Raw genomic sequence first — 110,592 nt, forward strand, 5'->3', positions numbered from 1 at the left:
AGTACGCGGTCGTCCCGGCGGTCATGTCGGTCGTGTCGAGGTTGCCCCCGTGGTCGTCCGGCGTGAGCGTCGAGATAGTCTCCTCGGCGGTGGCGACGCCGATCGTGCCGATCACGGGCTCGATCGGCACGTCGAGGCCCTCGAACTCGATCCGTCCGCCGCCGGTGCCGCCGTGGTCGTCGCCGCCCCCGTCCTCGTCGCCGTCGCCCTCGTCACGTCCGTCGCTCTCGTCACGCCCGTCGCTTCCGGCGTCCACCTCGGTGATCCGCGTCGCCGGGTGATCGATATCCGGATCGTCTCGCAGGAGTCCGAACCCGGGCGCCGTGAGGACGCGCCCGCGGTCCTCGGTGACGCGCACGTCCTCGATCTCGACCGCGAGCACGTCCCCCGGGCGCGCCCCCTCGACCGCGATCGGTCCGGTCGCGGCGTTCACCTCCTCCGGGATGGCGTCGAGGCGGTCGTCGTCGGTCTGGATCGCGCCGTTCAGGCTGTCGATCGTCTCGATCGTGAGCGACTCGCCGTCGGTCGCCTCGTAGACGGGCTCCATCGCCGGCGAGAAATCGTAGACGTGGCCGTCGCGGTGTGAGACGTGACCTCGTGACATGTCGGCTTCGACTCGGGCGCGCGCGGACAAAAACCTGCGCTCGGTGCGCGGTTGCGACCGCGACGGCGACCCCCAGAAGGAGCGGAGAGCGCGAGGGCTGAGAGCGCGAGGGCAGACGCGCCCATCGGCACACCGATGTGACTTCGAGCGACCCCGACTCCCCGCGAACGGTCCCGACGCCCGCAGCCGTTGTTTATAAGCGTCGTCCGGTCCTTCCTCGGTCATGACCGACGACCTCGACACGCCGGTGCTCGACAATCACCTCCACCTCGACCCGCGGCACGGTCGCGGGGTCGACGCCGTCGAGGACTTCGTCCGGCTCGGCGGCACCCACCTGCTCGTGGTGAACAAGCCGTCGTGGCACCTCGGCGTCGAGCCCGACGAGCCGGCCGACTTCCGGCCCGTCTTCGAGGAGACGCTCGACGCGGTCGCAGAGGCGAACGACGCGCTCCCGGGGCGCGCGTGGCCCGTCCTCGGCGTCCACCCCGGCCTGATCAGCCGGCTCGTCGACGAGCGGGGGTTCTCCCCCGAGGCGGCCCGCGACCTGATGCAGGGCGGGATCGAGGTCGCGAGCGAGTTCGTCGCCGACGACCGGGCGCTCGCGCTGAAGTCCGGCCGTCCGCACTACGACGTGAGCGACGCGGTCTGGGACGCCTCGAACGCGGTCACGCGGCGCGCGTTCGAGCTGGGCGCCGCGCTCGACTGCGCCGTCCAGCTCCACACCGAGGCCAGCGAGGACCTCACCGACCTGGCGGCCGTCGCCGAGGAGTCCGGGCTCGACCCGACGAACGTCGTGAAACACTACGCCGAGGGGCGACTCGCGGGGCCGACCCCGAGCGTGATGAGCGAGAAGGACCGGCTGGAGCGCGCCGCCGAGTCGGGCGAGCCCTTCCTGATGGAGACCGACTTCGTCGACGACCCCGAGAAGCCGGGGATGGTGCTCGGCCCGAAGACGGTCCCGCGCCGGGTCCGCTGGATGCTCGAAGAGGGGTACGACGACGCGGTCCGGCGCGCGCACGTCGAGACGCCCGAGGCGGTGTACGGGATCGACACGGAGGCGACGCTCGGGGAGTCGACGTCGTGAGCGATTCCCATGCCGCGCCCCCGGAGGTCCTGTTCACCGGCTTCCCCGGGTTCCTCGGCTCCGCGCTGCTCCGGAGGGTCCTCGACCGCGGCGACGGCCCGGTGGCGTGCCTGATACAGCCGCAGTACCGCGAGCTGGCCGAGGAGCGCGCCAGAGAGATCGTGTCGGCGGTCGGCGGCAAGTGGAAGGGCGACGCCGCTGCCGCCGCCCCCGCGGTCGACGACGCCCCCGCGACCGACCCGGCCGCCCACCTCTACGAGGGGGATATCACGGAGCCGGACCTGGGGCTCGGCTCGGCGCTCGACGACCCGGACCTGCTGGCGGGCGTCGAGGAAGTCTACCACCTCGCGGCGGTGTACGACCTGAGCGTCGACGCCGACCTCGCGGCGGCCGTGAACGTCCGCGGGACCGAACACGTCCTCGACGCCTGCGAGCGGCTCGGGGTCGACCGGCTCCACTACGTGAGCACGTGTTACGTCAGCGGCCGGTACGACGGCGTCTTCACCGCCGATCACCTCCGGGAGGGTCAGTCGTTCAACAATCACTACGAGGCGTCGAAGCACCGCGCGGAGGTCGCGGTGCGGGAGCGGATGGCCGACGGGCTCCCGGCGACGATTTACCGGCCCGCGATCGCCGTCGGCGACAGCGAGACCGGCGAGACCGACAAGCTCGACGGGCCGTACAACCTCCTCCGGCTGCTCCTGGTGCAGCCCGGGCGACTCGCGGTCGCGTTCTCGGTCCCCGGCGCCGACGAGACCGAGCTGAACGTCGTGCCCCGCGACTACGTCGTCGACGCGATCGCGGAGCTGAGCGGGCGGCCGGAGACCATGGGCGAGACGTACCAGCTCTGCGACCCGGAGCCGCTGACGGTCCCGGCGTTCGTCGCGGCGCTGAGCGACGCGGCCGGCCGCCGGACGGTGACCGTTCCGACCCCGAAGCGGCTCGCGAAGGCGGCGGCCCGGCTGCTCTCGGCCGCGGGAGTCGCAGTCGAGCCGGCGACGATCGACTACTTCGACCACCCGACCCGCTACCGGTGCCCGAACGCGCGCGAGGCGCTGTCCGGGACCGGGGTCTCGGTCCCGCCGTTCGAGTCGTACGTCGACCGACTCGTGGCGTACGCTCGCGCGAACCCGTCCGTCGGCGACGACCCGATGACGTGACTGCCGTCGGCGACGACCCGATGACGTGAGGGGGGTAGCTCCGAGCGCCCGAATCCCGGCGTCGAGCGGGTGAGAGGCCGTCTCTCGGGACGATCGATAGGAAAGGCATTTGAGTAGTCCGGGCGACGTACCGCACATGACCGACGACGACGCCGTTGAAACGTTCTATACCGACGAACGCTGGCAGAACTGGCTCGACCGGCTGAAAGAAGAGGAGTTGGACCCCGAAAACGAGGACTCGGCCCGGCTCCTGTTGAACCTCCAAGACGACGCCGCGATCGCGGTCGTGAAGGTGCTCGCGGCGCTCGACGACGGGCGCATCGACGAGGACCGCGCGGTCGAGGAGATCCGCACCGTCCGCGAGATCGTGCTCGCCGACGTGGAGTTCGACGACGAGGACAAGGTGATGCTGATCGACGGCGTCCAGACCTCGCTCGTCCCCGTCTTCTACGCGGCCGAGGAGTACGTCGTCGGCGGCGTCGTCGAGGGCGACGTGAGCGAGTTCGTGCGCGCGGCCGCCGACGCCGAGGCCGACGACGACCTCGACGCCGCGCTCGGCTACATCGTCCAGGCCGGCACCCGGATCATCGACGGCGAGGTCCTCGACATCGACCTCGTCGAGGACTTGGAGTACGGGCTCGTCTCCGAGTGGGTCAACGGGCTCGACTCCCTGCAGTCGGCCATCGAGGACCCGGAAGTCGTCGAGGAAGAAGACTGAGCGCGGCGGTCGATTCGGGCTTCGTTTCTCCCGGCTCGCCCGACCCCGACGAGCCGTCGGGGCACCGAACGGCCGCAACGGCGGCCTGATAAACCGTTATGAACTCGCGCGACCACACCCGTGTATGGCAGTCTCCGCGGCCGGAATCGCGATCGCGCTGCTCGTCGTGTGGACGGCCAGTTCGTTCGTGCCGTTCGTGCCGAGCGGCGTCCTCGCGGCGCTGACCGTCGTCGGCTACGCGTACACCACCGGCTTCGCCGAGCCGGGCCTCGCCGCGCTGCTCGCGCTTGTCCTCCTCTCGCTTCTGGCCTCCGTCGCGGAGTTGGTGTCGGGGATGGTCTCCGGGCGGCTCGGCGGCGCCTCGACCCGATCGGTCGTCGTCGGGACGCTCGCGGGCATCGCGCTCCTGTTCGTGTTGGGGCCGATCGGGATCGTCGTCGGGCTGGGCGGCACCGTCTTCCTCGCCGCGCTCTACGAGAACGACGCCGACCCGCGCGTTGCCGCTCGGCAAGCGGCCTACGCGGTGGTCGGCGCCCTCGCCAGCGCGGTCGTTCAGGCGGTCATGCTCGCCGGCGTCACGGTCGCGTTCGCGCTCGCCGTCCTCTGACGCCGAGCTCCGACCTCACGCCGCCACCGCGAACAGCAGCAGGTTGTGCGCCGCGGGCCCCAGTCCAACGGCGGCCACGAAGCCGAGCAGGAGGAAGCCCTCGGCGGGCGTCTCCCGGACGTACTCGGCGAACAGCCAGACGACGGCGCTCGCGACCGCGAGCTTCACCAGCAGGAACACCCACCCCTCGCCGAGCACCGGGACCGACGAGATCCAGTCGAACTCCAGCAGGATCCGCGAGACCGGCGTGCGCTCGCCGAAGCCGAGGTGGGTCGTCCCAACCGCGGTCGAGACGCCGTCGAGCGCGTGGCCGAACACCGCGAGGGCGCCGACGCCGCCGGTGACCGCGGTCTCTGGCCGGAGCCGCGTCAGGCCGACCCAGACGACGCCGGCGATCGGGAGCGTGAGGGCGAGCGCGATCGTCGACCAGCGCGCGCCCGCCGGCGAGAGCCCGGTCGAGACCGCGGCCGCGACGACGGGGACGAGGCAGAGCGCACCGCTTGCGGCGAGGGCGGCCGGTACTCGGTCGGGGCGGACGGCGTCGGCGGTGAGCCACGCTGCGCCCGCCAGCGACCCCACCGTGAGGTAGACGGTCGGCGAGCCGGCGAAGGGGGCGAGGAGGGGCGGGAGCGCGCCGACGACGTAGAGGACGTGGGCCGCGGAGCCGAGCGCCATCCACGGGGCGAGCGCGAGCACGCGCCGACCGGTGACCCGCGGGCGCCGGCGGCGGAGCGCGGCGACGACCCCGGCGGTCGCGAGCAGGACGACGAGGAGGTACGGCACCGGCGGGAGAGTCGTTCCCTCCGGGACGAAGGGGAGACCGCCGACCATCAGACGGACAGCACGGGCTGACTGGCGTACAGGAGGACGTACTCGGCGGCCTTCCCGAGCACCTCGCCGGGGTCGCCGGAGACGGGCTCGCGGGGGACGACGATGAAGTCGGACTCCAACTCCTCGGCGGTGTCGAGCACCACGCTTCCCGGGTGGACCGTCTTCACCTCGGTGGAGAAGCCGTAGGCGATGGAGTTGCTGTGGGCGATTCCGGCCGCCTCCGCGCGCCGCGCCACGGAGTCGGTGAACGCCTCGGTGTCGTCGGCCACGTCGTCCTCGTCGACCACGCCGTGGTCGATGGCGCGGACCACGTCCTCGTCGAGGACGTATAAGGCGTGGACGCTCGCGCCGTACTCGGCGGCGACGGCGATCGCGTAGTCGACCGCCTCGTGGGACTCCTCGCTGCCGTCCACCGACACGAGGACGAGGTCGATGTCGAGATCCGTCATACGCGAGTCGTCGGCGGGGGAGGGCAAAAAGCCCGCCCTCTGCGGTCGCCGCCGAGGCGGTCGCGAACGAGGCGGTCGCGGACGAGCGGGCGCGCCCGTCCCCAAGCCCGCCCTCAGAAGTTCAAGCCCGCCCTCAGAACTCCGCGAGGTCGCGTTGGCCAGCTTCGCACCGCTCCGCCGGCGGGACGTTGGTCGCGACGATCTCGTCGACCTCGTCGCGGTTCCCCGCGTCGCTGTTGATCGCTCGGGTCGCGCTCTCGCGATCGACGCGGAATCCCGCCTCCGCGTACGGCTCGTGCATCACGCCGCTGTTACTGAGAACGACCCGCACGCCGGCGTCGTCGAGCTCGGTCGCAACGTCGAGCAGCCGGCGTTGGTCCTCGCGGTCGAACCCCTCGGCGCTGTACTCGTTGAAGCTCGCGGTCGCGCTCATCGGCTCGTAGGGGGGATCGAAGTAGACCAGATCGCCCGGCTCCGCGGCGTCGAGGACGTACCCGAAGTCCCCGTTCCGGACCGTCGCGTCCGCGAGCGCGTCGCTCGCTCGGCGGATACGCTCGCGCTGGACCCAGTCGGGGTTCGCGTAGCGACCGACGGGGACGTTGAATCCGCCGTCGGCGTTCTCGCGGTAGAGCCCGTTGTAGCAGGTGCGGTTGAGGTACAGGAGGAGCGCGGCCTCCTCGAGCGGGTCGAACTCGCCCTCGTACGGCCGCCTGTTGAACCGCGCGCGCTGCTGGTAGTAGTAGCTCTCCACGTCGCGGCCGCGGGCCGTCTCCTCGGCGTACGGGAGGGTTGGGTCCGGGTCGGCGTCGGGGTCGTCGAACGACGCCAGTCGGTCGATCAGCGCCTCGGGGTCGTCGCGCACCCGCTCGTAGAAGTTCACCAGCCGCGGGTTCGCGTCGTTGACGGTCGCGTCAGACGGTTCGAGGTCGAAGAACACCGCGCCGCCGCCGACGAACGGCTCGTGGTAGCGGCCGTACGTCGCCGGGAACCGGACGTACAGCTCGTCGAGGAGCTGCCGCTTCCCGCCGGCCCACTTCAGTATCGGCTCGGCCATGCGATGTCTGGGGTCGCCCGCCGCGACCTATAAACGTCTCGGGCGCGGCTCGGGGCGGTCCGGCGTGGGCTAGCGAGACGGACCCGACGGCGTCGAGGCCGGTCGCCCGGGTTCAGTCGTCGGCGGGCTCCCCGTCCGGGGCGGGGAGGTCGGCGATGTGGTCGGCCACCTCCTCGAAGTTCGGTCCGGGTTCGATCGTCCCGTCCTCCCGGTTCCACTCGATGTAGCCGGCCTCCTCGAGAACGGGGAGGTGGGTCTCGCGGAGTTCGGCGGCGATCTCGTCGGCCCGGCCGCGGAGCTGCAGGTCGGCGACCGTCTCGACCGTTCCGTCCGCGAGCCCGGCGATGACCCGGCGGCGTTCCGGCGTTCCGACCGCCTCCGTTCGTTCGGAAGGGATATCGTGAGTCGTTGACATTGACTGTTCGTATCTACATCACGAATTGTAACGAAATAAAAGTACGGGCCGCGGGAGTCGAGCGGCGGGCGGCCGACCCGGTTTCCGCGCGTCGTCGCCTATCGCACTCGCAGCCCGCGGTGGAGCGTGTAGGCGGGGACGAGCAGGTAGAGGAAGGGGACCCCCGAAACCGGATGCGCCAGCAGGGAGCCGGCCGCGAGAATCAGGTACCCCTTGGCCGGCGGCGACCACGCGGTCCGGGTCCGCATCGCGTCGAGCTCCGCGGCGAAGACGTACAGGAACGCGCCGGCGACCGCGAGCCACAGCGCCCCGGCGACGAGCGTCGCGGGCAGCGTGCCCGCCGCGTCGGCGACCGCTCGCGGCACGCTCCGCCGTCCGGCGGCGTACGCCGGGTCGACCAGCGCCCGGGCGGCGATCGACGCCGGCAGGTACAGCGCGGCGACGACGACGGTCGTCCAGTAGGGGGCGTTACCCCGTCCGCCGGACGCCGGTGTGGGGGTCATGGTCGGACGGACGCGAGCGAAGGGCAGAAGCCCTCCGGTTCGCGAGGTGCCGGTTTGTGGAGCGTCGGTTCGCGAGGTGCCGGTTTGTTGAGCGTCGGTCCGATCGCCGACCGATCCCCGATCGAGACCGCCTATCGGACGACGTCTTCGGTCCCGCCCCGCCACCGGAGACGGGCATACGTACTAGATCTGTTACTAGTGTACGAACGAGTACCATGTCAACAGTTACACCGCATTAACAACCGTTTTAGACCGTTTCGTTGAGTGTGGTGTGCCACCATTTCTCAAAACATATTTGCAATATGAAAGGTTTTTACACTCCGAGAACCGACTTGTATCCATGCAACCGATGACAAACGACTTTCCGGCCGCCGGCCGGTCCCCGGGACCCAACGTCGCGCCCGAGGGCATCGTCCGCGCCTCGTTCGCCTTCCTCGCGCTGATCGCCGTCGGCGTGCTCGTGGCCGCGTCCCCGCTCGTCTCGCTCGTTGTCCTCGCCGGCGTCGTCGCGCTCGGAGTCCTGGCGCGCTCGCTCGCTCGACACGTCGACCGCGAGACGGTCGGTCGCGTCAGCCTCCCCGGACTGGGGACCGTCGAGTACCGCTTCACCCGCAGCTAACGACGCGTCGATACCGAACCGCCGGACGGACACCCGTTATTTCGGGCCTGTCGAGATCTTCTTCTTCGGACCGCTTCGCGTTCGAGCTCGACGGTCGCTGAGAACTGCGTCTCGATCGACAGCGGGAGTGGGTATAGCAAATTTGTGAAGCGGTTGTTTATAAACGGCTGAGTGATGTTGCTGGCGGCTGTGTATCGGCGAGCGACCCTTCCGCGGTGACGACCTCCAAAGCCCCAGCCGCTGCGGGCGGCGCACGCTCGCTGCGCTCCTCACTCGGTCGCTCTCGCTCCCTCGTTGCGGTGCTTGAGTCGCCTGCGCCGCCCTCACGGCTGCCCCTTTGAGTCCCGCCCCGCACAGCACCTCACGCCTCCCCAGCCTCGTCGCTGGCGCCCTCGGCGCCAGCGACTCCCTCGCACCGTCGGTTCGCGGCCCTGCGGGCCGCTCACCGGGGCGCGCCACCGCACCGCACTTATAAGTGATCGCTGCTATCGCTCACAGCTGTTTAAATACTGAATTACTGCCACCGACCTGCAATACCCACTCCCGCTGTCGCTCACTGCCGTGTCTGCGGTGACCGCAACGGGGCCAGGCGTCTCACCGGCTGAGGGTTTCGACGACTCCGCTTTTTGCCACTTCCTCGACCGCGGTTCAGAGCCCGTACGCGACCCGCTCGCCGACGTCGAGGCCGTTCGCGAGCGCGGCGTGGAGCCGTCCCTCGCCCGCGACCCAGTCGCCGAGGACGTACAGCCCCTCCCGACGGGCGGAGTCGATCGGGCCGCGATCGACGCCCGTCTCCGGCTGCGCGTACCGCCAGCCCTGGTGGTCGGTCCACGCCGGGTCCGCCAGTCGGTCGTCGCCGAGGATGTCCGCGGCGTGTCCGGCGAGCCTCGCGACGTTCTCGGCCGGGTCCGCGTCGTAGCGCTCGACCGACCACTCGTGGTTCGCCTGCACGACCAGCAGGCTCTCGCCGTCGGGGACGTGGCCGGGCTTGCACTCCTCGCGGGAGAGCCACCCGACGGCGTGCTCCTTGTCGGTGTTGACGAGCCCGTAGTAGGGAACGTCGAGCGGGAACGGGTAGCGCAGCACCGCGGTCCAGACGGTGCGGTACGCCACGTCGCCGACGGCGTCGACGAGCGCCTCGCGGACCGGCGAATCCCACTCCGCGCCCCGGAGGAGGTCGGCGGTCTGGGGCGCCGGCGGATTCAACAGGAGAGCGTCGAACGGCCCCCGCGTCTCGCCGTCCGCGTCGTCGACCTCCCACCGGTCGCCGACCCGGCGGACCGTCTCGATCCGCGTCCGGCGGTGCACCGTCGCGTCGGTCCGGCCGAAGAGCCGCTTCGCGATCTGCGTGAGCCCCCGTCGGTAGCTCCACTTGTGCTCGTCCGCGTCGCGACCGGGCGAGACCTCGCCGTCGGCGTCGAAGACGTGGATCGGTTCGGTGACGTCCACGAGCCCCTCGTCGTCGAGCGTCTCCGTGATCAGCTCGACGACGCGCTCGTCGTCGGCCTTCAGGTAGTTCGCGCCGTAGTCGTAGGTCAACTCGTCGTGCCGGCGGGTCGCCGCGCGACCGCAGAGCCCGCCGGACTTCTCGAAGACCGTCACGTCCGCGTCCGGAAGCGCGCCGTCGACGGTGAACGCCGCGGCCGCGGCCCCCGCGCCCGCGCCGACGATGCCGATGTGTGTCACGGTCACTGGGAGGGGTCGCAGTCACTTAATCGGTCGCTCGGGGTCGTCGTCGGGCTCGGCGCCGGGGTCGTCTCTGTCGGCGGCCACGCGAACGGACGCCCGCGTACGAGGGGGCAAGAACCACCCCGACGACGCGTTTTATTTCCGCGTGCCGACAGCGTGCGCACACGACCCGCCGGCCCGGCGAACGGGACGGGCCTGACTCCGACACTCTCATGACCCACGACACGACCGGACGCGGAACGGACGGTGCCGATGGCTGACGACGCCGACGGTCCCCCGGACGACTCCCCCACAGCCGACGGCCCCCCGGCCGACTCCCCCGCGACCGACCCCGAGGCGTCGGCCGGTTCCGGCGTGGACTACGCCGGGCGGGCGTCCGAGATCCTCGGCTTCTCCCGCTGGTGGCAGATCGCCGCCGCCGCGGGGATGATGGCGGCGGTGAGCCCCTACCAGTACGTCTGGTCGTCGATCGAACAGCCGCTGGCCGAGAGCCTCGACATCGCCCTGCCCGCGCTCGGCGCGGTGTTCTCCTTCTACGTCGTCTTCCAGTCGCTCTCGCAGTTCCCCGCCGGGAAGTGGCGCGACAGCCGCGGGCCGGGCGCGCTCACCTTCCTCGCCGCCCTGCTCGCCGGGGGCGGGTACGTCGGGCTCGCCTACGCGACGACGCTCTGGCAGCTGTACCTGCTGTACTCGCTCGGCGCGGTCGGCGTGGGGATCGTGTACACCGTCGCGGTCAACACCGCGGTCAAGTGGTTCCCGGACCGGACGGGACTCACCACCGGCGTCGGGACGATGGCGTTCGCGGCCGGGAGCGCGCTCGTGGTCCCGTACGTCCGCGCGAACGCCACCGTCGCCGCCTACAGCGACGTGCTTCGCAACGTCGGGCTCGGCATCCTCGTCGTGACGCTCGTCGGCGCGTTCCTCCTCCGAGACCCGCCGGACGACTGGCTCGGGCTCGACGGGGGCGGCGGGGACGGCGACGGGGCGGGAGGCGACGACGAGGGCGGCGACGGAAGCGACGGCCTCGCGGCGTCGCTCCGCGGCCGCGCGTACACCACCCGCGAGATGCTCTCGACGTGGCAGTTCTGGCTGCTGTACGCGATGTTCGTCGCGATGGCCGGGGCCGACCTGCTCGTCATCGCCAACGTCGTCCGGTTCGCCGAGCAGTTCGGGCTGAGAGCGGTCGTCGCGACCGCGTCCGCGACCCTGCTGCCCGTCGCCGCCGGCGTCTCGCGGATGATCCTCGGGGAGGCGTCCGACCGCTTCGACCGCAAGCGGGTGATGGCGGCCTCGTTCGTCCTCGCTGGGGTGTTCCGCCTCGCGCTGATCGGTGCCGGGCGGGCCGAGGCCGGGGTCGCGTTCGTCGCGCTGGTGATGGCGGCGATGTTCTTCTCCTCGCCGCTGTTCGTCTACTTCCCGTCGGTGATCGCCGACTACTACGGCGCCAGGAACTCCTCCGGGAACTACGCGGTCCTCTACACCGCCAAGGTCGGCGGCGGGGTGTTCGCCGGCACCGTGGCCGGCTACCTCGTCGCGACCGCCGGCTGGATCCCGACGTTCGCGCTCGGCGGCGGGCTCGCGATCGCCGCGGGGCTGGCGGCGCTCCTGCTCCGCCCGCCGAGCGGGTCCGGGCTGGAGGGAGACCCGACGGACCCGGCGAACCCGACCGACCCGGCCGCCGAGTAGCCGGCCGGTCGATAGACGGTCCCGTTCCACTCGGCTACGCCTCGGCCATCGCCCGCTCGATCCGCCGCTTCAGCTCGTCGAGTCGGTCGCCGACCGCGCCGACCGTCGCCAGCACGGGGTACGTCGCCGAGAGGTCTTGATAGAGGTACGTGGGAACGTCGATGTCGCCGGCGATCGCGAGGTCGCGCTCGTGAGACGCGAGCTCCCGCTGGCGGCGCGCGGCGATCCGGTCGCAGTCGTCGATCAGGGCCTCGGACCGAGCGCGATAGGCGTCGAGCGTCCCGAACCCGTCCTCGGAGAACTCCCTCCGGGCGGTCGACGCGACCTCGCTTCGGATCGGGGTGAGCCGGGAGGCGGCCCGTTCGACCGACTCCGCCTCCGACCGGACCGTGTCGGCGAACCGCTCGCGCTCCTCGGTCGCGGTCTTCGTCGCGTCCAGCAGGGACCGCTTGCACTCGGCGTGGAACCGCGACCCCCGCGTGAGCGCGTACGCGAGCTCCGGAGAGAACTCCTCGGCGACGCTCCGCTCGTAGGTGTCGTCGTACTCGTCCTCGTAGTGGGGGACGGACATCACCGTCTCTCGGTACGCGTCCCTCACCGCGACGAGCCCCGACCCAGCCGGCGGCCCCGATCCGGGGGACTCGGCGGTTCCGGAGGGCCCGACCGCCCTGGCTCCCCCGGCGACGCCGATCGGTCCGCCGCCTCCGCCGCCCGCGACCGGTCCCGCGCCGCCGTCCGTTCGGACCGGTTCCGACGGGACGGACGCGACGCGCCCGCGGAAGGCGCGGAACGCCTCGCGCTCGTCGCCGACGCGTCGCCGCTCGACGCGGAGCGCCGCGCGCGCCTCGTCCAGCAGCCCGGGGCCCCCGTCCGTCGGCTCGGTCGTCGTTGCCATACCGCATCGGTCGCGTATCGCCCACGTAAACGCTTATAATAGCGATACGGGGCGCACGAGAGCGGTACGGGGCGCTCAATAGGGCTCCGGAGCCACCGACCCCCCTCGCCACTGGCGGCGAGGCGACTCTCCCGCGGTTAGGCGACGCCCCTCGCGAGCGACCCGAGCAGCGGGAGCCCGAGGGCGCCGCCGACGGTGACGTAAACGACCGGGCGCATCTCGGGGACGAACGCGGCCGCGGGCCCGAGGGAGACGGCGAAGGCGGCCAGCGCGATCACCCCCGCCGCGAACGCGTACGCGACGCCGCGGCGGAACGTGGGAGCCACGAGCGCGGCCGCCGCGCCGGCGGCGACGAGCCCGAGCCAGTGGACCGACGCGAGGGCGACGCCGGCGACGAGCGCGACCGCGAGGGCGACGGCGTGGGGGCGGGAGTCGGTCCGGACCCGGTCGAGGAGCGCGTCGGGGTCGGTCACGACGAGTCACCTCTGAACGCGACCGTCTCGTCGGCGTCGGGCGGTCTCCTCAGCGACATCGGCTTCTGGTCGTTCGCCAGCCACGCCCGGAGCTGGTCGTCGTAGTGCTCGGAGAAGTAGTCGCCGGAGTTGCCGCCGGGGATCACCGCCGTGGCGTCGGTCCCGGGCCGAACGACCATCCGCCAGCTCGACCCAACCGCGTCGTCGACCCGGTAGTTCATCACGGTGGCGCGGGAGCCGTCGACCGGGATCTCGTCGTAGTTCAAGAAGGGCGCCTCGCCGCCGAGCGGGTGGGTTATCGCCGCCGTCGAGTTCCAGTCGCCGTACGTCTCCCACCCCGCCTCGGCGATCTCCGCGAGCGACTCCTCCAGCGCCGCGACCATGGTCTCCGGGCGCGAGCGGTCGGCGAAGATCGGATCGTCGTCGGGCAGCGCCGCGAGCACCCAGTCGCTCGGGCGGTACGCCTCGCCGAGGTCGGCCGCGTCGAACGTCGGCTCGAAAGCGAGTTCGCGGAACCGGTCGAGCCACCGCGCGAACACGAGCGCGGCGCGGGAGTCTCTGTCCATCCGGTAGTCCCAGTCGTCGAGGGCCTCGGCCGCCGCAGTCGCACGGTCCGACGGATCCTCGTCCGCACGTTCGCCCGCGGCCTCGACCGCCGCGATCAAGTCGGGCACCAACTGGGCCGCGCGCCCGTCGCGAACGTCCCGCTGGAGCGCGCGGTGGAAGGCCGGGTCGGTCGGCTCGTCGGACTCGATCGCGTCGTCGAGCCGGTCGGCGATTCGCATACCGCGGTAGGGAGTCGCGTACGCGACGCCGACGTAGTGGCGCGGGTCGTCGATCACGCGCTGGTTCGCGGTCGAGAGCGCGTCCGGGTCGATCGCGTGGGGTTTCTCCTCGAAGGGCACGAACCCGTCCCACGAGGACCGGCCGAACGGCTCGAACCCCGCCCACTCCCCCTCGCCGGCGGAGCCGTCGAAGATCCGGTCGCCGGCGACCGCCTCGCCGTCGACCTCGCGGATCGGGAGCTTCCCGGTCGCGTAGTACATCGTCCGCCCGTCGGCGTCGGCGTACACGAGGTTCTGGGTCGGGAGGTCGAACTTCCGCGCGGCCGCGAGCGCGTCGTCGAACCCCTCGCTTCGCCCCAGTTCGTCGATCGCGACCGTGGTCCGGGTCGCGGTGTGGCCGGTCCACGCGACGCCGACCCGCCGTCCTTCGCGCTCGATCAGGGGGCCGTGGACCGTCCGCTTGGTCTCGATCTCGCGGTCCTCGCCGCCCGACACGGGGATCGTCCGCGTCTCGGTCTCGAACTCGCGCCACTCGCCGTCGTAGCGGTAGCGCTCGCCCGCCTCGTCGGTCTCGTAGCGGTAGCAGTCGAGCACGTCGGCGCCGACGTTGGTGAACGACCACGTCCCGCGGTCGTTGGCGCCCGCGATGACGAAGGGGACGCCCGGAAACGTCGCCCCGCGGACCGACCGCTCCGGGGTCTCGACGCCCTGTTCGTACCACAGCGGCGGGGCCATCAGCGACAGGTGCGGGTCGTACGCGACGATCGGCGTCCCGCTCGCCGTGTGCTCGCCCGAGACGACCCAGCTGTTCGAGCCGACGCCGGTCGGGGACTCGAACCCGGAGAGCCACGCCGTGAGGTCGGCGTCGACGGGGTCGGAAGCGGCGACCCGTCGCCGGTCGGGACCGCCGACCCGCCTCCTGCTCCCGCCTCCGAGCCGCGTCTCGTCGCCGTCGAGGATCGTCGCGTCGTGGTCGAGTCGCCGCGGGAACAGCTCGTCAGCGCGGTCCGCGCCGAGACGGTCGACGACGACCGCCCGGCGGAGCGCCGAGAAGTCGCCGGTGAGCGTCCACGAGATCTGCTTTTCCATCAGCATCGAGTCGACCGGGGTCCACGGCCGCGGCTCGTGACCGACCAGCGCGAACTCCAGCGGGAGCGGCTCGGCCTCGATCGCGGCGTTGACACCGTCGGCGAACGCCTCGACGAGCGGCCCGGCCGGGGTCTCGCGCACGAGGTCCCACGTCGCCTCGGCGGCGTCGGCGAACCCCATGGCGAGGTTGAACTCGTCGCTCTCGACGGTCGACTCGCCGACCGCCTCCGAGAGCCGCCCGCGCATCACCCGCCGCTGGAGGTCCATCGCGAAGAGCCGGTCGAACGCCTGCAGGTAGCCGACCGCGAAGTACGCCGCGGCCTCGTCGGCAGCTTCGACGTGCGGGACGCCGTCACCGTCGACCCGCACGTCCGCGTCGCCGTGCGGGCTCGTAACGGTCTCCGGGAGCGACCGGTCGGCCGCGTCCCACGCCTCGCCGGAGAGCGGGGCGAACGAGTCGAGGAGGTCGGCCGCGGACGAGGCCGCGATCCCGCCGGTCCCGGCCGCTAACGCGGCGGCGAGGACGGCCCGGCGCGTGGTGTCGTTCGTCACCCCGTGACCGAGCCGTCGGTTCCTAATGATTATTCCGATGGGTCTCGGAGTCGACGGGAAACGCACATCCGTGCGCCGGCCCTGCGATCGGGTAATGGAGGTCGCGCTGGTCACGGTCGGCGACGAACTGCTCGCGGGCGACACGGTGAACACGAACGCCAACTGGCTCGCCGCGGAGCTGAGCGACCGCGGCGTCGCCGTGAAACGGGTCCTCTCGGTACCGGACGACCGCGCAGTCATCGCGGAGCGCGTCCGGGCGTACGCCGACGCGTACGACGCCGTGATCGTCACCGGCGGGATCGGCGGCACCCCGGACGACGTGACGATGGAGGCGGTCGCGGACGCGTTCGCCCGCGAGCTGGCCCCGACCGACCTGACGCGCGAGGCGGTCGAGGGGCGGCTCGCCGAGATCCGCGAGCGGCTCCCCGACAGCGACGTCGACGTTGACGTCGAGGCGGAGGCCGCGATCCCGGAGGGAAGCCGCCCGATATTGAACGATCCCGGGCTCGCGCCGGGCTGCGTCGTCGAGGGCGTCTACGTCATGCCGGGCATCCCCGAGGAGCTGAAGGCGATGTTCGAATCGGTCGCCGACGAGTTCGCGGGCGATCGGCGCTCGCGGTTCCTCTACACCGTCGAGCCCGAGTCGGACATCGTCCCCGCGCTGGAGGCGGCGGGCGAGCGGTTCGACGTCGCCGTCGGCTGCTACCCCGACCGCGAGGCGGAACACAACCGCCTGAAGGTGACCGCGACCGACGAGCGCGCGCTCGGCGAAGCGACCGCGTGGCTGCTGGCGAACGTCGACGCCAGCGAGACGCCGGTGCGCCGCGACTGGGGCGGCGAGTGACGGTGCGAAATATATAACTGCCGGCGTCGCTCCCGGTGACGGTCCACGAGGGACGGTCGTACCCGTACCGGCTGTCGTGGTTCGTCGTGTTCAATCCGCCGCCGGACGCGTGTTCGGACCGCCACGCCGCGCTCGTCGCCCTCGAGGACGAGCCGAACGTGTGGGACGGCTTCCGGACGTTCCGCCCCGCGCTGGTCGACCGGATCGACCGGCACGTCTCGACCGCGTTTTAAAAACTGACTCGCGACGCCGCGTCGACCGCCGACACCGCTAACTCGCTCGCGCGCCCTCCACCGATCCGTGCAATCGACTCCACCGACCGACCTCGCCGACCGCGTGATCGTCCTCACGGGCGCGACCAGCGGTATCGGCCGCCGCGCGGCCGCGACGCTGGCGGAGCGCGGGGCCACCGTCGCCGCCGTCGGACGGAACCGGGAGCGGGGCGAGGCGCTCGCCGCCGAGAGCGACGCGACGGCCGGGAGGGTCCGGTTTCACCGCGCCGACCTGGCGACTCGATCGGCGGTCCGCGACCTGGCCGCCGAGCTCCGCGAGTCGTACGCCCGGCTCGACGCCCTCGCGCACAACGCCGGGCTCTCGGCGGGGTCGCGGACGGAGACCGCGGACGGGACCGAACTCACGCTCGCCGTGAACCACCTCGCGCCGTACCTCCTCACCCGCGAGCTGTTCGACCGGCTCGCCGCCTCGGCGCCCGCTCGCGTCGTCGTCACCGCCTCCGACCTCCACCGGCGCGCGACGCTCGACTTCGACGACCTCCAACTCGCCGACGGCTACGACCCCCTCGACGCGTACGCCCGGTCGAAGCTCGCGAACGTCGCGTTCACCCTCGAACTCGCCGATCGGATCCCGGACGACGCGGGGGTCACGGCCAACTGCCTCCACCCGGGGTTCGTCCCCTCGACGAACCTGTTCCGCGACGCCGCGCTCCGGACGCGGCTCGCGGTCCGCGTCGCGGGGCTCGTCCCCGGCGTCGGGACGACGCGTCAGGCGGCGGCCGACCGCCTCGTCCGACTCGTCGCTTCGCCCGAGTACGCCGAGCGGACCGGGCGCTACGTCGGCGAGGAAGAACTGACGCCCGCGGACCCGGCGACCGATCCCGAGACGCGCGAGCGCCTCTGGACGGTCAGCGCCGACCTCGTCGGCGTCGACCCCGACTGGCCGTGAGCGAGGCGGTCTCTCTCACCCGTCGGACAGCTCCGCCCGCGCGGAGCGCCACCCCTCGAAGTAGGCGCCGGCCGGGTGATAGTCGGGCTCGACGCCGGGCGGGTCCTGCGCGACGCGGTCGCCGTCGGCGTCCGCGGGCAGCCGCTTCTCGTACCAGACGCCCGCCGGGCCGCGGAAGAGGTCGGTCCGGACGAGGAACCGCCGGTGCCAGTCCCGGAGCCGGTCGGCCTCGGCGGCGTCGCCGCGAGCCGCCGCGCGCTCGGCGAGCGCCGCGGACGCGCCGATCGCCTCCGCGAGCGCCCAGCCGTACCGGTCGGCGACGATAGGCGACCCGTCGGCCGCGTGGGTGTACACGAACCCGTTCTCCGCCCAGCCGCGGTCGACGGCGGCGTCGAACAGCTCGCGAGCGCGGGCGTACCAGTCGGTGGTCGCGGTCGGCTCGTCGTCGCTCTCCGCCTCTCCCCTCTCCTCGCGTTCCCGGCCCTCACGCTCCCCGCCCTCGTACCGGTCGAGCAGCGCGAGCAGCTTGGCCCACTCGGCGTGGTGACCCGGCTGATACCCCGGTGGCCGGAACCGGTGGCGGGGCTCGTCCGCGTTGTACGCGAAGTCGTGCTCCCAGTCGGCGGTGTAGTGCTCCCAGAGGAGCCCGCCCGTCTCGGCGGCCAGGTCGACCGCGATCGCCTCGGCGACGTCTCGCACGCGGTCGAGGTACTCCGAGTCGCCCGTCGCCTCGTAGGCGGCGAGGTACGCCTCGCAGGCGTGCATGTTCGCGTTCTGACCGCGGTACGGCTCCCGCTCGGTCCAGTCGGGGTCGCAGTCGCTCCGGAGGAGCCCCCTGTCGTCGCGGAAGTGGTCGTCGATCAGCGCGCGGGTCGCCTCGAGGTCGCGCTCGACGCCCTCGGTCCCGCCGCCCCCGATCCCGCCGCCCCCGATCCCGCCGCCCCCGATCCCGGCGTCGACCGCGCGGGCGTACGCCAGCAGGACGAACGCGTGGCCGTACGCCGACCGCGTGCGGTCGACCGGCTCGCCGTCGGCGTCGACGACGAGGTGATACCCCCCGTCGTCGGCGCGGTGCGCCTCGCGGAGGAACCGCAGGCCGTGCTCGGCGGCGTCGAGACACCAGTCGGGGCCGTCGGCGAGCGCGCCGACCGCGAAGTTGGCGATCGACCGACAGGTCGCGACGAGGTGGCGTCGGTCCCCGGCGTACGGGTTCCCGGTCGTCGGGTGGAGGAGGCGGTAGCCGCGGTCGGCGAGCGCGTCGGGGTACTGCACGCGCAGGACCGAGAGCAGCCGCGCCCGGTGCGATCGCGCCCGGGTTCGGACCGCCTCGCACGTCGTCTCGTTCATCGGCGTCCGGTTGGGCCGCGACCGGGTAAAACCGGTGCGTTCCGAGCGCCCGTCACGGCGAGTCACCACTCGGCGTAGGCGAGGTACGCCGCGCCCTCGTACTCCAGCAGCCACGTCCCGTAGAAGTCGTCCTCCCGGATCCCCTCGTGCTCCCGGAGCCGCTCGACCACCGATCGGAAGGCGTCGTCGTCCTCGAAGTACGCGCCGTCGATCGACTCCTCGACGACCTCGCGCTCGGCGTCCGAGAGCCCCGCGAGCACGAACAGGTACCGGTCTCGGACCCGGTCGGCGAACGTCTCCACGTCGGGCGCGACCTCGGTCGCCTCGTACCGGTACTCGACTTCCGACGCGGTGCGAGAGTCGACGGCGACCCGGTACCGCTCCCCGTCGTAGACGAGCACGTCGTACCGTCGCTCCGGCACGAACACCGAGTCGTTCCCGACCTCGGCGGCGCTGCCGTAGCCGACGCCGAGGTCGTAGCCGTCCCCCCTGGGCGGGTCCGCCTCGGAGAGGACCGGTTCGAGTCGGCGTCGGTCCGTCTCCGGGAGGTCCTCGAACGCGACCTCGCCCAGCTCCGGCGTCGCGTCTTCCGGATCGAAGTCGACGAGCACCTCGTACACGGTCACCTCGCTGCTCGCGATCCGCGTCTCCGAGAGCTCGTAGAAGGCCCCGTCGACCCGAACGGTGTCGACGCGGTCGAACAGCTCCGACCGCCCGCGGCGCGTGGCCGAGCCGTTTTCGAGCGCCGAGGCGACGACCTCGTACTCCTCCGAGCCGGGATCGGCCGTCGTCGACACCTCGTCGGCGATGTCGTCCGCGGTCGCCTCGGTCAGGTCGAGGACGACGGCGGGGTGGCCGCAGCCGGCGAGGGCGACGGAGAGGAGGGCGGTGCCGCTCGCGAGGAACCGGCGGCGTCGCATATCGGAGGTGACAGCGAGTCTGAACGAAAGCGTTGCGGTTCCGTGAGGTGTGATGACACCCGATGAGTCATCGGAGCAGCGATCGGACCGCCGACCGGCTTGCCATTTAAAAACCACCGGATCGATCCGGCACCATTCCCACACGGGGTGGTCCCGTCTGTTCACGCAATGAGGGCACAGACAGCTCCCGCGTCGGGGCGGTCGTCGACGCGAGGCGAGGGACGGTTCGCGACGGTCGAGAGAGAAGACGACCGCCGACTCGCGTACGCCGAGTACGGGACGGAGTCCGGCTCTCCGGTGGTGTTTCTCCACGGGACGCCCGGTTCGCGACGGCTCGCGGAGCTGTTCGAGCCGACGGCGCAGGACGACGATCTCCGGATACTCGCCCCGGATCGTCCCGGATACGGCCGATCCGACCCCTGGCCCGAGCGATCGATACGGGACGGCGAGCAGATCGTCCGCGCCGTGCTCGACCACGCCGGAATCGACGCCGCGCGTCTCGTCGCGTTCTCGGGCGGCGCCCCGTACGCGTTCGCGGCCGCGGCGGCGCTACCGGATCGCATCGAGCAGATAGACGTTGCCGCCGGCGCGACTCCGCCGGAGCACGCCCACGAGCGTCCGGCGGTACAGCGGGCCCTGAGCCGGATCGGGTCGGCGACGCCCTCTGTACTCGCCGCGCTGTTCCGCGCCCAGCGGTGGGTCGCACAGCGCCGCGACCCTTCGTTCGTCGTCGCCCAGTACACCACTGGGGATCCGGACACCGCCGTCCCCGATCGCGCGGCGGAGATCGTCCGGGCCGACTTCCTCGAAGCGCTTTCGCGACACCGCAGCGGCGTGGTCACCGAGTTCCGACAGACCGCGGCCGACTGGGACGTCGACTTCGAGGCGATCGACGCGCCGGTGCGGTGCTGGCACGGCGGCGACGACGCGAACGTCCCGATCGCCGCCGTTCGACGGTTCGAGGCCACGCTCCCGACCGCCCGGCTGGAGGTACTCGACGACGCGGACCACCTCCAGACGCTGCTCCGCTCCGTTCCCGCGATCTTGAGCGGCTCAGAGTCGCCTGCGCCGCCGACGGCGATAACCGAAACACGGATTTAAAAAGAAACGCCGCGAAACCGCGGGGCGAGGGATGAAACGCGTCCAGTTCGCGGCGACGTATCCGGAGCGGCTCGTGCATCCGCTTCACCGGCAGGTCATCGAGTCCGGGCCGGTCACCCGCGCCGAGCTGTTGACGTGGAGTCCCACCGCGGACGCGACGACGCTGTTCTGGTGTGACGCCGACGCGGACGCGACGGCGCCGGTCGTCCGAGCGACCGACTCGCTCGTCGACAGCGAACTCGTCGAGGATGGAGGGGGGACGTACGCGTTCCTCCGGCAGGACGACTACGAGTTCGCACCGGCGGTGCTGGACGCGATCGCGGCCGCCCGCGTAGTCTTCCTCCCCCCGGTCGTCTTTCTGGAGACCGGCGAGGTGCGGTTCGAGGCGGTCGGGGAAGCGGGGGCGCTCGGCGCGTTTCACGAGGCGCTCACCGATCTCGGCGACGTCACCATCGAGCGGGTCCACGAGTTCGAGCGGACGGCGTCGCCGTCGCGGCTCACCGATCGGCAGCGGGCCGCGTTGGAGGCGGCGGTCGCGGCGGGGTACTACGAGGTCCCCCGCGACGGGACGATCGCTGACGTCGCCGCCGCCCTCGACTGCTCGACGAGCACGGCCGGCGAACTGGTGCGAAAGGCCGAGACCGCGGTGATCCGCGAGTTCGTCGCGGCCGGCGAGGAGGACTGACGGGTCGCCCGAGGCGGTCTCTATTATACTCGGGCGGACCCCGCGTCACCTCGCCCGCCGGCGACCGCGGCGAGCCCGAGCACGGCGAGGTCGACGACGAGCGCGGCGGTCAGGCCGAACTCGAAGAGGACGCCGGCCCCCAGCAGGGGCGCGCAGACGGCGACGACGGCGGCTGCCGGTCCGGTCCCGCGAAGCGACCTGTACGCGGCGTATCCCACGGCGGCTTGGAGGGCGAGCAGCGCGATTCCGAGCGGGGCGAGGGCGGGCATCGGTCGGTCGTTCTCCGCGGTCGGATATATAAATACGGCCTGTGCGGCGCGTTCGCCGCGGGGCGGAGACGACTCACGGCCCCGGTCCGATCAGTCCGCCCCGAGCGCGACGGCGAGGTCGTCGGCCACGTCCGCGACGGCCTCGGTCGCCCGATCCACCTCGCGGAGCGTCATGAAGCCGTGCACCTGGTCCGCGTAGTTCTCGTAGCGCGTCGGGACCCCGTCCCGGACCAGCCGTTCGGCGTACGCCCTCCCGCCGTCGCGCAGCGGGTCGAACCCGGCGGTGACGACCGTGGCGGGCGCGACGCCGGACACGTCGCCCGCGTTCGTCGGGTCGGCGTACGGGTTGCGCCGGTGGAGCTCGTGGTCGTAGTAACACTCCAGGAACCACTCCAGGTCGGCCTCGCTGAGGACGATGCCGGCGTGTTCCTCGACCGACGGCTGCCCGGCCTCGACGCCGACGCCGGGGTACAAGAGCGCCTGGTAGGCGATCTCGGGGCCGTCGCGCTCGGCGGCCATGAGCGCGGCGACGGCGGCGAGCGCGCCGCCGGCCGAGTCGCCCGCGACCGCGACCTCTCCGGTCCCGTCGACCGCGTCCGGGTTGGCGGCCGCCCACTCGACCGCCGCGTACGCGTCCGCGACCGCCGCGGGGAACGGGTGTTCGGGCGCGAGCCGGTAGTCGACCGAGAGGACCGCGCAGCCGCTCTCCCGCGTGAGGTGGCGACAGAGCCAGTCGTGGGTCGCGACGCTCCCCAGCACGAACCCGCCGCCGTGGAAGAACACGGTCGTGGGGAACGGACCGTCGCCGTCGGGGAGGTAGAGCCGGGCGTCGAGGTCGCCGTCCGGCCCGGGAACTACTCCGTCGACGGTCTCCCCGACCGCGGGCGGGTTCCGGTTCCGGATCCGCATCGCCGGGCGCGTGAGCAGCCGCGCGAGCTTCAGTCCCCACCGGCTGTGCGGCAGCGGGAACCGCTCCTGACGCTCGACCGCCGCCTTCGCCTGCGGATCGATCTCGTCGGCGTGCATGGTCGACCCTGTGGCGAGCGGAGAGTAAGCCTTGGGGACGGCGCGGGTGAGAACCTATTTGTCGGCGTGAGCGAACACACGCACACGAAGGCCGCGGCGTCGATATCCCCACGATGAGCACGGATCAAGCCCCCGCCGACCAGGAGGAAACGGGCCCGCTAGCGACGTTCCGTCAGTTCTTCGCGTTGGAGCGTGACGTGCTGGTGGTCTCGCTGGCGATGTTCGCGTTCAGCCTCGGCTTCCAGATGACGAACCGGTTCCTCCCCGAGTACATGGTGGCGCTGGGCGCGTCCGGGTTCGTCGTCGGGCTGTTCGGTACGTTCGGGAACGTCATCTCCGCGCTGTACCCGTACCCGGGCGGTGCGATCTCCGACCGGGTCGGGTCGCGGTACGCCCTGACGCTCTTCGGGCTGGTCTCGACCGTCGGCTTCGCCGTCTGGCTGGTCGCCCCGACCGTCGGGACGGTCACCGTCGCGGGCGTGGCGATCGAGCCGTGGCTCTGGATCTTCGTCGGGCTGGTCCTCGCGCAGGCGTGGAAGTCGTTCGGCCTCGGCGCGACGTTCGCCGTCGTCAAGCAGGCGACGGACCCCTCCCGGCTGGCGGCCGGGTTCGCGAGCACCGAGACGTTCCGCCGCACCGCGTTCCTGATCGGGCCCGTCCTGGCGGCGGTCCTCATCGGTCTCCACCCGGCGTTCACCGTGAGCTTCCGGTACGTGCTCGCGGTGGCGGTCGCCTTCGGCGCCGTCGGGACGCTCGCGCAACACGTCCTCTACGACGCGACCGGGGACAGCGTCGGCGGCGGGCGGTTCGAGGGTCTCGCCCGGATTCGGACCGACCTCCGCGAGATGCCCGATCCGCTCCGGCCGCTGCTGATCGGCGACACGCTCGTCCGGTTCGCGAACGGGATGGTGTACGTCTTCTTCGTGCTCGTCGTCACGCGGATCTTCTCGGTCGGCCTGGAGACGACGGTCGCGGTCGGCGGGTTCTCCTACGCCGTGGACCTCTCGCCGCAGGCCTTCTTCGGCTACCTGCTCGGCGTCGAGATGGTGATCGCGCTGGTCACGATGATCCCCGCGGCGAAGCTGGCCGAGCGGGTCGGGCTCAAGCCGGTCGTCGCGCTCGGCTTCCTCGTGTACGGCGTGTTCCCGGTCGTCCTCGTCTTCGGCCCCGAACTCCTCTCGCCGCTCGTCTCGGTCCAGTGGGCGCTGGTCCTCGTCTTCGCCTTCTCCGGGCTCCGGTTCGCCGGCCTCCCCTCGCACAAGGCGCTGATCGTCGGTCCCGCTGACCGAGGGGCCGGCGGCCGGGTCACGGGGACCTACTACCTGCTGCGGAACACGATCGTCATCCCGAGCGCCGCGATCGGCGGCTATCTCTGGGACTTCGTCAGCCCAGAGGTCGCCTTCACCGTCGCCGCCGCGATCGGACTCGTCGGGACCGGCTACTTCCTCGTCTTCGGCGAGGAGTTCGAGGCGTACGCCTAGACCGATGCGAATCTTGACCGATAGCGGGAGTAGGTATAGCACGTTGGGTGAGTGGCTGGTTATAAGTGATCGAGTTGTGTTGCTGTCGGCTGTTTATAAGTGGTTAATGCTGGATCGGCGACGAACACCTCCAAAGCCCCAGCCGGTGAGGCGGGCGCACGCTCGCTGCGCGCTTCAGTCGCTGGTTGCACTCGCTCCTTCCAGTGCTTACGTCGCCTACGGCGTCCTCGCGGCAGCGAGGCGCTTCGCGCCTCTGGCAGCCGGCGGCGTTGCCGCCGGCGACTGCCCCTTTGAGTCCCGCCCCGACCGCACCGCAACCGCCCCTCACACCTCCCCAGCCTCGTCGGCCACTCTCCGCTTCGCTCCGAGTGGCCGACTCCCTCACGCCGTCGGTGAGCGGCCCACTGGGCCGCTCACCGGGGCGCGCCACCGCGGCGTTTATTTATAAACGATCGTCGCGATCGCTCCTAACATTTTAAATACCCTCTTGCCACCACCGATCTGCAACACTCACTCCCGCTATCGATCACCGCCGTGTCTGCACTGATCGCCTCGGGCTCAGAATACGCCTCTTAGCGAGGAGTTCAACAGAACTGCCGGCACGAAACGCTCAGACAGCGCAGCGGAAAAACGTCGGATCGACCGATCTACGACGACGACGGCGACATCTCGATGTTGAGGCTCTTCTGGACGAGCTGGGTGAACGCCATCGAACACAGGAAGTACCAGACGATCCACATCTGGATCGGGCCGACGATGCCCGTGTCCCACGTGACGGTGCCGGCGAGCGGGACCACGAGCTCCTGTGCGGCGACGTCGGGGTACGCGGCGGTGGAGCCGCGGTAGCCGATCACCCAGAACATCCAGAGGAACGCCGGGATCGTGAGGAACATGATCCACACCATCGGGCGGAACTGCTCTTTGAACATCCCGAGCTGGTCGCCCATCGCGTCCATCTGCTCCTCCTGGATGGCGTCGAGCTCCTCCTGGTCGTCGCGCTCCTTCGCGTCTTTGCGACGTTCCTGGATGTCCTTCATCCGGTCTTGGTACATGCTCATCTTGTCCATGTCCATGAGTCCCGCGCGCAACAGGGTCGAGTACAGCCCCGTCGCGAGCGCGATCACCATGACCACGACGTAGAAGGGAACGACGTTGAGGAGCGGCCCCAACACGAGGTCGAAGGCGCCGGCGATCGCGTTCCGGACCGGGTTGACGGCGTAGCCGACGAACGCGCCCAGCGTCGCGACCCCGGCGATCTTGTCCCACTTGGTCCACGAGGTCGTCTCCGGGGTCTCGACGTCGCTGCCGGTGTCTCCGTCGTCGTCCTCCAGTCCGGCCTCGATGGCGTCGCGGTCCGCCAGCGCGAAGCCGGTGTCGCCGTCGACGAGGATCTCCTTCTCGATGAGCCGGCCCCACTGGCCGCTCGTGATCTCGTCGCGGACGTCGATCCACTGGACCTCGCCGTCCGTGGCGTTGTCGAGGACGACCTCGACCGCGTCTCGCATCTCGCCGTCCTCGCCGACCAGCGAGCGGACTCTCCGTTCGACCTTGCTCATTACCGCTGGGTTGTCGGCGGACGGTTAAGAACCTTGCAGGATCGCCGGCGGCCCCCCTCGCCGGTCCGTCGCTCGTCGTCGGTCAGCCCGTTACTCGTCGAGGACGCCGCGGATGCGCTCGAAGACCTCGTCGGGCGTCGCCTCGCCGTCGACCTCGACGAGGTCGCCCTCGTCGCGGAAGTGGTCGATGACGGGCTCGGTGTTCTCGTAGAACACCTCGAGCCGCTCGCGGGCGGTCTCCTCGGTGTCGTCGTCGCGCTGGATCAGCTCGCCGCCGCAGTCGTCGCAGACGCCCGCCTCCTCGGGCGGCTGGAAGTCGACGTGGAAGTTGGCTCCGCAGTCGTCGCACACCCGCCGGCCGGTGAGCCGGTCGACGAGCACCTCGTCGTCGACGGCGAGGTAGATCACGGCGTCCAGGTCCGTAATCGAAGAGAGGTACTCCGCCTGGTCCGGGTTGCGCGGGTAGCCGTCGAGCACGAAGCCGTCGGCGTCCGCCAGCGCGGCCTCGACGATCTCGTTGACGACGGGGTCCGGGACCAGCTCCCCGGCCTCCATGAACGAGCGGGGCGTGCCGTACTCGGTCTCCATGTCCTTGTTCGCGCGGAGCGCGTCGCCCGTGGTGACGTGCTCGACGCCGTACTCGTCGGCGAGCTTCGCGCTCTGCGTCCCTTTTCCGGCGCCCGGCGCCCCCAACAGAAGGATCCGATGACTCATACCGGAGCGCTCGCCCGCCGCACGTAAAGGCTTGAAGATCCCGGCCAACGCTACGCGATCCCCGGGACGCCGCGGACGACTCGCGAACCCCTACTCGTCGCTCTCGCCCGCGTCCGCGTCCGCGTCCGGGTTCAGCCGGAGCCCCATCTCCAGCTCGAAGCTCTCGGCGTCGGAGGTCTCGAACCCGATCTTCTTGTACAGTGAGACGGCCGCGCGGTTCCAGCGCTCCACGGTGAGCCACACCTTCCGGACGCCCTCGGCCTGCCCGTGACCGAGCAGCCCGCGGATCAGGTGCGTACCGATGCCGGCGCGCTGGTACTCCTGGTGGACGAAGATCGCCAGCTCGTAGGCGTCGCCGTCGGGCACCAGCGTCGCGTGTCCGGCCACGTCGTCGCCGCACCACGCGATCACGTTGAGGCAGTCGTCGCCGAGGATCGCGTCCAGCCACTCCCGGATGCGCTTCTCCCCGCCCGGCGGGATCCCCTGCGCGCGGTCGGCGGGGTCGAAGGCGTCGTACATCTCGACGAGCGCCTCGTACCCCTCGTCGGTGCCCTCGTAGGGACGGATCTCGACGGTGCGACCCTCCCGGTCGGCGAACTCCGTGGGGGGAACGGGGAACTCGTCGGCCACCGCTTCCGGGTATCCACGGTCGCTCATCTGACCAGCGTGACGGACGTCTTGGCGTTCAACAGGACGAACTCGGCGATCGATCCGATCGTGATCTTCCCCATCGGGCTCGTGTGCCCGCCGCCGAGGACGATCTCCTCGAACCCCTCCGTCTCGGCGATCTCCACGAGCCGGCTCCCCGGATCGCCCTCGACCTTCCGAACCTCGGCGTCGAGTCCCGCCTCCTGGACCGCCGACTCGGCCTTGTCGACGATCTCGTCCGGATCGACTGACGAGTCCGGGTTCTCAACCACCGCGACGGTGAGGTCGTCGTTCGCGACCGCCGCCCGCTCGACGGTCCGGTCGAGCGCGCGGAACGAGTCGTCGCTGCCGCCGATCCCGCAAAGCACCTTCATACGTCTCCCGTTCGCACGCCGGTACAAAAATGGATCTCCGATCGCGGTCCGTTTCGGTCGGATCCCGGACTCCCACCGCCGCGTCGTCCACCGACAACCCTTTTGTTCGGCGGTCGGGTTACTAATAGCATGAACGAACCAACCGATCCCGCGTCGGACGAGGGATCGGACGCCGCCGACGGGACCGCGGACGCCGACGGGACCGCGGACGCCGCGGGGGAGGCGTCGGAGCCGGGCGTCGAGGGCGACGACGCCGGGAGCGTCGAGGACGGCGACACCGAAGCGGTCGGAGGGGACGCCGAGACTGCCGGCGGGGACCAGGTCCCCCCCGAGGTCCGCAAGTACGAGCGGTTCAAGAAGATGGACGGCGCCCGCTACGAGCGCGTCAACGACTTCCTCCGCGACCGGACGTACATCACGGCTCGAGAGTGGGCGATCGCGCGGCTCTGCGCCGACTTCCGCACCGAGACCGGCGTCGAGATGACGAAGATCGGCGAGAACCTCCCCGAGCTGGTCCCCTTCATGACCGACACGTACACGCCGCAGGCGGTCAATCAGGCGCGCTACTCCTTCGAGGAGAAGGTGACGAAGGCGGGCGCGACGTTCCTCTACGGCGCGATGTCCGGCTTCTTCACCGCCGAGGACTTAGACGAGATGATGTACGAGGTGACGGAGGTCGCGAAGTTCCTCCTCGAGGTCGAGGGGGTCGACCTCGCCGTCGCCGACGAGCTCGAAGCGGAGGACCGGATCAGCGAGGTGATGCGCGAGGTGCGCGCCTCCTCCGCGGACCTCAGAGGCGAGGAGGTCCGGTGTCCCGAGTGCGGGCACGTCCACGAACCGACCGAGGAGTAGCGATGGAGCGATTCCCGGACGCCCTCGACGGCATCCCGGACGCGGTCGTGATCGTCGACGGCGACGGCGTCGTCAGGGCCGGGAACGGGCGGGTCGAGGCGGTGCTCGGATACTCGCCGGCGGAGGTGGAGGGGACGAAGCTCGAGAGGCTGGTGTACGACCCCCGCGGCGGCGCGGCGGGGGAGGAGCTCCACCGCTACGTCGTCGACCCCGAACCGCGCTCGATGGCGGCGAGCCTGGACCTGCACGCCCGGCGCGCGGACGGGAGCGAGGTGCCCGTGACGCTCAGCCTCGGCCCGTTCGAGCAGGACGGCGAGACGTTCCTCGTCGCCACGATCGTCGACGTCCGGGAGGAGCGCGCGGAGCAGGCCGAGCTGCACCGGCGGACGCGGACGCTGGAAGCGCTCCACGAGGCGACCCAGGACCTGTTGAAGACGACCGACCGGGAGTTCGCCGCGGAGGCGGCGGTCGAGTACGTTGAGGAGGTGCTCGGCCACCCGATCGCGGCGATCTGGCTGTACGACGAGGACCGCGGCGTCCTCGATCCGGTCGTCTGGACCGAGCGGGCCGACGAGCTCGTCGGCGACCACCCGACGTTCGCCCCCGACGCGTCGAGCATCTCGTGGGAGGCGTTCGAGTCGGGGGACCCGGAGTACGTGGCGGACACGCACGCCGACCCGGAGCGGCACAACCCGGAGTCCCCGATCCGAAGCGAGCTGATCCTCCCGCTCGGCCGCTACGGGCTCATCAACATCGGGGCCACGGAGCGGGACGCGTTCGACGAGTCCGACCTCGCCGTCGCGCGCCTCTGGGCCGCCACCGTCACGATGGTGTTCGTCCGGATCGAACGCGAGCGCCAGCTTCGAGTCCGCGAGCGGGAGATCGCCCGCGAGCGCGACCGGCTGGAGGAGTTCGCCAGCCTCGTCTCCCACGACCTCCGGAGCCCGCTCAACGTCGCGACGGGGAACCTCGACATGGTCCGCGAGCGCCTCCGGGAGGCGCACGAGGACCTGACCGAGATCGACACCGTCGCCCGCTCGCTCAACCGGATGGAGGCGCTCGTGGACGACATGCTGACGCTCGCGCGACAGGGCTCCGCCATCGACGAGACCGAAGCGGTGTCGCTCGCGGCGCTGGCGGAGGAGTGTTGGACCGGCGTCGACACCGCGGCCGCCGAGCTCGTCGTCGCCGACGACCTCCGGCTGCACGCCGACCGGAGCCGCCTGCGCCAGGCCCTGGAGAACCTGTTCGCCAACGCGGTCACCCACGCCGGCGAGTCGGTCCGCGTCGAGGTCGGCGCGCTCCCCGACGGCGACGGCTTTTACGTCGCGGACGACGGCCTCGGAATCCCCGCGGACCGCCGCGACGAGGTGTTCGACGCCGGCGTCTCGACCGACCCGGAGGGAACCGGCTTCGGCCTCAAGATCGTCGCCGAGGTGGCCGACGCGCACGGGTGGACCGTCGACCTCGCCGACGACGCCGACGGCGGCGCCCGGTTCGAGTTCCGCGGGGTCGAAACGATAGCGGCCGACGCCTGACACTCGACCGCGCGCACCGCCGGCTCAGACCCCCTCGAAGGAGGGGAGGTGCCACGTCGAGACACCGTTCCCGTCGAGCACGACGTCGACGTTCGCCCCGCGGTCAGCGCTCGGGAGCCCGACCTCGATCCGCCCCTGACCGGTCACGCCGTCGTCTTCCATGCGGGCGGTGACGCGGTAGCCGCCGCGCACGTCCGTGATCGACCGCACCTCGACGGCGGTCTCCGGGTCGATGCCGACGTCGAGGTCGGCGACCGACTCCTCGGTCTCGGTCGCGCTGTCGTCTCCCGTCGCCCGTCGCGTCACCGTCAGCGCCAGTTCGCGGGCCTCTTCGGTGACGTTGAGGAGCCGGACGCCGAGCGTGGGTGACGCGCGGTCGTCGGCGGATACGGCCTCGTCGCCGTCGTCTCGGTCGTCGCTGTCGCCGTCGCGCTCGAGCGCTCGCCGCCGCACGTCCAGCCGCAGCGTTCGGTCCGGCGTCACCAGGTACGGAACCGGGTCGGCGTACAGTTCGCCCACGGAGCGGGTGCCGTCGCCGTTCTCGTGATACACCGACCCGGCGTGCTGCGCGGTCGCGTAGTGGTCGTCCCCGGCGGCGTGATCGAAGACCGCGGCGGCGTCGACGGTCACTTCGACCGCGCCCTCCGCGACGTGACGGTTGTGCGCGCGGACCTCCTCGTACGCGGCGACGTACTCCGCGACCGACTCCGGTCCGAGCTCGTCGGGGCGGTCCGGCGGGTCGCGCTCCGCGACCCCTCCCTCGCTCCCGCCGTCGACGAGGTCGGCACAGCCGGCGAGCCCGCCGCAGGCGCCGGCCGCTCCGACTCCGAGGAGGAAGGCGCGTCTGTCCATACGGAGACACCGCGTGGCCTCCTCAAAAGGTCAACGGAAGAACAAACGCGCGTTTGTGCGTCTCCGTGCCGGGTCCGCTCCCGCGCCTCCCGGCTCGCTCGTCCGCGACCCTATCCGTCGAGTTCGTAGTGCGTTACCGCGTCCGGGTCCGCGGATCGGTCTCCGGCGTCGGTCTCGAGGACCGCGACTCGGAAGACGTCGTCCGCGCCGTCGACGGGGATGGGGAGCCCGCCGGGGTTCACCCGCACCGTGTCGCCGCGCTCCTCGACGCCGTGCGCGTGGGTGTGACCGTGGAACACGTAGTCGTAGTCGCCGCAGTCGACGAGCGCGTCGACGACGACCGCGCTCGTGCCGTGGGTGACCGCGACGTCGACGGCGTCCGCGGCGGCGTCGCCAGAGCCGTCGCCAGAGCCGTCGCCAGCGCCGGAGCCGCCGAACGAGAGCGTTCCCGCTTCGCCGAGGTACGTGCCGAACGACTCGACGGCGGACTGGACCGCCCACTCGCCGTCGTTGTTGCCGCGGACGGCGTAGAAGTCGAAGCCGGCGTCTGGTTCGGCGCGCCGATCCGCGTCGCCGGCGCCGACGTTGAAGGGGGTCACGGAGAAGGGCGCGACGAAGTCGCCGCAGTGGACGACGGCGTCGACGCCCTCGCGTTCGAACAGCGCGACGGCCGCTTCGACGGCGGCGAGGTCGTCGTGAGTGTCTGAGACGATGCCGATCCGCATGGTACGTCGCGGATCGGGGCGCACAGGTATAAAAAGCGGTCGGCAGCGGTGCCCGTGATATATAAACCGACCGGCCGGCGGTCGCGTTCTCACGGAGCGTGGATCCTGATTCCGATTTATCAGTCCCTACCGTTCATGTTCGGCCGTGATGACTGACGAAGGTGCTTCCGGACGGCGTACTGGCTCCAGACGCGGCTTCCTCTCAGCGGCCGCGGCGCTCGGTACCGTCGGGATCGCGGGCTGTGGCGCGCCGCGAGCCGAGAGCACGGGAGACGCGGAGAACGCGGCCGGCGGTGGGGGAGAGGCGGCCGAACGGGTCGAGGAGTGGGCCGGAAGCGATTCCACCGGCGTCGAGACGGACCACCCGTACACGTCCCCGCGAACGGAGATCGACCTCGACGAGCGGGACGGGGCGATCACGATGTCCACGACCCCGTGTCGCCACCGGCTGCTCGGCGAGGAGACGCGGGGCGGCCCGTGGGAGCTGCCCGAGGTCTGGGCGTGGCAGACCCCGGACACGGACCCCAGCGTCCCCGGACCGCTGCTTCGAGTCACCGAGGGGACCACCTTGGAGATCACCTACGACAACTCCGAGCACAACCGGCCGCACACGTTCCACGTCCACGGGCTCTCGAAGAGCTGGATGGACGACGGCGTCCCGACGACGACCGGTCAGCAGGTCGCACCGGGCGAGGAGCACACCTACGAGATCGACGCGAACCAGCCGGGCACCCACCTCTACCACTGTCACTACCAGACGCAGAACCACCTCGACATGGGGATGTACGGCATCCTCCGCGTCGACCCGGAGGGGTACGAGGCCCCCGACAAGGAGGCGTTCATGACGATCAAAGACTGGGACAGCCGACTGTCGGCGTCGATGGCCGGCGGCGACGTCTCCTTCAGCCACCGCGACCGCAACCCGGACGCGTTCACCGTGAACGGCCGCTCTGCGCCGTACACGTTCCACCCCGAACAGGGCTCTCCCTTGGTCGTCGAGGAGGGCGACCGGGTCCGGATCCACTACGTCAACGCCGGCTACGAGTCGCACGCGATGCACACGCACAACCACGGCTTCACCGTCGTCGAGAAGGACGGCGGCGTCATCCCCGAGGCCGCTCGGCACCGCGAGGACGTGATCCCCATCGCGCCCGCCGAGCGCAAGACGATCGAGTTCACCGCCAGCGCCGACCCGGGCGTCTACGCGCTCCACTGTCACAAGGTGAACCACGCGATGAACGGCGAGAGCTACCCCGGCGGCATGATCGGCGGGATGGTCTACGAGAGCGTGACGGACTCCGAGCAGTTCGCCTCCGTGATGGAGATGGCCGGCTACGAGGCCTGAACCGGTCGCTCACGGGGAGATTCGACCGGAGTCAGGGATCCGAGTTCTCCGACGCCGGCTAACAGCAGAACATGAATGGGTACACCAGCGCGACCCGGTCGCCGTCCTCGATCTCGGTGTCGAACCCCTTCTCGTTCTCGTTGAAGTGACCGTTCACGAGGATCCGGGCGTACGCGATCGTCTGCTCGCCCACCGGATTCTTCGTCCACGTGCCCGGCAGCTCCTCCGGCGTCGGCGCCCAGCCGCTGTGGGTCGACTCCTCCTCGCTCTCCGCGATCAGCATCTCCTGTAGCTCCGGGTACTCCGCGAACAGCTCGTCGAGGAACTCCCGGAGGGTGTCCCCCTCGAACGTGTACTCGAACTCGTACTTCCCGAGCTCCGTCCGGACGTGACCGGTGCACCGCACCGTGACGGTGGTCTCGGTGATCGTCTCCGACGCGCTCGCGGACTCCGGTGTCGCCGCCTCGCTGGTCGTTGGCATACGCGATCGTACGCGTCGTTCTCCGGTAAGCCACCGCACGAACATGTTCGTGCGGTCGACTCGCGCCGTCGTCGTCCGCCCGTAGCGCTCGTGACGGCGACGACCGCTGTCAGTCGCCGGGAACGCCGCCCGAACATGTTGCCGCCAAACCGATAGTCCGTGTGGCGGTAACCCCCAGCCGATGGAACTCACGCGTAAGACGATCGCGAAGGTCATCGTCGCGGCGTTCCTGCTCAACCTGGTCGTGATGGGCGCCGGGGCGTGGTTCGCGTACCAGGAGGCGCCGCCGATCCCCGAGGAGGTCGTCGGTCCCGACGGCGAGCCGATCGCCACGGGGGAGACGGTCCAGGACGGGAAGGCGGCGTTCCAGCAGTACGGGCTGATGAACCACGGGTCGATACTCGGCAACGGCGCGTACTACGGCGAGGACTACACCGCCGAGACGCTCGAGTTGAAGACCGAGCACATGCGCGAGTACTACGCGCAAGAGGAGTACGGCGCCGGATACGACTCGCTCGGCTCCTCGGAGCGCGCGGCGGTCGACCAGACCGTCCGCGACGACCTCGACGGCGCGCACGGCGGGGGCGACACCGTCCGGTACTCCGCCGCGGAGGCGCACGCCCACGAGAGGGTGCGCGAGACGTACGTCGAGCGCTACCACGAGGGCGACCACGACCGCGGCGTCCCGGTGGGGATGATCGAGTCGACCGAGGAGGCCGAGGACTTCGCCGACTTCGCGCTGTGGACGGCGTGGTTCTCTCACACCGACCGGCCCGACGGCGACAACTCCTACACGAACGAGTGGCCCTACTCGCCGGCCGCCGGCAACGACGCGACCGGCGCCGCGATGACGTGGAGCGTGATCGCGATGGTGCTGCTCGTCGGCGCGGCGGGCGCGGCGATCCTCCTCTACAAGTCGGTGAAACTCCCGGAGCCGTCGGCGGAGGGCATCTCGGTGCCCAAGCCGGGCGACGTGAGCGTCTTCCCGAGCCAGCGCGCGGCGCTCCGGTTCGTCCCGATCGCCGCCGGGCTGTTCCTGGCGCAGGTGTTGTTAGGGGGGTTGCTGGCGCACTTCTACATCGAACGGGCCGGGTTCTTCGGGATCGAGGAGGTGTTCGGGATCCACATCCTCCAGCTGCTCCCCTTCTCGATCGCGAAGACGTGGCACATCGATCTCGGGATCCTCTGGATCGCGTCGACGTGGCTCGGCGCCGGCCTGTTCCTCCCGCCGCTCCTCACCGGCCACGAGCCGAAGCGCCAGTCGACGTACGTCACCGTCCTGCTCGGCGCGTTAGTGACCGTCGTCGTCGGCGGGATGGGCGGTATCTGGCTCGGCGCGAACGGCTACTTCGACGGCCAGCTCTGGTGGCTCCTCGGCAACGAGGGGTTGGAGTACCTCGAAGTCGGGAAGGTGTGGCAGGGCGGCCTGCTCGTCGGCTTCGTCTTCTGGGCGATCCTCGCGGTCCGGGGGCTCAAGCCGCTGCTCGACCGCGAACCCGTGTACGGGCTCGCGCACATGATCCTCTACGCGGGCGGCTCGATCACCCTGCTGTTCGTCGCCGGCTTCCTGTTCACGCCGTCGACGAACATGGCCGTCACCGAGTTCTGGCGGTGGTGGGTCGTCCACATGTGGGTGGAGGGCGCCTTCGAGTTCTTCATCGTCGCGATCATCGGGCTCACCTTGGTCTCGATGAACCTCCTCACGCGGCGCAGCGCCGAGAAGGCGGTCATGCTGCAGGCGCTGTTGGTGATGGGGACCGGTGTCATCGGCGTCTCGCACCACTACTGGTGGATCGGGATGCCCGACTACTGGGTCCCGATCGGGAGCGTCTTCTCGACGCTGGAGCTGCTCCCGCTGATCTTCATCCTCTACGAGGCGATCGGGCAGTACCGGGCGATGACCGAGACCGGCGGGTTCCCCTACAAGCTTCCCTTCATGTTCATCGTCGCCAGCGGGGTGTGGAACTTCGTCGGCGCCGGGGTGCTCGGCTTCTTCATCAACCTCCCGCTCATCAACTACTACGAGCACGGCACCTACCTCACGGTGGGCCACGCGCACGCCGCGATGTTCGGCGCGTTCGGCTTCCTCGCGCTCGGGATGGTAACGTACATGCTCCAGCTGTCGATCGATCCCGAGCGCTGGGACGGCTCGTGGCTCCGGGCGTCGTTCTGGTGCTGGAACGTGGGGCTCGCGCTGATGGTGTTCGTCTCGGTGCTCCCCGTCGGCTTCCTCCAGCTCGAGGTCGCGTTCACGGAGAGCTACGCCGCGGCGCGCGGCCTCGCGTTCTACGAGGGGCCGCTCGTCCAGACGCTGTTCTGGGCGCGGCTACCGGGCGACACCCTGCTCATCCTGGGGACCGCGATCTACGTCGCGGACCTGATCCGCAAGCGGTTCGTCCTGCGGAGCTCCGCCGAGGACCCGAGCGTCGACGACATGGCCGTGGCGGAAGGAGTCCTCGACGACGACTGAAAAGGGGTCCTCGACGACTAAGACCGAGTCACTCCGCGCGCCACGCCCCGCCGAGTTCGTCGCGTTCCATCGACTCCGCGTCGCCGTCGCGGAACACGCTCACCCGCCCCGTCTCCTCGCTCAGCGTCACCGTGGCCACGACCTCCGGCCGGACCGAGGTCTCGATCGCGCTCATGTGTCGCGACCCCATCCACGGCTCGTAGCTCACGTCGTCGACCAGGTCGGTCTCCTCGCTTCGGGTGCCCAGGTCGCGGAAGCGCACCATCTGGGCCTCGATCTCGCCGTCGACCGCGACGACGACGCCGCCGTCCTGCTGGCGGCTCACCGACTCGACCGTCTCGACGAAGCAGTCCTCCGCGAGCGCCGTCGGACAGCTCTCGCGGGGCCACCGGTTGTCGCCCATCGGGTCGGCGTAGTCGCCGTAGTCACGGTCGGCGACGACCGCGAAGTAGAGTCCCGGCCCCTTGACGTGCGGCTCGTCCCAGCCGTCGAACGCGAGGCTGACGTGCTCGGCGCAGTAGGTCAACCGGTCGACGATCTCCCGGACCCGCTCGTGGGCGCCGTACTCGATCGCGAGCCCGCTCATTCGACCTCCTCCGCTCGACGGTCCGTGACGCGAACGCTCATACGTACGTGAATGAGCGGAGCGTATATAAGGGACTCCGAGTCGAGTCAGGTCGAATCTGATTCGGTCGGGTCGGATCGAGTCCGGCCGAGTCGGATCGAGTCGGACTCGGTCGAGCCGCTCGAGCCGCCTCACCGCCACTGCGTGAACAGGCTCGCGTCGAACCGGTCGGCGCGGACGAGTCCGACGCCGAACGCGACCGCGACGGCCGCGGGGAGCAGATTGCCGTACCAGAGGTTGATCCCGCCCCAGAGGATCACGAAGCTCACCATGTCGTCGAGCATGAACTCGCAGTCGCGCAGGCGGTCCCGGAGCGTCGTCCCCGCGAACGCGCGGTCGAGCGTGACCACCGCGACCGTCGCCGACAACACCCAGCCGGCGTAGTTCGAGAGGGGGACGCCGAAGAAGGCGCCGCCGCCGAAGCTCCAGAAGCCGAGCGCGACCGCGCCGGGGTCGAGCACCACGTCCATCGCGACCACCGCGGCGATCACGCTCGCGAGCCGGAGCCACCCGTTCGACGCCCGCGAGCCGAGCAGCAGGAGACAGAGCAGGTAGGCGTTCACCACGAGCGGGATGAAGAAGACCGGGAGCGCGAGCGGCACGCCGCCGAGCATCGGCCCGAGGCTCACGGTGTACTCGAACGAGCCGTACGGCCACCCCGTCGCCACGCCGAGCAGCTCGATCGCGTAGGTGTACGCCACGAGGACCCCGATCCACCCGACTGCCCGACGGTCGACCGCGGGCAACACGCCGACGACGAGCGGCGACCGCATCACCAGCACGCCGAACAGGACGAACCACGGGTTGAAGGCGAGCGGCTCGGGCACCCACCCCTCCGCGCTGCCGACGAGCGCGACCGCGCCGACGAGGGGGAACAGCACGGCGATGGTAAAGCGGTTCTCGCGCACGGTCCGGTCGAGCAGGCGCTCCGCCTCGCGGCGCGTGTCGGGGAGCCGGGCGCGGAGCGCGTCGAGCCGTCCCGTCGTCGAGGCGGACGACGGGGAGGGGGAGTCGCTCACGCGAGCGCCTCCGTGATCGGGTAGACGCGCCAGAGGCCCCCCATCGCCAGCAGGGTGCCGACGGCGGTGTTCAGCGCCGGGAACCACCAGTACGCGCGGTCGACCGCGATCGACGACCGGGCGACCCACGCCGCGAAGACGGGGTAGACGGCGAGGAGCGCGCCGAGGCGGGGATCGACCGCAGCAAACGCGACCGCGGCGGCGACCCAGCAGGCGGCGCAGTAGGCGTACGTCCGGCCCTCGCCCAGCAGCGTCGCCGTCGTCCGGATCCCGGCGGCGCGGTCGGGCTCGATGTCGGGGATCGCGGAGAACGTGTGCATCCCCATCGCCCAGAGCCACGCGCCCGCGAGCGCCGCGAGCGGCGGGTGCGCCCCGGACACGGCGGCGTACGCGGCCGCGCCCGGCAAGATGTACAACCCGTTCGAGGCGGAGTCGAGGAAGGGGGTCGTTTTAAATCTGACCGGCGGCGCGCTGTAGCCGGCGCCGAGCAGCAGGAAGCCGGCGAGGTACGGCCACGCGACCCGGGGCGTGATCGCGAGCGTCGCGAGCCCGAGGAGGCCGGAGGCGACGACCGCGGCGACCACGAGTCGACTTCCCTGCCAGCGCGCCTCGCGGCCCTCCTTCTTCGGGTTCAGCTCGTCGATGTCGGCGTCGAACACATCGTTGACGCCGTAGAGGAACACGTTCGCGGGGACGAGGAAGTAGAGCGCGAGCGCGACCGTGGGGGGCGTGAACAGTCCGCTCACGTCGACGATGCCGTAGGTGACGCCGACCGCGACCGGGCCGGCGAGGTAGAGCCAGAAGCGCGGCCGCGACAACACCAGCAGGTACCGGAGGAGGTCGGGGATCGAGCGTCGGCCGGGATCGGTCGCGGTGTCGCTCACGGCACCGATCACGCCGTCTTCGACAGCTCCTCGGCGGTCAGCTGTCCGCTGATGAGACACATCGGGACGCCGATACCGGGGGTCGTCGTCGAACCCGTGAAGTAGAGCCCGTCGAGCGCCTCTGACCGGTGAGGGGGCCGGAGCAGGGAGGTCTGTCGCAGGGTGTGTGCCAGCCCGAGCGCGCTCCCCTGGTAGCTGTTGTACCGGTCTGCGAAGTCGTCGACGCAGAACCGCTCCTCGAAGACGATCCGGTCGCGCAGCTCCGTGCCGGTGTTCTCGGCGATGTCGTCCAACACGAGGTCGCGGTACTCCTCTCGGAGCTCCGGCGTGTCCTCCAGTCCGGGCGCGATCGGAACGAGGGCGAACAGGTTGCTGTGGCCCTCCGGCGCGACCGTGTCGTCGGTCTCGGAGGGGACACAGAGGTAGTAGGCGGGGTCGTCGGGCCACGACGGGTCGTCGAATATCTGCTCGAAGTGGCGGTCCCACCCCGTCGGCAACACCAGCGTGTGGTGTTCGAGGTTCGGCACGTCGCCCTCGACGCCCAGGTACAGCAGGAACGCGGAGGGCGCGTACGTCCGCGACTCCCAGTACTCCTCGCTGTACTGTCGCTTGTGTTTCGGGAGCAGCTCCTGTTCCGTGTGGGCGTAGTCGGCGTCGGAGACGACCAGGTCCGAGAGGTAGCGCTCGCCGTCCGCGGTGTCGACCGCGAACGCCCCACGCCGTCCCTCGATGGCCGTCACCTCGGCGTCGGTGACGTACTCCACGCCGAGCTCGTCGCCGAGTTCGACGATGCCGTCGACGACGGCGCCGATCCCGCCCTCGGGGTAGTAGACGCCCATGTTGTAGTCCACGTGGCTCATCAGGTTGTACAGCGCGGGGGTGTTGTACGGCGAGCCGCCGAGGAAGACGAGGGTGTACTGCATCAGCTGCTGGAGCTTCGGGTGATCGAAGTACTCCTCGACGTGTCCCTGCATCTTGCCGAGAAGCGAGAGCCCCCACGAGTAGCGGAGCACGTCCGTGTCGACGTAGTCGCGGAGCCGCGGGCGGTCCTCGTAGACGAAGTGCTCCATCCCGATCTCGTAGGTGCGCTCGGACTCCTCCAGGTAGTCCTCGAACGCCTCGCCCGCGCCGGGCTCGTACTCCTCGAAGAGGGCCTTGTTCGCCTCGCGGTCGGGGAGCACGTCGACCCGATCGCCGTCCTTCCAGAACACCCGATAGTGGGGGTCGAGCCGCTCCAGCTCGTAGAAGTCCGACGGCTCGCGGCCGAAGTGCCCGAAGAACCGCTCGAACACGTCCGGCATGAGGTACCACGAGGGGCCCATGTCGAACCGGAAGCCGTCGGTCTCCAGCCGGCTCGCGCGCCCGCCGAGCTGCTCATTCTTCTCTAAGAGAGTCACGTCCGCGCCGGCGTCGGCGAGGTAACACGCGGTCGAGAGGCCACCGAACCCGCCGCCGATCACGACGACGGATTCGCCGGCCGCGGCGTCGATGTCCGGGGCCACGTCCATGGCGGATCGTAGGGTCGGAGGCGGTATAAATACCGGCCAGACGCGGCGGGCAAGCGTCGGGTCGACGGCGGTCGGAGGCGTCGCGAGTGGGTACGCCTAAGTCGCCGACGGCCTTACCGATCCCCACATGGATCCCACGGTCGCGATCACCGGCGCAACGAGCGGGATCGGACGGGCGGTCGCCGAGGCGTTCGTCGACGAGGGGGCGTTCGTCGCCGTCTCCGGGCGCGACGGCGACGCGGTCGACCGGACGGTCGCGGCGCTGAACGAGGGCGGGAGCGAGGAGGACGAAGGCGGGAGCGAGAACGCCGGCGTCGCGTGGGGCGCCCGCGTCGACGTGCGCGACGAGTTCGACTTGGAGCGGTTCTTCGAGGGCGTCGCCAGAGAGGCCGGCCCGATAGACGCGGTGTTCGCGAACGCGGCCGTCTTCCACGGCGGACCGGGCGAGAGCCCGACCGACGAGACGAGCTACGCCGACTACGACGACACGATGCGGACCAACGCTCGCGGCGTCTTCGCGACGGTTTCGGAGGCGGTCCCGCACCTCGCCGAGGACGCGCGGATCGTCGTCCCCTCGGGGGGTATCGCCCGCGAGTCGCGCCCCGGGATGGGCGCGTACGCCGTCTCGAAGGCGGCGGCCGAGGCGGTCGCGCGGGGGTTCGCGGCCGACCTCGACGCGACGGTCGGCGTCGTCGACCCGGGGCTCGTCGCCACCGACCTCACGGGGAAGGAGCGCGCCCGCGACCCCGAGAGCGTCGCGCCGCTGTTCGTCTGGGCCGCCACCGAGGCGCCCGCCGAGGACCTGAACGGCGAGCGGCTCGGCCTCCGCGAGTGGAAGTCGGCGACGCGGTAGGCGCCCTCCGAACCCCGCGGTGCGGTCTCACACCTCCTCGATCCGCGACGAGACGTCCAGCGGCGGCCGCTCGGACGCCAGCGCGGCCACCGCGTCCATGAACGCCGTCCGGTAGCTCGCCGGACCCGCGGGGTCGCCCCCCGCGGCGCGCTCGCCGGCGAACCCGTACGCCGCGCACCCGGCGAGCGCGGCCTCGGTCGTCGACATCGGCGGTCCGTCGCCCTCGCCGACGACCGCCGCGAAGGTTCCGAGCGTGCTCGCGAGCATGCAGCCGGACCCGACGAACGACCCCATGCGCTCGTGGCCGACCGACAGCTCGTGGGCGCCCTCGCCGTCGGCGACGACGTCGGTCGGGCCGGACGCGACGACGACGGCCCCGGTCTCCGCGGCGAGCGCCCGCGCCGCGTCCGGAACCCCGGCGTCGACCTCGCCCACGGACTCGACCCCCCTCACGGTCGCCTCCTCGCCGGCGAGTCCGCGGACCTCCCCGGCGTTCCCCTTAATTATGTCAAATGCCACCGCGTCCAGCAGCCGCCCGACCGACTCGACGCGGTGCGGCGTGGCCCCGTACCCGACCGGGTCGAGCACGACCGGGACGCCCGCCTCGTTGGCGCGCCGGCCCGCGTCGACCATGGCGTCGATATCGGCGGTAGCGGCCGTCCCGGTGTTTATCACGACCGCGTCCGCGCCGGCGGCCATGTCGCCCGCCTCCGCCGGGGCGTCGGCCATCACCGGGAGCCCGCCCCAGTGGAGCGTGACGTTCGCGGTCTCGCTCGTCGTCACGTCGTTTGTCAGGTGGTGCACCAGCGGGGCGGCCGCCTCGACCGCAGACAGGATCCCCTCGACCGGCGGGTCCGCGGTCGGGTCGCCGAACTCGTCGGCGGTCGGGTCGCCGAACTCGCCGTCGATCGACTCACCGCTCATCGTCGACCACCTCCCGGATCTGCGCGGCCGCGGCGCGCGGGTCGTCCGCGGCCGTGACCGCCGAGACGACCGCCACGCCGGCCGCGCCCGCCGCCGCGACCGCCCCGGCGTTGCCNTTGCCAGCCCGCTCAGAGATGTGTATAAGAGACAGGGTCGACGGCGTCGGCGATCGCCGCGACGCGCTCGGGGCCCACCCCGTTCGTCTCGTCCGGCACGTCCTTCGTGTCGGTCCGGTACACCGCGCCGACGCCGAGGTAGTCCGCGCCCGCGTCGGCGGCCGCCCGGGCCTCGGGGACCGTCGACGCGGAGACGCCGACGATCGCCCCGTCGCCGAGGCGGTCGCGGGCGACCGAGACCGGCAGGTCCGACTGGCCGAGGTGGACGCCGTCGGCGTCGACCGCGGCGGCCAGGTCGACCCGGTCGTTGACGATCAGGGGAACGCCGGCGTCGGCGGTCACGTCGCGGAGCCGGCGGCCGAGCTCGTACCGCTCGGCCGCCGGCCGGCCCTTCTCGCGGAGCTGCACGGCGTCGACGCCGCCGTCGAGCGCCGCCTCGACAATCTCCGCACTCCCTCGGCCCGCCGACCGACTCTCCTGCGTCACGAGATACGCCCGCCACTCGTTGGGATTCATCGGTGGTATCTTCGAGTGGTGGCTGAAAAGTGATTCCGTCGACCTCGAGGGTTATTTATAAATAACACGTCGTTGTCGGCGACGCTTAAAAAACGGACCCGAACGCCCGGGTCGCCCTACTCGTCGTCGGCGACCGACTCGACGACCTCGACGCTGCCGGTGAGCTGCCGGTGGACGTAGGGCATGTCGATACCGGCGTCGTCGAACGCCTCCTTCACGTCCGTGACGTACTCCGAGCGCACGCGGACGAAGTCGCCGCGGTCGGGCTCGTCGATCCACCAGCGCGACTGCAGTCCCACGGCGGAGTCGCCCAGTTCGACCACCCGCACCGAGGGTGCCGGGTCGTCGAGGATCCCCTCGTGCGCCTCGGCCTTCTCGACGATGATGTCGGTGGCCTCCGCGATGTCGTCCTCGTAGCCGATTCCGAACACGAACTTCTGACGGAGCGTCTCGTAGGCGACCGGGTTGGTGACGGCGTTGTTCGCGAGGTCGCCGTTCGGCACCGTGACCCGCTCGTTGTCGAAGGTGCGGACGCGGGAGACGCGGAGGTCGATGTCCTCGACGCGGCCCGCGTTCCCGTTCCACTCGATCCAGTCGCCGACCTCGAACGGCTTGTCCTTCAGGATGAAGACCCCGGCGACGAAGTTGCCGAGCAGGTCCTGAGCCGCGAAGCCGATCGCGAGCGCGATGGCGCCGCCGAAGACGGCGAACGCCGAGAGGAACGCGCCGTACCCCGCGATCGTGAACCCGATCGCGACCGCGGCGACCCAGACGACCGCGTTCGCCACGCTCGACGTGAGGCTCCGGACCGCCTCCTCTAACCCCCGCGACGCGAGCGCTCGGTCGACGCCGGGCACGAAGACCGCTTTCCCGACCAACAGGGTCGCGGCGAATCCGACGACGAACAGCAAGACGGTGAGCAGGAACCCGGCGGCCGTCGCCGCCAGTCCCGTCAGTCCGAACTGTAGTGGTAGCATCATCCCCCTATTTGAAACGGTATTTAAAGAAGCTACTGGCAGCGCAGTTGTTTATCAGGGGTCGATCGCCGCGGGCCCTCACGCCGGGTCGTCGCGCGTCCCGTGCCTCTGTCGTCGCGCGCCCCGCACCTCAGTCGCCGGGCGCCGGCCGGGGGTCGAGCGGGCCGTCGCCGCGCGCGACGCCCCGGAGCCGCCGGCCGTGCGGGTCGTCCGCGCGCATCCGGTCGCCGACCGCCGGCGGGACCCACGCGTCGCGGTGCGGCGGCGCCGCGGCGGGGTCGACGCCGGCCGGCCTGAAGTCGTCGGAGAGGTACCGAGCGTAGGTCGGGAGCCGCTCGCGCAGCGGCATCCCGCCCGCGTCGGCGACCGCCCGGAGCCCGTCGAGGTCGGGCCACGCGTAGTCCGGGTTGACGTAGTCGTCCGTGACGGGGGAGACGCCGCCGAGGTCGTCGATCCCGCAGTCGACGAGGTCGGCTGCGGGCGAGAGGTTCGGCGGCACCTGCACCGACACCTCCGGCGGGAGCGCGGCCCGCGCCATCGCGACGACGCGACGCATCGTCTCGAGGTCCGGCTTCTCGAAGTCCGACCGCTCGTTCGGCACGACGTTCTGGACGATCACTTCCTGCACGTGGCCGTGTCGCTCGTGGAGCTCGCGGATCGCGAGCAGGCTCTCCGCGCGGTCGCGCCACTCCTCGCCGATGCCGACCAGAATTCCGGTGGTGAACGGGACGCCCTTCCGGCCCGCCGCCCGGATCGTGTTGAGCCGCTGGCCGGGGGTCTTCCGGCGGCCGCCGCTGTGGGCGTCGACGTCGGCGGTCGTCTCCAGCATGACGCCCATCGACGCGTTCACCTCGCGGACCTCCGCGAACTGCGACTCGGTCAGGTCGCCCGGGTTCGAGTGCGGGAGCAGCCCCTCCTCTAAGGCGATCTCGCAGGCCCGGTAGAGGTAGTCGTGGATCGAGTCGAACCCCCACTCGGCGAGCGTCTCGTGGACCTCGGTGTACCGGTCGTCCGGCTCGTCGCCGAAGGTGAACAGCGCCTCCGTACAGCCCGCGTCGGCCCCGACGCGGCACTGCTCGCGCACCTCCTCGGGCGACAGCAGCGACGCCTCCCCCGGGACGTCGTAGTAGGTACAGTACGTACAGGTGTACCGGCACGCCGTCGTGAGCGGGATGAACACGTTTCGCGCGAAGGTGAGCCGGTCGGCGGCCTCGACGTCGCCCGGGCGGACCGAGAGCAGTCGCTCGACCGCCCGCTCGTCGACCGCGACGTCGACGTCGTACTCGTCGGCACCGGCGAACACGGCCGTCACTCGCGGGCGGCGTTTAAAAAGAACCGCGGTTGCGGATCCCATGATGACACCGGATCCGGTTACGTCGCGGCCGCGGCCGGGGCCGTTCGGTTCGGTTCGGAAGCGAGCCGAAAAGCTGTTGACCCGCGCGTCTCGACGATGAAGGCATGCCCTCCCGACGATCCGCTCTCCGGACGGTCGGTGCCGTCGCGGCCGGTGCCTTGGCCGGCTGTTCGCGGCTCCGATCGCGCGACGCTCGAATCGACGTGACCGTGTTCAATCAGACGGACGCTCCCTACACCGTCGAAGTGGAGTTCTACAGCGACGACGGTGCGTCGGAGGCCGCGGCGAGAGCGTTCAGTTCGTCGTTCGACGTCGAACCCGACGGAGAGGCGACGGCTGAGGGAGTCGTCGAAGCGGGACGGTATCTCGTCAGCTATCACGCGTACGAGGAGGACTCAAAACTGACCGACGAGGACCACGTTCACTTCATCCCGTCGGGGGACGAGACGGAGAGCCTCACCTTCGACATCCAAGAAACGGGCGAGTTGACTCAGCGGTGAATGTCCGTACTCCGTGCTGAGCACGCCCGGATCGGGACGCGCGCGGCGCGGTTCGGCGGCACCTCACTCCCGAGCGACCGCCACGCGCCCCTCGTCCGCGTCGAGCGCGAAGCCGGCCTCACGGAGCCACGCCGCCGCGCGACCCTCGCCGTGGATCAGCACCTCCGCGAGGTCGGCGGGCTCGTCGACGTCGGTGCCGAGTCGATGGGAGTCGACCGCGGCGAAGTCCGCGCCGACCTCGGCCGCGATCTCGCGGTGGTCGAGGTAGGACGCGCCGTGGTAGTCGACCCGAAACTCCGGATGCGAGGCGACGAAGGCGTTCGTCCCCCCGCCCCGCCCCGGCGCCATCGCGACGTCGGCGTCGCGGCCGGCAGCGAACAGGCGATCGACGGCCGCCGGGGTCACGAGCGCGAGGTCCGCCATCACGACCGCGACCGGGTCGGGCGATCCATCGCGTTCGCTGTCCGCTCCCAGCCGCGCGTCCAGCGCCGCGTTCACGGCCTCCGTCAGCGGGCGGTCGTCGACGGTGACCGGGGAGTCGACGTCGACCGCGTCGGTGGCGAGGATCCGAGGGTCGCCGCCGGCCGCGTCGACCGCGTCTAACACGTCGTCGAGCATCGTCCGCGCGAACTCGCGTCGCTCCTCTGGCGAGAGGACGTCGGAGAGTCGGGACTTGGGCCGGTCGGTCGAGAACGGGACGATGACCTCCATCGGGAGGGCCGCCCTAGAACAGGGATTCCAGCTCGTCGCTGTCGTCGCTGACGAGCTCGTCGAGGTTCTCGTCGCTCTCCTCGCGGATCTCGTCGAGGTTGTCCTGCGCCTCGATGGCGACCTGCTGGAGCTCCTTGATCCGCGGGACGTTCGTGACGCCCGCGAGCAGGATCACGGTCGCGACGAAGCCGGCGCCGCGGTACGGGTAGTCACCGCCCCGGACCTCCATCGAGCCGGTCTGCTCTTCGAGCCACTTCCGCCCGCGCTCGATACCCTTCCGGTTGAGGTACTCCGGCGGGCCGGCGAGCACGAGCAGGGCCCGCTCGGCGCCCTCGATCTCACAGGGGAGCGTGAGCCGGCCGAGCGCCGCCTTCCGGACGAGGCTGGTGATCCGGTTCGTGGTGTGCGCGCTGTCGAGCTCGTCGCCGTCGTCGTCGTTGCGGAGCCGCGAGAGCAGCCCGCCCGAGGTGCGCTCCTCGACCTCCTCCTCGGCGTAGCCGACCGTGGAGACGCCGCCGCCGGAGAGCGTGTTGATGATCTCGGAGGAGTCGACGACACTCTCGGCGACCTCCTGGCCCTGCTGGACCTCGCCGGCGCCGAAGAGGATACCGAACCGCCGGACGATCTCCTCGTTGATCTCCTCGTAGCCGCCCTGGACGGACTCGCCCGTCTTCCGCCAGGCGTCGTTGTCGAACACCATCAGGTTGTCCACCTCGCGGACGAACGTCTGGAACGAGCGGGCCGCGTTGAGCGTGTAGATACCGCCCTCGTCGCTGCCCGGGAGGATCCCGAGCCCGTAGACGGGCTCGGTGTAGATCCGCTTGAGGTGTTTCGCGAGCACCGGCGCGCCGCCGGAGCCGGTGCCGCCGCCGAGCCCGGAGACGACGAGGAACGCGTCGACCTCGTGGACCGGGATCGAGTCGATGGCGCCCTGCACCTCGTCGATGTCCTCCTCGGCGATCTCCGCGCCGAGCTCGTTGTCCGCGCCGACGCCGTGTCCCTTCACTCGGGACTGCCCGATGAGCACGCGCTGGTCCTCGGCGATGTGCTCGAGGCCCATGAGATCGGCCTTGGCCGTGTTGACGGCCGCGGCCGCGCGGACGATCTCAGACCCCGTCCGCTTGTCGTACTCCAGGAATTTGTCGACGACTTTCCCCCCCGCCTGTCCGAATCCGATCATTGCAAGTTTCATCGTGTGCTCCCTCCGCGTTTGAAATGAACAGAACGTGATCGCGTATTTAAACCTTCGGGTGCCGTTATTACCCGTGATATTCCGCTCGTTGACACGAACGCCCTCCCGACGCTCGAACCGGTCGTCGCGCCGCGGTGCCGTCTCCCGGATCGACGCCGGTTCGCCGTCATCACTCCACCCCGAGGTGCGCTCCGAGGGTGGTCAGCTCGGCGGGGTCGACGCCGAACGCCGCCGCGTCGTTGTCGGCGGTCGTGTTGTCGAACTTCAACGACCGGTACTGGTCGGGCCCCATCGGGAATCCCGGGACTGCGCCGAGCACGCTGAGCCCGATCCGGGCGAGCGGCATCGGCAGCGGGACGATCGTGACCCCCTTCTCCTCGGCCTCGTACACGAGGTCGGTCACCTCGCGCAGGGTCAGGACCTCCGGCCCGCCGACCTCGTAGGTCTCGCCGACGTGCTCGTCGCCCTCGAGCGCCGCGACCAGCATCGGGACGAGGTCCTCGACGTGGATCGGCTGGAAACGGGTCTTCCCGCCGCCGGGAAGCGGGTAGAGCGGAACGCCGGGCGCGAACATCCCCTTCAGCCGTTTGGTGAACGAGACGAACTCGCCGCCCTCGCCGAAGACGACCGAGGGTCGGAAGATCGTCCAGTCGAGACCGCTCTCGCGGACGATCTCCTCGGCCTCGCCCTTCGCGCGGATGTAGGCGGTGTCGCCGTCGGCGTCGGCCCCGAGCGCGCTCAGCTGGAGGAACCGCTCGGCGCCGCCGTCCTCGGCGGCGCGCACGAGGTTGTCCGTGCCCTTGCGGTGGATCCGGTCGTGCATGACGTTCCCGCCCTTCGGCTCGAACAGCGGCGAGAGCGCGACGAGGTTCACCACCGCGTCCTGTCCCTCGGCCGCCCCGGCGATCGAGTCGTAGTCGGTGACGTCGCCCGTCGCGGACGCGACCCCCTCCGGGGTGTCGCTCACCGATCTGGAGAGGGCCGTCACCTCGTGACCCCCGTCGGCGAGCGCGCGGCAGAGGTACGACCCGATGAACCCGGTTCCGCCGGCTACCAACACTTTCATGAACGGTACGTCGGACGGAACGCCCCTAAACCTACCGCGGCGTCAGACGCGGCGATGACGAGATGCGGGGACCGGGGGACCGCGAAGCGAGAGCTCGCCGCTCGGGTCAGCCCCCGCCGCTCGGATCAGTCCCGGTCGCTCGGGTCGGGGACCGTCAACACCGGTACCGGCGACGTGCGCACGGTGCGCTCGGCGACGCTCCCGAGGAGGTAGCGCCCGACCCCGGTCCGTCCCTGCGTCCCCATGACGACCAGATCGATCTCGTTCTCGTCGGCGTACGCCCGGATCCCGTGTGCGGCGGACGACCCGACCTCGACCGTTTCGACCGCCTCCACGCCGGCCTCCTCGGCGGTCGCCGCCGCCTCCGCGACCGTCTTCCTGGCGCCCTCGACCAGCGTGTCCACCCCCGAGTACCGCTCGCTCCCGATGATCCCGACGTCGACGACCGAGAGGATATGGACCGCGGCGCCCGCGCGCTCGGCGAACGTCAGCGCTCGATCGAGGGCGTTTCCGGCGCGCTCGCTCCCGTCCGTCGGCACGAGGACGTTCCGGTAGGGGTACCGCACCGGCTCGCCGTCGGGCCGGATACTGAGCACCGGAACCGTCGACTCCCGGACGACGCGCTCGGTGGTGCTCCCGAGGAGCAGACGGTCGAACCCCGTTCGACCGCGGGTCGGCATGGCGACGAGGTCCGCCTCGTACTCGTCGGCGTACGCGGCGATCGTCTCTGCGACGCCGCCCTGCAGCACCTCGGTCACCGCCTCGACGTCGCGGTCCGCGGCGCGGTCCGCGGCCGCCTCGACGATCTCCTCGCCCTCGCGTTCGAGCACGTCGACGACCTCGCCGCCGATCCGCGTGACGCTGTCGTGGGTCGTGTCGGCGACGTTGAGCACGTGGACGGTCGCGTCGTGATCGGCCGCGAGGTCGAGGACGTGGTCGAACGCGGCGCTCGCCCCGTCGCCGCCGTCGGTCGGGAACAGGATACGGTCGAACATACCCGCACGCTCGCGGCCTGCGGATAAAAAGGTCCGCGGCGGTTCGCGATAGAGCGAACGCGGTCGGGCGGAAGCGTCGGGAGAAAGCGGTCGGGCGGAAGCGTCGGGAGAAAGCGGTCGGGCGGAGGCGGTCCGGGAAGCGGTCGAGCGGAGGCGGTCCGGGAAGCGATCGACCGGAGCGGTCCGCCCGGTCAGGCGCCGTCTAGCCCGCCGGACCCGTCGTCGGCCTCGCCGCCCGCCCCGTCGGCCTCCTCGATCCGAACCGTCGAGATCCGGGCGCCGTCGACTGCCGTGACCTCGAAGCGGTAGTCGCCGGCCGTGACCGCGTCCCCGAGCTCCGGCGTCCGGCCGAGGCGGTCGAGCACGAGCCCGCCCAGCGTCTCGAAGCCGTCGCCGTCGAAGTCGGTGCCGAGCGCGTCGTTGACGACGGACAGCGAGACCGAGCCGTCGGCCTCGTGAGAGCCCGCCCCGGTCTTCCGAATCGCGTGCTCGCCGCCCTCCGCGTCGAACCCGTCGCGGAGCTCGCCGACGAGCGTCTCGACCGCGTCCTCGACGGTGGCGATCCCCTCGAAGGCGCCCCACTCGTCGACGACCGCGGCCATCTGCCGGTGCTCGTCACGGAACTGCACGAGGAGGTCGCTCAGCGACGTGGTCTCCGGGACGACCACGAGGTCGCGGGCCAGGTCCGCTGCCGTGACCGACTCGTCGCCCGCCTCGCTGGCGCGCAACACGTCTTTCACGTCGACGAAGCCGACGACGCGGTCCGCGTCGTCGGCCGCCACCACCGGGTATCGGGTGTGGCCCGCGTCCAGCACGGTCGCGCGGATCGCGGCGAGGTCGGCGTCCGCCGGGACGCTGGTCACGTCCGGCCGGGGGACCATCGCCTCCCGGACCACGGTGTCGTCGAGCTCGAAGACGGCGTTGACCATCTCCACCTCGGTGTCGGCGACGTGGCCGGCCTCGCCGGAGCGCGCGAGCACGCGCCGGATCTCGCGTTCTTCCATCGTCTCGTCCGTCTCCGAGGCCGGCGGCACGCCGAGCATGCGCGTGAAGGCGTTGGCGGCCCCGTTGAACACGACGATGCCGGGCGAGAACAGGTAGTAGGCGAGCTTCATCGGGGGCGCCAACAGCATCGCGACGCGCTCGGCCTGCGCGATGGCGATCGTCTTCGGCGCCAGCTCCCCGAACACGACGTGGAGGAACGTGATGATGCTGAACCCGATCGCGAACGCGACGAGGTGGACGAGGTTCGCGGGGAGCAGCGGTCCGAGCGCCGGCTCGATCAGCGCCACGATCGCGGGCTCGCCGACCCATCCGAGCCCGAGGGAGGCGAGCGTGATCCCGAGCTGCGTCGCCGCGAGGTAGTCGTCGAGGCTCCCCATCACGTCCTGGAGCGCTCCCGAGCCGGGACGTCCCTCCTCGACCAGCTGCTCGACCGAGGTGGAGCGGACGCGGACGAACGCGAACTCGGAGGCGACGAAGAAGCCGTTCAACACGACCAACACGAGCGCCGCGACCACCCGGGTGACGGAGATCGCGACGTCTATCATCGGCGCCTCCGCTGCGCGCGAGCGTGGCGGGCGTGGCGGACGCGGCGAGTATCGGTGACCATGCCGGCGGTTTCGCCCGGAGCCACTAAAAAGGGGTCCGTCGGAACCCGCGCCGTTTATTCCTCGTCGCGCCGGAGCGCGACCATGCTGATCACGCTGGAGGGGCTCGACGGCAGCGGGAAGACCACCGTCTGGGAGGCGCTCCACGACGTCTACCCGGACGCGACGTTCACCCGCGAGCCCACCGACAGCTGGTACGGCGAGGCCGTCGACCGCTCGATCGCGGCCGACGACGCCGACCCGCTCGCGGAGCTGTTCCTGTTGACGGCCGACCACGCGGACCACCTCTCGGGGACGGTCGCGCCCGCCCTCGCCGACGGCGACCTCGTGGTCTCGGACCGCTACTCCGACTCCCGGTTCGCGTATCAGGCGGCGACGCTCGCCGCCAGCGACGTCGACATCGAGCGCCCGCTGGAGTATATAAAGGGGATCCACGCCGCCTTCTCGCGGCCGCCGGACGCGACGATCTACCTCGACCTGGACGCCCGCGAGGCCGCCGAGCGCGCCGGTCGGACGAACAAGTTCGAGCAGGACGGCTACCTCGCCGCGGTCCGGGAGAACTACGAGCGGCTGATCGACGCCGAGCCGGACCGGTTCGTCCGCGTCGACGCCTCGCGGTCGCCGGAGGCGGTCATCGCGCGGGTCGAGGAGGTCCTCGCGGAGCTGGTCGGCGAGTAGGGCGCTGGTCGTCTTCTACGCCACCGCCTTCCGCGGCGCCGTCAGTTCGTGTCCGGCAGTTCCACGTCGTCCGGAGACGGGACGTAGAGGTAGTCGATCGCCGCCCCGAGGACGACGGGGAGCCCGACGAGCAGTCCGACGACCAGCGTCGGACTGCCGAGGTTGATTCCGATGCCGACGTTGAGAATGCCGGTGAACACCAACATCGAGAGCAGGAGCAGCATCGGCGTCAACACGAGCGTGTACACGACCGACCCCCACGAGGTGTTCAGCCGGAGCCTGAAGAATCGGGTCGCCACCCCGGCGATCAGCGTGTGGAAGGCCACGAGGGCGACGAGGCTGACGAACCCGAACAGCGCGAGCATACCCGACGTAGGGGCTCCCGGCATTTGCCCCTATCGGCCGGGCGTCGCGAGCGCGCTCGTCGACCGACCTAGAACCCGCCGCCGCTGTTCCCCTGCCGGCGCGCCGCGGAGAGCAGCCCGTCGAGCGGCTCCGTGTACTCGTAGCCGGGGATGACGCCCTGCACGTACGTCCCCTCGACGAAGTCGATCAGCGCGCCGGCGTCGTCGACGCCGCGGCGCTCGTTGATCTCGGTCAGCTCGAACTCGATCGCGATCTCGCCGTCGCCGACCGCCACGGCCGGATCGAACGCGTGGTCGCCGCGGGTGACCCCGCCCACGTCGACGACGCGCAGCTCGAACGTCTCGATCCACCCCTCCTCGACCACGTCGGCGACGTCGTCGGCCGCGGTCGCGGAGAGGGTCGGCACCCGGACGGTCACCGCGAAGCGGACCCGGCCGTCCCCGGCCGGCTCGGCGCGCACCTCGGCGTCGAAGGGCGTCGTCTCGGCGGTCCAGACCCCGTCGCCCGCGGGCTCGAAGGAGCCGTGGTCCGCGAACGCGCGGCGGACGCGGCCGGGGAGCTCGCCGCCGCCGTCGGTCGATCCGTCGGTCTCGCCGTTACCGCCGCCGTCCTTGGCTTCGCTCTCGCCGGCCCCACCCTCGGCTTCGCTCTCGCCGGCCCCACCCTCGGCTTCGCTCTCGCGCTCTCTCATACCGGATCGGACGCGACACGCGACTAAAAGCGCGTTGCGTCGGGGGTGGGGGCGGTCGCCCCGTGAACCGACTCCCACCCCGTCACCGGTAGTGGCACGCCGGGCCGGTACTGGTGCGCCTTTGTACCCGGACCGACGAGGACGGGTATGGCAGCGCAGTTCCGCTCGACAGAGGCGCTGATCGACGCGCTCGCGGACGCCTCCTTTGACCGTCCGCCGGCGCTCGTCAGCAACGCGCACGTGACCGGACTCGGCGTCGCCCGCGCGCTCGACGCCCACGACGTGCCCGTGATCGCGCTCGACCGCCCCGGCGACGGGGGCGTCGGTGAGGGCGGCGACCCCGGAGCCGACGGCACCCGCCGCCACGACGGGCTCGCTCCCCCCTCGGACGCGGTCGACTTCGCGGGCGCGGTGACGTACCCCCTCGACGACCTGGACGGGTTCCGCGAGGACGTGGAGGCGATCGTCGACGCGATCGGCCGCGAGGCGGTCGCGTTCGGCTGCATGGACGAGTGGGCGCTGGCGTACGCCGAGGCCGACCCCGAGGGCGTCCGGCTCCCCTTCGCCGGGATCGACGCGCTCGACGACGTGTTGAACAAGTCGGAGCTGTACGCGACCTGCGAGGCGCTCGGCGTGCCGTACCCCGAGACCTACCGGCTCGAAGAGACGGCGGACGCGGCGACGGGCGACCCCGCCCCCGACGCCGCTCTCGACGAGGCGGCCGAGGCGCTGGGGTTCCCGCTCGTCGTGAAACCCGAGCTCAAGCGCGACTTCGAGGAGGCGTTCGGCACCAACGTGTTGGAGGTCGCCGACCGCGACGAGCTCTCGGACGCGGTCGCGGCCGCCCGCGAGGAGGGGATCGCCGTGATGGCCCAGAAGCGCGTCGACATCGCGACCGGGAAGGACCACTCGCTGGCGTCGTACGTCCCGCCCTCGGGCGTCGGGGACGCGCTCGCGGTCGTCGGCAACGCCGCGGTGCGATACCCGCAGCAGTTCGGCACCTCCTGTCTGGTGGAGACGGCCGACGAACCGGAGATCGAGGCCCGCGCGCTGTCGGTGCTCGACGACGCCGGCTACCACGGGATCAGCGAGGCGGAGTTCGTGTACGACGACGACCGCGGGGAGTTCCTCCTGCTCGACGTCAACACCCGACCGTGGAAGTGGATCTCCATGCCCGTCGCCGCGGGCGCGAACCTCCCGATGGCGGCGTACGCCGCGGTCACCGACGCCGAGTACGAGTCGACGGGCGTCGAGCCGACGCGGTGGGTGTACCTCCGCGACTACCTCTCGCTGCTCGCCGGCGACGACGCGTTCTGGGACCGGCTGTCCGCAGACGACTGGCGGCGGCTCGTCGCCGGCGACTTCGAGCGCGAGGGGACCCTGACGACCGGCGTCTACCGCCCCTCCGACCCCGGGCCGGCCGCGAAGCTGTTCGAGACGGAGTTCGTCGACCGAGACTACTACTGCTCCTGTTGAGGGCGGTCGGGTCGGCGTCGAACCGCCCCGCCGAGCCCCGCTTTTTAAAAGCGTTTCACAGAGGAACAAGGAGGAAGCCCACGGCTTCAGCCGTTCACGAGACGCAGAGCGTCTCGTTAGCCAATCAGAACTCATAGAGTTCTGATGACGTGGGAGGAATCCGCCAATACTCGTCACAACCCACGAGAGATAGCAACCCGACTCCCCCAACACCAGCCGTAGAATTCATAAATAAATAGATCAAAATGTGAAATACGGATGGGGGACGTAATTCGCACCGTCGAAGTCAAACTCGACGTGCCTGGCGAGCGGTGCGGCGACCTCCATCAGACGAACGATCAGTTTCTCCACTGTGCGAACACGACCGCGGAATGGGCGTGGAGACATCCGGACGAGTACTGCGTCACATCGAAACAGAAAGCCGAGAACACGCTCTACGATCGACTCCGGGACGAGACGGCGTTGACGGCGAATCTCGTTCAGAAAGGGATTCGACGCGCCATCGAGGCCACCAAAAGCGGTGTTGCTCGAGTTAAAAAGGGCGAGACCACTAGTCAACCGCACTTCGACGCGTGGAGCGTCGTCTACGACAAGCGCAGCGCGACGTTCCACCGCGACCACGTGTCTCTTTCAACGGTAAACGGGCGCGTCGAGTGTGAGTACGTACTTCCAGACGATCCCGAGGAAACACCGATCGGTGAGTACCTGCTGAACGAGGACTACGAGTTCCGGATGTCCACGCTCCAGTACGACCGTTCGACCGAAGCGTTCTACCTCCACGCACGGATGCGCCGCATCACAGACGAACGCGAGCAGTCCACGGCTGCTTCTTCTAACGCCAAGCACAGAACAGTCCTTGGCGTTGACCTGAACGTGGACGGCTCGCTGGCCGTGACTTCCACGGGCGCGTTCATCGGGAACGCCGACGAGATGAACCATCGACGCCGCGAGTTCGAGAAGACGCGCGGATCGATGCAACAAGCGGGCACGCGGTCGGCGCACCTGTCGATCCAGTCGATGGACGACCGCGAACACCGCTGGATACAGAACGAACTCCACCGTGTTTCGAACCAGATTCTCGACGAAGCTCGCGATCACGGGTGTACGCACGTCGCGTTCGAGAACCTGACTGACATTCGCGAGCGAATGGCTGGCGCGAAGCGCTTCCACGCGTGGGCGTTCCGCCGCTTGTACGAGTACGTCGAGTACAAAGCCGAGATGCTCGATATCGTTGTCGAGCAGGTAAGTCCGGCGTACACGAGCCAGCGGTGTTCGAAGTGTGGGTTTACACACGAGACGAATCGGCGCTCGAAACACGAGTTCGCGTGTCAAAAGTGCGAGTACGAACTGAACGCGGACTACAACGCGAGCAAGAATATCGCTCGCAAACTTCTCAACCGACTCCATTCGGGGCAGACGTCTTCGAGTGGAGGCGCACCCTGTCAGTGTGCGCTGACGTCAGGGACGCTGAACCTGAACGGCGGATTTACCGCCACCGTCGATTCGACGGCAGAAGGGGAGTCCACTGACAAGCCCACGACTTCAGTCGTGGGTCACTGACGCCGGCGTTATTTCGGGTGGTTCGCGCGGACCTGCCCCCCGTCCGTCACCGTCACGTAGCAGTCGGCCATCCGGAACGACACGGAAAGGGACAGGTCGTCAGACGCCTCGGACTGTCGAGCGAGGCGCCCTAAGGCGTGCGGATCGATAACGTCGTACAATCGCTCGTCGACGTCGCGCTGGTCGATGCCGCGCTCCTCGGCGATCGCCGTGACGATGTCCCAGCAGAGGTCGTCGACCGAATCGGCACTCATTGTTACCTGTAGAGAGACGCGACGCCGGCATCGACGTTGCGGGAACGCCAGTAGTGTGTCAGAAAAACGCGTACTACGTGTGTAGCGTCCCCCGCGATCCGGAGTCCTCCCGCGATCCGGACGGAACCGGACCGCTGGGAGCCGAGACCGCTCGGCCGAGAACGGTCCCCCGGTGGCGAGTCACTGCTCTCCGATTCCGTCGAAGAGGAGCGAGAAGAGCGTGCTCTCGGTCGTGCGAAGGTGGCGGTTGAACGTCGGCTGCGTGATGTCCAGCGTTTCGGCGACCTCCTCGCCGGTACTGGCGCGCGGCCACTCGAAGTAGCCGGACAGGTGGGCCGTGCGCACGACCTCCCGCTGGCGGTCCGTGAGTCGGTCGGTGACCGACGCCGAGAACGTCTCGGGCCCTCTCTCGGAGGGCTTCCGTTCCCGGCGCGCTCGGAGTTCGACCTCACGGTACCCCTTCTCGAGCGCTTCGATCAACAGGCGAACGTCCGCCGACTGGGGAAGCGTGAGCGTCACGTCGACGCCGTCGGCGTCCGCGCGAAGGTCCTCGACCTCCGCCCCGTAATCGGCCAGCCGACCGGAGAGCGTCGGGGCGGTCACCGTGACGGCGAACCGCGGATCGTCGTCCCCCCCGACCGCGCGGACGGCCTCCACGGCGAGGACCGACGAGGGAAGCGGCGCCGGGTCCGCCCGGGATCGCAGGGACAGCACCGCCCGGTCGTCGTCCCCCGGAACCACGCCCTCGACGCGGACGGAGTCGCCGAGGGCGCCCGCCAGCCGGGACGAGAGGAGACTCGAGTCCTCGATCCGCAGCTCCAGTTCGACCGACGACTCGCCGTGGAGCGACCGCTTCGTCTCCAGCCCGTTGATCGCGTTGCCGATGGTGCCGCCGAGGCTCTCGAGTAAGTCACCGAGGTCGCCGTCGAACGCCCCCGGACGGGTGGCGTACACCGAAAGCACGCCGTACGCGAGGTCGTTGTACTCGACGGGAACGCTCGCGATCGACTGGAATCCGCGAACGAGAGCGCGTTTTCGCCACTGCGACCCGCGCATGTCCGTCGAGATGTCGGGGATCGCGATCGGCGTCCGGGAGGCGAGCGCCCGGCCGGACGGCTCGGTGTCCCCCTCCGCCGACAGACGCGGCTGTTCGGTTCCGAGAACTTCTAAATCGTCGAGGTAGGCGTCGCCGTCGCCGGCGCAGGCCACCGCCTGGAGTCCCTCTCCGCTGCGGTAGGCTTCGCCGAACCAGGCGAACGCGACCTGGTCGGCCCCGACGAGGTGGGTGCAGACGGCCGTCGCGACGTCTCCGAGGGTGTCCGCGTCGACGAGCGCGCCGTTTATCTGCCGGAGCAGGTCGTTGAACTCGTGGAGTCGTTCGAGCCGGTCGTTCCGCGCGGCCAGTTCCTCACGGCGGCGGGACAGCTCCTCGTCGCGCTCGACGCGGCCGAGCGCGACGACCGCGTTGGCCGCCAGGAGTTCGACGGCCTCGATAGCGTTGTCCGGAGTGACGCCGGACCCGAACTCGATGGTCAACAGCCCGTGTTCCTCCAGCGACGCGAACAGGCCGTTGTCGCTCGCCGTCGCGTCAGCGTCGCCTTCGATGACTCGCCCCGTGGGCCGTCGGCTCGTCCCGTCGTCCGTCCCCGCTGAGTCTCCGGTCGACGAGGGGGAACCGTCCGGAGTGACCGACGAGCGACCGGTCGCGAACGCCTCCCACTCGGGGGTTCCCGGCGATCTGGGAGCCGCGTCCGGGTTCGAGGCAGCAACCGGAACGAGGCGAGACTCGGTCTTGTCGAAGCGGTACGCCGCGACCGCGGCGTCCGGCCACACGGTGGTCGCCACGTCGACGATGGTCTCGCAGACCGTCCGCTTGTCGTCGGCGCGAAGCAACTCGCGGGTCGACCGGTTCAGCTCGCGAAGCGTGCGTTCGTGGTGGCGACGGTCCGTCACGTCCCTGAGGACTCCGACCTGACGCCGGTCCCCGTTCGCGAACTCGACGGTCGAGAACCGGGTCTCGATCGGGATCGACTCGCCGTCGGCCCTCCGGATCGACGACTCGATCAGTCCCACGTCGGAGCCCTCGTCACGGAGCTGTTCGAGGATCTGAGCGGCCATGGACAGCGTCTCGTCGCCCGCGAGCATCGAGGAGTGGGAGCCGACGAGCTCCTCGCGACCGTACCCGGTGATCTCCGTGACCGCCTCGTTGACGGAGGTGATGACGAACGCCTCGTCGAGCGTGTACACCCCGTCGTCGAGCGTGTCCAGGATGCGCCGCGACCGCTTCACTTCGCGCGAGAGCTGGACGCGATCGGTGGCGTCCCGCAGCTGGACGACGACCAGCTCCGCGACCGGAACCGCGCGAACGGCGAATCGCGCGTCGTCCCCGATATCCATCCCGAAATCGACGGTTTCGCCGGTCTCGAGAGCCCTCTTGACGGCTTCGACGCCCGCGTCATCGAAACGGGCGTCTATCGCGTCGCCGACGGGATCCGGGAGCAGCTCGGCCAGTCGGCCGTCGATCCCCGAAGAGCCGACGACCGTAAGCGACTCGTCCGCGACCAGAAATCCGACGGTTCCGCGGTCGAGGCCGCTCTCGAACTGACCGCCTCTCTCCGATAGCGTCGACTGAGTCGAATCGCGCTTCGCGTCCGACGGATCGGTCTCGCGTTTCTTCGCGCCCGACGGACCGGTCTCACGTTCCTTCTCGATCACGGCGGCAGGTATCGGACGCAGCTTAATAAGCGTCTCCGTAATTAAATAAAACGGTGACTGTCGAAGAAAATTATACGTCTGAATGACAGGAACCGGGTCGGAACGAACGACGGAGAAGCGGGGGGATAGCTCGAAACCCGCGCAATCGCTTCGAAACGTCGCCTTTCGAGAACGGTAAGAACGTATTAACCGGCTCGAGGGGGCGTGAGACGCTCGAATAACGGCATGTCGTCTGTTGTTCTCGCGAACACCAAAAATTTGGATACATTCATGAATTCGTACTTTTTATGGACTATGTAACATTCCAACCGGGAGATTTATATGATTAAGAAGTCGTTAACCGGTATGGCACACAAGTTGGAGCCCGCGACGACCACCACCCGAGGGGGCGGCATGCTGGACTCCGGCGTCGAGTACGCACGGAGTATCGACCTCGTCGAACTGCCGCCGGCGATCCGGGACGCGGCGGACAGGTACGACCGGGTGATCGGTGACCGTGACCGGTTCCTCTGGAAGTGGATTCACAACCTCTTCGACGAGTTCACCCTGTCGTCGGTCGCGCTCGACGCGGCGGACGCGGTCCGGGAACAGAAGACGCTCCTGACGATCTTCGTCACGACGATGGACGATCTGGCGGAGATGAACGGGGACAGCGCGACCTTCGACCGGGCGCGCCGAATCCCGTTCGACTCGGACGTGCGGGCGGCAGACGCACCGGACGGCGTCGATCGGGAGGCCGTCGAGTTCCTCGCGGACCTCTGGTCGGATATCGAGGACGCGCTCGAGGAGGCGCCGAGGTACGCCGAGTTCGCGGACCTCTTCGAGTACGACGTTCGACAGACGATCAACGCGATGGATTACTCCCGGGTGTTGAACGACAACCCGAGGGGGGCCAACCGGGCCGAGGCGGAGCGGTTCGACGCGTACAACATGGCGATGTTCCCGTACGCGTGCGTCGACCTGATGCACTCGCACTCCTTCGAACGGCGGGAGCTGGGCGCGCTACGGAGCCTGCTCTGCGAGCTTCAGCAGATGGCGAGAATCGGGAACTGGCTGACCACCTGGGAGCGCGAACTCGTCGAAGGCGACATCAGCTCCGGGATACTCGTCTGCGCGCTCCGCCGGAACGTGATCACGCAAGCGGAGGTCACCGAACCCGACGAGGCGACGGCCGAGCGGCTGATCGAGCGCGTCAAGTCGCACGGGATCGAGTCCGAGTTCACCCGCGAGTGGGAGATCCGCTGTCGGGCAGTCCGCAAACGAACCGCCGAGCTCGACAGCGTGGACGCGGAGGCGTTCGTGAACGGGCTGGAGACCGTGATGAACCACCACTTAGCGAGCGACGGGTACAAGTGACAACGCCTCCGGCATAACCGGAGAGAGCGGTCTGATTGCTGAGGTCGATCCCTGCGAGGACATTCGCGACCGCGTGCGGAGGACGGGATTCGAACCTCAGTCACTCCGCTCGCTACGCTCGCTTCGTTCCCTGCTTCGAATCCCTTCCTGTTCCGCTTGCTGTCGCTCACGTGTCGTTCGCGACAGCAATGCGGGGGAAGGGATTCGAACCCTCGAACCTCTACAGGAGCGGATCTTAAGTCCGCCGCTTTTGGCCAGGCTCAGCCACCCCCGCGCGGATTCGGATACCGGCGGCGGGGTCAAACCCCTTTCGGATGCCGCGGCGGCGGCCGGGGATGACCGGAGCGCCCGCGCGGTCCGACTCCGCTACCAGTCCACGGAGAGCGTCCCGTCGCCGTGCGGGTCCGGCGCGATCTCCTCGTCGGTGCGGCGGTCGACGACGTGGATCACGCCGCGCTCCTTCTTCGCGGGACACACCTCGGCGGCGCGGACGTTCTCCTCCAACTCGTCCTCGCCGATGTAGTACGACCGCGGCTTCGCCATCCCGCTCTGTACGTCCATCACCCAGTTGTCCCCGACCTCGGCGCATTTTCCCGCCCCGAAGCACTTGTTCGCCTCGAAGACGATCTTGTAGGGCTTCTCCTCGATCGGGGGCCCCTCGCCGCCGATGTCGCTCGCGCGAAGCACCTCGTCTGCGTCCGCCTCGTCGCTCATACCGGTGATCGGCGCCGACCGGCCTTTCCTCTGTCGGTCGTTTTCAGCGATCGGGCGCGTCCGCCGAGCGCGCCCGTCGAGCGCACCCGCCGAGCGCGGTCAGCGGTGCGCGTCGAGCCCGTCCGCCGGCGCCTCGACGATCTCGTAGCTCCCCTCCGTCCAGCCGTCCTCGACGAAGACGAACACGCGGCCGCCGGCGATCTCGGGGTCGGCGATCACCTCGTTGCGCTGGCCCTCCCGCCCGACGATCACGCCGGGGAACACCTCGTCGCGCTCGCCGTCCTCGACGATGACGCGGCCGACGCCGGAGTCCTCCAGAATCTCGTCGTCGGTGTTGTAGTCGTTGACGTACGTCATCACGCCCTCCGTCTCCGTCGGGTCGGTGACGAGCACGTGCGTCTCCTTGCCCGGACCGGCGGTCACCGAGCCCTCGACGGCGTCCGGGACGCCGCGGTAGAGGGTGGTCCGCCCGTCGAGGTACTCGACGACCACGCCCTCCTCGCGGAGGTCGATCCCGATCGACGTGGGGGGAACGTCGCTGCGTGACGGTGCTGACATACGCGTCGTTCGGTGCGCGCGCCTCAAAAGGGGCGCGTTCGGCGGTCGGCGGAGGCGCGGGTGTCGCCGCCGGCGCCCCCGACACGTCCCCCACCGCCGTCGGGCCTCAGTCGCGAGAATCGGGGATGGCACATTTAAGGCCCCTCCGCCGGGAGGGTAGTCCATGCAACGGACGCGACGGGGCCTGTTGGGCGTCGGCGCCGCCGCCGTCGCCGGGCTCTCCGGGTGCCTCGGCGTCGAGGGCGTCGAGTACCCCGACGCGGCCGCCGAGGACTCTCCGAACGCGGACGGCGACGACGGTGCCGACGGTGAGGGCGGTGACGGCGACGGCGAAGACGACCAGACCGACGGCGACGACCCCGAGCCGGTCGCGAACGAGGCGCTCGCGGCGGCGACGCGGAACGTCGTCGACGACGTGGTGTGGTTCGCGACCGAGTACCCGTCGGCCGTCGAGACGTATCGGAACGCGATCCGGGAGGTCGTGGCCGAGGTCGACGCGGTCCGAGACGCGGTCGACGCGGACGACGCGGTGACCGCCGAGATGGCCGACCGGCTCGACGAGGCCGGCCGCGCGGCCGCCGAGACCGCCGCGGACGCGTTGGAGCCGCACTTCCACCCGCGCTCCCGGATCGTCTCGCGCACCGAGCGCCACGTCGAGGTGCTCCGGGAGTTCGGCCCGCGAGGCGACGTCGACCGCTTCCTCGAGGAGCTCTCGCGGATGCGCCGCGGCTTCGCCGCCGTCGGCACGGCCACCTACGTCGACGAGGCGTTCTCCCGCGAGCCGATCCACAACCGGCTCCTGAACCGCCTGCTGTACCCGCTCCCGGACGGCGGCGACGAGGACCGTCGGCGGATACGCACCGAGGCGTTCGCGGAGATCGGCCTCGCGAGCCGCGGCTTCTCGGCGTTCGCCCACGAGCCGTACGACGACGAGGAGCACGACCGGAACCGGATCCCCCGGATCTACGGGAACGCGTTCGAGGCGGGCCGCCGGGAGGAACTGCGCGCGCGCCTCGGCCCGATACCCCGCTCCGAGGACCGGACCGAGGAGCTGTTCGTCGCGTTCGCGACCCGTCCCGAAGCCGGCGGCCGTCCGAGTCGGACGTTCGAGGGGTGGGCGCACGAGCTCGACGGAGTCCCCGTGTACGTCCAGCGGTACCCGGACGCGGCGACCGCGAGCGACCGGCTCGACGAGGCGCTCGCCGCCGCCTCGACGGAGGGACGCGCGCCGATCGACCCCGACGCCACGGCGGCCGGCTCCGACTTCTCCGGGAACGCGACGACGGAGGGGGAGAGCGGAGGCGATGAGGAGGACCGAGCGCCGACGTATCGGGGACCCACCCGCTGGCACCGCCTCTACCACCACGAGGCCGAGGGCGAGCGGTACGGCTTCGACGAGCACGCCGGCGTCCAGTACGGCTACGTCGTGCAGGCCGACGAGTTCGTGCTCGCGACCGGGTTCTCGGGCGACGCCTGGGAGGAGCGCACCGGCTGGCAGGGCCAGTTGGCGAACGGGTGGGTGGTGGTCTGATGGACGCGAACGGAGTCGGTCTCACGGCGGCGGTGTTCGCGGTCGTCGGCGCCGGCGTCGGCCTCGTCGGGGCCGCGGCCACCGGGTGGGCGGAGGCCGCGCTCGCGACGGCGGCCACCGGCGAGACCGCGCGGTTCGGGCCGGTGTTCGTCGCGCAGTCGTACCTCGCCGTCACCGCCGCGGCGCTCGTCCTCGCGCCCCTGCTCGCCGGCGTGCTCGGCGTGCTCGTCGGGTCGCGGGCGTACGACGCGCGGGAGGCGGCCGCGACCTGCGGGCTCGGCGGCGGCCTCGGCGCGCTGGCGTACGGCCTCGTCGTCGTCGTCCTCGTCGTCGCGTCGCAGGGCGAGGCGGCGGCGCAGGCGCACGGGATCGCGGACGCGTTCGGATCGGTACTCACGACCGCGGTCGTCTCGGCCGTCGTCGGCGCGGTGACCGGCGTGCTCGGGTCGGTGACGGGGTGACCATGTCGGCCCGTACAACCGCGTCGGCCCGCACGACCGCGTCGGCCCGACCGCTCGCCCGTCTCGACCGCGGGACGCCTCGACGTTCAGTTATAAGCCGCTCGCCGACGTGGAGGAGCGCATGACGCCCTCGCTCCCCCGTCGACGGCTGCTGGCCGCCGCGGTCCCCGGCCTGCTCGCCGGTTGCCTCGTGGAGTCGAGCGAGGAGACCGGCGGCTCCGGCGACGAGACCGGGACCTCCGCGGGCGACGGCGCGAGCGACTCGGAGAGCGAGGCCGGAGACGACGGCGACTCCGAGTCCGTCTCCGAGGGCGGCGATCCCGCCGCCGAGCAGACGGAAGACGAGGATCCCCCGGAGGCGGTCGGCCCCGACGGCTCCGGGCTCGTGGTCACGGACGTCGACGTGCTCGGCGTGACCGACGGCGGCTACGAGACGACGGTCCGAGCGCGGCTCACCGTCGAGAACGCCGGGCGGTTCACGTACGGCGCGATCGAGCTTCGCGCCGACGCCTACGCGGTCCGGCCGAACTCCTCCGACCGCGAGGCGGTCGGCGACGCCTACGTCACCCGCCGGTTCACGTCCGACGACCGGTTCGCCGACGGCACCGAGCGGTTCGCGGTCGAGATCTCCTTCCGGAGCCGGGAGACGAACGCTCGTCCCGACCCGGACTGGTACGAGGTCGACGCCGCGGTCCGACGCGCGGAGCCGGTCTGAAGGCGCGGGCGTTCCGGCGTCCGCGCCGCCCCGACGTCCGCGCCGCCCCGACGTCCGCGCCGCCCCGAGAGACTCGCCGTGATCGCTACCTCTTTGTCTGCGCTCGCGAGCCGTGAGTGCATGGAGGGACGGGCAGCGGCGCTCGGCGCCGGCACCGTGTTGAACGCGCTCGCGACGGGCACCGGCGCGGCCTTCGGCATCGACGTCGAGACGCGCGCGAGCGTGTCGCTCGATCCGGACGCCGACGGCGTGCGGGGAGAGATCGCCGAGGACCCCGACGCGGACACCGCCCTGATCGAGCGCTGCGTCGCGCTCGCGACCGAGCGCTGGGGCGACGGCGAGGGGGGAACCGTCCGGACCGACAGCGACGTGCCCCTCGCGGCCGGTCTGAAGAGCTCCAGCGCGGCCGCCAACGCGACCGTGTTGGCGACCTGCGACGCGCTCGGACTGACGGTAGGAGACGAGACGGGCGGCGCCGACGCCGCGGATCCGGCCGTCGACGTCACCCGCCTCGAGGCCTGCCGGCTCGGCGTCCGGGCGGCCCGCGAGGCGGGCGTCACCGTCACGGGCGCGTTCGACGACGCGACCGCCTCGATGCTCGGCGGCGTCACCGTCACCGACAACGGCGCCGACGAGCTGCGCTCGCGCGAGGCCGTCGACTGGAGCGTCCTCGTGTGGACGCCTCCCGAACGCGCCTACAGCGCGGACGCGGACGTGGCCCGCTGCGAGGCCGTCGCGCCGATGGCTGACCTCGTGGCGGACCTCGCGCTCGACGGGCGGTACCCGGAGGCGATGACCGTCAACGGGCTCGCCTTCTCGGCCGCGCTCGGCTTCGACGCCGACCCCGCGGTCGAGGCGATGCCCCACGCGACGGGGGTGTCGCTGTCGGGGACCGGCCCGAGCGTCGTCGCCGTCGCGGACCCCGACGACCCCGAGACCGACCTCGATGCGGTCGCCGACGCGTGGGGCGACCGCTCCGGAACGCTGCGGCGAACGACCACGAGAAACGACGGCGCGGCCGTCGAGTGAGCACGCTACCGACTGATCCCACTACCAATGAGTGACACACCCAACGCGGAGGACCGAAGCCTCGACGAACTGCGACACGAGATCGAAGACATCGACCGCGAGATCGTCGAACTGATCGCCCGCCGCACCTACGTCGCCGACACGGTCGCGGCCGTGAAAGACGAGCGCGACCTCCCGACGACCGACGAGGGCCAAGAGGAGCGCGTGATGGAGCGCGCCGGCGAGAACGCCGAGCGCTTCGACGTCGACGCCAACCTCGTGAAGGCGATCTTCCGGCTGCTCATCGAGCTGAACAAGGTCGAACAAAGAGAGAGCCGGTAGCTCAGTCGAGGCCGAGACTCAGCTGTAACGCCTCGCCGACTTCAGCCATCGTGGGTCCGTCGAGTGAACCGACGACCGAGTGAATCCGTTCCGGAACCGAGACGGTTCGAATCTGGTCGAGCCGGATTGACGAATCCTTTTCGAGCGGTGACCCGTCCGCCTCGACGAACACCTCGAACGGATACTCGCGGTAGGTCCCCGTGACGGGCGCGACGATGGTCGTACTGGAGTTCCGGTTCCCGATATCGTTTTGAACGACCACGGCCGGGCGCGTCTTCTTCATCTCGTGTCCTTCGTCGGGGTCGAGTCGAACGATAACCACGTCGCCCCGTCGCACGTCCGTGCCGTCACTCATCGAGGCGTTCCCACGCCTCGTCGGACGTTTCGCTCCACTCCTCGGCGAGTGCCTCCGCGCTCTCGGAGGCCTCCCGATAGGCGGCTGCCAGCTCGTCGTCGTCCGGCCGGTCGGACTCCACCTCGACGACTGCGACGGTTACGCGCTTGTTCGCGTACTCGGTGCCGAGGTAGACTCGACCCCGGTCGTCCGTCTCGTTCGTTTTGAGGTCTGTCGCGTCGACTTTCATCGAGGAACGGTACGGACCCACCGCGGATATGTGTTGCCCACTATTACCCACGGATTTTCCGTAGACGTTACAGGATGTATTATCGATCTCAGCTACCTGAACAAGGTAGAGCAACGGGAGAGTCAGTGAGACAGGTATCCCGTTGCACTTCAAATGAGCGGTGAGCGAGTCGTTTTCGAAAGAACTTCAGAAGAACCAATATCCCACCCTTCCGCTTTCGGGATGTGGCTTCCGACCTTAATTTTCATCAATTTAAACAGGACGATTTCGACCAACTAATCGAGTGGGTGGATTCTCCGTCGTTTCTCCTCCAGTGGGCGGTCGCGTTAAGTTTGTCGTGAATTGTGGTAGACGGCGACGGCTTCAAGCCAGTTTTGAGCTGTCTCTAGCGTGACATGGCTAAAGCTANGGTCGCGTTAAGTTTGTCGTGAATTGTGGTAGACGGCGACGGCTTCAAGCCAGTTTTGAGCTGTCTCTAGCGTGACATGGCTAAAGCTATTTGAGAACGATGATGTTCGTCGTTCTATTTCCCAAAAGACACGTTCGATAGCATTTCGATTTCCATGTCGAATGACTTGAAATCGATAGCCATCTTCAGCAAGAACTGATCCAAGATAGTCTGCGTCATCGACGAGAAATTCAACGTCATTCAGCTGGTAGCGCCGGTGTAGTTCAGTCAGAAACCATCGCGTCGTCTGTTTATTTGTGGTCGGAAAGAGGCTTATGTGGAGGATTTCGTTCGTATATGGATCAACCGCGCCGTACAGCCAGAACTTCTGGCCGTGAAGGCGGATCATCTTTTCGTCAACCGCGAGTTGATCCTCGGAGACGGTCGAGATCGGCTGTAGATCAGCTTTATGAACCCAGTTGTGAATAGCGACGTGACTCCGCTTGATCCCAAACAATTCAAGATGCTTACTTACCTCACGCAGTGACATACCGGCCAAATGACAGCGGATCCCTACTTCAATCGCCCATCGCGGAGTTCGATCTCGCTCCACAAACGACAAGTCGATCCACGCGATACCTTCGCTGAGGCGGTCGAATTCTGCCATAGACACTCAGAACTCGTCCGCCTCATCCTCTAACTTAACGCGACCCNAAACGACAAGTCGATCCACGCGATACCTTCGCTGAGGCGGTCGAATTCTGCCATAGACACTCAGAACTCGTCCGCCTCATCCTCTAACTTAACGCGACCCAGTGGGCGGGCCCAATATTTTCGTACCCGCTCGACGAGTCGCAACTCCGAGAGCATCTCGAAGCTACGAACGACCCTGAACCGAGTCGACTGGCCTTCAAAGCCGTTGATTCGATGGAACAGATGGTCGGGTACGTCGAACTGAATACCATCGACCGACGAAATCTCTCGGCGAGTGTTTCTCGGGTCATCGTGAGTCCAGACGAACGCGGGCGCGGTCACGGAACGTCGATGCTTCACCGTCTGCTCGAAATTGGCTTCGAGGAACTTGGCCTCCACCGTATCGAACTACGTGTCTTCGACTTCAACGAATCTGCAATTACGTGTTATGAGAAGGTCGGTTTCACCCGTGAGGGTACACTCAGGGAGGCACGGCGGCACGAGGACGAGTACTGGACGCTGGTTCAAATGAGCGTCTTGGAAGACGAGTGGCGGACGGGCGCGTAGAGGTTACGGAAAATTCGAGGCGAAAGCCTCGCCCTTCAGGGCGGGGATGAAGCCGACCAACAGTATTCAACCGCTGACGATGGCTCCGAAGGGTGTGGTAGTGACAAGAGGGCAAGCGTTTTGCAACCATACACACAATGTACACATATGAGTTCCGAGTCCAAGAAGAAGCGCGTTCAGTTTCGTGCGCCGAGGGGACTGGTAGACCGGGCCGACGCGCTCGCTGCGGTGTTCGAGACGGATCGGACGGACATCCTCATCTCCGCGCTTCGGGATTACCTGCGGGACGCCGCGCACTCCGACGAGGTGAAACAGGAGATCGCGGAGGCCTTCTACGACGACGACATCGCGTTCGAGGAACTGAAAGACCTCGTCGGGCACGAGGAGGCCGCCAACTTCCGACTGCTGAAAGAGCAACTGACCGACGAATTCGTGGACGAGGTCGCGGAGGAGCTGGCCGACTCGTAGATGGTTCTGATAGTCGCCGACACGTCGGCTCTCGTAAGCCTCGGGACGGTGGCGAGCACCTCACCGAATCCACTCGACCTTTTCCTCGATTCGCACACCGTGGTCGTCCCAGAGCAGGTCGTCGACGAACTCACCGAGACGGCGTCCTACGACGACGCATCCGGTGAGGCGGCACAGGCGGTTCTCGACCGTCGCTCTGCGTTGGGGACTCGTTTTATCGAACTGGACGAGACGTTCCCGCTGGACGACGGCGAGAACGCGGCGGTCACGCTGGCGAACGATATCGACGCCGTACAACTGCTCTGTGACGAGTTCAATCGACTTGCGCTCGTCCACGCCTCGCTGGCCGAGACACGCCTCGTCACGACGCCTATCCTCCTCACCGCACTGGTTCGCAACGGCGCGGTCTCGCCGGACGCTGCCGACGAGTTTTTGGCCGAGATGAGTGACGCTCGCAGTTGGTCGTCGAACTCCTACGTCGAGCGGGCGCGGTCCACGCTTCGACGGCAACGCGATAACGAGCAACCCGATCCGAAGTGATCGACTCGTTAGTACGTTTTTAAACGGAGTTCATCGGTCACTAGTTACGGTTCTTCGACGAATATACCTCGACGTGCTCTACTACCTTTCTTCGACACTACTCGCGGACGCGCAGTTGCGATCCGATCTCGGACGACGAGCGCGTCGGGACGTCCGGCAGTACAGCTGGGAGAACCGGGCACAACGGAGCCTCGAGAACATTCGGGCGCGATCCCGATCGAGTTCGTTCCCGATCGAACTGCGAGTCCGTGACCGAGCACGCGCTCGGCTACCCCGATGCGGGAGCCCCCCGCGACTCCTCAGCTACGTTTCGGCGTCGTCTCCCCCGGCGTCGCGGCCGGTCACCTTCCGGATACACGACGAGCCGAAGGGGCCGAGTTCGCCGGCGTCGAGCTTCACGAAGTGGCCGGTCGTGATCGTCGTCCCGCAGCGGCGACACTCGAACTCCCCCTCGCGCCGGACCACCTGACTCTCGTAGTTCACGTACGTCCCGCCGCGCCGGACTCGGAGGCGGGCGTTCTCGCGCTCGATGACGCCGCGCTTCTCGGCGGCGTCGAGGATCTCGCGGGTGAGCGAGGGGCTCGTCGTCACCGTCTCGATCCGGTCGATCGCGTCGGAGAGCGCCAGCTCCTCGTGTTCGAGGTGGGCCAACAGCTCGACGGCGAGCTCCAGCTTCTCCTCGCGCGAGGCCGGCTCGTTCACGCTCGGCGAAACGACGCGGACCTTCTTAAGTCGGCCGGGACCCGACCGAGCGCCGCACGGGATCCCGACCGCTCGCCATGTAGTAAGACAGTTACCACGGGGGACGCTGGGGACCGTATGGACGTACTGGAGGTCGCGGCGCGGGCGACCGGGACGGGACCGGTGTGCGACGCGTGTCTCGGACGCCTCGTCGCCGACCGGAGCTTCGGGCTGTCGAACGCCGAGCGCGGCTCGGCGCTGCGGGTCTCGCTCTCGCTGCGCGACGACGAGGACCACGAGCCGGTCGAGACGGGAGACTGCTGGGTCTGCGAGGGGCGCTGCACCGAGTTCGACGAGTGGGCCGAGCGCGCCGCCGAGGCGGTCGAGGGGACGGAGTTCGCCACCTACAACGTCGGCACCCGCCCCCCGCCGCTGATCGAGGAGAACGAGGCGCTGCTCCGCGAGGAGGCCGGGCTCGACGACGACGCGGGCGAGCCGTTCAAATCGGAGTTCAACCGCGAGGTCGGCAAGCGGTTCGGCCGGCTCACGGGCGCGGAGGTCTCCTTCGACCGCCCGGACGTGCAGTTCACGATCGATCTGGCCGAGGACGCGATCGACGCGAAGGTGAACTCCACGTTCGTCTACGGGAGGTACAGAAAGCTGGAACGCGACATCCCCCAGACCGAGTGGCCCTGTCGCGAGTGCAAGGGCTCGGGGCGACAGGGCGCGGACCCGTGCGACCACTGCGGCGGCTCCGGCTACCTCTACGACGACAGCGTCGAGGAGTACACCGCGCCCGTCGTCGAGGACGTGATGGACGGCACGGAGGCGACGTTCCACGGCGCGGGCCGCGAGGACGTGGACGCCCTCATGCTCGGTACCGGGCGCCCGTTCGTGATCGAGGTCGAGGAGCCGCGCCGGCGCCGGGTCGACGTCGAGCGCCTGCAGAGCGACATCAACGCCTTCGCCGACGGCGCCGTCGAGGTCGAGGGGCTCCGGCTCGCGACCTACGACATGGTGGAACGCGTGAAGGAACACGACGCCGCGAAGCGCTACCGCGCGGAGGTGACCTTCGACGCCGACGTGGACGACGACGCGCTCGCCGCCGCGATCGACGAACTCGAGGGGACGACCGTCGAGCAGTACACCCCGAACCGGGTGGACCACCGCCGCGCGAGCATCACCCGCGAGCGCGATGTGTACGAGGCGACCGCCGAACTCGACGACCCGCGGCACGCGACCGTCGAGATCCGCGGCGAGGGCGGGCTCTACATCAAGGAGCTGATCTCCGGCGACGAGGGCCGGACCGACCCGAGCCTCGCCGGACTGCTCGGCGTCGGCGCCGCGGTCACCGCGCTCGACGTGGTCGCCGTCGAGGGCGAAGCCGAGCCGTTCGAGCGCGAGGAGTTCTTCCGAGACTGACACGTCGGATTCGGGACCAACGGGATTTATCAGACGCACGTCTGACGGTAGGGCATGAACGGGAGCGACGCCGACGGCGGGAGCGGGGGCGGCGGAGCGGCCGACGCGGGGGTCGACGAGGAGCCGAACGCGCTCGAGGACGCCCCGCGCGTCGGCGAGCCGGTCGTCGAATCGGCCGTGGCGGAGGCGGCCGCGGCGACGCCGACCGCGGCCGGCGCGACGCTCGAGGGGCTCGACCGCGCGACGCGGCTGGACCGCGTCTCCTCGGTCCTCGTCGCGGTCGGTCCGGGGCCCCACTCGGGGGCGACCGTCGACGTGGCGCGGGCGGTCGCGGACGCGACCGACGCGTGGCTCGAGCTCTTCCACGTCGTCCCCACCGACGCCGCGCTCGCCGACGCCTCGGAGCCCGGAACCGGCGACCCCGACGACTACGGCGCGACCGGCGAGCGGCTCCTCGACGCCGCCCGCGACCGCCTCGGGGGGTTCGATCGGGTCGACCGCTGGCTCGTCGAGGACCGGTCGGCCGCGGGCGCGATCGTCGAGCAGTCGCCGTACTACGACCTCGTGGTCGTCGGCGCTCCCACGACGGGGACCGTCGGGCGCTTCGTCTTCGGCTCCACGACCGACACCGTGATCGACGACGCCGAGGTCCCGGTGGTCGTCGTCGAGGCGGACGGGGAGACCGCCCTCGACGCGGCGTAGAGCGCGTCGACCGCGTCTCGTTCTCGGAGTTTAAATACGATATATAAATATAAAGTGGCTCTGCCACGGAGGTTCCGTATGGCCGACGACGCGATCGACGACGTGGACAGGGCGATCCTGTACGCGTTACAAGAAGACGCTCGCAACACCTCGTCCGGAGACATCGCGGAGCGGGCCGGCACGTCGGACAGCACCGTCCGCAAGCGCATCCAGCGCCTCGAGTCCGACGGCGTGATCAAGGGATACAGCGCCGAGGTCGATTACCAGAAGTCCGGGCATCCGCTCCGGATGCTGCTCTACTGCACCGCCTCGATACCCGAGCGCGGCGATCTGCTCCCGGATATCCTCGCGATCGACGGCGTCGTCTCGGTTCAGGAGCTGGTCACCGGCGAACAGAACCTCCTCGTGACGGTGGTCGGCGAGTCTGACGACGACATCACGCCCGTCGCACAGGAGCTCCTCGACATGGGTCTCACGGTCGCCGACGAGGTCCTCGTCCGGAGTCACGAGACGACGCCCTTCGGCGAGTTCGACGCCGAGACGGACTCCTGACCGGCGGCGCTTCTGCCGTCAAGCCGGCGACGTCCGCGCCCGAACCGAGTCGCCGGCCCGAGCGACAAACGACGAGCGCCGCCTGCGAGTCCGCCACGACGGCCCCAACGTCGATTCGCTCGCTCGTGCATCTGAATAACTATAATGTTCTTTAACGACATTCTAACGAACGATTTGTGAAGATAAGTAGATTTAATACACAATCTGTTCTCAAGACGGAGTGAAGACGACCAATATCGGTCTGCCGGCCCGGGTCGGCCGCCGATCGTGGTCGAACGAACCGAACGATGTCAGGATCTACCTCGAAACCGACGGTCGGAGCGCTTCCGGACACGACGACGGACTCGCCGTTCGTGCCCGTCGCACTCACGTGGCTCGCGTGGTCTCTGTTCGCCGCGAGCGTCGCGGCCCTGATCGCTCGAGTCCGACTCGGTTTCGCTCCGGAGGTCCCGGGCGTGATCGCCGTGGACGGGCTGACCGTCCTGCTGTGGGTGGTCGTCACCTTCTTCGGCGGCGTCGTCCACAGCTACTCGCGCCGCTACATGGCGGGGAGCGCCCACGAGACGGCGTTCTTCCTCGCCGTGTTCGGCTTCGTGACCGTCGTGATGACGCTCGTCGCGGCCGACCACCTCGCTCTGTTCGGGCTCCTGTGGCTGGCGATGGGTCTCGTCATGGCGAAGCTGATCGGCGTCGTCGACGACTGGGAGCAGGCGCGGGCGGCCGCGGCGGTCGCGCGGCGCTCCTTCCTCGCCAGCAGCGCGCTCCTCGGCGTCGCGCTGGCGGCGCTCTGGCGGGCGACGGGCGCGACGACGGTCTCCGGTGTCGCCGCGAACGCCGACGCGCTCGGCGGCCCGGTCTGGCTCGTCGCCGCCGTCGCGCTCGTGCTCGCGGCGATGATCCAGTCCGCGCTCGTCCCGTTCCACGGCTGGCTGCTCTCCTCGATGACCGCGCCCACGCCGGCGTCGGCGCTGATGCACGCCGGGTTCGTCAACGCGGGCGGCGTCCTCCTGCTCCGCTTCGCGCCGGTGGTCACGGTCGACGAGGGCCTCATGCTCGCGATCGTCGCGGTCGGCGCGGCCAGCGCGCTGCTCGGGAAGCTCCTCAAGACCGTCCGGCCGGACGTCAAGAGCAAACTGGCCTGCTCGACCGTGGGGCAGATGGGATTCATGATCATGCAGGCCGGACTCGGCTTCTTCGGGGCTGCGATCACTCATCTCGTGCTGCACGGCTTTTATAAAGCGTATCAGTTCCTCAGCTCCGGCGGGCGGGTCCAGCGGACGAGCCCGGAGAAGACGTCGGGACGCGCGACGGGCGGTTCCGGCGTCGTCGACGCCGCCGTGACGCTCCTGACCGGACTGGCAGGCGGCGCGGTGTTCGTCCTGCTGACGGGGAAGGGAACGAGCGTCGACGGCGGCCTCCTGCTCGTCCTGTTCGTGGTGTTCACCACCCTCCACGCGGCGCGGGGCGCGGTCCAGCACGCGTCGCTCCCGGCGACGGTCCGCTACGGGGCGGTCCCGCTGGTGTTCCTTCCGGCCATCGCGCTGTACGCGCTCGTGTATCGGGGGATCTCGGCGCTCCTGACCGGGCTCCCGGTGGTCGCGGCGCCGACCGAGCTGACCGCGCTCCACGGCCTCGTGGCCGTCGCCTTCCTCGCCGCGTACGTCGCGATCGAGACCGGCGCCCACGAGCGCAGCCGGCGGCTCTACGTCGCGCTCCTGAACGCGAGCCAACCGTCGCCGAGCACCGTCCTGACGAACGCGAGAGAGTACGACGACGGAGGCGCACAATGAGCACTCACCCCACCATCGACGACGCTACCATCGAAGAGAGCATCGACAGCGCGGCGACGACGGTCGGCTCGGTCTGGCCGATCCACTCGTTCGTGACCGCCAACCCCCTCTCGGGGTTCGAGGACGTGCCGTTCGGCGAGGCGGTGACGCAGGCGGCCGACCTGCTGGGCGGGCGCGGCTACCCGAGCCGCGAGACGTTCCGCGCGGCGCTCGACGACGGCCGGATCGATCGCGAGACGCTCGAGTCGGAGCTCGCCGACCGCGGCTACGAAGCCGAGCCGGAGGCGGCGCTCGAACGCGTGGACGGGAGCGCCGAGTCGGAGACGCCGGGCGACGAGGCCGACACCGACGCCGAACGGGTCGACCGCGTGCTAACGAAGTGGCTGTCGGCGTTCCTCGACGAGGGCCACGCCACGTGGTCGATGCCGAACCGCGAGGACGGGTTCTACGCCGCCTTCCGCGGAGTGGCCGCACACGACGGTGAGGTCCCCGACGAGGTCAGCGAATCGCTGCCCGAGACCCCGACCGAGGCCATCGAGACCGCCTTGGAACCGTATCCGGACAGCCAGTGGGTGCCGGTATTCGAGGAGCAGCTGGCCGCGCTCCCCGGCTGGACCGGCTTCATCAAGCAACGCGTCGACGACGAGGGGACGTGGCAGTCGGCTCACCCGATCACGCTCGCGGACTACCTCGCGGTCCGGCTCGCGCTGCTCGACGGGTTCGGCGTTGACATCGAGCCGTCCGTCGGCCCCGGTACCGCCGACGCCGACCCGACCGACGAGATCGCCGAGGCCTTCCTGAGCGCGTGGGAGGCGACCTACCGCTCCGCGGTCGTCGACCGCGTCGCCGCCGAGGGGCGGGAGCGGGACGAGGAGCGGGAGCGGCCCGACGGCGACCAGTCGGAACGCCCCGACGCGCAGTTGGTGTTCTGTATCGACACCCGCTCGGAGGTGATCCGCCGTCACGTCGAGGCCGCGGGCGAGTACGAGACGCACGGCTACGCCGGCTTCTTCGGCGTCCCGATGGAGTATCAGGGGTACGACGCCGAGACGCCGGTCGACGCCTGCCCGCCCATCCTGGAACCGCAACACCGTATCAGCGAGGTCCCGACCGGCGGGGACGCGCGGGAACGCCACGACCGTCGGTCGAGCGTCCGCGAGGTCGCGGGCGAGGTCGTCAAGAAGCTGAAGACGAACCCCGCCAGCGCCTTCGGCTTCGTCGAGAACGCCGGGAGCGGCTACGGGCTCGCGCTCGCGGCGCGCACGCTCGTTCCCGGCCGCGTCCGCGACCTGTTGGGTACCGTCGACGACGCGGTGCCGGACGAACACGAGTTCTGCGAGCAGATCGTTCAGCACCAGCACACCCGCGCCGACGGGCTTCCGGTGGGGCTGACCCGCGAGGAGCGCGTCGAGTACGCCGCCACCGCCTTCGATCTGATGGGGTGGACGGAGTTCGGTCGGCTCGTCGCCTTCGTCGGGCACGCGAGCGAGACGACGAACAACCCCTACGACTCGAGCCTGGACTGCGGCGCGTGCGCCGGTAACCCGGGCGGGCCGAACGCCCGCGTGCTGGCCGAGATCTGCAACGACCCGGACGTGACGGCGGCGCTGCGCGACCGCGGCTTCGAGATCCCGGAGGACACCGTCTTCCTCGCCGGCGAGCACAACACGACGACCGACGAGATCGAACTCTACGGCGACGCCCCCGAGAGCCACGCGGACGACCTCGCGCAGTTGCGCGCGGACCTCGACGACGCCCGCGAGGGCGCGACCGCCGAGCGCGTCGGCCCGGACGCCGAGGGCTCGGCCGTTCGCGAGACCGAGCGCCGCGCCGGTGACTGGGCCGAGACGCGCCCCGAGTGGGGGTTAGCGGGCAACGCAGGCTTCGTCGTCGGCCCCCGCGAGCTGACGAGCGACCTCGACCTCGACGGCCGCGCGTTCCTCCACTCGTACGACTGGTCGACCGACCCCGACGGCGACGCGCTGGAGGCGATCCTCGCGGGGCCGATGGTCGTCACCCAGTGGATCAACGCCCAGTACTACTTCTCGACCGTCGACAACGCGGCCTACGGGAGCGGGTCGAAGGCGACCCACAACCCCGTCGGCAACGTCGGCGTCTACCAGGGGAACGGTGGCGACCTGATGACCGGGCTTCCCCGCCAGTCGCTGATGGCGGCCGACGACGAGCCGTACCACCAGCCGCTCCGCCTCTCGACGGTCGTCCACGCGCCGGTCGAACGCGTCACCGACGCCCTGGCCGACCACGAGGAAGTGACCGAGCTGCTGGACAACGACTGGCTCTCGCTGACGGTCGTCGACCCGACGCGGGACCACCGCGCGTTCGAGTACGAGCGCGACTCGGAGTGGCAACCCGCCTCCGAGCCGACCGCCTCCGAACCGTCCGCGACCGAGCCGGAGGCGCCGACCGCTCCGGAGCGTGAGCACGCGCCCGCTGCCGCGGACGACTGAGTCGGGCCGTCGATTGAGTTGGGCCGGCGACCCCTCTCCGCTTCCTCGCCGCTTCGGCTCTCCCTTACCTCCCACTTTCTCCTCCATTCGCGGCGCGTGCTATCGATCGTCACCCCGGCGACAGCGTTATACCGATGTACATACTTGTACATCACAACGCGAAACACTACATCGGTGTACACAATGAATATCAACGACACGGTCGAGCACGTGACGGACGGGGCGGACCTGACGGTCGACGAGGCGCGCGAGGCCGCGCGGCTCGTCTTCGAGGAGGCGACCGAGGCGCAGATCGGCGCGCTGCTCGCCGCGCTCCGCGCGAAGGGGGAGACCGAGGCGGAGATCGCGGGCTTCGCGCAGGGGATGCGCGACGCCGCGCGCACGATCGAGCCCGACCGGGAGCCGCTCGTCGACACCTGCGGGACCGGCGGCGACGACTACGACACGATCAACGTCTCGACGACGGCCGCGATCGTCGCCGCGGGTGCCGGCGTGCCGATCGCCAAGCACGGCAACTACTCCGTCTCCTCCTCCTCCGGGAGCGCCGACGTGCTGGAGGTCGCGGGCGCCGACGTGGAGGCCGAGCCGCCGGCGGTCGAGGACGCGATCGAGGCCGACGGGATCGGGTTCATGCTCGCGCCCGTCTTCCACCCGGCGATGAAGGCCGTCATCGGCCCGCGCAAGGAGCTCGGGATGCGGACGATCTTCAACGTGCTCGGCCCGCTCACCAACCCCGCCGGCGCCGACGCGCAGGTGCTCGGCGTGTACGACCCGGATCTGGTCCCCCTCATCGCGCGGTCGCTCGCGCACATGCCCGTCGAGCACGCCTTGGTGGTCCACGGCGCGGGAATGGACGAGATCGGGATCCATTCGGAGACGGTCGCCGCCGAGGTCGACGGCGACGAGGTGCGGGAGTTCACCCTCTCGCCCGAGGATCTGGGCCTCGAACGCGCCCCGATCGAAGCCGTCGCGGGCGGGACCCCCGAGGAGAACGCCGCCGACCTGCGCGGGATCGTCGACGGCTCCGTGACGGGCGCCAAGCGCGACCTCGTCCTCGCGAACGCGGGCGCGGCGATCTACGTCGCCGGCGAGGCCGACACCCTCGCCGAGGGCGTCGAGCGCGCGGCCGAGGCGGTCGACTCCGGCGCGGCCGCGGCGAAGTTCGCCGCGCTGTGCGGGGACGACGCCGGCGAGGGCGGCGACTCGGTGGCGGAAGTCCCCCCGGAGGACGACGACTGATGGCCCGGGTGAAGATATGCGGGCTGACGCGGGGCGCGGACCTCCGGGCCGCGGTCGACGCCGGCGCCGACGCGGTCGGCGTGATCTCGGAGGTCCCGGTCGACTCCCCCCGCGAGGTCGACCCGGCGGCGGCGGCGGAGCTGCTCGCGGACGTGCCGCCGTTCGTCACCGCGACGCTCGTCACGATGCCCGACTCCGCCGAGCGCGCGGTCGAGCTCCTGCGGACGGTCACGCCGGACGCCGTCCAGCTCCACGGCGAGTGGACGCCCGACGAGATCCGATACATCCGCGCCGAGACGGAGCGGAAGGTGCTGCTCGCGGTCGACGCCGACGACCCGGCCCGCGCCGAGGCGTTCGACGCGGTCGCCGACGCGCTCGTGATCGACTCGACCGACGAGTCCGGCGCGGGCGGCACCGGGGAGACCCACGACTGGGAGCGGGCCGGCGACCTCGCCGCCCGCCTCACCTCGCCCGTGGTCCTCGCCGGCGGGCTCACGCCCGAAACCGTCGCCGAGGCGGTCCGCACCGCCGACCCGTTCGCGGTCGACGTGGCCTCGGGCGTCGAGCTGTCCGACGGGCGGAAGGACCACAACGCGGTGGCCCGCTTCGTGGCGAACGCGGGCCGGGAGATGGAGTTGATATGACCGCGTCGACGACTCCGCTCGACCGCTCGAAGGCCGAGTTCGTCGACCTCGCAGCGGACGCCGAGAGGCCGGTCGTGGTCCGCGCGTCCGCCTCGCTCGACCCCGACGTGACCCCGCTCGCGGCGTACGCGACGCTGGTCGGCGAGGGGCCGTACGGGTTCCTCTTGGAGTCCGGCGAGAAGGTCGCCTCCAGCGACCCCGACGGGGCGTTCACCGCCGAGGGCGACGCCGACAAACACGCGCGCTACTCGTTCGTCGGCTACGACCCCGAGGCGATCGTCTCGGTCCACCCCGACCGGACCGACGTGACCCGGCTCGGTCCGGCGGCCGAGTTCGTCGGGACCGAGTCCGAAGGGGACCTGGGCCCCGACGCCGGCGACGCGATCGATCGGATCCGCGCGGCGTTCCCGGACGTGAGCCTGCGCGGCTTCCCGGACACGGACCGGCAGATCCTCTCGGGCGGCTTCGTCGGCTTCCTCGCGTACGAGGCCGTCTACGACCTCTGGTTAGAGGAGGTCGGCGTCGACAGACCCGAGACCGAGTTCCCCGACGCCGAGTTCGCGCTGACGACGCGGACCGTCGTCTTCGACGACAAGGAGGGGACCGTCGAGCTCGTCTTCACCCCCGTCGTCGGCGTCGACGACGATCCCGCGGCCGTCTACGACGACCTCGTCGCCGAGGCGGAGCGCGTCGGCGCGGAACTCCGAGAGGCGTCCCCGCCGGCACCCGACGGGATCCGGGTCGACTCGGAGTCCGCCGGTCCCCGCGAGGAGTACGAGGAGGCGGTCCGGACCGCCAAACGGCGCGTCCTCGACGGCGACATCTATCAGGGCGTGATCTCTCGGAGCCGCGAGCTCCGCGGCGAGGTCGACTCGCTCGGGCTGTACGCGGCGCTCCGCGAGGTGAACCCCTCGCCGTACATGTACGTCCTGCGCCACGACGACCGGAGCATCGTCGGCGCGAGCCCGGAGACGCTGGTGTCGGTGCGGGGCGACCGGATCGTCTCGAACCCGATCGCGGGCACCTGCCCCCGCGGGACGAGCCCGGTCGAGGACCGCCGTCTGGCCGGGGAGATGCTCGCGGACGGAAAGGAGCGCGCCGAGCACACGATGCTCGTCGACCTCGCGCGCAACGACGTGCGGCGCGTCTCGGAGGCGGGCTCCGTCCGCGTCGAGGAGTTCATGAACGTGCTGAAGTACAGCCACGTCCAGCACATCGAGTCGACCGTGACGGGGACGCTCGCGGGCGACGCCGACGCCTTCGACGCGACGCGCGCGACGTTCCCCGCCGGCACGCTCACCGGCGCGCCGAAGGTGCGCGCGATGGAGATCATCGAGGAGCTGGAGGCGACCCCTCGAGAGGCGTACGGCGGCGGCGTCGGCTACTACGCGTGGACCGGCGACGCCGACTTCGCCATCGTGATCCGGACGGCGACGCTCGACGAGTCGCCGCCGGACGCGAGTTCGCCCGGCGAGACCGCGGTCACCGTCCGCGCCGGCGCCGGGCTCGTCGCCGACTCCGACCCGGCCGCCGAGTACGAGGAGACCGAGCAGAAGATGGACGGCGTGTTGACCGCGATCGACCGGATCCGGGAGGACGGCGAGAACGGGGAGTCCGACTCCGACGCCGACGGCCCCCTCCCCGCCGGCACGGAGGTCGACGAATGAAGGTCGTCGTCGTCGACAACTTCGACTCGTTCACCTACAACCTCGTCGAGTACGTCTCCGACCAGCCGCTCGGCGGCGAGGAGATCGACGTCGAGGTGTTCAAGAACACCGCGTCGCTGGCGGCGATCCGCGACGCCGACCCGGACGCGATCCTGATCAGCCCCGGCCCCGGCCACCCGAAGAACGAGCGCGACGTGGGCGTGACGATGGACGTGTTGCGCGACCTCTCCCCGGAGGTCCCGACGCTCGGCGTCTGTCTCGGCCTCGAGGCCGCCGTCTACGAGTACGGCGGCACGGTCGGCCACGCGCCCGAGCCGATCCACGGCAAAGCGTTCCCCGTCGACCACGACGGCGAGGGGGTGTTCGCCGGGCTCGATCAGGGATTCCGCGCCGGTCGCTACCACTCGCTGGCCGCCACCGAGGTCCCCGACGCCTTCGACGTGACCGCCACCACGGACCACGAGAGCGAGGAGATCGTGATGGGGATCCGCGGCCGCGAGCACCCGATCGAGGCGGTGCAGTTCCACCCCGAGAGCGTGCTGACCGCGGCGGGTCACGACCTGATCCGGAACTTCCTCGCGTCCGTTTAAAAGGAACCGCGGCCGTCGCCCCGTTACTCCGCGTCGTCTGTGTCCGCGTCGTCTGTGTCCGCGTCGTCGGTCTTCGCATCGTCGGTCTTCGCATCGTCGGTCTTCGCATCGTCGGCCTCCGCGTCGTCTCCCCTCTTCGTCCCGTCGTCTCCCAGCTCTCCCTCGACGTCGTCTCCCGCCTCCTCCGCGTCCGCCACGCCTCGTCCCGCGAGCCCGACGAGGTGGCCGATCTCGGGGAGGATGATCTCGTCGACGCCGAGCCGGACCGCGTTCTCCGAGCCGGGCAGACAGAAGACGGGGGTGGCGGAGACGACCCCGGCGGTCGCCCGCGAGCCGATCGTCCGCGTCCCGACCTCCTCGTAGGAGAGCCGGCGGAACAGCTCGCCGAATCCGGGAAGCGCCTTGGCGAACAGGCCGCGAACGGCTTCGGGCGTCGCGTCGTCGGGCGTCACCCCTGTTCCACCGGTGGTCACGACCGCGTCGGTGTCCTTCCGGCGCGCGAGCCGGTCAACGGTCCCCTGCACGCTGTCGTAGTCGTCGGGAACCAGCTCGCGGACGGCGATCTCGTGACCGGCCTCCTCGAACGCCGAGACGAGGTAGTCGCCGGATGGGTCGTCGTCCTGCGACCGGGAGGAGGACACCGTCACGACCGCGAGCGCGACGGAGTCGGCGTCGTGACTGTGGTGGTCGTGGTGAGCGTCGCCGTGGTCGTGAGCGTCGCCGTGGTCGTGAGCGTCGCCGTGGGAGATGTCGTCGCTCATGGCACGACGTTCGACGGGGACGGCCAAAACACCCCGCGTCTCGATCGGATTGAAAAGGGAATGTCAAAAGGGGACGCGAAAGGGGGAACGCCGGAACGGGGGATCGGTAGGCCTACGGCCAGTCGTCGCGCGAGGGCTCCTCGGCGGTCTCCGTCTCCTCGTCGTCGGTGGCGAGGGTCCACCCGGCGGCGTCGGCCGCGTCTTCGACGTGGAGGAACTCCCAGCCGGTCGCTTCGGCCATCGCCTCGTCCTCCTCGTCGACGCCGACGAAGACGTGCCGGTCCGTGTCGAACTGCTGGGCGATGTTCTCCAGGCTCTCCTCGACGCCGCGCGGCCCCGAGAAGAAGTCCTGCCGCACGCGGTGTTTCCGGGTGAAGTTCGTGACGACGTAGGTCGGCTTCTCGCTGACGACGCCGACGTACTCCGTCCACTGCCGGGCGTTGTTGAACACGTCGTTCGGGTCCGCGAGGGCCTTCAACGCCTTCAGCTCGAACGCCAGCGTCATGTCGGTAGATCCGCCACTGTCCATGGATCGATGTTCTCGCGGCGGGCGAAAACAACTTCGCTTCCGCGGTACCCCCGTCCCGCCGGAACCGGCCGCGAGGATCGACGCGACCGGTGGCCTGACGACCGACTCCACCGACCGAACGCGGCGACCGGCTCAGCGCGCCCGGACCTGGTAGTAGTCGGTGAACTTCACCACGTCACCGTCGTCGAGGTCGTCGGTCTCCGGTGCCGTCCGCGGCCGCCCCGCAAGCTCGCGGACGACCACCTGCGTCTCCTCGTCGAGCTCGTCGTAGTGGCGGACCCGCGCGTCCGCCGAGACCGTCCCGGTACGCCGGAGCCGCATGCGCCTGTTCGCCTCTCGAAGTGACATGTGTTACCATATAACACCATAATTCGTGATAAATCTGCCGGCGGCGCGAGCCGCCGCGAGACGTGCCCCGTCACGGTTCCGATCTGTCGTCACCGGTCCGAACGGGGGAGCGTGACCGTCACGACGGTTCCGCGGGGCGCCGCGTCGCGGACCGTCGCTTCGCCGCCAGACTGCTGGACCACCCAGTAGACGAGCCAGAGGCCGAGCCCGCTGCCGTGATACAGGGCGTCGATTGCCTCGCCGGTCTCTAACACGTCCCGGTTCATCCCGGTCAGCCCCGGGCCGTCGTCCGTGACGGTGACCGCGACGGCGTCCTCGGTCGCGGCGACCGCGACCTCCACGGTTGGGGAGCCGCGGTCGTGGTGGACGATCGCGTTCCGGACGAGCTCGTCTATCGCCCGGTCGATCCACGCCGTCGCCGACGCGCGAACCGGCCCGTCCGGCGTCGACGCGGTCACCGACGCCGCGGGGAACTCGTCGCCGATCCCGGCCGCGAGCGTCTCGACCGCCTCCGCCACGTCGACCGGCTCGGTCTCCGGCGGATCGCTCAACACCTCGGTTATCTGGTGGACCTTCTCGCTCGTCGACAGCAGCGCCTCGGCGCGCGCGACGACGTCGGCGGCCGCCGTCGCGATCGGACCGGCGGCTCCAGCCGCCCGCTCGTCGTCTGCGTCTGTCTCACGCGCTTGGGCGTCGTCGGCGATCTGCCGCGCCCGACCCCGGATCACGGTCATCGCGTTCCGGAGGTTGTGCTGGAGCACGCGGTCCACGACCCGGAGCTGGCGCGCCCGGTTCTCGCTGTCCGTCACGTCGCGGAGGACCCCGACGACGCCGACGGCGTCCCCGTCTCCTCCGTCGGGGTCGTCCAGCGGGTAGTACCGCACGTCGAACGTCCGCGTCCCGCGGCCCGGATGCGTCCGGGTCGCGCGGTACTCCACCGCTCGCCCCGCGAGCGCCCGACTCACCTGCCGCCGCACGTCGGGGTAGCGGTCGCCGTCGACGACGTCGGACAGCGTGAGCCCGGTGACGTCCGCGTCGTCGATCCCGTGGTACGTCCGGTACTGCTCGTTCGCGAACAGGAACCGCTCGTCGCGGTCGACCGCGGCGATCAGGTCCGTCGCGCCGTCGACCGCGCGCTCGAACCGCTCCAGGTCGGCCTCGCGCTCCTTGATCTCGGTGACGTCCCGACAGATCGCGAACGTCCCCGCGAGCGTCCCGTCGCCGTCGTAGTACGGGTACCGCCGGGTGCTGAACGTCGCCTCGCGACCGCTCCGCTCGAACGACGGCGACACCTCGTACTCGACCGGCTCTCCCGTCCGGAGCACCTCCCGTCGCCGTTCGTCGATCTCCGCGGCCGCCTCGGCGTCCATGAACGCGCTCTCGTCCTCGCCGTACAGCGCGTCGCGAGGGACCCCGGCGAACTCGCTCACCGCCTCGTTGAGCAGCTCGAAGCCGCCGTCGCGGTCCTGCAACAGGATCGGGTCGTCGAGCCGCTCGACGATGTCGCGGTACTGTTTCAGCTTCCACTCGGCCGCCTTCCGCTCCGTCACGTCGGTCTGGATGGCGACGAACCGAGACACGCTCCCCGCGTCGTCGAACACCGGTGCGATCGTCTGGTGGGCGTGGTAGCGGCTCCCGTCCTTCCGTCGATCGACGATCTCCTCTTCCCACACTTCGCCGGCGCGGAGCGTCTCCCACAGCGAGGCGAAGTACCCGTCTGACATCTCGCCGGAGCTGAGCACCGCCGGCGTCTCCCCGATCACCTCGGCGGGCTCGTAGCCGGTGTGGCGGACAAACGCCGGGTTGACGTACTCGATCGTCCCGTCGGTGTCGGTGACGTAGATCGCGTGGCCCGCGTGTTCGACGAGGTTCCGGAACGTCCGGAGCTCGCGGTCGCGAGCGCTCGGATTCCGCTCGCGGAACACGCCGGAGTACACGGTCTCGCCGCCGACCTCGTGCGCGTGAAACCGCGCCGAGAAGGCGCGCGTCTCCCCGTCGGCCGCCGCCAGCGGCACCGAAACGTCCCCCGCGTCGACGAGTCGCGCCGGGTCGCCGAGACGGTCGCGGAGCGAGGCCGCCCGCCGCCCGGCGGTCGCGTCCGGGATCAGCCCGCCGAGTCGACGGCCCGTGAGGGACGCGGCCTCGCGACCCAACGCGTCCTCGGCCGCCGGGTTGACGTAGACGATCGATCCGGCTCCGTCGACCGAGACGATCGGGTCCGCGCTCCCCTCGACGACGGAGGCGAAGAACTCGCCGTCCGGCGGGGAGGGCTCGTCGTCGCTTCCGGGAGACATATAATACGGATACGGCGTCGAGGAGGGAAAAGCTACTGACCGGCGCGTCGCTCGGGGATCGACTACTGCTGTTCGGTCGTCGCCGCGAGGTCGTCGACGGCGAAGCCGGGCTCCATCAGGAGGTCCGTCTGGTCGCTCACGTCGCGGCCCTCGCGCATCAGCTGTTTGAACGCGGACTGCGGCGAGAGGTCGCCGATGAGGACGCCCCCCACGATCTTCCCGTCCTTGAGCGCCACGCGGCGCCACTCGCCCTCCGCCGTGGTGGCCTCGACGGAGTCGTCGCCGAGCGTCGGGTGACCGAAGGAGAGGAACGGGAAGTCGAAGTGGGTGATCGAGTACGAGGAGACCCACTCGAACGCCTCGCTGCCGTGCTCGATCATGTTGCGGGCGGCGATCGTGCCCTGTTCCTTGGCCGACCCCCACGAGCCGTTCTTCGCCCGCTCGCCTAGGACTAGGTCGTTGAACGTGGTGATGTCGCCCGCCGCGAACACGTTGTCGACGTTCGTGCGCATGAACTCGTCGACGACGATGCCGTCCTCGGTCTCCAGCGGCGTGTCCTCGACGAGCTCGGTGTTGAAGTCGAGCCCGATGGCGACGCCGGCGAAGTCGCACTCGTAGCGCTCCCCGCTCGGGTCGACCGCGGCCGTGACGTGCCCCTCGTCGTCGACCTCGAAGTGGTCGACCCCGGAGTCGAAGACGGGCTCGACGCCGCGCTCGCGCATCGCGTCGTGCATGATCTCCGCGCCCTCCTCGGAGAGCGCGTAGCGCCACCAGCAGTCGCCGCGCATCAGGTACTTCGCCTCGACGCCCTGCGCGCCGCAGATAGCCGCAAAGTCGATACCCAGGAGCCCGGCGCCGACGATGACGGCCTTCTCGGCGCCCTCGACGCTCTCCTTGATCTTACGGGCGTCCTGGAACGTCCAGAAGTGGTGGATCCCGTCGGCGTCGGCGTTGCCGACCGGGAGCTGCTGGGGGGTGCCGCCGATCGCGAGCAGGAGGGAGTCGTACTCGAACGTCTCGCCCTCGTGGGTGCGGACCGCGTCGTTCTCGACGTCGATGTCGACGACGACCGTGTTGAGTCGGAGGTCCACGTCGTGGTCCTCGTACCACGATTCCTGGTGGATCGAGATCGGGGCCTCGGGGAGCTTTCCCTTCGCGTACTCCTTGATCAGGATCCGGTTGTAGAGGGACTCCCCCTCGTCCGTGAGAACCGTGATCTCGGCGTCGGGCGCTTCCTCGCGGAGCGTCTCGGCCGCGGACGCGCCCGCGATACCATCACCGATGATCACGTACGAATCGCTCATACGCGGGCGTTCGGATTCATGGTTAATGTGGGTTGTCATCCGTGTCCGAGACCGTGCGAATCCCCAGCAATGCCGGCCGACGGGGCGATCGACGGTCGCTCGGCGCGATCGGGACGCCACACATTCAAGAGCGTCCCGGCCCAATCACGGGTATGAAGATCCGGCAGAACATCCGTCACTGGGCCGCCAAGAAGGCGTTGACGACGCCGGTCGTCGGCGACGTGGCGAACGACAAGCTGGTCGACCTTCACACGAGCATCTTCCTCAACAAGGCCGACGAGGACCGCCGCGAGGAGCGTCGCGCCCACCTCGACAGCTTCTTCGACGCCACGATGGACACCTACGTCGCCGCCCTAGAGGCCGGCTTCCCGGAGGCGGAGGCCCGAGAGATCACCCACGTGCAGGCCAACTTCGACTTCTTCAACCACGGCTGGACGGAGATGATGGAGATCCCGGGCGACGAATTGGAGCCGCACTACCGGCGGTACGAGTCCTTCTTCGGCGCCCACGGGATCACGATCGACGACCCGCTCGGCGAGTTCCGACCCGCAGACGGCGTCGTCGACGCGCCCGAGACGCCCGAGAAGCTGGAGACACCGGAGTACGAGAACGCGCTGGCCGGCTTCGCCGACGACGTGTACGTCGAGACCGACGACGGGGAGACGGTCGTCGGCGGCGGGACCGAGGAGCCCGAGGAGGTCGACCCGTCCGCCGCGCCGGGGCTCGACGAGGACGAGGCGAGCGCCTGACCGGCAGTTCGCGACCCGGCGGGGACCGCGTCGCCGCCCCCGCCGCCCACGTTTATACGTCGCCGACGTGACTGGCCGACATGAACCGCGGGCAATCGTTTCTCCTCCTCCTCATCGGCTCGGTCGCGCTCCTGACGCTGTACATCATCAACCCCTTCATCGAGTACGTCATCGCCTCCGCGATCCTCGCGTACGTCCTCTACCCGTTCCACGTGCGCCTCTCGCGGCGGTTTCGGCGGTCGCTCTCCGAGCGAGTTCGGAGGTCGGTGGCGACCCGGCTGGGGAACATGCTGTCGGCGCTGGCCCTGATCGGCTCGTCGATCGTCGCCGTCATCCTGCCGCTCGCGTACATCTCGTGGGTGTTCGTCCGCGATCTCACGGAGATCGCGCGGGGGAACACCGACATCGACGTCGCGGCCATCGAGGCGGAGATCGCGGCGCTCACGGGCGAGCAGATCGAGGTCGGCGAGGTCCTCGCGACGGCCGGACAGGTGCTCGCCAACACGCTGTTCGGCGGGGTGGGCGGGATCGTCACCACCGCGATCCGCGCCTCGGTCGGGCTCTCGCTGGCGCTGTTCTTAGTCTACTACACCCTGCTCGACGGGCCGGCGTTCGTGCGGTGGCTCCGCCTGACGAGCCCCCTCCCGTCGAACGTCACCGCGGACCTCGTCGACCGCGTCGACGCGATGACCCGCGGGGTCGTGATCGGTCACATCGTCGTGGCGCTGCTGCAGGCGCTGGTCGCGGGGGTCGGGCTCTGGGCGGTCGGGATCCCGAACGTCGTCTTCTGGACCTTCGTGATGGCGGTGTTGGCGCTGGTGCCGCTCGTCGGAGCGTTCTTCGTCTGGGGGCCGGCGGCGGCGTACCTCGTCGCGATCGACGAGGTGACCGCCGGGGTGTTCCTCGCGGTGTACGGGGTCCTCGTCATCGCCATGGTGGACAACTACGCGCGCCCGATAGTCATCGACCAGCAGGCGCATCTGAACCCGGCGGTGATCCTCCTCGGCGTGTTCGGCGGGATCTACGCCATCGGGTTCACCGGGCTGTTCGTCGGCCCGATCGTCATCGGGGTGCTCGCGGCGACGCTGGAGACGTTCCGGGAGGACTACGACGTGATCTAGCGCGCGGAGGTCCTTTTAAATCGCTCGCGCGCGTATCTGGTGTCATGTCCACCTCCGCCGCCATGCGCCTCCCGGACCGCCGCGACGCGCTCCTCCTCGTCGCCGCCGCGGTCGCGGTCAACCTGATCGGGGCGGTCGGCGTCCCCTTCACCGCCGCCGAGAGCGCGTGGTTCGCCGGGCTCGACCTGCCCGCCTACTACCCGCCGAGCTGGGCGTTCGGCGTCGTGTGGCCGGTGCTGTACGCGCTGATCGGCGCCGCGGCCGCGCTCGTCTACCTCGGCGGTCGCGAGGGGGAGGGGCGCGCCGGCGGAGCGACGCGGCTCGCCCGCGACGCCCGGATCGCGCTCGTCCTGTTCGGCGTCCAGCTCGTCGTCAACGTCGCGTGGTCGCCCGTCTTCTGGGGGCTCGAACGCCCCGACCTCGGGCTCGTCGTCCTCGGGCTCCTGCTCCCGCTCGTGGTCGCGACGATCGTCGCGTTCGACCGGGTCGACCGGCGGGCGGCCCTCCTGCTCGTCCCGTACCTCGCGTGGAACTGCTTCGCGACCGCGCTCAACTACGGGATCTGGGCGCTGAACTGACGGGCCGGCTACTCCCCGTCCCTCACTCTTCCCGCGTGTCTCGACCGCCGCGCTCCTCGCCCTCCTCGAGCCGCGCCGCGACGAACTCCCGTTCCACCGGATCGAGGTCGCGGTCGCCGTCGCGGAAGGCGCGGAGTCCCGCCCGGTACCGATCCCCGCCCGACTCGTCTCTCGCGGCCGCCTCGCTGTCTCCATCGACCGCGGCCGTCCCGTTCTCCCCGTCGACCTCGGCCGTCCCGTTCTCCCCGTCGACCTCGGCCGTCCCGTTCTCCCCGTCGACCTCGGCCGTCCCGTTCTCCCCGTCGACCTCGGCCGTCGGCCGCTCTAACACCAGCTCGGCGATCCCGGTCCGCTCGCCCGTGTACGCGAAGCCGCACTTATAAAGCGCCGCGTAGGCGAACGGGTTGTTGACCGCGATCTTCACCCGGTCGTACCCGTCGGCCGCGAGCCGCGAGACCGTGCGGTCGACGAGTCGCGGACCGAGCCCCTCGCCGCGGCGCGCGACGTGGACGGTGACGTACCGGAGGCGACAGCAGTCGGGGTCGGTCCGGTCGGGCGAGAAGGAGACCGCCGCGACCACGTCGTCGTCGAACGCGCTCGCCTCGACGGCCGGCGGAAGCGGCTCGTCCGGCTTCCACTCCGGGACCGCGGGCGAGCCGTCGGGCGTCCGCAACACGGCCTTGCCCGGCGCGCCGACGACGAACTTGCCGGCGTAGGCGAACGCCCGGTAGTCGAGCCGCAGCGTCGCCCCCGATCCCGGGCCGCCGAGGAACGCGTACTCCATGCCGACCGGTACGGTGCGCCCGGATAAATGAACGGGGGCTCGCCGGGACCGGCATTTAAATATCGCCGCCGCCGACTCCCGCTATGTACGGCCTCGGCGACGTTCGCTTCTTCGACCGGATCGCCCCGCTGTACGACCGCGTCATGCCGCCGGCCGACGGCGAGGCGCTGGCCGCGGGGCTCGCCCACGCGACGCGGTCGATCGACCGACTGCTCGACGTCGGCGGCGGTTCCGGGCGCGCCGCTGCCGCGCTGACCGGTCCCGAGATCACCGTCGTCGACGCCTCGCTCGGGATGTTGGCGCGCGCTCGGGAGCACCGCGGGCTCTCGGGCGTCGCCGGAGACGCGGGGCGGCTCCCGTTCCGCGACGGGTCGGTCGACGCGGCCACGATCGTCGACGCGTTCCACCACCTGCCCGACCAGGCGGCCGCGGTCGGGGAGGCCGCGCGCGTGCTCGCTCCCGGCGGCGCGCTCGTGATCCGGGAGTTCGACCCGACGCACCCCCTCGGCAGAGCCCTCGTCGCGGGCGAGCACGCGATCGGCATGGAGTCGCGGTTCCGGGCGCCGGACGACCTCGCCGCCGCGCTCGCCGACGCCGGGTTCGACCCGCGGGTCGTCGACCGCGGGTTCGGCTACACCGTCGTCGGCGTCCGGGAGTGAGTCGGCGAGAGACGGCGGCGTGAGCGGGCGGCCTCGCAAGTCTGTCCGGTGCCGGGGACGCGGACGGGGCTGCCGTCGGAGCCGACGGTAACACGGGCCTCCACTAACAGGGTTATCGCGGTCACGCCACAACTCGCGACCGAATGGACGACAGATCCACGCGAACCTCCAGACGATCGGTGTTGGCCTCGGCGGGCGCGGCGCTCGCGGCGACGGCCGGCTGCCTCGGATCGACCGAGAGCGACGACGAGCGGCCGGCGGCGTACACGACGCCCGCGGCCGCCGAGTTCGACGGCGTCGTCGACAGCCAGTGGCTCGAATCGAACCTCGACGACGCGCACCTGCTCGACGTCCGCGACGAGGAGGCGTTCGGCGAGAGCCGGATCCCCGGCGCGTACCACTTCCCGAACGCTGAGATGCTGGACAGCTACGCCGAGGAGACCCCGGACGGGTTCGAGGCCTCGCCGGAGGCGATCGCGTGGACGCTCTCGGAGGCGGGGATCGAGCCCGACGACGACGTGGTGGTGTACGGCGCGGAGTCGAACCTCTGGGAGACGTACGCCATCTACACGCTCAACGCGCTCGGTCACCAGGGACGGGTCAGCCTGCTCGACGGCGGATTCACCGTCTGGGACGCCGCCGGCGGCGAGACCGTCTCCGAGGCGCCCGAGGCGCAGGAAGCGTCCTACGAGGCCGAACTCGACACCGGCGTGGTCGCGACGCGGGAGTTCGTCGCCGGCAACGTCGACGAGGAGGGCGCCGGGATCCCGATCCTCGACATGCGCTCGCCCGCGGAGTACTGGGGCGAGGACCAGCGCGGCGAGCTCGACCGGTTCGGCCACGTCACCGGCGCGACCAACCTCAACTTCGTCCAGAGCATCGACGACGAGGCCGGGCGGCTCCGATCCCCAGAGGAGCTGGAGACGCTGTGGATCGACGACGCCGGCCTCTCGCCGGACGAGACGGCGGTCGCCTACTGTCAGACCGCGATCCGCGCGTCGGTCGGCTGGTTCGTCCTCGACCAGCTCGGCTTCGAGGACGTTCGCAACTACGAGGGGAGCTGGGCCGACTGGGGCACGCTCTCCGAGGACGACGGCTACTACTACACCACCGGCGAGGACACCGGGACGGTCGTCGACACGTTCGCGTAAGTCGAATTCGTCGACGTCGGTGGCAGTTATTACAAGGACGGAGAGCCGATCAGCCGCCGACCGCGTCTATCGAGGTCCAATAGTACTGACCGTCGTATTCGAGATACGTGTTGTAACACTCTGTATCTAGTAATTCCGCACTTCCGTACACATCGTGGCTTCCCCTATCGTCGGAGTCGGTGTCCAGATCCCTTATCGCGTTCTCGACTTCCTCTTGTGCCCCCTCGGGGAGTTCCTCGAAGTGACAGCTGTTGTCTGGCTGATCGACGTCCTCCCTTGAGACGGTGACCACGTACGACGGACGGTCGCCGTCCGTTTCGGTGTCGTCGACTGTGGAACTGTTGGCTGCGGTGCTGTTCGGTGTCGTCGTGTTGGAGGTGTTGTCGGTTGGTTCTCCGCCGCGGTTCAGACATCCACCCAACCCGGCGAGAACGCCGCAAGAGACCAAAATCGCTCGCCGCTTCATGGGACGGTTCGAGCACGAAAGGATGTATGTTTTCGGTTCCGTATTTAAATGGGACACTCGTCGGCGTTCATCCGTGAGTCGCCGTTGGTACCGCAGACGGGACTGTTAGCAATGTCGTCCTCAAACTCTCATCGCCATCGGTTATAAACAACCGCCGACGGCGAGGACACCGCTAAAGCCCCAGCCCGCTTAGTACCGCAGCCTCACACCTCCCCAACCTCGCGGTTCGCGCTCTCCGAGCGCTCACCGCGTCCCTCGCGGGCTCCTCGCGCCCGGTGGGCGCTCGGAGGCGCGCCACAGCAACGTTCATTTATAAACAGTCGTCGCTCTCACGCTTGGCTATTTATATACCACGTTGCCAGCGACAGTCTGCAACACCCACTCCCGGTATAGACTGCAACCGGGATCAACTGAATTGCGGCACGTACCTCAAACGGATCTCTTCGCGGCGTTTCAGTCGTGCGAGTGACTGTGCGCGCCGTGGTCGTGGGCGGCGTCGTCGCCCTCGTCGTCGTGCGTGTGGTCCTGCCCGTCGGGGTCGGTCTCGCCGAGCACCTCCGCGCCCTCCCCGTCGATCATGTCCATATTCTTGAGGTTGTCCCGCTCCTCGAAGTCCTCGACGGCCTCCATCACGTCCTCCTGGGTGATCGTCATCCGGTCCTCGGTGAGCGCGCCGAGGACCGCCTCGCGGAGCACCATCCGGAGGTCAGAGCCCGTGAGCCCGGTCGTTCGGTCGGCGACCTCCTCGGGGTCGAAGTCCGCGATCTGCATCTCGCGGGTGACCACGCGGAGGATGTCCGCGCGCATGTCGCGGTCGGGCTTGGGGAAGTTGACGATCTCGTCGAAGCGGCGCCACGCGGCCGCGTCGAGCTGGTCCGGGTGGTTGGTCGCGCCGATGAGGAGGACCTCGTCGCGCACGAGCGACACCTCGTCGATCGACTTGAGGAGGGTGTTGACCGCGCGCTTCAGGGCGGCGTGCTCGTCGGAGCGCCGGGTCTTCGCCACCGAGTCGAACTCGTCGATGAAGAGGATACACGGGGAGAGTCGCTTGGCGACCTCGAACGTCTTCTCGACGTTCTTCGCGGTCTCGCCGAGGTACTGGCTCGTGATCATCGACATCTTCACCTCGACGAGCGGGATTCCGAGCTCGTGGGCGAGAGCCCGCGAGACTGTCGTTTTTCCGGTTCCGGGCGGGCCGACGAACAGGAGCTTCCCGATCTCGCGGAGGCCGATGCTCGCGAGGTACTCGCGGTGTTCGATCGCCTTGACGATCTTCTGGATCTCGCCCTCCTGGTCGCCGGTGAGCACGAGGTCGGCGAGCGTCGTCTCGATCTCCTCGGGCGCGCGGACGTTGACGAGGTCGAGCATCTCGCCGTCCTCGTCCTCGTCGAAGTACTCCTCGAGGAGCGCGTCGATCCAGACGCGGTCGGCCTGGATCGGGCGGACGCTGTCGCGCGCCTCCTCGTGGCTCACGGGCGCGTCGAGGTCCTCGGCGAGCTCGAGCGCGGCGACGATCGTCGGGTTGGCGGCGACCCGCTCGTCGTCGGCGTGGTCGCGATACCACTCCAGCGCCATGGCGGGCTGGGTCAGGGATATCTCGCCGGAGAACTCCGTCCGCTGGGTGAAGAGGAGGTCGGAGACGGCGTCCCAGGGGTGGTCGACGCCCGTCGCGGTGCGGGTCGTCTCGCTCGTCGCCTTGAGCGGCCGCTCGACGCCGCCCAGAGCGTCGTCGGGGGTGTCGTCGGACCAGAACACCTGCCGGAAGCGCGGCGGCAGGTCGTTCTCGTCGAGGTCGCGGTTCTCGGTGTAGAGGTGCGTCGTCAACACGAACTCGACGACGTCGAGCGCCGGGTCACTCATCCGCGCGACGTAGCCGCGGGAGGCGGTTAAGCGCGTCGAACCGCGGCCGCGAGCGGCGGCGAGGGAGGGACCGGAGCGCCGGTCCGCCCGCGGATCGCGCGGGCGCCGTATCGAACGCTTATTAGCCCTGGTGATCGACCTACTTCGCATGAGCTCCGAGGACGCGGCCGCGGCCGGCGATTCCGCCGGTGAGGCCGGCACCGACACGGACCACGAGAACGCGCTCCAGGACGTGATCGCCGTCGACCCCGACGACGTGGAGCAGGGGACGGTGAACCGGCTCGACGCCCACACCGGCGACGGGATCCGCCACCGGGCGTTCACCTGCCTCGTGTACGACACGGACGACCGAATCCTGCTGGCCCAGCGCGCGCCCACCAAGCGGCTGTGGGACGGCCACTGGGACGGGACGGTCGCCTCTCACCCCGTCGAGGGGCAGTCGCAGGCGGACGCGACCGAACAGCGCCTCGAGGAGGAGCTGGGGATCACTCCGGACCAGTACGACGACCTCCGGGTGACGGACAAGTTCGAGTACAAGCGCTACTACCCCAACGAGGGCGTCGAGTGGGAGGTCTGCTCGGTGCTGAAGGTGACCTTAGACGACACCTCCCTCGATCCCGACGAGGCGGAGATCGGCGGCATGCTGTGGGCCGACTACGAGCACCTCCACGAGAACCCGGCGTTGTACCGCCAGCTCCGCCTGTGCCCGTGGTTCGAGATCGCGATGCGGCGCGACTTCTCCTGACCGGCCCCTGAGCGGACCGACCGACCTTTTCGAGACCGCGATCGAAACGGCGACTTGAAGGCGCGCGGGCGACTCCGTCCGGTATGACCGTCGTCGCCGTGCTTGCGAAGCCGCCCCGCGAGGGGCTCGTCGCGACCGGGCTCGCGGAGTCGACGCCGCTGTCGACCGCCGAGGCCGCCGAACTGTACGAGGCGCTGTTCCGCGACGCCGTCCTCGCGGTCGACCGCTCCGGCGGCGAGCTCCTCGTGAACTACCCGGTCGACGACGACCTCCCGGCCGAACACCGCACAGACACCTCGCCCGAGGCCGAGCTGCGCGCCCTCGTGGCCGACACCCTCGGCGGCACCGAGGAGGTCCGGTTCGAGCGGCAGGTCGGGTCGTCGTTCGGCGCGCGCGCCGGAAACACTGTCACCCACCTGCTCCGCGAGGAGAACGCCGACTCGGTCGCGGTCGTCACCCCGCAGGCGCCGATGCTCTCGCGGACCGTCATCGACTCCGCCGCGATGAAGCTCCGGACGAACGAGGTCGTCCTCGGCCCCTCGACCCGCGGACGCACCTACTACGCCGGCTTCACCGCCCCCATCGACTTCGACGGCGCCTTCGAGGACCCCGGCCTCCCGACGCTCGCGGCGCGCGGGGCCGACGCCGACCTCGACGTGGAGTTCCTGGCGTCGTCGCCCTCGATGGTTGACGGGGACGACCTGCTCGACGCCGTCCCGCTGCTCCGCGCCCGGTTCGCCGCCGAGCGCGTGGTCCCAGACTACACCGCGGCGTTCGTCCACGAACACGGCCTCGACGTGGTGGTCGAGGACGGGGAGGCACGGGTCGTCCGAGACTGACACGGGTCAGAACTCCGAGCAGCGCGGCTCGAAACCCCGAAAAGGCTCGGCCGCCTATCGCCGGTAATGACCGACGAGAAGGAGGGCACGTTCCTCGTCACGCACGCCGAGAGCGACGCCGCGGTGCTGAAAGACGTCACCGACGGGCAGGTGCACACGCTGAGTTCGAACCCCGGGCTCGCGGTCGACGACGCCGTCGAGGCGACCGTCGCGCCCGACCCGCCGATGGAGGTCACGTATCGGGTCGTTGAGGTCGCCGAGCGGCGCTCCCTCTCGATCGAGGAGAGCGAGGAGCCCCCGACCGTCCACGAGCGCGAGCTCGCGGCCGAGACGGAGACCGGCGAGCTCGCCCGCGAGGAGCGCGCGGGCGTCGGCGAGGTACACGTGTTGACGCCGCCGGAAGCAGACACCGCGGACGCGGTCGCGGACGTGATCGACGACCGCGAGGCGACGCTCTCGCGGGCGGCCCGGCTCGGCGTGAATCGCGTCGAGATCCGGTCGGAGCCGGGCGTGGTCAGCGTTCGGTACCTGCCCTGAGCGCGGTACCGAACGGAGGGGCGGTCACTCTCGAGCGTCGGTCGAACACGACGGGCCGGCGGCGCTCTGGACGCGCCAGCCGCCGTCGACGTCACCCGGCCGCGTCTCGTAGTCGACTACCGTCGCGTCGGTGACGGTCGCCGCGCGTACCGGCTCTCCGTCGACCTCGACCCGCTCGACGCGGAACGGCACGTCGAGGCTGTCCCCGCAGCAGCCGACGTCGACGAACTCCTCGCGGGCGTCCCCGACGGCGACGCGGTCGAGGACCCGGGCGAAGTACCCCCGGTAGCGGTCCGTCTCGATCTGGTCGCGTCCCCAGTCGCTGAGCCCCTCCGGGTACGAGAGGACGACGCGGGTGGCGCTCGGTTCCATGCGTCGCGGTACGGTCCCTGCCGTCTAAGCCGTTGCGGCGCGGTGCGTCGCCCCGCGACCGACCGCGAGCGATCCCTGCGGACGGAACGCGCTCGCGAGTGAGTAAGAAGGCTTATTCGCGCCCGCGCAGGAAGCGGTATTTATGGTAGCGATCGAGGTACCGGAGGTCAACTACACCGAGTACTCGAACCGGCAGCTCGTGGCGGTCCCGCTCGCGGTCCTCGTTCTCTCGCTCGCCATCATCGGCGGGTGGTACCTGGTCACGGGCGCGCCGGCGAATCTCGGGTTGGAGTTCACGGGCGGCGTGGAGCTCCGGATCGCCGACGACGGCGGCGACGTAGAACAGCAGATCGAGACCGCGTTCGAGCGACAGCCCGACTCGGTCCGGTCGATCCCCGCGGACGACGTGTACGTGGTGACGTTCCGGGCGGCCGACGAGGACCCCGGTAGCTTGGCCGAGGACCTGTCCACACAGGCCGACGAGGCCGGCTTATCCACGAGCGCGATCGACCAGGTGTCCCCCAGCTTCGCGTCCGACACGGCCCGGACCGCGGTCTTCGGCGTCGCGCTCGCCTTCCTCGGGATGAGCGTGCTCGTGTTCGCGCTGTTCCGGACGTTCGTCCCGTCGATCGCGGTCGTCGCGTCGGCCTTCTCCGACCTGGTGGTTCCCATCGCGGTGATGAATCTCCTCGGGATCCAGATGACGCTCGGAACGATCGCGGCGCTTCTCATGATCATCGGATACAGCGTCGACTCCGACATCCTGTTGAACAACTCCGTGCTGCGCCGGACCGGCGACTTCTACGAGTCGGTGAGCCGCGCGACGCGGACCGGTGTCACGATGACGCTCACGTCGATGGCGGCGATGATCGTGATGGCGGTCGTCGCGTCGCTGTTCGGCGTCGATCTCCTCCGAAACATCGGGATCATCCTCTCCGTCGGCCTCTGTGCCGACCTGATGAACACGTACCTGCTGAACGTCTCGCTGCTTCGGTGGTACAAGTTCGAGGGGGTGAAAAACTGATGCTCGAACCCATCAAGAACAACTGGCGGATCCTGCTCTTGGTCGTCGTCGTGCTCGGCGCGACGGTGGCGCTTTTCGCGCCGCAGTTCGGCCCCGAGACCGCTCCCGGCGAGGACGTCTCCGAGGCCCAACAGGGCGTCACGAACCTCCAGTACGGGCTCGACCTGGCGGGCGGGACCCGAGTCCGGGCCCCCCTCGTCGGCTACACCGCCACCGAGGTCGACTTCGGCGGCGATCAGCCGGACGACGTCGCTAGCGCGATCGCGGGCGAACTCGAGAACGCCTCGGAGAGCGATATCACCGCAGTCCCCGAGGAGAACGCGGTCGACGTCACGGAGCCGTCGGTCACCGAGGCGCAGTTCAGGGCGGCGATGGACGCCTCGGGATACGCCTACGAGGACGTTCGCTCCGGCGTGACTCAGGAGACGCGGGACGTCGCGCAGGGGATCATCCAGGACAAGATCGACCAGACCGGGCTCTCCGGCGGGACGGTCCAGCAGGTCCAGTCGCTCAGCGGCGAGTACTTCATCCTCGTCGAGGTGCCCGGGGAGAACCGAAGCAGCGTCACCAGCCTGCTCGAAGAGCGCGGGACCGTCCAGATCGACATCGCGTACCCGACCGACAACGGGACCGCCGTCGAAGAGGAGGTGCTGACGCAGGACGACTTCGCGGAGCTCGGCTCCGCGGCCCAGAGCGACCGGGGCACCGGAGCGTACGTACCGGTGACCGTCCGGAACACCGCGCCGGAGGGCGAGCAGTCGCCCGCCCACAGCTTCCAGCAGGCGGTCGCCGACCGCGAGTTCGCCGAGGAGTACAACTCCGACCTCGACCAGTGCGACTACAGCGAGAATCCGGACGACGTGAGCAAGCCGTGCCTCCTCCTCACCGTCGACGGCGAGGTCGTCAACTCCTTCGGGATGGACGCCGAGCTCGCGGACAACATGGCGAGCGGCTCGTGGGCCACCGACGGCGGCTTCCGGCTCACGACGAGCGAGTTCAGCGAGGCCGAGCGGATCGCCATCAACCTGCGCGCCGGCGCGCTCCCGGCCGACCTCGACATCAGCGGACAGGGGACCTCGCGGTCCATCTCGGCGTCACAGGGTGAGAACTACAAGAACTACTCGCTGGTGACCGGGGTTCTCGCGGTGTTCGCGGTCGCCGGCATGGTGTTCCTCCGCTACCGCGAGCCCGCGGTGGCGCTGCCGATGATCGTCACGGCGCTCGCCGAGGTGTACGCGCTGCTCGGCTTCGCCGCGCTGTTGAGCTACCCGGTCGAGCTGGCCGTGATAGCCGGCTTCATCGCGGTGGTCGGGACGGGGGTCGACGACCTCGTGATCATCGCCGACGAGGTGATGAGCGAGGGCGAGGTGAACTCCCGGAAGGTGTTCAACTCCCGGTTCCGCCGCGCCTTCTGGGTGATCGGTGCGGCCGCGGCGACGACGATCATCGCGATGTCGCCGCTGATGGTGCTGTCGCTCGGGGACCTGTCAGGGTTCGCGATCTTCACCATCCTCGGCGTGCTGATCGGCGTCCTGATCACCCGCCCCGCGTACGGGGACATCCTGCGTCGCCTGCTGACGGTCCGGTGAGGCGACGCGGGCGGTGCGCCGGGTCGTTCGGCTCGCCGAAGAAAGCTAAGAAGTCGACAAACTATTACTTTAGACCCTTCTAAATTGACCGTGACGACCGACGACCGCCTCGGAGCGATCGGTGTGGCCGGCCCGACCGGCAGGCGAAACCGGACGACAGTCGCCGTGCGGGCGGGGACGCTCGGGCGGTCGGTTCTGACCGGCGAACGGAGGGAGCGGGGGAGCGCATGACCGCCTACTCGGAGATCCTGATCGTCGCGTTCGTGGCCCAGTTGGCCGTGCTCCCGGGCGAGAAGGTGCAGTTCATGATCGCCGCGCTGTCGACGCGGTACGACCCGAAGGTGGTCGTCGCCGCCGCGGGGTCGGCGTTCGCCGGGTGGACGGCGGTGGAGATCGCCTTCGGGCAGGCGCTGCAGTCGGCGCTGCCGGGGATCGTGCTCGACGCCGTGACCGCGGTCCTGTTCTTCGTCTTCGCGTACCTCCTGTACCGGTCGATGCCGGACCGGAGCCAGGGGCGCGTCACCGCCGACGGCGACGACCCAAGGGAGGTCGATTCCGCCGCCGACCCGAAGACTGTCGATTCCGACGACGACGACGCGAAGACTGTCGATTCTGCTGACGGCGACGACGCGAAGACTGTCGATTCTGCTGACGGCGACGACCCGACGGCGGCCGATTCGGGTCCGACGCCGAACGACGCGACCCTCGAGGCGTTGGACTCGGTGACGCTCCCCGGCCCGCTCGACCGGTACGAGGGATCGCTCGGCGGCTTCCTCCCGATCTTCGTGCTCATGGCCACCGGGGAGTTCGGCGACAAGACGCAGCTGGTCACGATCGGGCTGGCGGTGCAGTACGGGGTGACCTCCGCCATCTGGGTCGGCGAGATGCTGGCGATCATCCCGATCAGCCTCGCGAACGCGTACTTCTTCCACACCTTCGCCCACCGGTTCGACATGCGGCGGGCACACCTCGCGTCCGCGGGGCTGTTCGCCTTCTTCGGCGCCGACACCGTGCTCTCCATCGTCGCCGGCGTCTCCGTCTGGGAGACGTTCATCGGCGCCGTGAGCGCGGCGGCCGCCGGGCTGGCGTAGGTCGTCGAGCGCCTCCGGGACCACGGGCTAAAATTCGTCCAATCCGGACTGCTCGGCGGCCGCCAACACGTCGTCGCAGGTCGCCCACGACCGCCGGGCGCAGTCCGGCACCTCGCCGTGGTCGTCGACGTGGGCTCGGAGGAACGACCGCGTCGTCGGATCGCTCGGATAGCCGCTGCCGACCCCGTCGTACGCGGCGTACTCCGCGTCGACGGCGGCCATCCGTTCGTCGCGGGCCACCTTCGCGACGACGCTCGCGGCGCCGACGACCGGGTCGTCCTCGTCGGCGCCGTGGGCGGCCGACACGTCGACCGCGGGGAGGTCAGTGTCGGTGGTAGCGGAGCCCGTCCCGGCCACGAACTCCCCCAACCGACGGGCGAACCGCGACTCGCTGGTGTCGCCCGCGTCGGCGACGACGCGGACCGGTTCGTCGAGGTCGGCGGCGACCGCGCCGCCGAGCGCAGCCCGAGCCGCCCGAGCCTGTCCGCGCACGGTGAGCGTGTTCATGTCCGTGTCCGGGCGGTCGATCTCGGCGGGTTCGACGAACGCGACGCCGACGGCGACGCGGTCGGTCGCCCGGATCGCTTCGTCTATCGACTCGCGGCGAGCGGGAGCGAGCCGCTTCGAGTCGTCCACGTCAGCCGGGAGGACCGACGGGTCGGCGAGCACGGCCGCGGCGACCATCGGTCCGAGCACGGGGCCTTTTCCGGCCTCGTCGACGCCGAGATACACGCGTCGCTCGTCGGCTCGGACGGGTAAATAGGTTCAGAAAGCGGTCTGGCGCGCGGCGAACGGGGAGCCGTTCAGTCGAGGAGGACCGCGTTGACCTGACCGGTCTGGCCGGGGCGAGAGGTGACGCGGGCGCGGCCCGCGGACGTCTCGATGATGGCGCCCTTGGTGACGATGTTCCGGCGGGCGTAGTTGACGTTGGAGGGGTTGTCGACGACGTTCTCGATCTCGGCCTCGCTGACCTCGTCGCCGTCGGCGACCTGCGCGACGTTCGTCGAGAGCGCGCGGACCTTCTTCTCGTTGCCGCGGGAGTCGATGTACTGGACCCGCGTCTCGCCGACGGTCGTCTCGGCGGGCTCGCGACCGAGCTGGTGGCGCTTCTTGTTCGAGGCGTGCTTGAGTCGGCCGCCCGTCCGCTTGCGCGTGGAGCGTCCCTGGTCTTTCATACAGGGACGAACACCCAGCGAATACTTGAAGCGTTCGACTCGTGCCGGCGGCGAGGCGGCCGAGACCGGCGACGAGGCGGGCCCGACGCCGGCGACGCGCCGCGATCCGACCGGTCAGGTGAACCGCCCTTCGAACTCCCGGATCCCCTCGTCGGTGCCGACCACGACGAGCTCGTCGTCCGTACCGATCCGGGTGTCGGGACCGATCTGCGTCACGGTCTCGTCGTCCCGCTCGATCGCGATGACGGTACAGCCGGTCGCCTCGCGGACGTTCGCTTGGCCGATGGTCCGCCCGGACAGCCGCGGCACGCGACTCCTGACGACCTCGATCTGCTGGTTGAGCGAGAGCACGTCGCGGTCCTCGATGACGGTCGAGGCGGACAGCCGCCCGGTGACCGTCGCGAGCGAGAGGACGTAGTCGGCGCCGGCCCGGTGCATCTTCCGGACGCTCGTCGCCTCCTCGACGCGGGCGAGAACCTGCGTGTCCGGCGCCAGATCGCGGACCACGAGCGTCGTGAACTCCGTCGTGGTGTCGTTCGGCAGCGCGAGCACGACCGTCTGCGCCGTCTCGACGCCGGCGTCGCGCAGCGTCTCCGGTTCGGTCGCGTCGCCGACCACGTCGACGCCCTCGGCGTCTTCCCGGTCGACGACCGTGACGGGGAGGTCGGCGTCCGCGACCGTCTCGGCGACGGTTCGCCCGACCTGTCCGTACCCGATGACCACGGTCTCGCCGGCTCCGAACCGGCGCGTACCGGAGTTCGTCAGATCGACGAGCCGCTCCAGCTGGTCCGACCGCCCGGAGACGAGCAGGACCGTTCCGGCCGACAGCGTCGCGTCCGGCGGGGGCGCCGCCTCGAACTCGCCGTTGAACCACGCGCCGATCACGTTGACGCCGGCCCGCTCGCGGATCCCGCTGTCGGCCAGCGTCGAGCCGGCCAGCGGGCTGCCGTGCGGCATCGACACCTCCGACAGCCGCAGCGAGTCGCCGATGGCGACCGCCTCGCCGAGATCGGTCTGGAGCGCGGTCGTCACCTTCGCGGCGAGGCTCTCGCCGAGCAGCGACCGCGGCGAGAGCACCTCGTCCGCGCCGGCGAGGCGGTGGTACCGCTCGCGGTCCGGGTCCTCGACGACGCTGATGACGCGCAGGTCCGGCGCCAGCTCCTTCGCGGCGAGCACGATGCTCGCGTCCACCTGGTCGGAGACGTCGGTCACGAGCGCTCGCGCGGCGGTCAGGTTCGCGGCCGCCAACCCCTCCGTGGACTCCGGATCCGCGCAGACGACGCTTCGCCCCGCCTCGTGGAGCCGCACCGCGCGGTCGGCGTTCGGCTCGACGATCGTGTACGGGATATCGCGCGAGTCGAGCTCCTCGATGAGCGCCGCCGACCGCGACGTGTCCGAGCAGACGACGACGTGTCCGGTCCGGTCCCCGTCCACCGACGTGGGGGCGGTCGTCGAGAACGCCTCCTCCAAGAGCGGCGTCACCACGACGGGTAACGCGCCGATCAGGAGCACCATGCCGACGAGGTCCATCACGGCGATGAACGCGTTCAGCCGCTGGCTCTCCCACGGCGAGTCCCCGCCGAACCCGGTGGTCGTGAACATCTCGATCGAGAAGCGCATCGCCTCGATCATCGTGACCGCGTCGCCCTCGTACGCCCGCATCCCGTAGCGGTAGACGACCGCGGTGAAGATCAAGACGAAAAGAACGAAGGCGAAGTATCCGCCGGCGCGGCGCTTCCACGTGTCCATCGGGCTGCCGTACGCGACCCATCCACAAAAACGGGGCGCGTTCCGCGGCGTCCCGAGCGGAAGTTCGATGGTTTAAGTCCCGGCGGGCGAACGGTCACGTATGGTGCGGGACCCGTCGCGCGAGGAGGATCCGCCGTCGGTCGACGACGTGCTGGACGCGCTGGCAGACGACGACGCACGGCGGATCGTCTCGTCGCTCTCCGAGCCGAAGACGGCCAGCGACATCTCGGAGGAGTGCGACATCCCCCTGTCGACGACCTACCGGAAGCTGGAGCTGCTCACCGAGGCGTCCCTCCTGTCGGAGTCGACGGACATCCGCCGCGACGGGCAACACACGACCCGCTACGCAGTCTCGTTCGAGACGGTCACCGTCTCGCTCGACGAGGGCGACGACGTGGAGACCGACCGCGAGTTCGAGATCGAGTTCACGCGTCCGGACCGGACCCGGGACGAACGGCTGGCCGACCTCTGGTCGGAGCTTCGCGAGGAAACATGACTACGCACATCAACCTGCTCATCATCGTGGCAAAGACCGCCATCCTGGTGCTCGGTGGCAGCATCACCTACTACGCGCTCCGGGCGTACGGCCGGACCGGCGACCCCTCGCTGCGGGCGCTCGGCATCGGCTTCGGCGTCGTCACCGTCGGAGCGCTGATCGGCGGCGTCTCCCACCAGATCATCGGCTCGGACCTGGCCGTCGGGATCGCGATCGACAGCCTGCTGACCGCGGTCGGGTTCGGCGTCATCGTCTACTCGCTGACGGTGGAGTAGCGTCCCCCCGTCGCCGGTCTCCGATCCGCTGTCGACGTTCGACGAACCCCGTTTTCGGTAGCCTTTTGCGGCGCTCGGTCGTCGGATCGCGGTATGAGCGACGCACGCGAGGAGCTCTCCCGCCGGATCGCCGGCGAGATAACGCTCAGCGACGACCCCGGAGCGACCCTCCGGAAGTGGCGGACCGACTTCGACGTCTCCCAGACGGAGCTCGCCGACCAGCTCGACGTCTCCTCGTCGGTCGTCTCGGACTACGAGAGCGGGCGCCGCGAGAGCCCGGGGATCGGCGTGGTCCGCCGGACCGTCGACGGCCTCCTGGACATCGACGAGCGGCGCGGCGGCGGGCGGCTCCGCCAGTACGCGCGCGTGCTCTCCGCGGGGTTCGAGAGCGACATCGTCCACGACCTCCGGGAGTACTCGACGGCGGTCCCCTTAGAGGAGTTCTACGAGGCGATGGACGCGACGGAGATCGTGCGCGGCGAGCAGGACCACGTCAACGGCCACACCGTTATCAACTCGATCGAGGCGATCACCCGCCTGTCGAGCGAGGAGTTCTACCGGCTGTACGGCCAGTCGACGAACCGCGCGCTCGTGTTCACCCGCGTCACGCGCGGCGAGTCGCCGCTGGTCGCGCTGCGGGTCGTGAGCCCGACGCCGAACGCGGTCGTGCTCCACGGGATCGAGGACGGCGACCTGTGGGACCACGCGGCCGACCTCGCCCGGGTCGACGGGTTCTCGCTGGCGATCTCGACTCGCGATCTGGACGACTGCCTGACCGACCTCCAGGCGCTCTGAGGCGACGGCTCCGGCGCCGAGGTCATCGCCCCGGACCGCGACCCTGAAACCCCCGGCGGCCCTCGCCCCGGACATGAGCGACGACTACGCCGAGCGGCTCCGCGCGAACCGCCGCGAGAAGGACGACTTCTTCGCCGACCACCCGCAGTCGCCGATCCCGCCCGAGCACCGCGACGAGTTCGACGGGCTCGACTACTTCGAGCCGAACCCCGACTACCGCGTCGAGGCGACCGTCACCGTCCACGACGATCCAGAGCCGGTCGAGATGGAGACCACCGCGAGCAACCCGGTGCGGTACCTCCGGGTCGTCACCTTCGCGTTCGCGGTCGGCGGCGAGGAGCACACCCTCGCGGGCTACCGGCAGGAGGGCGACGACGGGGCCGTCTTCGTCCCCTTCCGCGACAAGACGACCGGCCAGCAGACGTACCGCAACGGGCGGTACATGGAGCTGGAGCCCGACGGGGAGCTCGCCGACGGCGATACGGTGACGGTCGATTTCAACCTCGCGTACAGCCCCTTCTGCGCGTACAGCGAGACGTTCTCGTGTCCGCTCCCGCCCGAGGAGAACTGGCTGGAGATCGTCGTCCCCGCGGGCGAGAAGGCGCCCGACATCGAGTAGTCGGGAGCCCTCGAGGAGACGAGGGTGTCGAACTATTCGCAAGAATTTGATTTCACTCGTGAGTAGCTGAATCAGCCGTCAGAATTGACCTGCATGAACAACGAATCATCCTGCGCCGCCACCGCCACCACCGCCCGACCCGCCGACCATTGCCTTCGCTTTCTTTTCGGTGTCAGAAGTCTTCGAATCGTCGTCACCGCTTTGCTGCTCTTCTTTCGTACGCGCACTTCTTCGCATCGCAACTGTCATAATGCCGACTGCGAGTCCAGAGAACCCAACAGAAACCGAACTTGGAACCCCGACGAGGGCCGTCACTACGCCGGCAACGACACAGCCGACGATGCTTTTTCCGTAGATGTTCAGCCGAGGTCTTTCGAGATGGAGGCCAGACATACCGGCGAGTTCGCCAGAGATCGGTGAATAATTTCGCTGTACTGACCGGTTCACGGATCGGTCACTGAGGTGTGTGGACCGTTCGACACCGTCCCTTCGAACAGGCGGGAACCGCTTCCGTACGCACCGGTCCCCGCGCGGAAAGCCTCAAACCCTCCCCCGCCGAAGCCCGCGTATGCGCACCCGGCTCGCCGCCGCCGGCCTCGTCGCCGTCGGCGTCCTCCTGATGGCGAACCCGCTGTACCTCCCCGTCCCCGTCGGCGAGCCCTCCCCCGCCTACACCCACACTGCACAGCCGGTCGGAGACGGCTCGCCCGTCGCGGGGGTCGACGCGCCCGACGGGGAGAGCGAGACCGCGGACGGCGTCGTCGACTACGCCGACCTCGACCCCGCGGCCCGCGACGCGTTCGACCGCGCGCTCGACGCGGAGGGCGGGTTCGGCGTCGAGGACCCCGACGCGCGCGTCGACTCGCTGTCGTATCCGACGGACCCCTCCCTCGGCGACGGCCTCCTCGTGGTCGAGCACGAGGGCGAGCGCTACGAGTTCTGGACGCGGACCGTCGAACGCGAGCCGGGCGCGGTCGTCGCCCAGCGGATCGCGGTCCAGCCGGTCGCGTTCCTCGCCGGGTTCTTCGCCGTGACCGCCGCGGCCGCCCTCGGAGTCCGGCAGCGGTCGAATCGGAGCCCGAAATAGCGCGGGCCGCGGCTCCGACCCGGTCGGGCTACCGGTCTCGGTCCGCCGCGCTCGGCTGTCCGACGGGTTTCGGAGCGTCACCCGTCTCGATCGCCCGCCGAGTCGACTCGTCGATCTCGACGAGGTGACACAGCGGGTTGCCGGGGTAGACGACGGGGTTCTCTAGGAGGCCGATCAGCAGACCGGTGAACGGCGCCTCGACCCCCACGGCGTCCTCCTTGAACGGGTTGGTGATGGTCGCGATCCGCTCGCCCTCGCGGACGAGGGAGCCGCTCTCGAAGTGGGTGTCGACGATGCCGCCGGAGTCGGCGCGGAGCCACGTCTTCTCGCCCGCGCCGGCGACGATCGTCCGCCAGCCGGGCCAGCGCACCGTATCCGTGTCGAGTAGTCCGTACTCGGCGAAGACCGACCGCACGCCCTCGAGCGCGTCGTCGATGAGCGGGCGCTGGAAGCGGTGGGCCTCGCCCATCTCGATCGTGATCGTGGGGACGCCGTCGGCGGTCGCCTCACCGCGGAGGGTGCCGCTCGGTCCGTCGCTGTCGATGATCACCTTCGAGCCGAACGCCATCGAGAGGCGGTGGACGCCGTCGTCGGTCATGTCGCCGCGGACGTGGAGCATGTTCGTCCGGCCGCGGGTGGAGGTGTGGAAGTCGAGCCCGAAGTCGCAGGGCGCGATGAAGTTCGAGTAGATCTGGTCGGCCATCCGCTTCGAGCTGGTCGACCCCGGCTCGCCGGGGAACGAGCGGTTGAGGTCTCGGTCGTACACCGGGAGGTATCGCTTCTGCGCGATGAACCCCGGGACGTTGAGCACGGGGAGGCAGACGAGGGTGCCGCACAGCGACGAGAGGTCCCAGTCGTGGGCGACCTCGCGGACCACTTCGATGCCGTTGAGCTCGTCGCCGTGCGCGGCCGCCGTGAGGAACACCGTCGGGCCGTCGCGCTCGCCGTTGACGATCGTCACGGGGATCCGAACGGGGTCGCCGAGATACGTCTCGCTGATTCCGTAGCGGATGTTCTGCGTCTCGCCCGGCGGGACCGCGCCGCCGTTGTACGTGAACACCCGGTCGTCGCTCATGCCACGAGGGAGCACGGCAGGGGGTATATATATGGCGACCCGACTATCAGACGGGGAAATCGCCCGTCGACGACGGCGGAGAGACGTGACATCGAGGCGATACCGATCCGGCATCGAGGCCACATCGACCTAGCACCGAACCGACGTCGGCGGCGACGCTGAACCGGGCGACCTTTTACACCGGCACGCGCAGATGCGTCCATGAGTTCGGACTCGGTACGGGTGGGAGTGCTGTCGCTGCACAACAGCAAGGAGACGAAAGCGATCTGCAACGCGGTCGAAGACCTGGGCCACGAGCCGGTGTGGCTCCGCGAGGAGAACGCCGCGATCAGCGTCGAGGACGGCGACGTCTCGGTGGAGCCGTCCGTCGACGTCATCGCGAACCGGCTGCTGCTCTCGAACACCGACCAGCCCGCGGAGCTGCTCGGGCTGGCGACCACGTTCGAGCGCATCCGGCCGATGTTGAACGAGCCGAACGCCGTGCTCGCCTCGATCCACAAGTTCGCCACGGCGGCGACGCTCGCCGACTGGAACATCCGCGTGCCCGACGCGCTGCTCGCGCTGTCGAACGACCGGCTCAACGAGGGCCGCGAGCGCTTCGGCGAGGTCGGCGTTTATAAAACCGCGATCGGTACGCACGGCGGCGGGACGTGGAAGGTCGACCTCACCGAGCGGGTGAACCCGAAGGTGGGGAACCGGCAGGCGTTCCTCCAGAAGCTCATCGACCGCGACGACGAGAAGCACCGCGACCTGCGCGTGTACATCGTCGGCGACGAGATCATCGGCTCGATGTACCGCTACGCGCCCGAGGGCGACTGGCGCACCAACGTCGCGCTCGGCGGCGCAGTCGAGGACGCCACCGACGACATGCCCGACGAGGCCGCCGAGACCGCGCTGTACGCGGCCGACGTGATGGACCTCGACTACGCCGGCGTCGACCTCGTCGAGGGGTACGACGGCTGGTACGTGCTCGAAGTGAATCCGACGGCCGGATTTAAAGGGCTGTTCGAGGCCACCGGCACGAGTCCGGCCCCGCACATCGCCAAGCTCGCGATCGAGACGGTCGGCGGCGAGGTCGACGACGACGACGTGGAGCGGATCTCGGCGACCCTCGACGACTCGCGACCCTCGTGCGCCCCGATGCCGAAGCCGAGCCCGACCGAACAGCCCGTGATCGGCTACATCGAGGAGGTCGTCGTCACCGGCACCTCCGGCTCCACGCAGGCGCTCGCGAAGTCGGACACTGGGGCGACCCGGACCAGCATCGACACCCAGCTCGCCGCCGAGATCGGCGCCGGGCCGATCAAGAGCATGACCCGAGTCAAGTCGGGCAGCATGAAGGGCGGGAAGGCCCGCCCCGTCGTCGACCTCGTGATCGGTATCGGCGGCAACCAGCACACCGTCACCGCGAGCGTCGAGGACCGCGGCCACATGGAGTACCCCCTCCTCCTCGGCCGCGACATCCTCACCGACTACCGGGTCGACGTCCGGAAGCGCGCCGACGTGGAGGAGGCCGAGCGCGACGAGGCCGGCGAGATCCTCGAAGAGGAGGAGTAAGGAGCGACCGCCGGCCGTCGGCCGTTGGCCTCGGCCGTCGAGAGGCTCAGCCGAAGAGGGCGATGACGAGCGCCACGAACAGCAGCTCCCCGCCGATGAGGACCGCCGCGAACAGCCAGTAGCGGTACGTCCAGAGCCACTCCCTCGACCGTTTTAGCGTCGACCGGGAGCGGCGAGGGTCGCCCTCCGCGTCACCGTTGGTCGCGTCCTCAGAGGAGTCGGGGAGGTACGACTCGTCGAGCCGCCACTCGTCGCCGTCGTACGTCGCCGACACCCGGGTCCCCACGAGCTCCTCGACGTCGAGCGGGGAGACGCCGGCGGCCTCGAGGAACGCGACGAACGCCGCCGACTCCGACAGCGAGCCGTGCCGCGGGGCGGGGAATCGCTCGGTGTGCGTCGCGTCGCCGTGCGGGGTCCGGAACTCCACGACGACCTCCGAGCCCGCCGACCGCACTCCGGTCACGATCAGGTCGCGCTCCGCGTCGTTGAGGTACGCCGCTCTGAGGCGGCGCTGCACCTCGTCGTCCACCTCGGCCGTCGCTCCGTCGACGGAAACGTCGTCGGCCTCGGCCGAATGCTCCGCCTCTCGGCCGCCGCTGGAGGGTCGGTCGGGCATCCGGGTCGCCCTTGGCGGCGCGGTACAATAAGCGCGCCGTCGGAACGGGCGTGAACGCCCTGTTCGACCGATTCGAAGAGCGGGGATCTCCCGGTGAGAGCGGGTCGACGTCCGCCGGCGAAACCGCTTCGAGACCCCGCAGTAACGTCGAATCCCGAACAACGCTTTTGTACTTCCGGGTCGGACCGGCGCGTATGAACGAGGGGACGGTGTCCGTGCCGGACGAGCAGTACGACCGGCTCGCGGCGCTCGCGGCCGCCCGCGGCGTGAGCCCCGAGACGCAGCTGGCCCGACTCATCGACGACGCCTACGAGGGGCTCGACGCCGACGCCGCTCACGCCGAGAGCCTCCCGCTCGGGGTGTGCGACGCCGACGGCGAGGAGACGGGAGACGGCGGAGAGTAGCGCAGCGTCGCGCGCTCAGGCCGGATCCTCTTTCGTCACTTCGATCTCGACGCCGTCGGGGTCGACGCCGATCCGCGCGAACTGGGTTCGGACGTGCTCTTTCGCCGCGGTCAGCGCCTGATCGCGGGTGTCGAACCCGCGGGGCATCGGCTCCTCGAAGGCGACCCGGATCTCCTCGCCGTCGACGAGGAGGGCGGAGCCACCGCTCTCGACCTCGTAGAAGGAGTCGCACACCCAGACGTACGGGGCGTCCTCGTCTGGCGCGCCCTTGTAGGCGGGGGGTTCCTCACCGCGCTCGAACACCGTGCCGGTGAGCTCCGTCCCGCCGCCGCTGCCGCGAACGAGTATCATGCCCTCGATACGGTCCGGAGACTCAAAAGGGGCCCGTGAGAACGTCCCGGAACCGGACGGCGAGGGGGAAACGCTTTCGGCGCCGGAGGCGGTGGGTCCGCCATGACGCTGGAGGACTTCACCGAGTTCGGCGACGGCGAGGGCGACGGTGGCGGCGACGCCAACGTCGACACCGCGAACTCCGCGACCGCCGAGTCCGGTGCCACCGAACCCGCTGACGCCGAACGAAGCGACACCGAACGCGGTGCCGGCGAGGGAGTCGACACCACCTCGCCCGGCGGGGACGCGACCGGCGACGGGTTCGCCGCGTACGACGTGGAGCCGGCCGGCGAGGACGCCGGTCTCGGCGTCGTCTCCGTCTCGCAGGGGCTTCGCGTGGCGGAGGAGGAAGACGAGACGACGCTGAAGGCGTTCGTCACGACGGGGAACCGCGAGGCGGTCCGGCTCGGGAAGTACCTTCTCGTCCCGTACCCGGACGGCGAGCGGCTGTTCTGTCGGATCACGGGGTTGGAGTACGCACAGGAGTTCCGGTCGGACGACGCCACCGAGATCCACGCTCGTCGACAGATGCGCCGCGACGACTTCGCCGAGCGCGACTACAAGTTCATGGCCGAGCTGGAGCCGATGTCGGTCGTGTACGGGTCCGGCGACGACATGAAGCGCCGGATGACCGACCGGGTTCCCAAGCCCGGTGCGGTCGTCGAGGAGGCCTCCGACGACGCCGAGATCAAGACCGGGCTGAAGATTCCCGAGGACGGCGTCTTCCTCGGTCACCTCTCCGTCGGCGGCGAGAAGGTGCGGACGGCGGCGGAGCCGCCCACGGTCGACTACCGGGTGAAGGACGACTACGCCGACGGCGACCCGCTCGCGTTCCGGCACACGCTCGTCGCCGGCGGAACCGGGTCGGGGAAGACCCACGCCTCGAAGAACGTCCTCCGGCAGTACCTCGATGCGGACCGCACCTACCCGACCGGCGACGGCCGGGAGTCGCGGATGGCCGTCGTCCAGTTCGACCCGCAGGACGAGTACGCGCAGATGCACGACGACAACACGGACCTCGGCGCCGACTTCGCCCGACGGCTGGACCGGGAGGGGATCGCCCACGGCGGCCACGACGACACCGTCGCCCTGGTGCCGCGGGCCGCGAACGCGACGTATCCGGGAGAGGGGCACCGCGCCGAGCGCGTGGAGTTCACGATCCCCTTCTCGCTGGCGCGGGACATGCCGTGGCTCGTCGCCGGCTCCGGGCTCAACGAGAACCAGTACCCCGCCCTGTTGACCCTGATAAATCGCTTCTTCCGCGACTACGGCGACTCGGGCACCTACAGCCAGTTCCTCTCGTACCTCGACGACCCGGCGCTCAAAGAGGAGCTCGACGAGAGCGGGCGGATCCACGAGGCGACGTTCGACGCCGTCAAACGGCGGGTCCGCGGCGTCCCCGGCGGGATCTTCGACCAGGACGCGAAGCCGATCACGGAGCTGGACCACACGCTCGTCCGACCGGGGGGGCTCTCCGTGATCCCGACGTACCACCTCCCGACCTCCAGACAGAAGGAGATCGTCGTGCTCGCGGTCGCGGGGCTGCTCGTCGACGACAAGCTCTCGAACGACCCGGACAGTGACCGGATCGAGGAGACGCCGCTGCTCATCGGGATGGACGAGGCGCACAACTTCCTCGCCGACGCCGACACCGTGCAGG

115 protein-coding genes, 1 tRNA gene and 3 pseudogenes (1 of these 119 only partly in view) are annotated in these 110,592 nt (G+C 69.9%); 58 read left to right on the plus strand and 61 right to left on the minus strand.

The features are described 5' to 3' along the window. Positions 1-604 (minus strand): acetamidase/formamidase family protein (locus C469_RS10410; RefSeq protein WP_008006406.1); only part of this gene is annotated, 604 nt, incomplete at its 3' end. A 223-nt stretch (positions 605-827) separates the two neighbouring features. On the opposite strand from C469_RS10410, the gene C469_RS10415 reads away from it, so the two are divergent. From C469_RS10415 to C469_RS10430, 4 genes are all read left to right on the plus strand, one after another. Continuing rightward, positions 828-1,688, plus strand: coding sequence for a TatD family hydrolase (locus C469_RS10415; RefSeq protein WP_008006409.1), 861 nt, complete (start codon positions 828-830; stop codon positions 1,686-1,688). Further along, positions 1,685-2,848, plus strand: coding sequence for an SDR family oxidoreductase (locus tag C469_RS10420; protein ID WP_008006411.1), 1,164 nt, complete (start codon positions 1,685-1,687; stop codon positions 2,846-2,848). Before C469_RS10415 ends, C469_RS10420 begins: the two co-directional genes overlap by 4 nt. Positions 2,849-2,984: 136 nt before the next feature. After that, entirely contained in the window at positions 2,985-3,566 is a 582-nt protein-coding gene (locus C469_RS10425) for a DUF2150 family protein (protein ID WP_008006413.1), read from the plus strand. Positions 3,567-3,690: 124 nt separating this feature from the next. Then, a complete protein-coding gene (locus tag C469_RS10430; RefSeq protein WP_008006415.1) occupies positions 3,691-4,173 on the plus strand; it encodes a DUF456 domain-containing protein in 483 nt (160 codons plus the stop codon). Between the two features lie 15 nt (positions 4,174-4,188). On the opposite strand, the gene C469_RS10435 is transcribed toward C469_RS10430, so the two are convergent. The 5 genes from C469_RS10435 to C469_RS10455 form a co-directional block, all read right to left on the minus strand. Next, entirely contained in the window at positions 4,189-5,004 is an 816-nt protein-coding gene (locus C469_RS10435) for a DUF63 family protein (protein WP_008006417.1), read from the minus strand. After that, positions 5,004-5,453, minus strand: a complete 450-nt coding sequence (locus C469_RS10440) for a universal stress protein (protein ID WP_008006419.1) — start codon at positions 5,451-5,453, stop codon at positions 5,004-5,006. The genes C469_RS10435 and C469_RS10440 overlap by 1 nt, the downstream gene beginning before the upstream one ends. A gap of 133 nt (positions 5,454-5,586) precedes the next feature. Beyond that, positions 5,587-6,507, minus strand: a complete 921-nt coding sequence (locus C469_RS10445) for a DNA adenine methylase (protein WP_008006421.1) — start codon at positions 6,505-6,507, stop codon at positions 5,587-5,589. A gap of 112 nt (positions 6,508-6,619) precedes the next feature. Next, positions 6,620-6,922 (minus strand): hypothetical protein, encoded by a 303-nt coding sequence (locus C469_RS10450; RefSeq protein ID WP_008006424.1) that lies wholly within the window; start codon positions 6,920-6,922, stop codon positions 6,620-6,622. Positions 6,923-7,020: 98 nt separating this feature from the next. Then, a complete protein-coding gene (locus tag C469_RS10455) occupies positions 7,021-7,425 on the minus strand; it encodes a hypothetical protein (RefSeq protein ID WP_008006426.1) in 405 nt (134 codons plus the stop codon). Positions 7,426-7,765: 340 nt separating this feature from the next. Between C469_RS10455 and C469_RS10460 the strand changes: the two genes are divergently transcribed. Continuing rightward, positions 7,766-8,044, plus strand: a complete 279-nt coding sequence (locus tag C469_RS10460; RefSeq protein WP_241430009.1) for a hypothetical protein — start codon at positions 7,766-7,768, stop codon at positions 8,042-8,044. A 648-nt stretch (positions 8,045-8,692) separates the two neighbouring features. Here C469_RS10460 and C469_RS10465 read toward each other — a convergent pair. Continuing rightward, entirely contained in the window at positions 8,693-9,730 is a 1,038-nt protein-coding gene (locus C469_RS10465) for an NAD(P)/FAD-dependent oxidoreductase (protein WP_049911308.1), read from the minus strand. 255 nt (positions 9,731-9,985) lie between these two features. Here C469_RS10465 and C469_RS10470 point away from each other — a divergent pair, with 255 nt between their 5' ends. After that, on the plus strand, positions 9,986-11,419 hold the full coding sequence (locus C469_RS10470; RefSeq protein WP_008006431.1) for an MFS transporter: 1,434 nt from the start codon (positions 9,986-9,988) through the stop codon (positions 11,417-11,419). Between the two features lie 34 nt (positions 11,420-11,453). Here C469_RS10470 and C469_RS10475 read toward each other — a convergent pair whose 3' ends face one another. The 3 genes from C469_RS10475 to C469_RS10485 all read right to left on the minus strand — a co-directional run bounded on the left by C469_RS10475 (position 11,454) and on the right by C469_RS10485 (position 15,213). Then, the gene (locus tag C469_RS10475) at positions 11,454-12,314 is read right to left on the minus strand and encodes a DUF7260 family protein (protein ID WP_008006433.1); all 861 of its coding nucleotides are present in this window, start codon (positions 12,312-12,314) and stop codon (positions 11,454-11,456) included. Between the two features lie 137 nt (positions 12,315-12,451). Continuing rightward, the gene (locus C469_RS10480; RefSeq protein WP_008006434.1) at positions 12,452-12,787 is read right to left on the minus strand and encodes a hypothetical protein; all 336 of its coding nucleotides are present in this window, start codon (positions 12,785-12,787) and stop codon (positions 12,452-12,454) included. Beyond that, positions 12,784-15,213, minus strand: a complete 2,430-nt coding sequence (locus C469_RS10485) for a penicillin acylase family protein (protein WP_008006437.1) — start codon at positions 15,211-15,213, stop codon at positions 12,784-12,786. Before C469_RS10485 ends, C469_RS10480 begins: the two co-directional genes overlap by 4 nt. A 94-nt stretch (positions 15,214-15,307) precedes the next feature. Here C469_RS10485 and C469_RS10490 point away from each other — a divergent pair, with 94 nt between their 5' ends. From C469_RS10490 to C469_RS10500, 3 genes and pseudogenes are all read left to right on the plus strand, one after another. After that, the gene (locus tag C469_RS10490; RefSeq protein WP_008006439.1) at positions 15,308-16,057 is read left to right on the plus strand and encodes a competence/damage-inducible protein A; all 750 of its coding nucleotides are present in this window, start codon (positions 15,308-15,310) and stop codon (positions 16,055-16,057) included. A gap of 23 nt (positions 16,058-16,080) precedes the next feature. Then, a pseudogene (locus C469_RS10495) lies at positions 16,081-16,290 on the plus strand (DICT sensory domain-containing protein); the annotation flags it as partial. 67 nt (positions 16,291-16,357) lie between these two features. Beyond that, the gene (locus C469_RS10500; RefSeq protein WP_008006443.1) at positions 16,358-17,239 is read left to right on the plus strand and encodes an SDR family NAD(P)-dependent oxidoreductase; all 882 of its coding nucleotides are present in this window, start codon (positions 16,358-16,360) and stop codon (positions 17,237-17,239) included. A 15-nt stretch (positions 17,240-17,254) separates the two neighbouring features. Here C469_RS10500 and C469_RS10505 read toward each other — a convergent pair whose 3' ends face one another. Beyond that, the gene (locus C469_RS10505; protein WP_008006444.1) at positions 17,255-18,586 is read right to left on the minus strand and encodes an AGE family epimerase/isomerase; all 1,332 of its coding nucleotides are present in this window, start codon (positions 18,584-18,586) and stop codon (positions 17,255-17,257) included. Positions 18,587-18,648: 62 nt separating this feature from the next. Beyond that, on the minus strand, positions 18,649-19,506 hold the full coding sequence (locus tag C469_RS10510) for a hypothetical protein (RefSeq protein ID WP_008006445.1): 858 nt from the start codon (positions 19,504-19,506) through the stop codon (positions 18,649-18,651). A 168-nt stretch (positions 19,507-19,674) separates the two neighbouring features. Between C469_RS10510 and C469_RS10515 the strand changes: the two genes are divergently transcribed. Continuing rightward, a complete protein-coding gene (locus C469_RS10515; protein WP_008006446.1) occupies positions 19,675-20,607 on the plus strand; it encodes an alpha/beta fold hydrolase in 933 nt (310 codons plus the stop codon). 31 nt (positions 20,608-20,638) lie between these two features. Next, complete coding sequence (locus C469_RS10520) at positions 20,639-21,292, plus strand: helix-turn-helix domain-containing protein (protein WP_008006447.1); 654 nt, start codon at positions 20,639-20,641, stop codon at positions 21,290-21,292. Positions 21,293-21,315: 23 nt separating this feature from the next. Here C469_RS10520 and C469_RS10525 read toward each other — a convergent pair whose 3' ends face one another. Together C469_RS10525 and C469_RS10530 are read right to left on the minus strand one after the other, a co-directional pair. Then, positions 21,316-21,561 (minus strand): hypothetical protein, encoded by a 246-nt coding sequence (locus tag C469_RS10525; RefSeq protein ID WP_008006448.1) that lies wholly within the window; start codon positions 21,559-21,561, stop codon positions 21,316-21,318. A 90-nt stretch (positions 21,562-21,651) separates the two neighbouring features. Further along, complete coding sequence (locus C469_RS10530) at positions 21,652-22,587, minus strand: alpha/beta hydrolase (protein ID WP_008006449.1); 936 nt, start codon at positions 22,585-22,587, stop codon at positions 21,652-21,654. Between the two features lie 113 nt (positions 22,588-22,700). Here C469_RS10530 and C469_RS10535 point away from each other — a divergent pair, with 113 nt between their 5' ends. Continuing rightward, entirely contained in the window at positions 22,701-24,068 is a 1,368-nt protein-coding gene (locus tag C469_RS10535) for an MFS transporter (protein WP_008006450.1), read from the plus strand. A 647-nt stretch (positions 24,069-24,715) separates the two neighbouring features. Here C469_RS10535 and C469_RS10540 read toward each other — a convergent pair. The 4 genes from C469_RS10540 to C469_RS10555 form a co-directional block, all read right to left on the minus strand. Then, the gene (locus C469_RS10540; protein ID WP_008006451.1) at positions 24,716-25,624 is read right to left on the minus strand and encodes a DUF106 domain-containing protein; all 909 of its coding nucleotides are present in this window, start codon (positions 25,622-25,624) and stop codon (positions 24,716-24,718) included. Positions 25,625-25,714: 90 nt separating this feature from the next. Continuing rightward, the gene (locus tag C469_RS10545; RefSeq protein ID WP_008006452.1) at positions 25,715-26,338 is read right to left on the minus strand and encodes an adenylate kinase; all 624 of its coding nucleotides are present in this window, start codon (positions 26,336-26,338) and stop codon (positions 25,715-25,717) included. Between the two features lie 90 nt (positions 26,339-26,428). After that, positions 26,429-26,995 carry a GNAT family N-acetyltransferase gene (locus C469_RS10550; RefSeq protein ID WP_008006453.1) on the minus strand — a complete coding sequence of 189 codons (567 nt, stop codon included), beginning with the start codon at positions 26,993-26,995 and terminating at the stop codon, positions 26,429-26,431. Continuing rightward, positions 26,992-27,360, minus strand: a complete 369-nt coding sequence (locus C469_RS10555; RefSeq protein WP_008006455.1) for a universal stress protein — start codon at positions 27,358-27,360, stop codon at positions 26,992-26,994. Before C469_RS10555 ends, C469_RS10550 begins: the two co-directional genes overlap by 4 nt. Before the next feature lie 129 nt (positions 27,361-27,489). On the opposite strand from C469_RS10555, the gene C469_RS10560 reads away from it, so the two are divergent. Together C469_RS10560 and C469_RS10565 are read left to right on the plus strand one after the other, a co-directional pair. Continuing rightward, positions 27,490-28,212, plus strand: coding sequence for a DUF5806 family protein (locus C469_RS10560; protein ID WP_008006456.1), 723 nt, complete (start codon positions 27,490-27,492; stop codon positions 28,210-28,212). 2 nt (positions 28,213-28,214) lie between these two features. Further along, entirely contained in the window at positions 28,215-29,750 is a 1,536-nt protein-coding gene (locus tag C469_RS10565; RefSeq protein ID WP_008006458.1) for a sensor histidine kinase, read from the plus strand. A 24-nt stretch (positions 29,751-29,774) separates the two neighbouring features. Here C469_RS10565 and C469_RS10570 read toward each other — a convergent pair whose 3' ends face one another. Both C469_RS10570 and C469_RS10575 read right to left on the minus strand, forming a co-directional pair. Next, positions 29,775-30,602 carry a hypothetical protein gene (locus tag C469_RS10570; RefSeq protein ID WP_008006460.1) on the minus strand — a complete coding sequence of 276 codons (828 nt, stop codon included), beginning with the start codon at positions 30,600-30,602 and terminating at the stop codon, positions 29,775-29,777. Between the two features lie 110 nt (positions 30,603-30,712). Beyond that, positions 30,713-31,327 (minus strand): metallophosphoesterase family protein, encoded by a 615-nt coding sequence (locus C469_RS10575; protein ID WP_008006462.1) that lies wholly within the window; start codon positions 31,325-31,327, stop codon positions 30,713-30,715. Between the two features lie 148 nt (positions 31,328-31,475). Here C469_RS10575 and C469_RS10580 point away from each other — a divergent pair, with 148 nt between their 5' ends. Continuing rightward, positions 31,476-32,672 carry a multicopper oxidase domain-containing protein gene (locus tag C469_RS10580; protein ID WP_008006464.1) on the plus strand — a complete coding sequence of 399 codons (1,197 nt, stop codon included), beginning with the start codon at positions 31,476-31,478 and terminating at the stop codon, positions 32,670-32,672. 58 nt (positions 32,673-32,730) lie between these two features. Here the strand turns inward: C469_RS10580 and C469_RS10585 are convergent, their stop codons facing one another. Beyond that, on the minus strand, positions 32,731-33,153 hold the full coding sequence (locus C469_RS10585; RefSeq protein ID WP_008006466.1) for a MoaD/ThiS family protein: 423 nt from the start codon (positions 33,151-33,153) through the stop codon (positions 32,731-32,733). Positions 33,154-33,334: 181 nt separating this feature from the next. Here C469_RS10585 and C469_RS10590 point away from each other — a divergent pair, with 181 nt between their 5' ends. Beyond that, entirely contained in the window at positions 33,335-35,623 is a 2,289-nt protein-coding gene (locus tag C469_RS10590; RefSeq protein WP_008006469.1) for a nitric-oxide reductase large subunit, read from the plus strand. A gap of 28 nt (positions 35,624-35,651) precedes the next feature. On the opposite strand, the gene C469_RS10595 is transcribed toward C469_RS10590, so the two are convergent. The 4 genes from C469_RS10595 to C469_RS10610 form a co-directional block, all read right to left on the minus strand. Beyond that, positions 35,652-36,209, minus strand: coding sequence for a diadenylate cyclase (locus tag C469_RS10595; protein WP_008006471.1), 558 nt, complete (start codon positions 36,207-36,209; stop codon positions 35,652-35,654). 170 nt (positions 36,210-36,379) lie between these two features. Further along, entirely contained in the window at positions 36,380-37,267 is an 888-nt protein-coding gene (cruF, locus tag C469_RS10600) for a bisanhydrobacterioruberin hydratase (RefSeq protein ID WP_008006473.1), read from the minus strand. Further along, positions 37,264-38,163, minus strand: a complete 900-nt coding sequence (locus C469_RS10605) for a prenyltransferase (RefSeq protein ID WP_008006475.1) — start codon at positions 38,161-38,163, stop codon at positions 37,264-37,266. Before C469_RS10605 ends, cruF begins: the two co-directional genes overlap by 4 nt. After that, positions 38,160-39,659 (minus strand): phytoene desaturase family protein, encoded by a 1,500-nt coding sequence (locus C469_RS10610; RefSeq protein ID WP_008006477.1) that lies wholly within the window; start codon positions 39,657-39,659, stop codon positions 38,160-38,162. Before C469_RS10610 ends, C469_RS10605 begins: the two co-directional genes overlap by 4 nt. A gap of 127 nt (positions 39,660-39,786) precedes the next feature. On the opposite strand from C469_RS10610, the gene C469_RS10615 reads away from it, so the two are divergent. Further along, positions 39,787-40,512, plus strand: coding sequence for an SDR family oxidoreductase (locus tag C469_RS10615; protein WP_008006479.1), 726 nt, complete (start codon positions 39,787-39,789; stop codon positions 40,510-40,512). Between the two features lie 27 nt (positions 40,513-40,539). Here C469_RS10615 and thiM read toward each other — a convergent pair whose 3' ends face one another. From thiM to cofG, 4 genes and pseudogenes are all read right to left on the minus strand, one after another. Beyond that, positions 40,540-41,436: a hydroxyethylthiazole kinase gene (gene thiM, locus C469_RS10620; protein ID WP_008006480.1), complete on the minus strand. Its 897-nt coding sequence runs from the start codon at positions 41,434-41,436 to the stop codon at positions 40,540-40,542. After that, positions 41,426-42,068 (minus strand): annotated as a pseudogene (gene thiE / locus C469_RS10625) (thiamine phosphate synthase). The gene thiM and the pseudogene thiE overlap by 11 nt, the downstream one beginning before the upstream one ends. Before the next feature lie 116 nt (positions 42,069-42,184). After that, entirely contained in the window at positions 42,185-43,045 is an 861-nt protein-coding gene (locus C469_RS10630; RefSeq protein ID WP_049911311.1) for a mechanosensitive ion channel family protein, read from the minus strand. A 130-nt stretch (positions 43,046-43,175) separates the two neighbouring features. After that, positions 43,176-44,348, minus strand: coding sequence for a 7,8-didemethyl-8-hydroxy-5-deazariboflavin synthase subunit CofG (gene cofG, locus C469_RS10635; RefSeq protein WP_049911313.1), 1,173 nt, complete (start codon positions 44,346-44,348; stop codon positions 43,176-43,178). A gap of 155 nt (positions 44,349-44,503) precedes the next feature. Between cofG and C469_RS10640 the strand changes: the two genes are divergently transcribed. Continuing rightward, positions 44,504-44,899, plus strand: a complete 396-nt coding sequence (locus C469_RS10640) for a hypothetical protein (RefSeq protein ID WP_008006489.1) — start codon at positions 44,504-44,506, stop codon at positions 44,897-44,899. 63 nt (positions 44,900-44,962) lie between these two features. On the opposite strand, the gene cofC is transcribed toward C469_RS10640, so the two are convergent. The 5 genes from cofC to C469_RS10665 form a co-directional block, all read right to left on the minus strand. Continuing rightward, positions 44,963-45,610 carry a 2-phospho-L-lactate guanylyltransferase gene (gene cofC, locus C469_RS10645; protein WP_008006491.1) on the minus strand — a complete coding sequence of 216 codons (648 nt, stop codon included), beginning with the start codon at positions 45,608-45,610 and terminating at the stop codon, positions 44,963-44,965. Positions 45,611-45,623: 13 nt separating this feature from the next. Next, positions 45,624-46,802 (minus strand): tubulin/FtsZ family protein, encoded by a 1,179-nt coding sequence (locus C469_RS10650; protein ID WP_187127450.1) that lies wholly within the window; start codon positions 46,800-46,802, stop codon positions 45,624-45,626. Between the two features lie 169 nt (positions 46,803-46,971). Then, positions 46,972-47,868 carry a complex I NDUFA9 subunit family protein gene (locus tag C469_RS10655; protein WP_008006494.1) on the minus strand — a complete coding sequence of 299 codons (897 nt, stop codon included), beginning with the start codon at positions 47,866-47,868 and terminating at the stop codon, positions 46,972-46,974. A 125-nt stretch (positions 47,869-47,993) separates the two neighbouring features. Next, a complete protein-coding gene (locus C469_RS10660) occupies positions 47,994-48,863 on the minus strand; it encodes a universal stress protein (RefSeq protein WP_008006496.1) in 870 nt (289 codons plus the stop codon). 191 nt (positions 48,864-49,054) lie between these two features. After that, positions 49,055-50,413, minus strand: coding sequence for a hemolysin family protein (locus C469_RS10665; RefSeq protein ID WP_008006498.1), 1,359 nt, complete (start codon positions 50,411-50,413; stop codon positions 49,055-49,057). A gap of 144 nt (positions 50,414-50,557) precedes the next feature. Between C469_RS10665 and tmk the strand changes: the two genes are divergently transcribed. Continuing rightward, the gene (gene tmk / locus C469_RS10670) at positions 50,558-51,151 is read left to right on the plus strand and encodes a dTMP kinase (protein WP_008006500.1); all 594 of its coding nucleotides are present in this window, start codon (positions 50,558-50,560) and stop codon (positions 51,149-51,151) included. Between the two features lie 41 nt (positions 51,152-51,192). Here the strand turns inward: tmk and C469_RS10675 are convergent, their stop codons facing one another. Both C469_RS10675 and C469_RS10680 read right to left on the minus strand, forming a co-directional pair. Continuing rightward, complete coding sequence (locus C469_RS10675) at positions 51,193-51,516, minus strand: hypothetical protein (RefSeq protein WP_008006501.1); 324 nt, start codon at positions 51,514-51,516, stop codon at positions 51,193-51,195. 68 nt (positions 51,517-51,584) lie between these two features. After that, positions 51,585-52,208 (minus strand): DUF5813 family protein, encoded by a 624-nt coding sequence (locus tag C469_RS10680; RefSeq protein ID WP_008006502.1) that lies wholly within the window; start codon positions 52,206-52,208, stop codon positions 51,585-51,587. 147 nt (positions 52,209-52,355) lie between these two features. Here C469_RS10680 and C469_RS10685 point away from each other — a divergent pair, with 147 nt between their 5' ends. Together C469_RS10685 and C469_RS10690 are read left to right on the plus strand one after the other, a co-directional pair. Continuing rightward, a complete protein-coding gene (locus tag C469_RS10685) occupies positions 52,356-53,684 on the plus strand; it encodes a carboxylate--amine ligase (RefSeq protein ID WP_008006503.1) in 1,329 nt (442 codons plus the stop codon). Positions 53,685-53,942: 258 nt separating this feature from the next. Beyond that, the gene (locus C469_RS10690) at positions 53,943-55,244 is read left to right on the plus strand and encodes an RNA-guided endonuclease InsQ/TnpB family protein (RefSeq protein ID WP_008006504.1); all 1,302 of its coding nucleotides are present in this window, start codon (positions 53,943-53,945) and stop codon (positions 55,242-55,244) included. An 8-nt stretch (positions 55,245-55,252) separates the two neighbouring features. Here the strand turns inward: C469_RS10690 and C469_RS10695 are convergent, their stop codons facing one another. Both C469_RS10695 and C469_RS10700 read right to left on the minus strand, forming a co-directional pair. Further along, a complete protein-coding gene (locus tag C469_RS10695; RefSeq protein ID WP_008006505.1) occupies positions 55,253-55,498 on the minus strand; it encodes a HalOD1 output domain-containing protein in 246 nt (81 codons plus the stop codon). A gap of 180 nt (positions 55,499-55,678) precedes the next feature. After that, the gene (locus C469_RS10700; RefSeq protein ID WP_008006508.1) at positions 55,679-58,213 is read right to left on the minus strand and encodes a bacterio-opsin activator domain-containing protein; all 2,535 of its coding nucleotides are present in this window, start codon (positions 58,211-58,213) and stop codon (positions 55,679-55,681) included. Between the two features lie 345 nt (positions 58,214-58,558). Here C469_RS10700 and C469_RS10705 point away from each other — a divergent pair, with 345 nt between their 5' ends. Continuing rightward, positions 58,559-59,569 (plus strand): hypothetical protein, encoded by a 1,011-nt coding sequence (locus tag C469_RS10705; RefSeq protein WP_147587286.1) that lies wholly within the window; start codon positions 58,559-58,561, stop codon positions 59,567-59,569. Between the two features lie 189 nt (positions 59,570-59,758). Here the strand turns inward: C469_RS10705 and C469_RS10710 are convergent. The 3 genes from C469_RS10710 to C469_RS10720 form a co-directional block, all read right to left on the minus strand. Further along, positions 59,759-59,843 (minus strand) — tRNA-Leu (locus tag C469_RS10710). 92 nt (positions 59,844-59,935) lie between these two features. Beyond that, a complete protein-coding gene (locus C469_RS10715; RefSeq protein WP_008006510.1) occupies positions 59,936-60,283 on the minus strand; it encodes a ferredoxin in 348 nt (115 codons plus the stop codon). A gap of 99 nt (positions 60,284-60,382) precedes the next feature. After that, positions 60,383-60,841, minus strand: a complete 459-nt coding sequence (locus C469_RS10720; RefSeq protein ID WP_008006511.1) for a DUF5796 family protein — start codon at positions 60,839-60,841, stop codon at positions 60,383-60,385. A gap of 163 nt (positions 60,842-61,004) precedes the next feature. Between C469_RS10720 and C469_RS10725 the strand changes: the two genes are divergently transcribed. The 5 genes from C469_RS10725 to C469_RS10745 all read left to right on the plus strand — a co-directional run bounded on the left by C469_RS10725 (position 61,005) and on the right by C469_RS10745 (position 64,898). Continuing rightward, positions 61,005-62,372 (plus strand): hypothetical protein, encoded by a 1,368-nt coding sequence (locus tag C469_RS10725; RefSeq protein WP_049911316.1) that lies wholly within the window; start codon positions 61,005-61,007, stop codon positions 62,370-62,372. Next, entirely contained in the window at positions 62,372-62,833 is a 462-nt protein-coding gene (locus C469_RS10730) for a hypothetical protein (RefSeq protein WP_008006513.1), read from the plus strand. The genes C469_RS10725 and C469_RS10730 overlap by 1 nt, the downstream gene beginning before the upstream one ends. 121 nt (positions 62,834-62,954) lie before the next feature. Beyond that, entirely contained in the window at positions 62,955-63,548 is a 594-nt protein-coding gene (locus tag C469_RS10735) for a hypothetical protein (protein WP_008006514.1), read from the plus strand. 120 nt (positions 63,549-63,668) lie between these two features. Further along, positions 63,669-64,577, plus strand: coding sequence for a shikimate kinase (locus C469_RS10740; protein ID WP_008006516.1), 909 nt, complete (start codon positions 63,669-63,671; stop codon positions 64,575-64,577). 27 nt (positions 64,578-64,604) lie between these two features. Further along, complete coding sequence (locus C469_RS10745; protein WP_008006517.1) at positions 64,605-64,898, plus strand: chorismate mutase; 294 nt, start codon at positions 64,605-64,607, stop codon at positions 64,896-64,898. A gap of 1 nt (position 64,899) precedes the next feature. On the opposite strand, the gene C469_RS10750 is transcribed toward C469_RS10745, so the two are convergent. The 3 genes from C469_RS10750 to C469_RS16385 all read right to left on the minus strand — a co-directional run bounded on the left by C469_RS10750 (position 64,900) and on the right by C469_RS16385 (position 66,537). Next, positions 64,900-65,253: a type II toxin-antitoxin system PemK/MazF family toxin gene (locus C469_RS10750; protein WP_008006519.1), complete on the minus strand. Its 354-nt coding sequence runs from the start codon at positions 65,251-65,253 to the stop codon at positions 64,900-64,902. After that, on the minus strand, positions 65,246-65,482 hold the full coding sequence (locus C469_RS10755) for a hypothetical protein (RefSeq protein ID WP_008006521.1): 237 nt from the start codon (positions 65,480-65,482) through the stop codon (positions 65,246-65,248). Before C469_RS10755 ends, C469_RS10750 begins: the two co-directional genes overlap by 8 nt. A 416-nt stretch (positions 65,483-65,898) precedes the next feature. After that, on the minus strand, positions 65,899-66,537 hold the full coding sequence (locus C469_RS16385) for an IS6 family transposase (protein ID WP_008006524.1): 639 nt from the start codon (positions 66,535-66,537) through the stop codon (positions 65,899-65,901). A gap of 155 nt (positions 66,538-66,692) precedes the next feature. Between C469_RS16385 and C469_RS16390 the strand changes: the two are divergent. The 3 genes and pseudogenes from C469_RS16390 to C469_RS10770 all read left to right on the plus strand — a co-directional run. Continuing rightward, positions 66,693-67,130 (plus strand): annotated as a pseudogene (locus C469_RS16390) (GNAT family N-acetyltransferase); the annotation flags it as partial. A 147-nt stretch (positions 67,131-67,277) separates the two neighbouring features. Beyond that, positions 67,278-67,598: a hypothetical protein gene (locus C469_RS10765; RefSeq protein ID WP_187127451.1), complete on the plus strand. Its 321-nt coding sequence runs from the start codon at positions 67,278-67,280 to the stop codon at positions 67,596-67,598. After that, a complete protein-coding gene (locus C469_RS10770; RefSeq protein ID WP_008006532.1) occupies positions 67,599-68,138 on the plus strand; it encodes a hypothetical protein in 540 nt (179 codons plus the stop codon). It abuts the gene before it with no gap. A 303-nt stretch (positions 68,139-68,441) separates the two neighbouring features. Here C469_RS10770 and C469_RS10775 read toward each other — a convergent pair whose 3' ends face one another. Beyond that, a complete protein-coding gene (locus C469_RS10775; protein ID WP_008006534.1) occupies positions 68,442-68,840 on the minus strand; it encodes a DUF5830 family protein in 399 nt (132 codons plus the stop codon). Positions 68,841-68,957: 117 nt separating this feature from the next. Between C469_RS10775 and C469_RS10780 the strand changes: the two genes are divergently transcribed. The 9 genes from C469_RS10780 (at position 68,958) to trpG (ending at position 79,893) form a co-directional block, all read left to right on the plus strand. Continuing rightward, positions 68,958-70,241 carry a tRNA pseudouridine(54/55) synthase Pus10 gene (locus tag C469_RS10780; RefSeq protein WP_008006535.1) on the plus strand — a complete coding sequence of 428 codons (1,284 nt, stop codon included), beginning with the start codon at positions 68,958-68,960 and terminating at the stop codon, positions 70,239-70,241. Positions 70,242-70,295: 54 nt separating this feature from the next. Further along, positions 70,296-70,943 (plus strand): universal stress protein, encoded by a 648-nt coding sequence (locus tag C469_RS10785; RefSeq protein ID WP_008006537.1) that lies wholly within the window; start codon positions 70,296-70,298, stop codon positions 70,941-70,943. 78 nt (positions 70,944-71,021) lie between these two features. Continuing rightward, positions 71,022-71,495, plus strand: coding sequence for an Lrp/AsnC family transcriptional regulator (locus C469_RS10790; RefSeq protein WP_008006538.1), 474 nt, complete (start codon positions 71,022-71,024; stop codon positions 71,493-71,495). Positions 71,496-71,782: 287 nt separating this feature from the next. Then, positions 71,783-73,285: a proton-conducting transporter transmembrane domain-containing protein gene (locus C469_RS10795; RefSeq protein WP_008006540.1), complete on the plus strand. Its 1,503-nt coding sequence runs from the start codon at positions 71,783-71,785 to the stop codon at positions 73,283-73,285. Then, complete coding sequence (locus C469_RS10800) at positions 73,282-75,753, plus strand: DUF2309 domain-containing protein (protein ID WP_008006541.1); 2,472 nt, start codon at positions 73,282-73,284, stop codon at positions 75,751-75,753. The genes C469_RS10795 and C469_RS10800 overlap by 4 nt, the downstream gene beginning before the upstream one ends. A 183-nt stretch (positions 75,754-75,936) precedes the next feature. Beyond that, on the plus strand, positions 75,937-76,992 hold the full coding sequence (trpD, locus tag C469_RS10805; RefSeq protein ID WP_008006543.1) for an anthranilate phosphoribosyltransferase: 1,056 nt from the start codon (positions 75,937-75,939) through the stop codon (positions 76,990-76,992). Continuing rightward, positions 76,992-77,636 (plus strand): phosphoribosylanthranilate isomerase, encoded by a 645-nt coding sequence (locus C469_RS10810; RefSeq protein ID WP_008006545.1) that lies wholly within the window; start codon positions 76,992-76,994, stop codon positions 77,634-77,636. The genes trpD and C469_RS10810 overlap by 1 nt, the downstream gene beginning before the upstream one ends. Next, positions 77,633-79,303: an anthranilate synthase component I gene (trpE, locus tag C469_RS10815; protein WP_008006548.1), complete on the plus strand. Its 1,671-nt coding sequence runs from the start codon at positions 77,633-77,635 to the stop codon at positions 79,301-79,303. Before C469_RS10810 ends, trpE begins: the two co-directional genes overlap by 4 nt. Then, the gene (gene trpG / locus C469_RS10820) at positions 79,300-79,893 is read left to right on the plus strand and encodes an anthranilate synthase component II (protein WP_008006550.1); all 594 of its coding nucleotides are present in this window, start codon (positions 79,300-79,302) and stop codon (positions 79,891-79,893) included. Before trpE ends, trpG begins: the two co-directional genes overlap by 4 nt. Positions 79,894-79,916: 23 nt before the next feature. Here the strand turns inward: trpG and C469_RS10825 are convergent, their stop codons facing one another. From C469_RS10825 to C469_RS10845, 5 genes are all read right to left on the minus strand, one after another. After that, positions 79,917-80,654, minus strand: coding sequence for a MogA/MoaB family molybdenum cofactor biosynthesis protein (locus C469_RS10825; RefSeq protein WP_008006552.1), 738 nt, complete (start codon positions 80,652-80,654; stop codon positions 79,917-79,919). Between the two features lie 112 nt (positions 80,655-80,766). Continuing rightward, on the minus strand, positions 80,767-81,183 hold the full coding sequence (locus tag C469_RS10830; RefSeq protein WP_008006554.1) for a DUF7124 domain-containing protein: 417 nt from the start codon (positions 81,181-81,183) through the stop codon (positions 80,767-80,769). Positions 81,184-81,315: 132 nt separating this feature from the next. Next, a complete protein-coding gene (locus C469_RS10835) occupies positions 81,316-81,531 on the minus strand; it encodes a hypothetical protein (protein ID WP_241430010.1) in 216 nt (71 codons plus the stop codon). An 89-nt stretch (positions 81,532-81,620) separates the two neighbouring features. After that, positions 81,621-83,825, minus strand: coding sequence for a PAS domain-containing sensor histidine kinase (locus C469_RS10840; RefSeq protein ID WP_008006560.1), 2,205 nt, complete (start codon positions 83,823-83,825; stop codon positions 81,621-81,623). Between the two features lie 62 nt (positions 83,826-83,887). Continuing rightward, positions 83,888-85,129, minus strand: a complete 1,242-nt coding sequence (locus C469_RS10845; RefSeq protein WP_008006562.1) for an NAD(P)/FAD-dependent oxidoreductase — start codon at positions 85,127-85,129, stop codon at positions 83,888-83,890. Between the two features lie 152 nt (positions 85,130-85,281). Here C469_RS10845 and C469_RS10850 point away from each other — a divergent pair, with 152 nt between their 5' ends. From C469_RS10850 to C469_RS10860, 3 genes are all read left to right on the plus strand, one after another. Then, the gene (locus C469_RS10850) at positions 85,282-85,878 is read left to right on the plus strand and encodes a DUF6149 family protein (protein ID WP_008006564.1); all 597 of its coding nucleotides are present in this window, start codon (positions 85,282-85,284) and stop codon (positions 85,876-85,878) included. 80 nt (positions 85,879-85,958) lie between these two features. After that, the gene (locus C469_RS10855; RefSeq protein WP_008006566.1) at positions 85,959-86,999 is read left to right on the plus strand and encodes an AI-2E family transporter; all 1,041 of its coding nucleotides are present in this window, start codon (positions 85,959-85,961) and stop codon (positions 86,997-86,999) included. A 44-nt stretch (positions 87,000-87,043) separates the two neighbouring features. Further along, on the plus strand, positions 87,044-87,577 hold the full coding sequence (locus C469_RS10860; protein ID WP_008006567.1) for a TspO/MBR family protein: 534 nt from the start codon (positions 87,044-87,046) through the stop codon (positions 87,575-87,577). Positions 87,578-87,599: 22 nt separating this feature from the next. Here C469_RS10860 and C469_RS10865 read toward each other — a convergent pair whose 3' ends face one another. Next, positions 87,600-88,361, minus strand: a complete 762-nt coding sequence (locus tag C469_RS10865; protein WP_008006570.1) for a GNAT family N-acetyltransferase — start codon at positions 88,359-88,361, stop codon at positions 87,600-87,602. Between the two features lie 83 nt (positions 88,362-88,444). Between C469_RS10865 and C469_RS10870 the strand changes: the two genes are divergently transcribed. Both C469_RS10870 and C469_RS10875 read left to right on the plus strand, forming a co-directional pair. Further along, complete coding sequence (locus C469_RS10870; protein WP_008006571.1) at positions 88,445-89,020, plus strand: class I SAM-dependent methyltransferase; 576 nt, start codon at positions 88,445-88,447, stop codon at positions 89,018-89,020. Between the two features lie 143 nt (positions 89,021-89,163). Further along, the gene (locus C469_RS10875; RefSeq protein WP_241430011.1) at positions 89,164-90,171 is read left to right on the plus strand and encodes a sulfurtransferase; all 1,008 of its coding nucleotides are present in this window, start codon (positions 89,164-89,166) and stop codon (positions 90,169-90,171) included. Between the two features lie 49 nt (positions 90,172-90,220). Here C469_RS10875 and C469_RS10880 read toward each other — a convergent pair whose 3' ends face one another. Beyond that, the gene (locus tag C469_RS10880; protein ID WP_049911320.1) at positions 90,221-90,637 is read right to left on the minus strand and encodes a hypothetical protein; all 417 of its coding nucleotides are present in this window, start codon (positions 90,635-90,637) and stop codon (positions 90,221-90,223) included. Between the two features lie 453 nt (positions 90,638-91,090). Then, positions 91,091-92,497, minus strand: a complete 1,407-nt coding sequence (locus tag C469_RS10885) for an ATP-binding protein (RefSeq protein WP_008006577.1) — start codon at positions 92,495-92,497, stop codon at positions 91,091-91,093. A gap of 148 nt (positions 92,498-92,645) precedes the next feature. Here C469_RS10885 and C469_RS10890 point away from each other — a divergent pair, with 148 nt between their 5' ends. The 3 genes from C469_RS10890 (at position 92,646) to C469_RS10900 (ending at position 94,618) form a co-directional block, all read left to right on the plus strand. Next, on the plus strand, positions 92,646-93,242 hold the full coding sequence (locus tag C469_RS10890) for an NUDIX hydrolase (RefSeq protein ID WP_008006579.1): 597 nt from the start codon (positions 92,646-92,648) through the stop codon (positions 93,240-93,242). Between the two features lie 83 nt (positions 93,243-93,325). Continuing rightward, positions 93,326-94,081: a DUF2064 domain-containing protein gene (locus C469_RS10895; RefSeq protein WP_008006581.1), complete on the plus strand. Its 756-nt coding sequence runs from the start codon at positions 93,326-93,328 to the stop codon at positions 94,079-94,081. A 66-nt stretch (positions 94,082-94,147) separates the two neighbouring features. Then, entirely contained in the window at positions 94,148-94,618 is a 471-nt protein-coding gene (locus C469_RS10900) for a DUF5812 family protein (protein WP_008006583.1), read from the plus strand. A gap of 24 nt (positions 94,619-94,642) precedes the next feature. On the opposite strand, the gene C469_RS10905 is transcribed toward C469_RS10900, so the two are convergent. Then, positions 94,643-94,990 carry a hypothetical protein gene (locus C469_RS10905; RefSeq protein WP_008006585.1) on the minus strand — a complete coding sequence of 116 codons (348 nt, stop codon included), beginning with the start codon at positions 94,988-94,990 and terminating at the stop codon, positions 94,643-94,645. 142 nt (positions 94,991-95,132) lie between these two features. On the opposite strand from C469_RS10905, the gene secF reads away from it, so the two are divergent. The 3 genes from secF to C469_RS17520 all read left to right on the plus strand — a co-directional run bounded on the left by secF (position 95,133) and on the right by C469_RS17520 (position 98,694). Further along, positions 95,133-96,014, plus strand: coding sequence for a protein translocase subunit SecF (gene secF, locus C469_RS10910; RefSeq protein ID WP_008006587.1), 882 nt, complete (start codon positions 95,133-95,135; stop codon positions 96,012-96,014). Next, entirely contained in the window at positions 96,014-97,603 is a 1,590-nt protein-coding gene (locus C469_RS10915; RefSeq protein WP_008006590.1) for a preprotein translocase subunit SecD, read from the plus strand. The genes secF and C469_RS10915 overlap by 1 nt, the downstream gene beginning before the upstream one ends. A 227-nt stretch (positions 97,604-97,830) precedes the next feature. Then, positions 97,831-98,694 carry a TMEM165/GDT1 family protein gene (locus C469_RS17520; RefSeq protein ID WP_008006591.1) on the plus strand — a complete coding sequence of 288 codons (864 nt, stop codon included), beginning with the start codon at positions 97,831-97,833 and terminating at the stop codon, positions 98,692-98,694. A gap of 27 nt (positions 98,695-98,721) precedes the next feature. Here the strand turns inward: C469_RS17520 and rnhB are convergent, their stop codons facing one another. The 3 genes from rnhB to C469_RS10935 form a co-directional block, all read right to left on the minus strand. Beyond that, positions 98,722-99,426 (minus strand): ribonuclease HII, encoded by a 705-nt coding sequence (rnhB, locus tag C469_RS10925; RefSeq protein ID WP_008006592.1) that lies wholly within the window; start codon positions 99,424-99,426, stop codon positions 98,722-98,724. A 71-nt stretch (positions 99,427-99,497) separates the two neighbouring features. Beyond that, complete coding sequence (locus tag C469_RS10930) at positions 99,498-99,869, minus strand: 30S ribosomal protein S8e (RefSeq protein ID WP_008006593.1); 372 nt, start codon at positions 99,867-99,869, stop codon at positions 99,498-99,500. A gap of 114 nt (positions 99,870-99,983) precedes the next feature. Next, entirely contained in the window at positions 99,984-101,618 is a 1,635-nt protein-coding gene (locus tag C469_RS10935; protein ID WP_008006594.1) for a potassium channel family protein, read from the minus strand. Positions 101,619-101,718: 100 nt separating this feature from the next. Between C469_RS10935 and C469_RS10940 the strand changes: the two genes are divergently transcribed. The 4 genes from C469_RS10940 to C469_RS10955 all read left to right on the plus strand — a co-directional run bounded on the left by C469_RS10940 (position 101,719) and on the right by C469_RS10955 (position 103,803). Further along, positions 101,719-102,114, plus strand: coding sequence for a winged helix-turn-helix domain-containing protein (locus C469_RS10940; RefSeq protein ID WP_008006595.1), 396 nt, complete (start codon positions 101,719-101,721; stop codon positions 102,112-102,114). After that, complete coding sequence (locus C469_RS10945; RefSeq protein ID WP_008006596.1) at positions 102,111-102,389, plus strand: DUF7521 family protein; 279 nt, start codon at positions 102,111-102,113, stop codon at positions 102,387-102,389. Before C469_RS10940 ends, C469_RS10945 begins: the two co-directional genes overlap by 4 nt. A 93-nt stretch (positions 102,390-102,482) precedes the next feature. Then, a complete protein-coding gene (locus C469_RS10950) occupies positions 102,483-103,184 on the plus strand; it encodes a helix-turn-helix domain-containing protein (protein WP_008006597.1) in 702 nt (233 codons plus the stop codon). A gap of 73 nt (positions 103,185-103,257) precedes the next feature. Continuing rightward, entirely contained in the window at positions 103,258-103,803 is a 546-nt protein-coding gene (locus C469_RS10955) for a DUF1684 domain-containing protein (RefSeq protein WP_008006598.1), read from the plus strand. Between the two features lie 105 nt (positions 103,804-103,908). Here the strand turns inward: C469_RS10955 and C469_RS16805 are convergent, their stop codons facing one another. Continuing rightward, positions 103,909-104,196 (minus strand): hypothetical protein, encoded by a 288-nt coding sequence (locus C469_RS16805; protein WP_147587287.1) that lies wholly within the window; start codon positions 104,194-104,196, stop codon positions 103,909-103,911. Between the two features lie 175 nt (positions 104,197-104,371). Between C469_RS16805 and C469_RS10960 the strand changes: the two genes are divergently transcribed. Continuing rightward, a complete protein-coding gene (locus tag C469_RS10960) occupies positions 104,372-104,890 on the plus strand; it encodes a hypothetical protein (protein ID WP_008006599.1) in 519 nt (172 codons plus the stop codon). A gap of 28 nt (positions 104,891-104,918) precedes the next feature. On the opposite strand, the gene C469_RS10965 is transcribed toward C469_RS10960, so the two are convergent. Continuing rightward, positions 104,919-105,965 (minus strand): succinylglutamate desuccinylase/aspartoacylase family protein, encoded by a 1,047-nt coding sequence (locus C469_RS10965; protein ID WP_008006600.1) that lies wholly within the window; start codon positions 105,963-105,965, stop codon positions 104,919-104,921. A gap of 201 nt (positions 105,966-106,166) precedes the next feature. Between C469_RS10965 and C469_RS10970 the strand changes: the two genes are divergently transcribed. After that, the gene (locus C469_RS10970; RefSeq protein ID WP_187127452.1) at positions 106,167-107,522 is read left to right on the plus strand and encodes a putative ATP-dependent zinc protease; all 1,356 of its coding nucleotides are present in this window, start codon (positions 106,167-106,169) and stop codon (positions 107,520-107,522) included. A 46-nt stretch (positions 107,523-107,568) separates the two neighbouring features. On the opposite strand, the gene C469_RS10975 is transcribed toward C469_RS10970, so the two are convergent. Further along, complete coding sequence (locus C469_RS10975; RefSeq protein ID WP_008006603.1) at positions 107,569-108,138, minus strand: hypothetical protein; 570 nt, start codon at positions 108,136-108,138, stop codon at positions 107,569-107,571. A 194-nt stretch (positions 108,139-108,332) separates the two neighbouring features. On the opposite strand from C469_RS10975, the gene C469_RS10980 reads away from it, so the two are divergent. Further along, entirely contained in the window at positions 108,333-108,542 is a 210-nt protein-coding gene (locus tag C469_RS10980) for a hypothetical protein (RefSeq protein ID WP_008006605.1), read from the plus strand. A gap of 15 nt (positions 108,543-108,557) precedes the next feature. Here C469_RS10980 and C469_RS10985 read toward each other — a convergent pair whose 3' ends face one another. Continuing rightward, entirely contained in the window at positions 108,558-108,893 is a 336-nt protein-coding gene (locus C469_RS10985) for a DUF7113 family protein (protein ID WP_008006608.1), read from the minus strand. A gap of 102 nt (positions 108,894-108,995) precedes the next feature. Here C469_RS10985 and C469_RS10990 point away from each other — a divergent pair, with 102 nt between their 5' ends. Beyond that, a protein-coding gene (locus tag C469_RS10990) for an ATP-binding protein (RefSeq protein WP_008006609.1) crosses the window boundary here: on the plus strand, positions 108,996-110,592 show its 5' portion. It continues 299 nt past the right edge of the window; 1,597 of the gene's 1,896 nt are visible here — the first part of the coding sequence; it begins with the start codon at positions 108,996-108,998; its stop codon lies off the right edge, out of view.

The organism is Halorubrum lipolyticum DSM 21995 (assembly GCF_000337375.1).
GTDB classification, from domain to species: domain Archaea; phylum Halobacteriota; class Halobacteria; order Halobacteriales; family Haloferacaceae; genus Halorubrum; species Halorubrum lipolyticum.

Coding starts and splice junctions, on each gene's coding strand:
- C469_RS10675 (WP_008006501.1), bottom strand. CDS start 51,516: ATGCTCGCGCTGTTCGGGTTCGTCAGCCTCGTCGCCCTCGTGGCCTTC.
- C469_RS10980 (WP_008006605.1), top strand. CDS start 108,333: ATGAACGAGGGGACGGTGTCCGTGCCGGACGAGCAGTACGACCGGCTC.
- C469_RS10440 (WP_008006419.1), bottom strand. CDS start 5,453: ATGACGGATCTCGACATCGACCTCGTCCTCGTGTCGGTGGACGGCAGC.
- C469_RS10740 (WP_008006516.1), top strand. CDS start 63,669: ATGGAGGGACGGGCAGCGGCGCTCGGCGCCGGCACCGTGTTGAACGCG.
- C469_RS10890 (WP_008006579.1), top strand. CDS start 92,646: ATGAGCTCCGAGGACGCGGCCGCGGCCGGCGATTCCGCCGGTGAGGCC.
- C469_RS10425 (WP_008006413.1), top strand. CDS start 2,985: ATGACCGACGACGACGCCGTTGAAACGTTCTATACCGACGAACGCTGG.
- C469_RS10870 (WP_008006571.1), top strand. CDS start 88,445: ATGTACGGCCTCGGCGACGTTCGCTTCTTCGACCGGATCGCCCCGCTG.
- C469_RS10865 (WP_008006570.1), bottom strand. CDS start 88,361: ATGGAGTACGCGTTCCTCGGCGGCCCGGGATCGGGGGCGACGCTGCGG.
- C469_RS17520 (WP_008006591.1), top strand. CDS start 97,831: ATGACCGCCTACTCGGAGATCCTGATCGTCGCGTTCGTGGCCCAGTTG.
- secF (WP_008006587.1), top strand. CDS start 95,133: ATGGTAGCGATCGAGGTACCGGAGGTCAACTACACCGAGTACTCGAAC.
- C469_RS10590 (WP_008006469.1), top strand. CDS start 33,335: ATGGAACTCACGCGTAAGACGATCGCGAAGGTCATCGTCGCGGCGTTC.
- C469_RS10780 (WP_008006535.1), top strand. CDS start 68,958: ATGGACGTACTGGAGGTCGCGGCGCGGGCGACCGGGACGGGACCGGTG.
- C469_RS10825 (WP_008006552.1), bottom strand. CDS start 80,654: ATGAGCGACGACATCTCCCACGGCGACGCTCACGACCACGGCGACGCT.
- C469_RS10415 (WP_008006409.1), top strand. CDS start 828: ATGACCGACGACCTCGACACGCCGGTGCTCGACAATCACCTCCACCTC.
- C469_RS10665 (WP_008006498.1), bottom strand. CDS start 50,413: ATGATAGACGTCGCGATCTCCGTCACCCGGGTGGTCGCGGCGCTCGTG.
- C469_RS10580 (WP_008006464.1), top strand. CDS start 31,476: ATGACTGACGAAGGTGCTTCCGGACGGCGTACTGGCTCCAGACGCGGC.
- C469_RS10855 (WP_008006566.1), top strand. CDS start 85,959: ATGAACCGCGGGCAATCGTTTCTCCTCCTCCTCATCGGCTCGGTCGCG.
- C469_RS10945 (WP_008006596.1), top strand. CDS start 102,111: ATGACTACGCACATCAACCTGCTCATCATCGTGGCAAAGACCGCCATC.
- C469_RS10725 (WP_049911316.1), top strand. CDS start 61,005: ATGCAACGGACGCGACGGGGCCTGTTGGGCGTCGGCGCCGCCGCCGTC.
- C469_RS10850 (WP_008006564.1), top strand. CDS start 85,282: ATGAAGATCCGGCAGAACATCCGTCACTGGGCCGCCAAGAAGGCGTTG.
- C469_RS10970 (WP_187127452.1), top strand. CDS start 106,167: ATGAGTTCGGACTCGGTACGGGTGGGAGTGCTGTCGCTGCACAACAGC.
- C469_RS10840 (WP_008006560.1), bottom strand. CDS start 83,825: ATGTCTCCCGGAAGCGACGACGAGCCCTCCCCGCCGGACGGCGAGTTC.
- C469_RS10565 (WP_008006458.1), top strand. CDS start 28,215: ATGGAGCGATTCCCGGACGCCCTCGACGGCATCCCGGACGCGGTCGTG.
- C469_RS10505 (WP_008006444.1), bottom strand. CDS start 18,586: ATGAACGAGACGACGTGCGAGGCGGTCCGAACCCGGGCGCGATCGCAC.
- C469_RS10595 (WP_008006471.1), bottom strand. CDS start 36,209: ATGAGCGGGCTCGCGATCGAGTACGGCGCCCACGAGCGGGTCCGGGAG.
- C469_RS10810 (WP_008006545.1), top strand. CDS start 76,992: ATGGCCCGGGTGAAGATATGCGGGCTGACGCGGGGCGCGGACCTCCGG.
- C469_RS10960 (WP_008006599.1), top strand. CDS start 104,372: ATGCGCACCCGGCTCGCCGCCGCCGGCCTCGTCGCCGTCGGCGTCCTC.
- C469_RS10610 (WP_008006477.1), bottom strand. CDS start 39,659: ATGGACGTGGCCCCGGACATCGACGCCGCGGCCGGCGAATCCGTCGTC.
- C469_RS10515 (WP_008006446.1), top strand. CDS start 19,675: ATGAGGGCACAGACAGCTCCCGCGTCGGGGCGGTCGTCGACGCGAGGC.
- C469_RS10655 (WP_008006494.1), bottom strand. CDS start 47,868: ATGAAAGTGTTGGTAGCCGGCGGAACCGGGTTCATCGGGTCGTACCTC.
- C469_RS10450 (WP_008006424.1), bottom strand. CDS start 6,922: ATGTCAACGACTCACGATATCCCTTCCGAACGAACGGAGGCGGTCGGA.
- C469_RS10475 (WP_008006433.1), bottom strand. CDS start 12,314: ATGGCAACGACGACCGAGCCGACGGACGGGGGCCCCGGGCTGCTGGAC.
- C469_RS10560 (WP_008006456.1), top strand. CDS start 27,490: ATGAACGAACCAACCGATCCCGCGTCGGACGAGGGATCGGACGCCGCC.
- C469_RS16385 (WP_008006524.1), bottom strand. CDS start 66,537: ATGGCAGAATTCGACCGCCTCAGCGAAGGTATCGCGTGGATCGACTTG.
- C469_RS10765 (WP_187127451.1), top strand. CDS start 67,278: ATGAGTTCCGAGTCCAAGAAGAAGCGCGTTCAGTTTCGTGCGCCGAGG.
- C469_RS10875 (WP_241430011.1), top strand. CDS start 89,164: ATGGACGACAGATCCACGCGAACCTCCAGACGATCGGTGTTGGCCTCG.
- cofC (WP_008006491.1), bottom strand. CDS start 45,610: ATGGAGGTCATCGTCCCGTTCTCGACCGACCGGCCCAAGTCCCGACTC.
- C469_RS10750 (WP_008006519.1), bottom strand. CDS start 65,253: ATGAGTGACGGCACGGACGTGCGACGGGGCGACGTGGTTATCGTTCGA.
- C469_RS10470 (WP_008006431.1), top strand. CDS start 9,986: ATGGCTGACGACGCCGACGGTCCCCCGGACGACTCCCCCACAGCCGAC.
- C469_RS10800 (WP_008006541.1), top strand. CDS start 73,282: ATGAGCACTCACCCCACCATCGACGACGCTACCATCGAAGAGAGCATC.
- trpD (WP_008006543.1), top strand. CDS start 75,937: ATGAATATCAACGACACGGTCGAGCACGTGACGGACGGGGCGGACCTG.
- C469_RS10935 (WP_008006594.1), bottom strand. CDS start 101,618: ATGGACACGTGGAAGCGCCGCGCCGGCGGATACTTCGCCTTCGTTCTT.
- C469_RS10905 (WP_008006585.1), bottom strand. CDS start 94,990: ATGGAACCGAGCGCCACCCGCGTCGTCCTCTCGTACCCGGAGGGGCTC.
- C469_RS10510 (WP_008006445.1), bottom strand. CDS start 19,506: ATGCGACGCCGCCGGTTCCTCGCGAGCGGCACCGCCCTCCTCTCCGTC.
- trpG (WP_008006550.1), top strand. CDS start 79,300: ATGAAGGTCGTCGTCGTCGACAACTTCGACTCGTTCACCTACAACCTC.
- C469_RS10690 (WP_008006504.1), top strand. CDS start 53,943: ATGGGGGACGTAATTCGCACCGTCGAAGTCAAACTCGACGTGCCTGGC.
- C469_RS10770 (WP_008006532.1), top strand. CDS start 67,599: ATGGTTCTGATAGTCGCCGACACGTCGGCTCTCGTAAGCCTCGGGACG.
- C469_RS10790 (WP_008006538.1), top strand. CDS start 71,022: ATGGCCGACGACGCGATCGACGACGTGGACAGGGCGATCCTGTACGCG.
- C469_RS10435 (WP_008006417.1), bottom strand. CDS start 5,004: ATGGTCGGCGGTCTCCCCTTCGTCCCGGAGGGAACGACTCTCCCGCCG.
- C469_RS10930 (WP_008006593.1), bottom strand. CDS start 99,869: ATGAAAGACCAGGGACGCTCCACGCGCAAGCGGACGGGCGGCCGACTC.
- C469_RS10985 (WP_008006608.1), bottom strand. CDS start 108,893: ATGATACTCGTTCGCGGCAGCGGCGGCGGGACGGAGCTCACCGGCACG.
- tmk (WP_008006500.1), top strand. CDS start 50,558: ATGCTGATCACGCTGGAGGGGCTCGACGGCAGCGGGAAGACCACCGTC.
- C469_RS10455 (WP_008006426.1), bottom strand. CDS start 7,425: ATGACCCCCACACCGGCGTCCGGCGGACGGGGTAACGCCCCCTACTGG.
- C469_RS10845 (WP_008006562.1), bottom strand. CDS start 85,129: ATGAGCGATTCGTACGTGATCATCGGTGATGGTATCGCGGGCGCGTCC.
- C469_RS10570 (WP_008006460.1), bottom strand. CDS start 30,602: ATGGACAGACGCGCCTTCCTCCTCGGAGTCGGAGCGGCCGGCGCCTGC.
- C469_RS10880 (WP_049911320.1), bottom strand. CDS start 90,637: ATGAAGCGGCGAGCGATTTTGGTCTCTTGCGGCGTTCTCGCCGGGTTG.
- C469_RS10550 (WP_008006453.1), bottom strand. CDS start 26,995: ATGAGCGACCGTGGATACCCGGAAGCGGTGGCCGACGAGTTCCCCGTT.
- C469_RS10545 (WP_008006452.1), bottom strand. CDS start 26,338: ATGAGTCATCGGATCCTTCTGTTGGGGGCGCCGGGCGCCGGAAAAGGG.
- C469_RS10705 (WP_147587286.1), top strand. CDS start 58,559: ATGGCACACAAGTTGGAGCCCGCGACGACCACCACCCGAGGGGGCGGC.
- C469_RS10835 (WP_241430010.1), bottom strand. CDS start 81,531: ATGTCACTTCGAGAGGCGAACAGGCGCATGCGGCTCCGGCGTACCGGG.
- C469_RS10540 (WP_008006451.1), bottom strand. CDS start 25,624: ATGAGCAAGGTCGAACGGAGAGTCCGCTCGCTGGTCGGCGAGGACGGC.
- C469_RS10900 (WP_008006583.1), top strand. CDS start 94,148: ATGACCGACGAGAAGGAGGGCACGTTCCTCGTCACGCACGCCGAGAGC.
- C469_RS10730 (WP_008006513.1), top strand. CDS start 62,372: ATGGACGCGAACGGAGTCGGTCTCACGGCGGCGGTGTTCGCGGTCGTC.
- C469_RS10535 (WP_008006450.1), top strand. CDS start 22,701: ATGAGCACGGATCAAGCCCCCGCCGACCAGGAGGAAACGGGCCCGCTA.
- C469_RS10795 (WP_008006540.1), top strand. CDS start 71,783: ATGTCAGGATCTACCTCGAAACCGACGGTCGGAGCGCTTCCGGACACG.
- C469_RS10975 (WP_008006603.1), bottom strand. CDS start 108,138: ATGCCCGACCGACCCTCCAGCGGCGGCCGAGAGGCGGAGCATTCGGCC.
- C469_RS10445 (WP_008006421.1), bottom strand. CDS start 6,507: ATGGCCGAGCCGATACTGAAGTGGGCCGGCGGGAAGCGGCAGCTCCTC.
- trpE (WP_008006548.1), top strand. CDS start 77,633: ATGACCGCGTCGACGACTCCGCTCGACCGCTCGAAGGCCGAGTTCGTC.
- C469_RS10885 (WP_008006577.1), bottom strand. CDS start 92,497: ATGAGTGACCCGGCGCTCGACGTCGTCGAGTTCGTGTTGACGACGCAC.
- C469_RS10525 (WP_008006448.1), bottom strand. CDS start 21,561: ATGCCCGCCCTCGCCCCGCTCGGAATCGCGCTGCTCGCCCTCCAAGCC.
- C469_RS10915 (WP_008006590.1), top strand. CDS start 96,014: ATGCTCGAACCCATCAAGAACAACTGGCGGATCCTGCTCTTGGTCGTC.
- C469_RS10555 (WP_008006455.1), bottom strand. CDS start 27,360: ATGAAGGTGCTTTGCGGGATCGGCGGCAGCGACGACTCGTTCCGCGCG.
- C469_RS10685 (WP_008006503.1), top strand. CDS start 52,356: ATGGCAGCGCAGTTCCGCTCGACAGAGGCGCTGATCGACGCGCTCGCG.
- C469_RS10430 (WP_008006415.1), top strand. CDS start 3,691: ATGGCAGTCTCCGCGGCCGGAATCGCGATCGCGCTGCTCGTCGTGTGG.
- C469_RS10630 (WP_049911311.1), bottom strand. CDS start 43,045: ATGCTACCACTACAGTTCGGACTGACGGGACTGGCGGCGACGGCCGCC.
- C469_RS10965 (WP_008006600.1), bottom strand. CDS start 105,965: ATGAGCGACGACCGGGTGTTCACGTACAACGGCGGCGCGGTCCCGCCG.
- C469_RS10860 (WP_008006567.1), top strand. CDS start 87,044: ATGTCCACCTCCGCCGCCATGCGCCTCCCGGACCGCCGCGACGCGCTC.
- C469_RS10650 (WP_187127450.1), bottom strand. CDS start 46,802: ATGAAACTTGCAATGATCGGATTCGGACAGGCGGGGGGGAAAGTCGTC.
- C469_RS10520 (WP_008006447.1), top strand. CDS start 20,639: ATGAAACGCGTCCAGTTCGCGGCGACGTATCCGGAGCGGCTCGTGCAT.
- C469_RS16805 (WP_147587287.1), bottom strand. CDS start 104,196: ATGTCTGGCCTCCATCTCGAAAGACCTCGGCTGAACATCTACGGAAAA.
- C469_RS10640 (WP_008006489.1), top strand. CDS start 44,504: ATGCCCTCCCGACGATCCGCTCTCCGGACGGTCGGTGCCGTCGCGGCC.
- C469_RS10660 (WP_008006496.1), bottom strand. CDS start 48,863: ATGTTCGACCGTATCCTGTTCCCGACCGACGGCGGCGACGGGGCGAGC.
- C469_RS10940 (WP_008006595.1), top strand. CDS start 101,719: ATGGTGCGGGACCCGTCGCGCGAGGAGGATCCGCCGTCGGTCGACGAC.
- C469_RS10895 (WP_008006581.1), top strand. CDS start 93,326: ATGACCGTCGTCGCCGTGCTTGCGAAGCCGCCCCGCGAGGGGCTCGTC.
- C469_RS10720 (WP_008006511.1), bottom strand. CDS start 60,841: ATGTCAGCACCGTCACGCAGCGACGTTCCCCCCACGTCGATCGGGATC.
- C469_RS10615 (WP_008006479.1), top strand. CDS start 39,787: ATGGATCCCACGGTCGCGATCACCGGCGCAACGAGCGGGATCGGACGG.
- C469_RS10955 (WP_008006598.1), top strand. CDS start 103,258: ATGAGCGACGACTACGCCGAGCGGCTCCGCGCGAACCGCCGCGAGAAG.
- C469_RS10755 (WP_008006521.1), bottom strand. CDS start 65,482: ATGAAAGTCGACGCGACAGACCTCAAAACGAACGAGACGGACGACCGG.
- C469_RS10680 (WP_008006502.1), bottom strand. CDS start 52,208: ATGAGAGAGCGCGAGAGCGAAGCCGAGGGTGGGGCCGGCGAGAGCGAA.
- C469_RS10530 (WP_008006449.1), bottom strand. CDS start 22,587: ATGCACGCCGACGAGATCGATCCGCAGGCGAAGGCGGCGGTCGAGCGT.
- C469_RS10585 (WP_008006466.1), bottom strand. CDS start 33,153: ATGCCAACGACCAGCGAGGCGGCGACACCGGAGTCCGCGAGCGCGTCG.
- C469_RS10745 (WP_008006517.1), top strand. CDS start 64,605: ATGAGTGACACACCCAACGCGGAGGACCGAAGCCTCGACGAACTGCGA.
- C469_RS10785 (WP_008006537.1), top strand. CDS start 70,296: ATGAACGGGAGCGACGCCGACGGCGGGAGCGGGGGCGGCGGAGCGGCC.
- C469_RS10575 (WP_008006462.1), bottom strand. CDS start 31,327: ATGCGGATCGGCATCGTCTCAGACACTCACGACGACCTCGCCGCCGTC.
- C469_RS10950 (WP_008006597.1), top strand. CDS start 102,483: ATGAGCGACGCACGCGAGGAGCTCTCCCGCCGGATCGCCGGCGAGATA.
- C469_RS10460 (WP_241430009.1), top strand. CDS start 7,766: ATGCAACCGATGACAAACGACTTTCCGGCCGCCGGCCGGTCCCCGGGA.
- C469_RS10735 (WP_008006514.1), top strand. CDS start 62,955: ATGACGCCCTCGCTCCCCCGTCGACGGCTGCTGGCCGCCGCGGTCCCC.
- C469_RS10830 (WP_008006554.1), bottom strand. CDS start 81,183: ATGGACAGTGGCGGATCTACCGACATGACGCTGGCGTTCGAGCTGAAG.
- C469_RS10715 (WP_008006510.1), bottom strand. CDS start 60,283: ATGAGCGACGAGGCGGACGCAGACGAGGTGCTTCGCGCGAGCGACATC.
- C469_RS10490 (WP_008006439.1), top strand. CDS start 15,308: ATGGAGGTCGCGCTGGTCACGGTCGGCGACGAACTGCTCGCGGGCGAC.
- thiM (WP_008006480.1), bottom strand. CDS start 41,436: ATGAGCGGTGAGTCGATCGACGGCGAGTTCGGCGACCCGACCGCCGAC.
- C469_RS10695 (WP_008006505.1), bottom strand. CDS start 55,498: ATGAGTGCCGATTCGGTCGACGACCTCTGCTGGGACATCGTCACGGCG.